This window comes from Kitasatospora sp. NPDC086801, from assembly GCF_044745805.1.
Lineage (GTDB): Bacteria > Actinomycetota > Actinomycetes > Streptomycetales > Streptomycetaceae > Kitasatospora.
Genome location: NZ_JBIVAX010000020.1, coordinates 1 through 112,423, shown reverse-complemented (window position 1 = coordinate 112,423; position 112,423 = coordinate 1). Strand labels below are relative to the sequence as shown.

Genomic DNA, 112,423 nt, shown 5'->3' with positions numbered 1-112,423 from the left:
CCCGGAAGGCGCCCCCGGCCTGTGCCGCCAGGCCCGGGGCGCCTTCCGGTGACCGCTCAGACCCGGCAGGCCGTCTCCAGCCAGACGTCCCCGAGCGACTCCTCCAGCGGCACCTGTGTCCGCCAGCCGAGACGGTCCCGGGCGGTGCGCACGTCCGCCTGCCGCCACGGCACCGGCTCCCCCGCCGCGACCCGGCCCTCCGGCCGGTGGCCCTCCGCACGGTGGCCCGGCAGGTGGTGGCCGGGCAGGTGGTCGCCGCCCGGGCCGCCGGCCTGCGCGGGCAGCAGGACCTGCCGGTTCTCCTCCACGATCGCCCCCTCGAAGCCGGACGCCCGGACCAGCAGCTGGGCCGCGTCCCGGGCCCGGACGGCGTGCCCGCTGCCGATGTTGACCACCCCGGTGGCGGCCGACACCGCCGCCGCCTGGATCGCCCGCGCGACGTCCCGCACGTCCACGAAATCCCGGTATCCGGACAGGTCTGGCATCCGCACCTGGGCCTCGTCCCGTTCCAGGGCCCGCCGCAGCCCCTCCGCGAGCCGCCCGAACAGCGAGGCGGTCGGCGCCCCCGGGCCCACCACGTCGAACACCCGCAGCACCGCCGCGTCCAGGCCCGAGGCCAGCACCAGCTCCGTCCCGGCCAGCTTGGACACCCCGTACGGGCCGACCGGCCGCGGTTCGGCCTGCTCCGACACCGGCACCCCGCCCGGCACCGGCCCGTACTCGGCGGCCGAGCCGACGTGCACCAGCCGGGCCGGCTCCCGGCTGCGCCGGATCGCCTCGCAGACGGTGGCGACGGCCAGCGTGTTCGACCGGATCAGGGTGCGCGAGCTGCCGTAGGTGGCGCCCGCGCAGTTGATCACCACCTGCGGCGCGACCGCGTCCAGGAACCGGGCCAGCGCGCCCGGGCTTCCGGTGGTCAGGTCGAAGCGGATGTCGGCCGAGTCGCGCCGGCCGAGCACCGTCACCTGCAACTCCTGGTCCATGAGCAGACGATCGGTGACCCGGCGGCCGATGAAGCCGTCGGCGCCCAGCAGCAGCACCCTCATCGGGGGCGTCCTTCCACGAAGCGAGGTCGGGGACGACCTGGCGGACTGAAATCAACAGCGGACTGAGAGCAACGAGAGAGGGGACCGGCACCGGGGCCCGGCACCGGCGGGCGGGGGCTCAGCGGTGCGAGCCGGCCCGGCCGAGCACGGCCCAGGCGTACGCCAGCAGCACCGCGGCGACCGCACCGCCGCCGAGCAGCCCGGCCGTCGGACCGGAGCGGCCCAGGGCGAGCAGCCCGAGCGTCGCGGCGGGGCCGGCCAGCGCCCCCGCCGCGGCGGCCGCCGTCCGGCCGCAGCGGGCCAGCAGCGCGGGCAGCACCAGCAGCAGGCCCAGCACGCCCTGCGCCGCCCACTGCGCGGCGCCGGCCCGCTCGGCCGCCAGGTGCAGCAGGCCCCCGCCGTGGCCCGGCCCGGGGCGCGGCGCGACGACGGTCAGCACCGCCAGCGCGGCGAAGGTCAGCACCGTGAGCACCGCCAGGTGCAGGGCGACCGCCACCGGGAGCACCGGCCGCATCCGGGCCCGGAACTCGGCCAGCGTGGCCGCCGCGCCGAGATGGCCGCGGCCGACCTGCCGGTACCAGCGGGCCGCCCGCTCGGCCGATCCGGCCGACACCGCCCCGGCCAGCACCAGCGCGGCGGTCAGCCGCCGGTCCCCGTCCGCCGCGGCCAGCGGGAGCAGCAGCAGCGCGGCCAGGCCCAGCCCGTACCCCAGCGCCGCCGGGCTCCACCGGGAGCCGACCCGGCGCGGGCGCCGCGCCGGGCCCAGCCCGTCCGCCGCGCGGCAGGGGCCGGTGCACGGCGGGCCGGGCTCGGCCGGCGGGTCCGCGGCCAGCGCGGGCGCCAGCACCAGCGGGACGGCGGCCGGCAGCAGCACCGGCCAGCGGGCGCCGAGCGCGACCACGGCCGCGCAGGGCAGCGCGGCCAGCGCGGCGGCGGTCAGCGTCGCCCGGGTGGCGGCGGCGCACTCCCGGCCGCGCGGCGGCTCCGGTGCGGGCGGGCGGCGGGGCACCCGCGCGTACAGCTCCTCGGCGAGGGAGAACAGGTCGGCGTGCCGGCAGCGCGCGGCGGCCTCCGGCCCGAGCCCGGCCTCCTCCAGCCCGGCGGCAATCTCCAGCGGGTCGACGGCCCGCTCGCACAGCGCCCGGTGCTCGGCCATCACCTCGCGTACCGGGTCCCCCACCGGGCGCCCGGGGCCGCCCACCGCCGCGCCGCCCGCCATCAGACGGCCTCCGCGAGGGCGCCGGGGCGGTCTTGCGCGCCGGCGTCGCCGCCCTCGTCCTCCGGCCGGGCGGGCCCGGTCGGCCCGGTCGGCCCGGCGGCCCCGGTGCCGTGGCGGCCGTCGGGGCCGGCCGGCGCGTCCTGACCGTCCCTGCCATCCGGACCATCCCTGCCATCCCGGCCGTCCGGGGCGGCCCGCCCGTCCGGCGCGCGGCGGCCGTCGGCGAGCCAGTACTCGGCGGGCCGGGCGAACGGGCGCGGCGGCTCCCCGGCCGCGCCGCCGGCCCCGCCGCCGGGGAAGGCCGGGTACTGCGAGACCAGTTCCAGGTAGATCTCCCGGAAGGCGCCGATCACCGGCTCCACGGCGAAGCGTTCCTGCGCCCGCAGCCGTCCGGCCAGCCCGAGCCGGGCGCGCCGCTCCTCGTCGCGCAGCAGCGCCAGGCAGGCGCCGGCCAGCGCGCGCGGGTCCCGGGCGGGCACCAGCAGCCCGGTCGGCCCGACCACCTCGCGGGCCACCCCGACGTCGGTGGACACCACCGCCCGGCCGCTGAGCATCGCGTCCGCGAGCAGCCGGGGGCTGCGCTGGGACAGCGCGGAGAAGACGGCCAGCGTGCCGCCCTCCCAGACCTCGGCGAGCGAGCCGGGCCGCCCGGCGAAGTCCACCGCCGCGGTCAGCCCCAGCCGCTCGGCGAGCGCCGCGCAGTGCGCCCGGTAGCCGGGGGCGGCCTCCTCGCCGTGGATCACCAGCCGGGCCCGCGGCAGGTCGGCGCGCACCCGGGCGAAGGCGTGCAGCATCAGTTCGGCGTCCCGCCCCGGCTCCAGCGCGCCCGCCCACACCAGGGTCGGTACGGCGGGCTCGGGGCCGGCCGCCGGGCGGGCCACCGCGGGCGTCCCCTCGTACACCACCCGGGTGCGCGCCGGGTCGGCCCCGCAGCGGCGCTGCCACTGCTGGTCGTGGGCGCTGCCGGGGGTCAGGACGGCCGCCTGCCGGTAGGTCTCCTCGGTGAGCGCCCGGAAGTACGACAGCAGCAGCGCCCGGACCGGCCACCGGTACGGCGCCTCGCGCTGGCCGAGGTACTGCTCGCGCAGGTGCAGGCCGTGCTCGGTGACCACGAACGGCACCCCGTGCAGGTACCGGGCCACCAGCGCGGGCAGCGCCGCGGGGCCGCCGCCGACCACGTGGCACAGGTCGGCGCCGCCGAGGCCGTCGGGCCCGGTGCCGTACCAGGACGCGGACAGCGGCCGCAGGCACTGCTCCAGCAGGTCCGCGGCGACCAGCACGTCGCGGACCAGCGGCTGCCCGGCCGAGGTGTCCGCGCCCGGCAGCCGCCAGACCCGCTCCAGGGTGCGCCGGGCGTGCGCGGAGCCGAGGAAGGCGGGCAGCGTGCCGTCCTCCCGGGCGAGGGCGGCCAGCCGGTACAGCCCGGCCCCGAAGCCGGCCCGCTCCCCCGGCAGCACCAGGGCTCTGACCAGGTCCTCGTACGCCCGGGCGTACTGGCGTCTGCGCAGCGCGCCCGGCACCCGACCGCCCGGCCGGTGCCCCCACAGCGCCAGCTCGCGCACCCCGCGCCAGGCGGGCGACAGCCGCCCGGCGGCGCCCGGGCCGCCCTGGTCGGCCAGCAGGTACAGCCCGAACTCGTGCTCCGGCAGGCCCACGGCCAGCCGGTCGCACCAGCCTCCGGCACCGCGCTGGGGATGTGAACGGGCACCCTCGGTGAGCAGGGCGATGCGCACGGGAGACCTCCAGGGCAGAGCGGATCACGGTCGGGCGGATCGACGGATGGCTTGAGCGGCTTGAGTGGTCACCGGGGCGGCCCCGCACGGCGGCGGGGACGGTCCGGGGACGAGGAGTCCGGTCGGCCGGGTACGACACCGCGACGCTCCCCGGGGCGGGGCACCACCGAGCGGCGGTGCGGCCGTCCGGCCCGACGGTCCGGCCGCGCCCCTCCCGCGATCCGTTCCCCCGGGCGCACGCCCGTTCCGGCGGATCGGGCCCGACCCGCCGGGCCCCCTGGGTGCGGCCGCCCTCCGGATTTCCCCGGCGTCCGCGGCCTCCCCCACACCTGTTCGGTCCGACAGCAGAAAGGTAGGACCGGGCCCGGGCAATCCATCGGTCACATGCCTGGTTGCCACCTGAACGAGTGAACGGGCGTGACCTCGCCCCGAACCATGCCGTTACCGGGCGGTCCGCGCGACCGGCCCTCGCCCGGCGGCCTCCCTCCTCATGGCGGACGATGGTGCTGACTCCCCCTCGCCGAAGCACGGGGATCCCCGCCAGGATCGGCCGGGCAGGACCTGGCGCGGCACGGTCGGCGACGCTGCCGCTGCGGTGCGTCACGGGGCCCGGGTTCCGGCGGTCAGACGGCCGTTCCGACCCCTGTCACACCACTGCCGACGCCGAGGTCAGCGCCGTATTGTGGGCTCCTGACAAGGAGGCCTCGGACCTTTCTCACTCCCGCCGAACGCGGAAGCGGTTACCGAAAAGTAGAATCGGCCCTCTTGCCAGCCCCGAACAACCGAAGTGAGGAGCGCCGTGACGGCCATCCAGGAGGCGCAGGAGCGCCCGCGCGGTGCCCGCCTGCCGCGAAGCGCCCGCCGTGAACAACTGCTCGGTGCCGCCCAGGAGGTGTTCGTCGCGCAGGGTTACCACGCGGCCGCCATGGACGACATCGCCGACCGCGCCGGGGTCAGCAAGCCGGTGCTGTACCAGCACTTCCCCGGGAAGCTGGAGCTGTACCTGGCACTGCTGGACAAGCACTGCGACGCCCTGGTCGAGTCGACCCGGGACGCGCTGTCGACGACCACCGACAACAAGCTGCGGGTGGCCGCGACGATGGAGGCGTACTTCAACTACGTCTCCAGCGAGTCCGGCGCGTTCCGGCTGGTCTTCGAGTCGGACCTGACCAACGAACCGGCCGTGCGCGAGCGGGTCGAGCGGGCCTCCGAGGCGAGCGCGACGCTGGTCAGCCAGGTGATCCAGGAGGACACCGACCTGCCGGAGGCGGAGTCCAAGCTGCTCGCCGCCGGGGTCTGCGGCCTGGCCCAGATCACCGCCCGGTACTGGCTGTCGCAGGGCCTGGAGATCCCCCGCGACGAGGCGGTGCGGCTGGTCGCCAGCCTGGCCTGGCGCGGCCTCAAGGGCTTCCCGATGCACCCGACCTCGGAGGGCGGGGAGGCCCCCGAGCAGGGGTGATCCACCGACCTTCGTCGCCGCGGTGATCCCGTGCTCTATGGTGAAGCCGTACGGCGCGGTCGTCGCGAACGCTTGTCCCAGGCGGTCGGGTGTCCGCGCGTGGAGGCTGCAACCCCGGAGGGACGGAAGCCGTGGAGGTCAAGATCGGCGTGCAGAACACGCCGCGCGAGATCGTGATCGAGAGCACGCAGAGTGCCGATGAGATCCAGAGCGCGATCGCCAAGGCGCTGGAGGGTTCGGAGAAGCTCTTCGCGCTGACCGACGAGCACGGCCGCCGCGTCATCGTCCCGGCCGAGCGCCTGGCGTACGTGGAGATCGGCGAGCAGGCCGCCCGCAAGGTCGGCTTCGGCACCGCCTGAGGCGACGCCCGGACTGCTCACCCGGTGCCCCGCTCCCCCAGGGAGCGGGGCACCGTTGCGTGTACGGCCGGGCGGGCCGGGGTACGGCGACAGTGCGGCCGTCGGCGCCGCGCGCCCGTCCCCGGGGAGGCAGTTTTGCTGGTCGAGTCGATCGCCTTCGCCCTCGTCGGCCTGGCCACGGGCCTGGTCGCACTGCTGACGCGGCCCGCGTACTTCCGGGCGGCCCGCACCCTGACCCTGGGCACCGCCCTGGCGGCGGCACTGCTCGGCGGGGTGGTGGCGCAGTTCTGCCTGGACGGGCGCTATCCGGCGGTGTCGATCGCGGCCGCGGCGGTGGCCTCGGCGGTGCTGACCGTGACGCTGGCCCGACCGGACCTGGCCGCCGGGCGGGCCCCGGCGCACCGGCACCACCCGCACCGGGCCGGCGTCCACCGCACGCGGCGGCACCGGCCGGCCTGACCCCCAAGGTCTTAGCTGGCCAGGCCCAGGGCGGCCATCCGCCGGGTGTGCGCCTCGGTGATCCGGTTGAACATCTTGCCGACCTCGACCAGGTCGAAGCCCTGCACCTGGACGCCGCCGACCAGCAGGTTGGACAGCGCGTCCCGCTCGGCGACCACCCGCTGGGCCTGGCTGAGCGCCTCGCCCATCAGCCGTCGGCCCCACAGCGCGAGCCGGCCGCCGGAGCGCGGATCGGCCTCGATGGCCTGGCGCACCTTGTCCACCGCGAACTGGGCGTGCCCGGTGTCGGACATGACGCCGAGCACCAGGTCGCGGGTGTCGTCGTCGAGCCGGACGGCGACCTCGCGGTAGAAGTCGGTCGCGATGGCGTCGCCGACGTAGGCCTTGACCAGGCCCTCCAGCCAGTCCGAGGGCGCGGTCATCCGGTGGAACAGCTCCAGCGGCTCGACGAACGGGCGCATCGCCTCCTGCGGGTCGGCGCCGATCTCGGCGAGCCGGTCGTGCAGACGCTGGTAGTGCTGGAACTCGGCGGAGGCCATCCGGGCCAGGGCCGCCTTGTCGGCCAGGCCCGGCGCCAGCTTGGCGTCCTCGGCGAGCCGCTCGAAGGCGCTCAGCTCGCCGTAGGCGAGCGCGCCGAGCAGATCCAGCACCGCCGCCCGGTAGCCGGGGTCGGCCGAGCACGCGGCCCAGTCCCCGATCGAGCCGGCCGTGGCGTCCTGCGTCTCACCATGGGTCTCCATGACCCGCCACCTTAGTCCCGCCCACCCGGGGCCCCCACCCCGACCGGCCGCCGGCCGGTCACCCGGGTGACCGGCCGGAACACTCCTTCCGGACCGGGTCGGAAGGGGCAATGTCAGACGCGTCACGTGTTCGAGTCGTCGCCTGACTGTATGGTGGTACGGAGCCCCGTCGTGCTTGCACGGTGTCACCGCCGTCTCGGTGCCCCACGCAAGCCCGCTCCGAAGCGGCACCGTCCATCCGGACGTGTCCGCACCGGAGCCACGGGTACTCACGTACGCGGATGCCCGGTCGGAGAGCCGATCGGCTCCGACCATGGCTTGGACTTCAAGCCTTGGCACCGCATCAGTGGCCGAGCGAGGGCCGCCGAGACCGCGCCCCCTGGCGAAGGTCCCGCGCAGGTCCCTCACGGGAATCCTCCCCGACGCCGCCGGCGACGCGCCCCGCACCGGGCAGCGCGCACCGGCCGGCCGCAGGGACCGGCGCGGTTGTGCGTCCGCTCAGCTGCATCAGGGCCGCCAGGCCCGTACGCAGCCGTGCGGCTGCCCGCCCGCCGCTCGCTCTCGGCCCCTTTCACACGGAAGAGGCAGCACCCTGTCCACCACCGCTGAACCCATCAAGACGACGTTCCGGGACCTGGGAATCCTCCCGGAGACCGTCGAGGCCCTTGAGGCCGTCGGCATCGTCCACCCCTTCCCGATCCAGGAGATGACCCTCCCGGTCGCGCTGACCGGCCACGACGTCATCGGCCAGGCCAAGACCGGCACCGGCAAGACCCTCGGCTTCGGCCTCCCGCTGATCGAGCGGGTCGTCGTGCGCGCCGACGTGGACGCCGGCCGGGCCACCGAGGAGCAGCTCACCAACTGCCCGCAGGCGCTGATCGTCGTCCCGACGCGCGAGCTCTGCACCCAGGTCACCAACGACCTGCAGACCGCCGGCAAGGTCCGCAACGTGCGCGTCCTGGCCGTCTACGGCGGCCGCGCGTACGAGCCGCAGGTCGAGGCGCTCACCAAGGGCGTCGACATCGTGGTCGGCACCCCGGGCCGGCTGCTGGACCTGGCCGGTCAGAAGAAGCTGAACCTCTCCCAGGTCCGCTCGCTGGTCCTGGACGAGGCCGACGAGATGCTCGACCTCGGCTTCCTGCCGGACGTCGAGAAGATCATCACCATGCTGCCCGCCAAGCGGCAGACCCTGCTGTTCTCGGCCACCATGCCGGGCCAGGTGATCAGCCTCGCCCGCCGGTACATGAGCCAGCCGACCCACATCCGGGCCGCCGCCCCGGACGACACCGGCACCACCGTCGCCAACACCGAGCAGCACATCTTCCGCGCGCACTCGCTGGACAAGGTCGAGCTCGTCTCGCGCATCCTGCAGGCCGACGGCCGCGGGCTGGCGATGATCTTCTGCCGGACCAAGCGCACCGCCGCCGACGTCTCCGACCAGCTGACCCAGCGCGGCTTCGCGGCCGGCGCCGTCCACGGCGACCTCGGCCAGGGCGCCCGCGAGCAGGCGCTGCGCGCGTTCCGCAACGGCAAGGTCGACGTGCTGGTCTGCACCGACGTCGCCGCCCGCGGCATCGACGTCGAGGGCGTCACGCACGTGGTCAACTACCAGTGCCCCGAGGACGAGAAGACCTACCTGCACCGGATCGGCCGCACCGGCCGGGCCGGCGCCTCGGGCACCGCCGTCACCCTGGTCGACTGGGACGACATCCCGCGCTGGCAGCTGATCAACAAGGCGCTGGAGCTGACCTTCAACGACCCGGAGGAGACCTACTCCACCTCGCCGCACCTGTACGAGCTGCTGAAGATCGCGCCGGGCACCAAGGGTGTGCTGCCGCGTTCGGAGCGGACCCGGGCCGGGCTCGGCGCGGAGGAGGTCGAGGACCTCGGCGAGACCGGCGGGCGCGGTGCGCGCACCGTCCGGGCCAAGAGCCCGCGCAGCGGCGCCGGCCGCACCGGCGCCCCCGAGGCCGCCGTGGCGACCGAGGAGAAGCCGCGCCGCACCCGTGAGCGCCGCCGCACCCGGCGGGGCTCGGCGGTCGCCGAGGGCGAGGCCGGGACCGTCGTCGAGGCCCCCGCGGCCCCGGCCGTCGAGGGCACCGAGGGCGAGGCGGCCCCGCGCCGCCGGCGCCGCCGTTCGCGCGGCGCCGCCGCCGGCGAGGCCGCCGTGGTGGCCGAGGCCGTCGCGGTGACCGAGACCGCCGCGGTGGCTCCGGTCGCCGAGGCCCCGGCCGCCGAGGCCGTCGTGGCCGCCGCCGAGGCGGTCGTCGAGGCGGTCGTCGAGGCGGTCGTCGCGGAGAAGCCCGCCGCCCGCCGGACGCGTACCCGCAAGCCGAAGGCGGAGGCCGTCGAGGCCCCCGCCGTCGAGGCCGTCGTCGTCGAGACCGTCGTCGCGGAGAAGCCCGCCACCCGGACCCGCACCCGCAAGCCCAAGGCGGAGGCCGTCGAGGCCCCCGCCGAGGCCCCGGCCGCCGAGACCGTCATCGCGGAGAAGCCCGCCACCCGGACCCGCACCCGCAAGCCCAAGGCCGAGGCCGCGACCGCCCCGGCGGCTCCGGAGGCTCCGGCCGCCGACGCCGCGACCGAGGTCCCGGCCCCGCGCAAGCGCACCCGGGCCCGCAAGGCCGCCGCCGCACCGGAGGCCACCCCGGAGAGCTGACGCACCCCGCCCCCTCCGTCGTTCCGGTGTTCCGCGTTCCGGTGTTCCCCCGCAGCCTGGATAGGCTCGGGGTTACCGGCCAGTCGCCCGTAGGAGAGCAGCCCATGAGCACGCCGCCGTTCCTCACCCTCCCCCGCTGCGCCCGGGCACTGCGACTGTCGACCAGCCGCGGCGCCTTCGCCGCGCTGCGGGCCGAGCCGGACGGTCCGGTGCGCGGCTCGGCGCTGCTGGTGCCGGGCTTCACCGGCAGCAAGGAGGACTTCATCGCCCTGCTGGAGCCACTGGCGGCGGCCGGCTACCGGGTGACCGCCGTCGACCAGCGCGGTCAGTACGAGACCGACGGCCCGGACGACCCGGACGCGTACACCGTCGCGGCGCTGGGCGCGGACGTCCGGGCGCTCACCGAGGCCGTGGCCGCCGACGGCGGCGGGCCGCCGCACCTGCTGGGGCACTCCCTCGGCGGACAGGTGGTCCGGGAGGCGGTGCTGGCCGCGGCCGTGGACGGCCCGTCGCCGTGGCGTTCGCTGACCCTGATGTCCACCGGCCCGGGCGCGATCGACCCGGCCGAGGCGGCCCGCACCAAGCTGCTGCTGGACGTGCTGCCGGTCCTGAGCCTGGAGGAGATCTGGCAGGTCATGCGGCAGATGGAGGAGGGCAGCGGGGACCGGAAGCAGCGCCCGGAGCCGGCCGTCGCGGAGTTCCTGCACCGCCGCTGGCTGGCCAACGTGCCGCTGTCGCTGAGCGTCACCGGCGGCCACCTGGTCGCCGCGCCGGATCGGGTGGCGGAGCTGGCCGCCGCCACCGCCGGGCTGCCGGTGCTGGTGCTGTCCGGGGCGCGGGACTACGCCTGGCCGGTGCCGGAGCAGACCCGGATGGCGGAGCGCCTGGGAGCCCGCCGGGTGGTCGTCGAGGACGCCGGCCACTCCCCCAACGCCGAACGCCCGGCCGCCACGGCCGAGGCGCTGGCCGCGTTCTGGTCCTGAACCGGACCGATCCGGAGAGTGGTCTGAACCACTTCCCGAAGTTCGACCGTCTTCAACACAGGACAAAAGTCGTTAGTTACGGTAATCTTTGATTCTGTCCGGGAATCATCGCCGGCCTCCGCGTCGGCGCGAATCAGCCGAAACCTGGACTTCACGGGTGGGCAACGGCCCGGAAGCACCACCACGTCACCGTGGTTCACGAGGCACCAGACGCATCGGGCAAGCAGGGGGAGCCCTTGCCGCAGCAGACCGCCGCACGTACGAACCGAACGATCCGGCCGTACCGCCGGACCCGTAGGACCCCAAAAGGGCTGGTACCCACTCAGCCGCAATCGCCCCGACCGACGGGGCCAGGAAAGGAGACGCCCATGACGAAGACCATGCGCTTCGAGATCGTCCGACTGGATGACACCAACGGCTCCGCCGCCGACCGCCTGATAGCCGACGCCGAGACCGTCCGCGAGTTCGTCCAGGCCGCCGCCCGCACCGGTGAGCGCCTGCTCATCCGCCCGTGCCCGACCGTCTGACCACGCGCGGCGCCTCCGACCGGGAGCCCCCACCCGCCGCCGACGAGCCGGGAGCGTCCGATCCGGACGTTCCGATACCCGACTGACGCCCCGTCACCGCGATCGCCGATGACGGGGCGTCAGTGCGTCCGGGCCCTGCGCCCGTCGACGTTTGCCGCCGCCCGCCACGGGACATCCCCCAACGGGAACCGCCCGTACCGCGCCCCACCCCGCGCCGGACGGGCCCCACCACCGACAGGTGCCGCCGAGCCCTCCGTACGGGTGATCGTCCTTGACGCGGCGGTCCGGAGGGAGGAGCGTTGTCGGCTATGAGGGGCGAGCCCAGCTGCCCGAGGTGCGCCGGTCGGGTCCGCGCCCCCGGTCTGTTCTCAGACACCTGGCAGTGCGACCGGCACGGAGCCGTGCACCCGATGCAGCCCGTGCTGCCACCGAGCGTCGAAGCCCTGGGCGTCGCCGTCGCCCGCTCACAGGTCCCCGTCTGGCTGCCCTGGCCGCTCCCGGTCGGCTGGCTCTACACCGGCATCGCACACGTCGGCGACGACGTCTCCGGCGCCCGGGCCACCGCCGTCGCCTGCTCCGGACCGGCCCCGCTCGGCGGCTTCGGCGAACTGGTGCTGGTCGCCGAAGAGCTGGGTGTCGGCCTCGGCGCCCGCTACGCCGGGATGCCCGGGCCCGATCCGGGCGACTCCGTCGGCCTCTACAAGCCCGCCGACGCCAAACTGCTGGCCGCCGGGCGGCCCACCCCCATGTTCCACGTCCCGGACGCCCCGATCGACCGCGCGGTGTTCGTCGGCGAGGCCCGCGGCCTCTGGCTCTGGGCGATCGCCTGGCCCGAGCAGTCCGCCCTGGTGATGTACGACGAACTCGTCCTCACCGACCTGCGCGAGGCCGGCGCCGAACTGGACCTGCTCCCCTGCGGGGCCCTCTCCCCCCGCCTGCTGGGCTAGGGCGTGTCTGACAGTTCGCGGCGGGACACGCCCTGGGGCGTGTCCCGCACCTGTCCTATCCTGGGCGGCACCCCGAGCCTCCAGGAGTCCGCCCCGTGCGCATCGACCTGCACGCCCACAGCAACGCCTCCGACGGCACCGACAGCCCGACCGAGCTGGTCGCGGCGGCCGTGGCCGCGGGCCTCGATGTCGTGGCGCTCACCGACCACGACACCGTCGCGGGCCACGCCGAGGCCGCCGAGGCGGTGCGCGCGCTGCCGGCCGGCAACCGGCTGACCGTCGTCCCGGGGGCCGAGCTGTCCTGCGTGGTGGACGGCGTCAGCATGCACCTGCTGGCGTACCTGTTCGACCCGAACGAGCCGGAGTTCGCGCGCGAGCGGGAGCTGGTGCGCACCGACCGGTTCCGGCGCGGGCGGGCGATCGTCGAGCGCTGCCGCGAACTCGGCGCGGACATCAGCTGGGAGCAGGTGCAGCGGATCGCCGGGGCCGGCTCGGTCGGGCGCCCGCACATCGCCAGCGCGCTGGTCGAGGCGGGCGTGGTGGCCACCGTCTCGGACGCCTTCACCGCCGAGTGGCTGGCCAACGGCGCCCGGGCGGACGTCCGCAAGCACGAGACCGACCCGATCGAGGCGGTCCGGCTAGTCCGGGCGGCCGGCGGGGTGCCGGTGTTCGCCCACCCCGGCGCGGTCAAGCGCGGACGGACCGTCCCGGACCAGGTGATCGCCGACCTCGCAGCGGCCGGGCTGGCGGCGCTGGAGGTCGACCACACCGACCACGACGAGGAGACCCGGGTACGGCTGCGCGGCCTGGCCGGCGAGTTGGGGCTGCTGGTCACCGGCTCCAGCGACTACCACGGCAGCCGCAAGACCGTCCGGCTCGGCGAGCACACCACCGATCCCGCGGTGTACGAGGCGCTGCTCGCACAGGCCACCGGCGCGAAGCCGATCGGCGGCTGAGGGCCGCACGCCGGGGTGCGGGGGCTCGGCGGGAGCGCGGGGCCGGGCCGGGGGCCACCCCTGGTCTGAGCCCCGGTCAGTCCAGCCGGACGCCGCGGCGGTCCGGGTCGCGCAGGTCGGCGCCCTGGTTCAGCCAGCGCTCCTGGAGCGCGGCCGCGCCGTGCACCCGCTTCCAGCCGGCCTCGTTGGGCGTCATGGGCAGCAACGGCAGGAAGCGGACCGGGTCGGCCGGGTCTTCCAGCTCCAGGTCCGGCACCAGACCGCCCGGCTCGGCGGCCAGCACCGAGGTGAACGGCGCGCCGTCCCACAGCGGGGCGCCGAGGTCCAGCGAGCCGCCCGGGGCCACCACCAGGCCCTCGACCTGCGGGGTCGCGGCCAGGGTGGCCAGACTGCGCAGCACGCTGTCGCGCCCGCCACGGACGGTCAGCACCAGTTCGGCGCGCGGGCCGCGCAGTTGGTCGGCGACCGGTGCGGTCGGGTCGGCCATCGACGCGGCGGACATGCCGAGCGTCGCGTACCGGACCAGGCCGTCGGCGTCCGGGCCGAAGCGCAGCACCTCGATCCGGTCGGTGCCGAGGAAGGTGACCGCGGCGCGGCCGCTCGGCTCGCCGAAGGTGGTGATCAGCCGGGCCTCGACGGCGGCCAGCACCGCCTCCCGGGAGAGCGCCGGGGAGCTGCCGCCGTGGGGGTCGCCGAAGAGCGGGAAGTCGTGCGCCATGCCGGTGAGCGTAACCCCCGGGGGCCGGCCGGCCGCGTGCGGGCGGCCCGGGCAAAGCCTCGGGAAAGCCCGGGGCGCCGATGGTCGGTCAGATGTTAGGGTGAGCGACTGGCCACCGGGAATCCTCAGGTTCCCGGGGCGGCGGCACGAAGGAGGTGGTTGCGGTGGATACCGGCCGACCATGCAGTACCGGCAGCTCTACCCGGCCCCGACTTCCCCGTACCCCTCGCCACGCAGGCTGAACCGGCTGAACCAGCCGAGGTAGCCCGGGCAGGCCGGACGCGGACGAACCGGCCGGGAGAGCACCCTCACCCCCCTTCACCGGTGTTCTTCGCCGTCGCACCACGGCCGCCCGTTCCTCCCCCGGCCTTCCGACCCGGGGGGCCTGACGCCGCTGTGCGGCGGCTCCTGTTCCAGGGAGCCTGCCATGTCGATGATCAACAGCCTGCGCGCCGCCGTCCGCACCAACCGCCGCCGTTCCGCGGTCGGCGCGTACGACGCCGTCCCGGTGGGCGCCGGCTCCGCGGTCGTCGACTGCGCGGTGTACCAGCACGGCAAGCGCCACGGCGAGACGTGCAGCCCCCGCGAGGCCGCCCGCCGGATCAAGGCCTCACACCAACTCCCGGACGGGGACGGCTCGTTCAGCTGGATCGGGCTGCACGAGCCGACCGAGGCCGAGTTCGAGGGCATCGCCCAGCGCTTCGGCCTGCACCCGCTCGCGGTCGAGGACGCGGTGCACGCGCACCAGCGGCCCAAGGTCGAGCGCTACGACGACGTGCTGTTCGCCGTCTTCAAGACCATCCGCTACGTCGAGCACGACCAGCTCACCCCGACCAGCGAGGTGGTGGAGACCGGGGAGCTGATGGTCTTCGCCGGGCGGGACTTCGTGATCACCGTCCGGCACGGCGGCCACGGCTCGCTGCAGGAGCTGCGGCACCGGCTGGAGGCCGACGCGGACGAGTCCGGGCTGCTCGCCAAGGGCCCGTCCGCGGTGCTGCACGCGATCGCCGACCACGTCGTGGACAACTACCTGCTGGTCTCCGAGCGGCTGCAGAACGACGTGGACGAGATCGAGTACGGCGTCTTCTCGGCCAAGGGCGGACGCAGCGCCGACGTCGGCCGGGTGTACCAACTCAAGCGCGAGGTGCTGGAGTTCAAGCGCGCCGTGGTGCCGCTGCTGCGCCCGATGCAGCAGTTGTCCGAGCCGCTGCAGCGCCTCGTCGACCCGGACATCCAGAAGTACTTCCGGGACGTCGCCGACCACCTGGCCCGGGTCACCGAGCAGGTGCACGGCTTCGACGAGCTGCTGAACTCGCTGCTCCAGGCCAACCTGGCGCAGGTCTCGGTGGCGCAGAACGAGGACATGCGCAAGATCACTGCCTGGGCCGCGATCTTCGCCGTGCCCACCATGATCACCGGCGTGTACGGCATGAACTTCGAGTACATGCCCGAGCTGCACCACAAGTACGGCTATCCGATGGTGCTCGGCGCCATCATCCTGATCTGCGTCGGGATGTACCGGGGCTTCCGCCGCAACGGCTGGCTGTAGCGCCGCGATCCGCCCGGCGCGCCACTACCGCCGACCGCCGCGGGCGACCAGGACCAGGCCCACCAGGATCAGCACCACCGCCGGGCAGGCCGCCACCGGGGGCCACTGGCCGAGCCAGAGGGCGGCGATCAGGGCCGCGCCCGGGGTCTCCAGCAGGATCGCGGTGGAGGTGACCGACGGGCCGAGGGTGCGCACCACGCGGTTGCTCAGCGAGTGGCCGAGCAGCTGGGCGGCGACCATCAGCAGCACGATCTGCCACCACACCCCGGCCGGCCAGCCGGCCAGCGGCGTCCCGGCGACCAGGCAGATCACCAGCAGGCCCACCGCCGTGGTGGCGTAGCAGATCAGGGTGTACGCGGTGGTGCTGACGGTCTTGCGGACCTCCGCGCCCAGCAGCAGGTACCCGGCCGCGGCCAGGCCCGCGCCGAGGGCGAGCGCGTCGCCGAGCAGCGCGCGCGGGGAGAGCGAGAGGTCGACGCCGGTCAGCACCAGCACGCCGGCGAAGGCCACGCCCGTACCGAGCCAGACCATCCGGGGGGCGCGGACGCCGAACAGCCGCATCAGCAGGATGGTCCACAGCGGGGTGGTGGTGACCAGGGCGGTCGCCGAGGCCACCGAGGTCATCCGCAGGCTGGGCATCCAGAGCGCGAAGTGCACGGCGAGCAGCCCGCCGGCCGCGATCGCGAGCAGCAGCGCCCGGCGGCCGATCCCGCGCAGCTCGGCGCGGTGGCGCAGCAGCGCGTACGGGCCGAGGACGCCGACCGACATGACGTTGCGCCAGAGCGCGATCGCCAGCGCGGGCGCGGCGGTGGCGCTGATCAACGGGCCGGACAGCGAGATGCCGGCGATCGAGACGGCGAGCAGCAGCAGGTCGACGGTGGGGAGCGGGTGCGCCGGCTCGGTGGTGGCGGCGGCTGGTGCGGGGGCGGTCGCGGGCCGGGCGGCGGGCACGGCGCTCCTCTGCTGGTCATGTAGGGCTGGTCACGTAGGGCTGAGCTGGGCGCTCCTACGGTAAGGCCCGTGGAAAGCCGATGGGACTGTCGCCCGACGGCTGAGACAACTCGTGGACGGCGAAGGTCGTACGCTGGGCGCCATGGACCGTACGCCCGCCGCCACGACCGCCGACGACTTCCTCGACCAGGCCCTGCTGGAGGAGGCCGCGAAGAAGTCCGGCCTGCTCTGGGTCCGCGCGGACGGCCAGGAGCAGGCCCGCCCGCTCTGGCACGCCTGGTACGACGGCGCCGTGGTGGTGGTCGGCGACGGCGGCGAGCAGCCGCTGCACGGCCTGGCCGCCGGATCCGGCGCGGTGGTGACCGTCCGCAGCAAGGACAAGGGCGGCCGGCTGACCGGCTGGAGCGCCCGGGTCTCGGAGCTGGCCCCGGGCGGCGAGGCCTGGCTGGGCGCCGTCGAGGAGCTCAAGGGCAAGCGGCTGAACGCGCCCGACACCGACACCATCACCGACCGCTGGACCCGCGAGTGCCGGGTGCTGCGGCTGGAGCCCGCCGGGGCACTGACCGAGCGTCCGGGCTCGATGCCGGACGACTCGCACGCCGCCCAGCCGATGCCCACCCCGGCCACCACCCGCCGCCCCGTCCCGGCCGGTCTGCCCAAACTGCTGTTCAAGCGCCGCTAAAGATTCACGCCCGGGACTCCTCGGCTGTGTACCGTGCCTCGTCGGGCCGGGCCCGCGACCCGCGGGTAGCCTTGGCCGCAGGTGCGCCCCGGCGTACCCGGCACGGCATCGAACGAGTCGAGGGAGTTCATGGCAGGGCCAGGCACCCGGGTCTTCATCTCCCATCTCTCCGCCCTCGCCGTCTTCGACCCGAACGGCGACCAGGTCGGCCGGGTCCGTGACGTCGTCGTCGCGCTGCGGCTCGGCGGCCGCCCGCCGCGGGTCCTGGGCCTGGTGGTCGAGGTGGTCGGCCGGCGCCGGATCTTCCTGCCGATGACCCGGGTGACCAGCCTGGAGTCCGGCCAGGTGCTCACCACCGGCGTGATCAACCTGCGGCGCTTCGAGCAGCGCCCGTCCGAGACCCTGGTGCTCGCCGAACTGCTGGACCGCACCGTCACCTGGTCCAAGACCGGCGAGGACGTCACCGTGCTGGACGTCGGGATGGTGCAGACCCGGCTGCGCGAGTGGGAGATCAGCAAGGTCTTCGTCCAGATCGGCCGGGCCGGCCGGCTGCGCAAGGGCAAGGGCGAGCGGCTCACCCTGGACTGGCAGGACGTCACCGGCTTCACGCTGCCCGAGCAGGACCAGGGCGCCGCCAACCTGCTCGCCACCTTCGACCAGCTGCGCGCCGCCGACCTCGCCAGCGTCATGCACCACCTGTCCGCCAAGCGCCGCGCCGAAGTGGCCGCCGCGCTCGACGACGAGCGGCTCGCCGACGTCCTGGAGGAGCTGCCCGAGGACGACCAGGTCGAGATCATCGGCAAGCTCAAGGACGAACGCGCCGCCGACGTCCTGGAGGCGATGGACCCGGACGACGCCGCCGACCTGCTCTCCGAACTGCCCGACGACGAGGCCGAGCGGCTGCTCCAGCTGATGGAACCGGACGAGGCCGAGCCCGTCCGCCGCCTGCTGTCGTACGAGGAGAACACCGCCGGCGGTCTGATGACCACCGAGCCGGTCGTGCTGGAGCCGGACGCGACCGTGGCCGAGGCGCTCGCCCGCATCCGGGTCTCCGACCACAAGCCCGCGCTCGCCGCGCAGGTGTACGTCTGCCGGCCGCCGAACGAGACCCCGACCGGCAAGTACCTGGGCACCGTGCACTTCCAGCGGCTGCTGCGCGAGCCGCCGTACGTGCTGGTCGGCTCGCTGGTCGACGACGATCTGGACCCGCTGCCGCCGGACACCCCGCTGTCGCTGATCACCAGCTACCTGGCGACCTACAACCTGGTGTCCGCGCCGGTCGTCGACGAGGCCGACCACCTGCTCGGCGCGGTGACCGTCGACGACGTGCTCGACCACCTGCTGCCGGAGGACTGGCGCGAGTCCGTCCTGCACGGCCACGACGACACGGACGACCCGAGGGAAGAGGTGCACGGTGGACGCTGACCGCAAGGGGCGGCGGGACGAGTCCCCCCGCCAACGCCTCCAGAGCGAACTGCGGGAACTGCGGGAACTGCGCCAGCTGCGCGGCCGCGAAGGCGGCCGGGACCGGCGCGCCGAGATCTCCGTGGCTGGCCCGGCCCGCAGCCGGCTCGACCAGCCCCGCACCGCCCGGCCCGGCCTGATCTCCCTGCCCGCCTACGATCCGGAGGCGTTCGGCAAGCTCTCCGAACGGATCGCGCGATTCCTGGGCACCGGTCGCTTCATCGTCTGGATGACGGTGGTGATCATCATCTGGGTGGCCTGGAACACCCTGCTGCCGGACAGCGCGCGCTTCGACAGCTACCCCTTCATCTTCCTCACCCTGGTGCTGTCCCTCCAGGCCTCCTACGCGGCCCCGCTGATCCTGCTCGCGCAGAACCGCCAGGACAACCGGGACCGGGTCAACATGGAGCAGGACCGGGCCCGCAGCGACCGCAACATCGCGGACACCGAGTACCTGACCCGCGAGGTCGCGGCACTGCGGCACGGGCTCGGCGAGGTCGCCACACGGGACTTCATCCGCTCCGAACTGCAGTCCCTGCTCAAGGAGATCGAGGAGCGCCGGGAGGCCCGCGAGACCCTGTGACCGGCGGCACGCTACCGGCGGGTTAGGGGATCCCCCGAGCGCCGTACCATCAAGACATGGCCAACGAGACAGAGGTCGCGGCCGGCGTCACGGAGGAGTCCGTACGCCAGGCGCTGGCGACCGTCAACGACCCGGAGATCAACCGCCCGATCACCGAGATCGGCATGGTGAAATCGGTCGGGATCGCCGAGGACGGCGCGGTGCGCGTCGCGGTCTACCTGACCGTCTCCGGCTGCCCGATGCGCGACACCATCGTCACCCGGGTCCGCGAAGCCGTCGGCCGCGTCCCCGGTGTGACCGGCGTCGAGGTCGAGCTCGACGTGATGAGCGACGAGCAGCGCAAGGAGCTCTCCCAGCTGCTGCGCGGCGGCGCCCCCGAACGGGAGATCCCGTTCGCCAAGCCGGGCACGCTGACCCGGGTCTACGCCGTCGCCTCCGGCAAGGGCGGCGTCGGCAAGTCCTCCGTGACGGTCAACCTGGCCGCCGCGATGGCCGCCGACGGCCTGAAGGTCGCCGTCGTGGACGCCGACATCTACGGCCACAGCGTGCCCCGCATGCTCGGCGTCGAGGGCCGGCCCACCCAGGTCCAGGACATGATCATGCCGCCGCAGTCGCACGGCGTGAAGGTCATCTCGATCGGCATGTTCACCCCGGGCAACGCCCCGGTGGTCTGGCGCGGCCCGATGCTGCACCGCGCGCTCCAGCAGTTCCTCGCCGACGTCTACTGGGGCGACCTGGACGTGCTGCTGCTGGACCTGCCGCCCGGTACCGGCGACATCGCGATCTCGGTGGCCCAGCTGGTCCCCAACGCGGAGATCCTGATCGTCACCACCCCGCAGATGGCCGCCGCCGAGGTGGCCGAGCGGGCCGGCACCATCGCGGTGCAGACCCACCAGAAGATCGTCGGCGTGATCGAGAACATGTCCGGCATGCCGTGCCCGCACTGCGACGAGATGATCGACGTCTTCGGCACCGGCGGCGGCCAGACCGTCGCGGACGCGCTCACCCGCACCGTCGGCGCGACCGTCCCGGTGCTCGGCTCGATCCCGATCGACGTGCGCCTGCGCGAGGGCGGCGACGACGGCCGCCCGGTCGTGCTCGCCGCCCCCGACTCCCCGGCCGGCGCCGCCCTGCGCGCCGTCGCCGGCAAGCTCGGCGGCCGCCAGCGCGGCCTCTCCGGGCTCTCCCTCGGGCTGACCCCGAAGAACAAGTTCTGACGTCGGCGGACACCACGGGCCGGGTGCGGTGCACCCGGCCCGTTCGCCTCTGCCCGCAGCCGGTGACGGGACGTCACCGTGTCCGTCGGGGACCGACGTCAGGGCCGGGTGTAGGCGGTCAGGTCGGGGACGGTGGCGAAGCCGGCGCCGTAGGCGCTGACGCCGCGGCCGTAGGCGCCGAGCAGGACGCCGGGGGCCTCGCCGGCGAGCACCCAGCCGTACTCGGACTCGCGGTAGCGGAAGGGCTGCGGCAGGCCGTTCACCGGGAGGCTGAGGGTGGACCAGCCGGGGCCGGCCAGATCGTCGGCGAGGTCCCACGCGAGGGTGCTCTGCTGGTCCAGCCAGTCCTGGCGCAGCGCGCGGTCGAGCTGGCCGGGCCAGGTCGAGGCGAGCAGGCCCGAGCCGGCCAGCCAGGCGGCGGAGGAGGCGGAGGTCGCCTCCAGGGTGCCGGTGTTGTCGGCGCTGCGGCGGCTGTCCCGGCGGGCCACCGTGACCACGACCGCGAACCTGCGCATGTCGCGCGGCTCGTACTGCCTGGCCGGCTCCTCGCCGTGGCCGAGGGTGCCGTAGTCGACGTTGCCGGCCGCCCCGGCCCGGGGGCCGCCTGCGCCGGCCTGCATCAGGTAGCGGCGGCCGGTCCAGCCGTCGTCCAGGCCGTACCAGGGGAAGTCGGCGGACAGGTAGGGCACCAGCGGGTCCGCCGGGCCGGCCTGCCCGCCGACCACCGGGCCGCCGGCCGTGGCCGTCGTCCCCACCGCCTGACTCGTCGCGTCCATCCCCGGGCCTCCTCAAACACACGTTTGCCTGCCGTGGCGCGCTCCCATCGTGGCGTACCGCGGCGTTCCCGGGAGCCGCTCCTGGTCCGCGACAGCGCGGAACGTGACGGACGGCTCGGCGGGAACAATCAGCACAATAGCGGCGCGCACGCCACCGCCCCGCTCAGCCGGGCGGCCGGGCGGGGCGGTGGCGTGGTGGTACGGGGCGTGACCGGGGGCCGGTCAGGTCGCGTCGGGGTCGAACGGGGGCCGCTCGCCGGGCTGCAACGGCGCCCCGGCGGAGGCGGCCACCGGGGCGGCGGCGGCCTTCTCGAAGCTGACGCTGCCGTTGCGGCCGTTCACCGGCGCCGCCGGCTTGTCGTCCAGGACGGAGCGGATGTCGAGCGAGTCCTTCATCTCCTTGAGGCCCAGCGGGTCCTCCTCGCCGCCCATGAGCTGCTTGCGGACGAAGGTCTTGGGGTTCAGATCCTCGAACTCGAAGTCCTTGAACTCGGGACCCAGCTCGCTGCGGATGTCCTCCTTCGCGTTGTCGGCGAAGGAACGGATCTTCCGGATGAAGCCCATGGTGTCCTGGATCAGCTTCGGCAGCTTGTCGGGGCCGAAGATGATGATCGCCATCACGGCCAGGGTCAGGATCTCCAGCCCGCCCACATCGCTGAACACCTAAGCTCCCTAGCTCGTCGGACGACGGTCCCTACAGGGTAATGGCCATCGGCGGGTCCAGGGCCCACGCTGTGATGAAGCCGTGGTAAAGACCTGCCGATGGCCGAGGTCGTCGGCACCGGGGCGCGAGCGGCGTTCTAGCGGATCTGCTGGCGCAGCGCGGGCAGGCCGCCCGGGTTGCGGTCCGGGGCCGGCGGCGGCGTCGCGTCGCGGGTCGCGGCGACGGGGTGGGCCGGGAAGTCCACCGGGATCTGCGCGGTCATCGGGACCAGGCCCCCGGAGCGGCCCGTGCCGCCGGTGTTGCCGACCGTGCTGACCGGGTTGCCGTGCTGGTCCTCGCTCTGCGTGCCGAGGCCACCGACCCCGCCGAGCGTGACCGCGGCGACCGAGAAGGCGCCCGCGGCGGCGAAGACGAAGCGGCGCCCGCGCGGCGCGGCGGAGCGGACGGAGGCGGCGGCGGCCGCCGGACGGGGCCGGACGGGGGTCTCGGGGCGGGCCGCGGTCTCGGGGCGGCCGTTGCGCCGGGCCATCAGCGGCCGCAGCACCGCGCCGCCGCGCCCGAACGCCCGCGGGTCGACCCCGGGCACCGGGGTGTCGGCGCCGAGCGCGCCCGCGCCGAAGGAGGCGCCGGCGCCGCGGCCGAAGGAGCCGCCGGTGAGCCGGCTGCCGCCGAGCGTGCCGCCGGCCGCGACCCCGCCGCCGGGCAGGTCGTCGTCGTCACCGCGGCTGCCGCGGCCGACGGGCCAGCCGGCGTCCGCCGGATCGTCCTCGGGAAGGGCTCCGACGGCCATCAGGCGGGCCATCAGGCCGGAGGAGGGGCCCGGGGTGCCGGTACGGGTCAAGAGGTGCTTGACGGCCCGGCCCGCGTCGACCTCGGCGAGGCACTGCGGGCAGGTCGCCAGGTGGGCCTGGACGCGCTCGCGCGAGTCGTGGCCGAGTTCGCCGTCCAGGAACGCGGAGAGGCGCTCGCCGAGGTGGTGCTCCTCGGCGGCGGGCTCGGCGGGGCGCACCGGCACCGCGCGCAGCGCCGTCTCGCCCGGCAGCGGGAGCGCGGGCAGGACGGGCTCGCCCGGTTCCTCGGCGCCGCGGCGGCCGGGCAGGGCCCAGCCCCGCCTGGCCGCCGACCGGCCGGACGCGTCCGACTGGCCCGGCCCGGACCGGCCGGTTCCGCTCACGATCGCCTCCGTCCGCGCACACCCGGCGCGGGCGCGCCCTCGGCGGCGGCGCCGACCGGCACCGGCTCCTCCGAGCCCCCGCGGCGCTCGCGCCCGGGGGCCGAGCCGGGGGCACGGTGCTTGAGCGCGGCGCGCAGGTGCGAGCGGCCTCGGTGGATGCGGCTGCGGACGGTGCCGAGCTTGACGCCCAGCGTGGCGGCGATCTCCTCGTAGGACAGGCCCTCGATGTCGCAGAGCACCACGGCGGCGCGGAACTCCGGGGCGAGGGTGTCCAGGGCGTGCTGCACGTCGGCGTCGAAGTGGGTGTCGCTGAAGTGCTGGGCCGGGCTGGGCTCGCGGGAGGCGAGCCGCTCGGCCGCGTCCTCGCCGAGCGCGTCGAAGCGGATGCGCTGGCGGCGGCGGACCATGTCCAGGAACAGGTTGGTGGTGATCCGGTGCAGCCAGCCCTCGAACGTGCCGGGGGTGTAGGTGGACAGCGAACGGAACACCCGGACGAAGACCTCCTGGGTGAGGTCCTCGGCGTCGTGCTGGTTGCCCGTCAGGCGGTACGCGAGGCGGTAGACCCGGGCGCTGTGCGCCTCGACGATCTCCTCCCAGGAGGGCGGAGTCCAGGTCTGCGCGTCGGGGCCCTCGGTGAAGGTCGCGAGGGCGGGGGCCTCGGTGGTACCGGCGGCCGGCGTCGCGGCGGCGGGCTGGTCCAGGTCGGAGTGCGCAGGCTGGTTCATCACGGGCTTCGGCGTACGGGCCGACGCGGTGCCGCGGGAGTGCCGCCGCACGGGGACGTCGCCCTCGGCCACACCTCCTCGGTCGGCTCTTCTGCCCAGCAGGGCCACCACCATATCCACCTCACCCGTCAAGCCCGGATAAAAGTGCCCGGGAGGTCTCCCGTACCCGGTCCTTCGTCACAACGGCCCGCCGCCGTACGCGGTTCCCGGTCGGCCAGTAATCTGTGCCAGGAAATATCGACTTCCCTCGGCACCGGGCCGTAACCCGGGGCTCCGAAAGAGGCAGCCATCAGCGAGTTCGGGCCCGCGCGTGTGGCCCTCGCCGACACCTACGTCGGCGAGGACGCGGTGCTGACCTACGCCCGGGCGCAGTCCGCGCGCACCGGGATACGGGCGATCGGGCCCAGCGGCGGGGCGTGCCTGCGGCTGCTGGCCGCGGCACTGGACGCCAAGGCGGTGGCCGAGATCGGCACCGGGACGGGCGTCTCCGGGGTCTACCTGCTGCGCGGCATGCGGCCGGACGGCGTGCTCACCACGGTGGACTCGGAACCGGTGCGCCAGCAGTTGGCCCGCGAGGCGTACCACGCGGCCGGATTCGCGACCAACCGCTCGCGGTTCATACCGGGCCGGGCGCTGGAGGTGCTGCCCCGGCTCGCCGACGGCCAGTACGACCTGGTGTTCTGCGACGGCGACCCGGCCGAGTCCCGGGAGTACCTGCTGGAGGCGCTGCGGCTGCTGCGGCCGGGCGGGATGGTCTGCTTCGAGGGGGTGTTCCAGGAAGGCCGGCTGGCCGAGCCGGAGCTGCAGGACCCCCAGACGGGCGCGGTGCGCGACCTGGTCCGGGACGTCCGGGAGAGCGAGGCGCTGCTGCCGGCGCTGCTGCCGGTCTCGGACGGGCTGCTCTGCGCCATCAAGCGGTAGGGCCGTCAAGCGGTAGGGCCGTCAGGCGGTAGGGCCGTCAGGCGGTAGGGCCGTCAGGCGGTCTCGGCCGCCTGGCGCGCAGGGCCCCGGAACGTCGCGGGGCCCGGGCCGACGTGACGTCGTACCCGGGCCCGGCAGCACATCTCCAGGAGATGACGAGCACCCGCTGCGGTCAGCCGCAGGCCTTCTTCAGGGCCTCGCCGAGGGCGTCGGCCTCGTCAGGCGTGAGCTCCACCACAAGGCGTCCGCCGCCTTCGAGCGGAACGCGCATGATGATGCCCCGTCCCTCTTTGGTGACTTCGAGCGGGCCGTCACCCGTCCGCGGCTTCATGGCCGCCATGCTCGTTCCCCTTCCTGCAACCGCTCAGCTACGCACCGGCAGTCCGTCCACCGCCGGTATCGAACGCATTGATCGGAAGCCATTATCCCGCATGCCACGGCCTGATGACCAACATCACTCTCGGTGCAACATCGGCCGGACCGCCCCCAACCGCCGCAATTGCCGCCATAAGCCCCGGCGTGGCGGCGGTGCGCAGGCCGTCGGAAGGTGCGATACCTCACACTCCCCACCCGGCCGTCCGCTCCGGCATCCTGGCACACGACCGACACCGAGCCGATCCCGGGGAGCCCTCGCCCATGTCCGATTCCGTGCTGTACGAGCTGGACGGCGGCCTGGCCGTCATCACCATCAACCGCCCGGAGGCGATGAACGCCCTGGACGTCGCGACCAAGGTCGCGCTGCGGGACGCCGTGACCGCCGCGGCCGCGGACCCGGCGGTGCGCGCGGTGCTGCTGACCGGGGCGGGCGAGCGCGCGTTCTGCGTCGGGCAGGACCTGAACGAGCACCTGACGGCGCTGAAGCGGGCCGAGGAGACCGGCCAGAGCCCGCTGGGCACCGTGGCCGAGCACTACAACCCGCTGGTGCGGGCGCTGGCCGGGATGCGCAAGCCGACCGTCGCCGCGGTCGGCGGGGTGGCGGCCGGCGCGGGCGCCTCGCTGGCCTTCGCCTGCGACTTCCGGGTCCTCTCCGACCGGGCCGGCTTCAACACCGCCTTCGCCGGGATCGGCCTGACCGCCGACTCGGGCGCCTCCTGGACGCTGCCCCGGCTGGTCGGGCACGCCAGGGCCACCGAGCTGCTGATGCTGCCCCGGACGGTCAAGGCCGCCGAGGCGGTGGAGCTGGGCCTGGCCACCAAGGTGGTGCCCGCCGAGGAGCTCGCCGCCACCGCGCGGGGCTTCGCCCGGGAGCTGGCCGCGGGCCCCACGGTGGCCTACGGCGCCATCAAGGAGTCGCTGGCGTACGGCGCCTCGCACTCGCTGGACGAACTGCTCGACAAGGAGGACGAGCTGCAGACCCTGGCCGGCGAGAGCGAGGACCACCGGATCGCGGTCCGCGCCTTCATCGCCAAGGAGAAGCCGACCTACCTGGGCCGCTAGGCCGTGCCCTAACGGCTGCCCCGGCCCCCGAGCGCGGTGCGGACGTGGCAGTCCGCCAGGTGGTCGTCGACCAGGCCGCAGGCCTGCATCAGGGCGTAGGCGGTGGTCGGGCCGACGAAGCGGAAGCCCTCCTTCTTCAGCGCCTTCGCGAGTGCGGTCGACTCGGGCGTGACGGCCGGCACCTCCCCCATCGTGCGGGGGGCCGGCCGGTCCGGGGCTCCGGCGAACCGCCAGATCAGCGCGTCCAGACCGCCGTCCAGGTCGCGGGCGACCCGGGCGTTGGCGATGGCGGCCTCGATCTTGGCCCGGTTGCGGATGATGCCGGTGTCGGCGAGCAGCCGCTCCACGTCCGCCTCGCCGAACTCGGCGACCTTGGCGATCTCGAAGCCGGCGAACCCGGACCGGAAGCCCTCCCGGCGGCGCAGGATGGTCAGCCAGGACAGCCCGGACTGGAACGCCTCCAGGCAGACCCGCTCGAACAGGGCGTCGTCGCCGTGCACCGGGCGGCCCCACTCGGTGTCGTGGTAGGCCCGGTAGTCGTCGGTCGACTCGCCCCAGGCGCAACGGCGCAGGCCGTCCGCACCGAGCACCGCGCCCTCGGCGGGAGCGGTCACTGCTCCTTCACCGGCTTCGCGTCCTCGGGCCGCTCCTTGGTGAGCGCGACGGCCGGCTCGACCACCCTGGCGAACTCCTCCAGGCCGGGCAGCGGTTCGGCGCCGGCGTCCGGGCCGTTGGTCGCCTCGACCGCGCCGCGCAGGTGGGCGGCGGCCTCCAGTTCGGCGATCCGCGAGTCGCGGTAGGCGAGTTCGGCGCCGAGCCGGTCCAGGACGTCGTCGACCTCGTCCATCCGGTAGCCGCGGACGGCCATCGGCAGCCGCAGGTCGTCCACGTCCGCCTTGCTCAGCGGACGCTCCTGCGGCAGCCGGGCGGCGATGCGGTCCTGCACCGCCTCCGGCATCGAGCCGCCCCCGCCGAGCGCCACCAGCGCGGCGCCGCCGACCACCACGGCCATGGCGACCACGATCACCCAGAACACGAGCTGTCCTCCCGAACTCCCGGCCGGCCTGCTGCGAAGTGCCCCCGACCAAACTGATCATGACAGCATGGTCCCTGTGAGGCCGGGGGCCATCATCGCACCCGCAGCAGCTGTGGAGGAGACATCGGTGGCACTGCGCCTGGGACCGCGGGAATTCGGTGACGACGAGCTGGTGATCATGGCGATCGTCAACCGGACGCCGGACTCGTTCTTCGACAAGGGGGCGACCTTCGCGGACGAGGCCGCGTTCGCCGCCGCCGACCGTGCGATGGCCGAGGGCGCGGCGATCCTGGACATCGGCGGGGTGAAGGCCGGGCCCGGTGACGAGGTCACGGTGGAGGAGGAGCTGCGGCGCACCGTGCCCTTCGTGGCCGAGCTGCGCAAGCGCCACCCGGACGCCGTGATCAGCGTCGACACCTGGCGGCACGAGGTCGGCGAGGCGGTCTGCGCGGCGGGCGCCGACCTGCTGAACGACGCCTGGGGCGGGGTGGACCCGAAGCTCGCCGAGGTGGCCGCGCGCCACGACGTCGGGCTGGTCTGCACGCACGCGGGCGGCGCCGAGCCGCGCACCCGCCCGCACCGGATCGGCTACCAGGACGTGATGGCGGACATCCTGCGGGTGACCGTCGGGCTGGCCGAGCGGGCGGTGGGGCTCGGTGTGCGGCGGGACGCGGTGATCATCGACCCGGGGCACGACTTCGGCAAGAACACCCGGCACTCGCTGGAGGCCACCCGGCGGCTGCCGGAGATGACCGCGACCGGCTTCCCGGTGCTGGTCTCGCTGTCCAACAAGGACTTCGTCGGCGAGACGCTGGACCGGCCGGTGAACGAGCGGCTGCTCGGCACCCTGGCCACCACCGCGGTCTCGGCCTGGCTGGGCGCGCAGGTCTACCGGGTGCACCAGGTCGCGGAGACCCGCCAGGTGCTGGACATGGTCGCCTCGATCCGGGGCACCCGCCCCCCGGCGGTCGCCCGCCGGGGGCTGGCGTAGCCGGCCGGAGGACCTAGATCTCGTTGGTCGGCCGGCGGGCGTCGGCGAGGATCTTCATGACCTCGTCGATCTCGTCGGTGATGTGGAACAGCTCCAGGTCGTGCGGGGCCGCCTTGCCCTGCGCGACCAGGGTGTTCTTCAGCCACTCGTAGAGGCCGCCCCAGTACGCGCTGCCGAAGAGGATCACCGGGAAGCGGGTGACCTTCTTCGTCTGCACCAGGGTGAGCGCCTCAAACAGCTCGTCCAGCGTGCCGAGCCCGCCGGGCAGGACCACGAAGCCCTGGGCGTACTTCACGAACATCGTCTTGCGGACGAAGAAGTAACGGAAGTTCAGCCCGAGGTCGACGAACTCGTTGAGGCCCTGCTCGAAGGGCAGCTCGATGCCGAGGCCGACGCTGAGGCCGCCGGCCTCGGAGGCGCCGCGGTTGGCGGCCTCCATGGCGCCCGGGCCGCCGCCGGTGATCACCGCGTAGCCGGCCTCGGCGAGGGCCCGGCCGATGGCCATGCCGGCCTCGTACTCGGGAGAGTCGGCCGGGGTCCGGGCCGAGCCGAAGACACTGATCGCGGCGGGGAGTTCGGCGAGGGCGCCGAAGCCCTCCACGAACTCGGAGGTGATCCGCAGCACCCGCCACGGATCGGTGTGCAGCCAGTCGGTCGGGCCCGTGGTGTCCAGCAGTCGCTGGTCCGTGGTGCTCGTGCCGACCTGGTCCCGGCGCACCAGCACCGGGCCCTTCTGCTTCTCGGGCCAGGCCTTCTTCTTCCGCGGCACGCCGACCTGCTCGGGGCCGTGTCCGTAGTGCTTTTCGTCTCCTGTGCCTGTCATGACGAAACCCTACGCCCGGTGATCCCGCTTTTCAGGCAACAGGGGAAGGTCGGTTGGGCGACCGGAAGATGGCGCTCAGCCGATGATCGGCTGGTCCGACCGGCCGATCATCGGAGCGACACCTCAGCTGGTCAGCCAGGCCCGCAGCCGGTCCTCGGTCTCGGTGATGGCGCTCAGCGAGCAGTGCTCCTCCCGCTTGTGCGCGAGGTTCGGGTCACCGGGGCCGTAGTTGACCGCCGGGACGCCCAGCGCGCTGAACCGGGCGACGTCCGTCCAACCGAACTTGGCCCGGGCCTGGCCGCCGATGGCCTCCAGGAAGGCCTGGGCGGCCGGCTGGGAGAGCCCGGGCAGCGCGCCCGGGGCGAAGTCGGTGACGGTCAGCTCGAAGCCGTCGAAGACCTCGCGCACGTGCTTCTCCGCCTCCGCCTCGCTGCGGTCCGGCGCGTAGCGGAAGTTGACCGTCACGACGCACTCGTCCGGGATGACGTTGCCGGCCACGCCGCCGTCGATCCGGACCGCGTTCAGGCCCTCCCGGTACTCCAGACCGTCGATCTCCACCCGGCGCGGCCGGTAGTCCGCGAGCCGGGCGAGCACCTCGGCGGCGTGGTGGATGGCGTTGTCGCCGAGCCAGCTGCGGGCCGCGTGCGCGCGCACGCCGGTGAGCCGGATCTGCGCCCGCAGGGTGCCCTGGCAGCCGCCCTCGACGACCGCGCCGCTCGGCTCCATCAGCACCGCGAAGTCGGCGGCCAGCCAGTCCGGGTGCTCCTTGGCGAGGTGGCCGAGGCCGTTGCGGTGGGCCTCCACCTCCTCGCAGTCGTAGAACACGAAGGTGAGGTCGCGGTTGGGCTCGGGCAGGGTGGCGGCGAGCCGCAGCTGGACGGCGACGCCGGACTTCATGTCCGAGGTGCCGCAGCCGTAGAGCAGGTCCCCCTCGACGTGGGAGGGCACGTTGTCGGCGATCGGCACGGTGTCCAGGTGGCCGGCGAGCAGGACGCGCTCGGGGCGGCCGAGGGTGGTGCGGGCGACCACGTTGTTGCCGTACCGGTCCACGGTCAGGTGCGGGTAGCCGCGCAGCGCGGCCTCCACGGCGTCGGCGAGCGCCTGCTCGTCGCCGCTCACCGACGGGAAGTCGACGAGCCGGGCGGTCAGCGCGCCGCCGTCGAGAGTGAGGTCCAGGGGCGTCGGGTTCGGGCTGCTCATGGCGCCAGCCTAGTCCGCGCGGCATGTGCACTGCGTGGCGGTTCTGTGACACGGAACGTGACGGGTAGCAGCAACCGGGTGGCGCCGCACACCCGTCCGAGTGGGTACGGTGTCGGATCAAGAAGCAAGGCACGAGAGGGGCGACGGTGGCCAGGAGAAAGAGCGACGAGGAACTGGGCGAGGAGTTGGCGCCCCCCCGCCGCGGTCTACTGCGCGCGCTGCTGCTCGTGATCGTCTGCCTGCTCGGCCTCGCGCTGGTCGCGGGACTGGCCGTGGTCGGCATCTGGTGGTTCGGCTTCAAGCAGAGCGAGTCCGAGGGCTGCTCGGTGAAGACCGCGGCCGGCAGCGGCACGCTGGAGCTCCCGCAGGCGGCCAACGCCGCGACGATCGCCGCGGTGGCGCGCTCGCGCGGACTGCCGGACCGGGCGACCGCCATCTCGCTGGCCACCGCGATGCAGGAGTCCAAGCTGCGCAACCTCGCGGGCGGCGACCGGGACTCGCTCGGCCTGTTCCAGCAGCGGCCCTCGATGGGCTGGGGCACGGCGCAGCAGATCGGGGACCCGGTCTACGCGACCAACAAGTTCCTGGACGGCCTGGTCAAGGTGCCCGGCTACACCCGGCTGCCGCTGACCGACGCGGCCCAGGCCGTGCAGAAGAGCGGCTACCCGCAGGCGTACGCCAAGCACGAGACCAAGGCGACGCTGCTCACCTCGGCGCTGGCCGGCCGGGAGCCCGGTTCGTTCTCCTGCGTGGTGCACGACTACGCCAAGCCGGATCCGGCCGACTCGTCCTCCCCCACGGCGGGTGCCTCCGCCTCCCCGGCCGCCGCTCCGGACCGGGCCCAGGCACTGTCCGACCGGGTGCGCCGCGAGTTCGGCCGCACCGTGACCCCGGCCACCGGGTACGCCTCGACCATCAAGGGCGCCGAGAACGCGGTCTCGCTCACCCCGGACCCGTCCGCCGCCGCGCTGACCTCCTCGACCGACGGGACCGACGGCGGGATCAGCGCCGAGCGGGCGAGCGGCTGGGAGGTCGCCCACTGGGCGGTCGCCCAGGCCCAGCAGCTGGGCATCGCGACGGTCGCCTACGACGGGAAGATCTGGCGCAAGACCAAGTCGGAGGACGGCTGGCAGCCGCAGACCTCCGGAACGTCGACCAAGCTGGTTCAGGTCACCCTCGCCACGTCCGACAAGGGCTGACGCACTGACGTGCGGGTGGCCGCCGAACGGGTGAACCCGGTCAACCCCGGTGGACCGGGCACCCGCTGTGGCGGCCCTGGTGGAGAACCGTCACTCCCCTTGCCCGGGGCCGGGTCCACCGGGCCGGACGGGCCCCGCTGGACGCCGCCACGCCGGCCATACGATCCGATGGTCGGTCAGACACTTTCCTTGCCCAGGCCGAAACCTTCTGGCTTCTCAAGCGGTAACACCGTCGTCCGCCCGGCGGACATGACGGACCCAGACCCTTCGAGGAGCCCCATGTCTCACCCCCTCACGCGACGGATCGCCAGCGCCGCGCTGCTCGTGGCGGCCGGCGCGACCCCGCTGGTCGCGGCCGGCTCCGCATCCGCCCTGGGCGGCGACGCCCTGCTGCCCAAGAGCGACCTGGCCGCGCCGCTGGGCCAGCTGACCAACACCGACACCGGTTCCACCCTCCAGCACACCACCCACCAGCTGGGCCAGGCCGCCGGCACCACCGGCGCCGCCACCGTCGCCGCGGGCGTACCGGCCTCCGCCGACGCCGCCGGCAACATCGTCGCCCACCAGCTCCCCGAGGCGAACGAGAAGGCCAGCTCGCTGACCGCCCCGGTCGACCAGACCGCCGCCACCACCGGCCAGCTCTCCGCCGTCACCCCGAAGGTCGCCTCCGCACTGGCCGGCAAGCTCGGCGAGGCCGTCACCGGCAAGGGCGTCGGCACCCGCAGCGCCGCCGCCAGCCCGGTCGGCGGGCTCGCCCAGACCGGCTCCGTCGCCCAGGGCCTGCCCGGCGCGGACAAGCTCGCCGGCGCCGTCCCCGGCACCAACGCCGTCACCGACGCGCTGCCGCTCGGCTCCGTCGCGCGCGCGCTGCCCGCCCTGCCCGGCACCGACGTCCTGGGCCTGGCCGAGCACGGCTCGGCCAACCGCCTCGGCGGCGCCGACCTCGGCCCGAACAACCCGCTGTCCGGCCTCACCGGCGCGCTCGGCCCGATCGGCGGCCTGCTGGGCGGCGTGAACGGCGGCAGCATCAGCGGCCTGCCGCTGTAACCGCCCCGGGTACGGCGAAGGGGCCGGTGTTCCACGTGGAACACCGGCCCCTTCGCCGTCGGTCAGCGGGCCGCGTCCAGCCGCTCCACGGCCGCGGCCACCCGCTCGTCGGTCGCGGTGAACGCGACCCGGACGAAGCGCTCGCCGGCCGGCCCGTAGAAGTCACCGGGCGCCACCAGGATGCCCAGTCCGGCCAGTTCGGCCACGGTCTCCCAGCACGGGCGGTCCTGCGTCGCCCACAGGTAGAGGCTGGCCTCCGAGTGCTCGACCCGGAAACCGTACGCCTCCAGCGCCGCCCGCAGCGCCGAGCGCCGGGCCGCGTACCGCTCCCGCTGCTCCGCCACGTGCGCGTCGTCCGACAGCGCCGCGATCGTCGCCGCCTGGACCGGCGCCGGCACGATCAGGCCGCCGTGCTTGCGCACCTCCAGCAGCTCCCTGACCACCACCGGGTCGCCCGCCACGAAGGAGGCGCGGTAGCCGGCCAGGTTGGAGCGCTTGGAGAGCGAGTGGACGGCCAGTAGGCCCTCGTGGCCCGCGCCGCAGACGTCCGGGTGCAGGACCGAGACCGGCTCCGCGGACCAGCCCAGCTCCAGGTAGCACTCGTCGCTGACCAGCAGCGCCCCGTGCTCCCGGGCCCAGGCGACCGTGCGGCGCAGCTCGTCCTTGCCGAGCACCCGGCCGGTCGGGTTGGACGGCGAGTTCACCCAGAGCAGGCGGACCCGCGAACCGTCCAGCTCGTCCACCGAGCCGTACTCGACCGGCTCCGCGCCGCACAGCCGCGCGCCCACCTCGTACGTCGGGTAGGCCAGCCGCGGGTAGGCGACCTGGTCGCCCGGGCCGAGGCCGAGCTGGGTCGGCAGCCAGGCCACCAGTTCCTTGGAGCCGACGGTCGGCAGCACGGCCTGCGGGCCGATCTCGGCGCCGCAGCGGCGGTGCAGCCAGCCGGCGATCGCCTCGCGCAGCTCCACCGGGCCCCACACCGTCGGATAGCCCGGCGTGTCGGTGGCGGCGGCCAGCGCCTTCTGGATCAGCTCGGGGACCGGGTCCACCGGGGTGCCCACCGAGAAGTCGCAGAGACCGCCCGGGTGGGCCAGCGCGGTCGCCTTGTACGGCTCCAGCTTGTCCCAGGGGAAGACCGGCAGGAGGTCTGAAACGCGGCGCGCCGCCCCCGGGTGGCCCGGGAACGGCGCGCGCGTGCTGTTGGTGCTCACAGCTTGGTTTCCACCGATCGTCAGTGGTCGGCGTTCTGCGGCGGCAGAGCGGCGATGAACGGGTGGTCGCGTTCGATCAGGCCCAGCTTCGAGGCGCCGCCGGGCGAACCCAGGTCGTCGAAGAACTCGACGTTCGCCTTGTAGTAGTCCTTCCACTCCTCCGGAGTGTCGTCCTCGTAGAAGATCGCCTCGACCGGGCAGACCGGCTCGCAAGCGCCACAGTCGACACACTCATCCGGGTGGATGTAGAGCGATCGCTCGCCCTCGTAGATGCAGTCAACCGGGCACTCTTCGATGCACGCCTTGTCCTTCACGTCGACACAAGGCTGCGCGATGACGTAGGTCACGCTGTCGTTCCTCCTCGGAAGGGCCGTGGCGGCCCGTTCTGTTCTGCTCGCGTGCGCGGTGAGCGCGGCGTCGTCGATGCCCGCCCCTAGTATCGCGGGTCGGAGACCGCAAATGCACAGGAGGTGCCCAGATGACGGCAGGCGGCCCGGTCCAGGACCGTCCGGAGGTCCGGATAGATCGCTCTGACGTGGGACGACGCGTGTCCGTCCGGCGCCTCTCGGGGTTCGTGGACGACCGGCCGGTGTTCCGGGATGCGATCGGCGTGCTCACATCGTGGGACGATCATGGATTGACGGTCGCTCCGCGGACCGGCGAACCCGTCTCCTTCGCCGAGAAGCTGCTGGTCGCGGGCAAGGTCGTGCCGCTCTTCCCGGCCCGGCGCGCGCCGCTGCCCACCGTCACGCCCGTCGGACTCCAGCGGATCGCGGCCCGTGGCTGGCCCGCCGTCGAACAGGAGCCGCTCGGCGCGTGGACGCTGCGCGCCTCGGCCGGGTTCACCCGGCGCGCCAACTCCGTCCAGGCGCTCGGCGACCCCGGACCGCCGCTGCCCGACGCGCTCGACGCCGTCCGCCGCTGGTACGCGGCCCGCGGCCTGCCCGCGTACGTCGAGGTGGTCACCCCCGGCTCGCCGGACGACCTGCGGGCCGAGCTCGACCGGCTGGGCGCCCGCTACGCGCCCACCCTGGTCCGCACCGCCCCGCTGGCCGGGCTCGCCCGGGCCGGCTCCGGGCACGACCGGGTCCGGCTCGCCCGCACCGCCGACCCGGCCTGGCTCTCGCTCTACCGGCGGGTCGGCGAGGACGAGGCGCTGGAACGGGCCGCCCGGCAGGTGCTGCACGGCGGGCCGTCGGTCTGGTTCGCCACCGTTCCGGGCGCCCCCGGACAGCCGCCGCTGGCGATCGGACGCGGCGTCATCGACGGGCCCTGGGCCTGCTTCGGCGCGATCGAGGTCGCGCCGTACGCCCGGCGGGCCGGGTTGGCCACGGCCGTCATGGCGGTGCTCGCCGCCCGGGCCGCCGAGGAGGGGGCGACCGGCGGATACCTCCAGGTCGAGGCGGACAACGCCGGGGCGATCGCGCTCTATGACGGACTCGGCTTCACGACCAGTCACACTTACCACTACGCCCTTATCCCCCAGGGGTAGCACCGCCCGCCCCGCCCACCCGCCGCACCGCCCCCGCCACCCCTCCTCCCCGCCGTTCGCCCGCCGTACGAAAGCCGTCGCCGTCACCGTGACCGAGCAGAGCAGAGACCGCTTCCGGACCGCCGCCCGCGCCGAGCACCCCGACCCGGTGCTGCTCTGCCTACTCGCCGCCGCCGAACACGGCCCGGTGCTCGACCCGGACGATCCCGGGGAACCGCCCAGCGTGGACGCCCTGCTCGCCGCCTGCGAGGCCGCCCTGGACCGGCACGCGAGCGCCGTCCGGCTCGCCGTCGCCGAACGCGCCCCCGCCGGGCCCGAGGAGACCGCCGCCCTGCTCGCCGCCCTCCTCGGCGGGCGGGAACGCTTCCACGGGCGGCAGTCCGACTACCGGCGGCTCGAATCCTCGCTGCTGCCCGACGTGCTGCGGCGGCGGCGTGGACTGCCGATCATGCTGTCCCTGGTGTGGATGGCCGTCGGACGGCGGGCCGGGCTCACCGTCCACGGCATCGCGCTGCCCGGCCACTTCATCGTCGCCGTCGGCGGCCCGGCCGGCGGCGACGAGTACGTGCTCGCCGACCCCTTCCACGGCGGGCGGCTGCTCGACCCGGACGACGCCGAACGCCTGGTCCGCAGCGCCGGGCAGGAGTTCAGCCCCGACCTGCTCACCCCCGCCCAACCGCTCGACCTCGTGCTGCGCGTGCTCGGCAACATCCGCGCCTGGGCCGCCGACCGCCCCGAACACGCCCGCACCCAGCTCTGGGCCACCGAACTCGCCCTCCTGCTGCCCCGCCACCCCGCCCAGCTCCGCCTCGAACGCGCCGAACTCCTCGTCCGCACCGGCGACTTCATCGGCGGCTCGGCCGAGATGGACGCCTACGCCCAGATCCTCGACACCTTCGACCCCGACACCGCCGCCGCAGTCCGCCGGGAGGCCCGGGCCGCCCGGCACCGGCTCAACTGACGACCACTCAGAGCCAGCCCTTCTCCCGGGCGATCCGCACCGCCTCGGTGCGGTTGCGGGCCTCGGTCTTCTGGATCGCCATCGACAGGTAGTTGCGGACCGTCCCCTCCGACAGGTGCAGCCGCCGCGCGATGTCCGCGTTCACCGCCCCGTCCGCCGCCGCACCCAGCACGTCCCGCTCGCGCGCCGTCAGCGGATTCGCGCCCTCCGCCAGCGCGGCCGCCGCCAGCACCGGATCAATCACCCGCTCCCCGCGCAGCACCCGGCGGATCGCCTCCGCCAGCTCCGAGGCCGGCGCGTCCTTCACCAGGAACGCGTCCGCCCCCGACTCCATCGCCCGCCGCAGGTACCCCGGCCGGCCGAAGGTCGTCGCGATCACCACCCGCGTCCCCGGCGCGTTCCGGCGCAGCTCGGCAGCCGCCTCGATGCCCGTCATCCCCGGCATCTCGATGTCCAGCACGGCCACCTGCACCCGGTGCGCCAGCACCGCCGCCACCACCTCGTCCCCGCGCCCCACCTGCGCGACGACGTCGATGTCCCCCTCCAGCCCCAGCAGCGCCGCCAGCGCCTCCCGGACCATCCCCTGGTCCTCGGCGAGCAGTACGCGGATCAGGGCCCCGTTCTGAATGTCGCTCATGGCCACGACCTTAGAGGGGTGCCGGGGAGGCCGCGGAAGGTATTCGCCTGGCTCACCGAAGCCCTGCGGGCCAGACTGGCGGCATGCTGACCCTGGAACTCCTCCGCCCGGACCACGCTGACGCCCTGCTGGCCTTCGAGCGCGCCAACCGCGCCTGGTTCGCGAGGACCATCCCGGACCGCGGCGACGCCTACTTCGCGGAGTTCCCGGCCCGCCACGCCGCCCTGCTCGCCGAACAGGACGCCGGCACCTGCCGGTTCCACCTCATCCTCGACGCGGCCGGTGCCGTCCTCGGCCGCATCAACCTCGTCGACATCACCGACGGCACCGCCGAACTCGGCTACCGCGTCGGCGAACACGCGACCGGCCGAGGCGTGGCGAAGGCCGCCGTCGCCGACCTCTGCCAGCTGGCCGCCTCGGACTACGCCCTCACCACCCTCACCGCCGTCACCACCCTCGACAACCTCGCCTCCCAAGCCGTCCTCACCCGCAACGGCTTCACGGTCGTCGCCGAGCTCACCCTCGACGACCGCCCCGGCCTCCGGTTCAGCCGCACCCTCGCCGACGGCCGGCCATCGGAGTAGGACGTCGGAGTAGGACGTCGGCCCGGCCGACTTCCCACTCCGGATGTGCGTCAGAGCCAGCGTTGGACGGCCTCGACGCTGGTGGAGCCGCCGGTGTTGAAGGCGATGGCGGCCTGCGGGGCGTGGCGGCGGACGAGGTTGACGACGAGTTCGAAGAAGGGCAGGGCGGGTTCGGGCTTGCGGATGCCGCCGCCGATGACGACGACGTCCCAGTCCCGGCCGGCGAGGGCGGCGGTGATCGCGGGCTCGGCGGTCTCGTCGGGCGCGACCAGGGTCATCGACGCGTCGATGCCGTGGTCGGCGAAGCGGGCGAGTTCGGCGTCGAGGACGGCCCGCAGGCCGTCGCCGTCCATGCCGGGGACGGCGTGCGGGTCGAAGCCGAGGATGAGTGCAGTAGCCATGCCGGGGAGGACGATCACCCCGACCGATCGGGTTCCTCGGCGGCGCGGCAGACCGGTGCGGTGACCGTCCGCAGCGGGACCGAGGCCCGGAGCCTGAAACCCCGGCCCCGCTCGCCCGGTCCGGTCTCCAGTCGCCCGCCGACCAGGGCCAGCCGCTCCGCCAGGCCCGAGAGCCCGTTGCCCAGCTGGGACTTGCCCGGTCCGCGCCCGTTGTCGGCGATCTCCAGGACGGCGTAGCGCTCGCCGCCGCTCTCCCAGGTCTCGTCGGCCGTGACGGTGCAGACGGTGGCGCCCTCGCCGTGCCGGACGATGTTGGTGACGGCCTCGCGCAGCGCCCAGGCCAGTACGCCCGCCTCCTCGTTGGCGAGGCCCGGCCAGGTGTCGGCCAGTTCCGGCGCGGCCTCCAGCCGGACCTGGGCGGCGGCCAGCGCGGTGCGGGCGGCGGCGAGTTCGACCGGCAGGGTGGGGCGGCGGAAACCGGTCACCGCCTCCCGGACGTCGACCAGCGACTGCCGGGCGACCTGTTCGATGTCGGCGACCTGCGCCCGCGCCGCCTCGTCCTTGCCGGCGTCCATGAACCGCCCGGCCAGTTCGCTCTTCAGGGTGATCAGCGACAGCGAGTGCCCGAGCAGGTCGTGCAGGTCGCGGGCCAGGCGCAGCCGTTCCTCGGAGGCGGCCAGGTGGGCGACGGCGGCGCGGGCCTCGCGCAGTTCCTTCATGGTGCCGATCAGCCGCTGCATGCCGGTCATGGCGGCGCCGGAGAGGAAGGAGGTGAGCGTCAGGGTGGGGATGGTGTCGCCGCCGGCGTGGCTGAGCACGCCGACGGTGGCGGTGAGCACGGCCATGGCGGCGACCCCGGGCAGCGCGTAGCGCACGGGCAGGATCACCGCGACGCACACCGAGGCGTAGGTGAAGAGGGTCAGGAAGGCCTCGCCGAGGACGAAGGCGGAGACGCTCGCGAGCACGACCATCATCGCGACGATCAGCCGGCAGGACCGGGGCCGCATCCCGACCGCCGAGCGGAAGATCACCAGCAGGATGTAGCCGCCGACGAAGACCGCCAGGCACAGCCAGCCGAACACCCGGGCGGCCAGCCCGTGTCCGCCGTGCAGCAGGGTGCCCACCGGGTAGACCAGGTAGATCATCCACATCAGCATCCAGCTGACCTTGACCAGCAGCTGCCGCCTGGTCTCGACCGGCGAGCCCGGGACGTTCATGAACGACGCGCGCGCCGGACCCGCCTCCGGCTGCTCGTCGGATCGGTGGGTCTGGCGCGGCTCGGTCATGTCGGTCATCATGCCTGGCGGGTGTCGCGGCGGTACAACGCCGCCGCGGCGACGACGAACACCATGAGGAAGCCGGCCAGTCCGGCGACCGCGACGGTGTCCAGGGAGTGCCCGGGCTGGGTGAAGGTGGCCAACCGGTTGTACAGGTACACCGGGTTGAACCGGGCGAACTTCTCCAGCGAGCCGCTCACCGGGAACCACGTCCCGCCGAACAGCGCCATCACCATGTAGGTGATCATCACGATGGTCTGCACCGAGTCCGGCGCCGCCGCGTACCCGAGCGCCACCCCGAGCGCCGCGAACACGAAGCTGCCCAGCCACAGCGCCGCCGCCAGGCCGGTCCACTGCGCCGCGCTCAGCGACACGCCCTGGCTCGCGCCGACCGCGAGGACCACCAGGATCGCCGGCAGCGTGGTCACCGAACTCGCGGCGATCTTGCCGAGGGTGTACGCCCGCCCGGGCAGCGCGGTGAGCCGCAGCTGGCGCACCCAGCCGCTCTTGCGCTCCAGCGAGATCCGCTGCGCGCTGCCGGTGAGCACCGCGCCGACCGCGCCGAAGGTGGCCATCGAGACCATGAAGTAGGTCTTCACCGGCAGGCCGCCGGCCAGGTTGGAGGAGGCGTACGCGTGGATGAAGAAGAAGTACATCAGCGCCGGGTAGGCGATGGTGAAGAGCAGGTAGCGCCGGTTGCGGAAGGTCCGCAGGATCTCCAGCCGGATCAGGGTGGTCATCGCGCGGTCTCCTTCTCGGCCAGTTGCTGGTCCTGCTCGCCGGTGATGGTCAGGAAGGCCTGCTCCAGGCCGAGGCCGGTGACCTCCAGCCCGCGCGGGTACAGGCCCGCCCGGTAGAGCCCGGCGACGCTGGCGTCGGCGTCCGCGGTGCGGATCCGAACGGTCCGCACGCCCGGCACCCGGGCGGTGACGTCCAGGGCCTGCACGCCCGGCAGCAGGCGCAGCACGCTCTCCTCGAACTCCCCGTCCACGTCGTGGAGTTCGAAGGCGACCCGGCGGGCCCCGGCGCGCACCTTGATCTCGGCGGAGCTGCCGTCGGCGATCAACCGACCCCGGTGCAGGACGAGGACGCGGTCGGCGATCGAGTCCGCCTCCTCCAGGTAGTGGGTGGCGAACAGCACCGTGCGCCCGGCGTCGGCCTGCGCCCGCATGCTCGCCCAGAACGCCTGCCGGACGGTGACGTCCATGCCGGTGGTGGGCTCGTCGAGCACGATCAGGTCGCTGTCGCCCGCGATCGCGAGCGCGAAGCGGACCCGCTGCTCCTGGCCGCCGGACAGCTTGTCGACCCGGCGCTCCGCCAGTTCGGTGATCCCGGCGTCGGTCAGCACCTCCGCGACCGACCGACCGCGCGGGTGCACGTCGCAGGCGAGCCGGACCAGTTCGCGGACCTTGACGTCGGCCATCAGCCCGCCGCTCTGCAGCATCGCGCCCACCCGGCCGGCCGCGATCGCCTCCCGCGGGGTGCCGCCGAACAGCGTGACGCTGCCCTGGTCGGGCTGGCGCAGGCCGAGCAGCAGGTCCAGGCTGCTGGACTTGCCGGCGCCGTTCGGGCCGAGCAGGGCGACGGTCTCGCCCGGCCGCAGCACGAGGTCGAGGTCGTCCACGGCGCGCACCCGGCCGTAGCTCTTGCCGACGCCGCGGAAGGCGGCCACTTCGGTGCTCATCGTCCCGCCCCTCTCTCCTGGTGGTGTCGCGATCGGTGTCGCGCCCGGTGTCGCGATCGGTGTCGTTCTCACCACCTCAGAGTCCCGTGCGGGCCGGGTGCGGCGGCAGTGTCCGCCGTCGTGCCTTCGGTATGACGGATGTCATGACTGCGGCCGGTACCCGTGTCAGGGGTACCGGCCGCAGAACCGCAGGCCGGGCCGGGTCAGGCCAGGTATCAGACGCCCAGCGCGCGCTTCACGAAGTCGACCTGGAGCAGCAGCAGGTTCTCCGCGACCTCCTCCTGCGGCGTCATGTGCGTGACGCCCGACAGCGGCAGCACGGTGTGCGGGCGGCCGGCCGCGAGCAACGCGGAGGACAGCCGCAGGGTGTGCGCGGCGACCACGTTGTCGTCCGCCAGGCCGTGGATGATCATCAGCGGCCGCTCCAGCCCGGCGGCGTAGCCGGTCAGCGAGTTGGCCGCGTACACCTCGGGCCGCTCGGCCGGGTGGCCGAGGTAGCGCTCGGTGTAGTGGGTGTCGTACAGCTCCCAGTCGGTCACCGGCGCGCCGGCGACGGCCGCGTGGAAGACGTCGGGGCGGCGCAGCACGGCGAGCGCGGCGAGGTAGCCGCCGTACGACCAGCCGCGGATGGCGACCCGGCCGAGGTCCAGCGGGAACTCCTCGGCGAGCGCCTGGAGCGCGTCGGCCTGGTCGTCGAGGGTGGCCCCGGCGAAGTCGAAGGCGATCGACTTCTCCCAGGCCGGGCCGCGCCCGGGGGTGCCGCGCCCGTCGGCGACGACCACGGCGAAGCCCTGGTCGGCGAACCACTGCGAGTTGAGGTGCGGGTTGTGCGCCTGGACGACGCGCTGGCCGTGCGGGCCGCCGTACGGGTCCATCAGGACGGGCAGCAGGCCGTCCCGCTCGCGGTCGTAGCCGGTGGGCAGGAAGACGGCGGCCGGGATGCGGCGCTCGCCGGCGAAGCGGAACACCGGCCGGGCGGTGATGACCGGGGTCTCGGCGTAGGAGGCGATGGTGGCGACGTCGTCGACGACCACGCCTTCGGGCAGGTCCCGGGCGACCTGGACGAGGGTGCCGGGCAGGTCGGGCTCGGCGGTGGCGCGCACGGTGATCCCGCCCGCGTGCACGGCGCTGGTGACGGAGGTGAACGGACGGCCGTTGGCGGACTCCCAGCCGAGCCGCTTGCCGTCGTGGCTGATCCGGCCGACGGCGATCCAGCCGGGCTCGGGGTCGGTCTCCGCGGCGCCGCCGGAGGCGCTGAACAGCACCTCGTCGTCGGTGACGGCGACCACCGACCGCAGGTGCAGGTCGGCCCCGGTGACGGCCTGGTCGCCGATCACCAGCGCCCGCACCCCGCCCTCGTCAGAGATCCGGACCAGCTTGCCGTCCGGGGTCCAGGCCGGGACGCCCTGGAACAGCTCCAGCCAGACGTCGTCGCGCTCCTCGAACAGCACCTCGGTGGCGCCGGTGGCCACGTCGAGGCCCAGGACCAGCTGGCTGCGCTGGTCGCGGGCCTGGACGAGCAGCAGCGGCACGCCGCCCGCGGACCAGTGCACCCGGGCGAGGTACGGGAAGGCGGTGCGGTCCCAGACCACCTCGGTGCGGCCGCCGTCCAGGTCGAACACCCAGAGGCCGACCTCGGCGTCGGCGGTGCCGGCGGCCGGGTAGGCGACCTCGGCGGGCTCGCGCTGCGGGTTGGCCGGGTCGGCGATCCACCAGCGGCGCACCGGGGTGTCGTCGGCGCGCTCGACCAGCAGCCGGTCGCCGTCCGGGGACCACCAGAAGCCGCGGTCCCGGCTCATCTCCTCCTGGGCGATGAACTCGGCCTGCCCCCAGGTGACGTTCGGGCCGTCGGGCTCGGCGAGCACCCGGTCGGCGGTGCCGTCGGTGCGGGTGAGCCGCAGTTCGCCGGCGGTGTTGGCGTAGGCGACGTGGCTGCCGTCCGGGGAGACCCGCGGGTCCAGCAGCGGGCCCTGGGCGGGCAGTTCGGCGGTGGCGCCGGTGGCCAGGTCGGCGGTGAACAGCCGGCCGGAGAGGGCGAAGGCGGCCAGCTGGCCGGCCGCGTCCAGGGCGTAGCCGACGATGCCGGCCGAGCCTTCGCGGCTGCGCTCGCGGCGGGCCTTCTCGGCGGGCGAGAGGTCCTCCTCGCCGCCGCCGAGCAGCACGGCCGGGTCCGCGGCGATCCGCTCCTCGCCGGTGGCGGTGTCGAGGGTCCAGAGCAGGTTGGCCCGGTCGCCGCCCGACCGGGAGCGCAGGAAGACGACCCGCGAGCCGTCCGGTGCGACGGAGAAGGAGCGGGGGGCGCCGACGGTGTAGCGCAGGGTCCGCGCGTACTGCCGGGGGAAGGTGTCCGCAGGGGTGTGGGAGGTCATGGCACCAGACCCTACGACGCCGTACTCCCGCTGCCGGGCGCCTGGTGATCACTCGTTCGGAGCATCGCGCCCGAGTACGCCCCAAAGACGCCCATACCCCCTCCGACCGGCCCGTGCGCCCCACGAGTGCCCCCGTACCCCGGCGCGTGGAGACTCACTGAATGTAATGCTCCCCTTACCCATCGGGTATGACTGGTCGGGCGAGTGATCGTCGGGCCCCGTCCCGGCCCCGGTCGCTCGGCCGCAAGTCCCGTACGGTCCCACCGTCACCCTCCCCAGGGGGTGGCGCACCCGAGAAGGGGTGTGAGCCGACATGGCTTTGTCCGTCTCCGCAGCCATGCTGATGCTGGTCATCGTGGTGGTGCTGATCCGCCGCTCCGGGCTGAAGCTCGCGCACGCGATCGTCTGTGCGCTGCTCGGCTTCTACCTGGCGTCCAGCTCGATCGCGCCGTCGATCAGCCAGGTCACCAGCAACCTCGCCGGGATGATCAACGGCCTGAAGCTCTGACCCCGTCACCGCGGTCGTTAGGCTTCCTCCCATGACCGCGACTACCGGCCGCCGCCTGCTCCTGGTGCACGCCCACCCCGACGACGAGTCGATCGGCAACGGCGCCACCATGGCCCGGTACGCCGCCGAGGGCGCCCACGTCACCCTGGTGACCTGCACCCTCGGCGAGGGCGGCGAGGTGATCCCGCCCGGGCTGGCCCATCTGACGGCCGACCAGGACGGCACCCTCGGCGCGTACCGGATCGGCGAGCTGACCGCGGCGATGCACGCGCTCGGCGTCACCGACCTCCGCTTCCTCGGCGGCCCGGGCCGCTACCGCGACTCCGGGATGATGGGCCTGCCCGACAACGACGTGCCCGGCTGCTTCTGGCGGGCCGACGTGGACGAGGCGGCCGGCCACCTGGTCGCGGTGATCCGCGAGGTCCGGCCGCAGGTGCTGGTCACCTACGACGAGAACGGCGGCTACGGGCACCCGGACCACATCCAGGCGCACCGGGTCGCGATGCGCGCGTACGAGCTGGCGGCCGATCCGGCGCACCGCCCGGAGCTGGGCCCGGCCTGGCGGATCGCCAAGGTGTACTGGAACCGGATGCCCCGCTCGGTGATCGAGGCCGGGCTCGCCGAGACCGCCGCCCGGGCGCCCTTCCCCGGGACGGCCCGACCGGCCGACGTCCCCGGGGTGGTGGCCGACGAGGTGGTCACCACCGTGCTGGACGGCTCCGCGTACGCCGGACGCAAGGCCGCCGCGATGGCCGCGCACGCCACCCAGATCACCGTGGACGGCGCCTTCTTCGCGCTCTCCAACGACCTCGGCCAGCCGCTGGTCGCCACCGAGTACTACCAGCTGGTACGCGGCCAGGCCGGGCCGGGCCGGCCCGAGGACGACCTGTTCGCGGGCCTGGCGCCCGCCACCGACCCGCGGCCCGCCACCGCCGCCACCAACACCGCCACCGCCACCGCCACCGCCACCGCCACCGCCACCGCCGAGGAGAGCGTCCGATGACCGAGCCCGCCGCCGCCCGGCCGCCGCGCCGCTCGTTCCCGGCGGCCGTCCTCGGCACCCGCGAGGAGCGGCTGGCCGAGCCTCAGCCCCCGCGCGCCGCCCGCGTCACGGCCTACGCCCTGTTCTTCCTGCTGGGTGTCGCGGTGTCGGTCTGCGGATCCTTTGTGCAGGCCTTGTGGCCGCCCGTGGGGGTCCTGCTGGCGCTCGCCGCGACCGGCGCCACCTTCTACGCCGGCCTGCGGGTCACCGGTACCCGGCTGGGCGCGGCATTGCCCGCGGCCGGCTGGTTCATGGCGATGCTCCTGGTGATCGTGCCCCGCCCGGAGGGCGACAACGTGCTGTGGTCCAACGCCACCTCGCTCGGCTGGCTGTTCGCCGGCTCGGTCCTGGGCGTGATCTGCGCCACGCTGCCGACCCGTACCAGCTGGTTCCCGGGCGTGCCCGGGCCGCCGCGCTGATCCCGCCCCCGGGGCACGTACGGCACCGCGCACGACGCGCAGTCAGGAGCGCGCGGCCGTACTCTCATACCGGAGGAACCGGACGTATCAGGATCTGTCCGAAGCCGTTCGCCGCTCAGTTCTTCCCAGTATGGTGGTCCCGCAGAACGCCGTACCCGACCGCCGCCCGCCCAGGCCCGGCGACCACGAACCGCGGTCGCGCCGCACGGCCCGCCCGCGAACCCGGAGCAGAGCAGCATTGAGCAGCCGCGAATCTGACAACGCCCACCCGACGCCCCGGCGTACGGGTCCGGACGCCTACCCGTCGGGCACCCCGCCCTACGGCACACCGGGACTCCCGGGCGGCGACCGGGCCGGTGCCGCCCAGGGCGCCGCGTCGGGCGGCGAGGACGACGGCCCGAAGACCGAGACCACCCTGACGACCCGGGTCCGGATCAACATCCCCGGGTCGCGTCCGATCCCGCCGGTCGTGGTCCGCAGCACCGTCAAGAACGAGGACGGCCCGGGCGAGGAGGCCCCGGCGGCCGCCCCCGAGCCGGGCGGCCCGCGGCACCGTTCCGCGCCCTCCTCCCCCGTCCTCGGGGTGATGGAGGGCGGGGCCCGCACGGCCACCCCGCCGGACCTGCCGCCGGAGTGGCAGATCCCGCCGATCCCGCCGGCGACGTCCGAGGCGGAGTCCACCGGTGCCTGGTTCCGGCCCCGACAGAAGAAGGCCGAGCCGGCGCCGACCGCCGTACCCGCCGGTGCCCCGAACGCGCCGAGCGCGCCGGAGGCCCCGGCCGCGCCCGCCGCCGCCGAGCCCCGGCCGACGGCCGCCCCGGCTCCCGGCGCCCGCCCGAACGGTGCCCGCCCCGCCCAGGGCGCGGCCCGTCCGAACGGCCGACCGGTGCCCGCCCAGGCCCAGACCCCGAACCCGAACGGTGCGCCCGCCGCGCCGTTCCCCGCCGGCCCCGGTGCGCAGACCCCGGCGGAGGAGCCCGGCGTGTACGAGGCCGCCTCCCCCTTCGCGCCGCCCACCGCCGACCCGTTCGCCCCGATGGCACCCGAGGCCGGAGCCCGTGGCCGGCGCGACGGCCGCCCGCAGCAGGGCGCCCAGCAGAACGGTGGCCAGCGCAACGGCGGTCAGCGCAACGGCGGCCAGCCGAACGGCCGGCAGTCCGACGGCCACCCGCAGCAGGGCCCGCGTCCGGACACCCGCCCGCAGGGCCCGGCGGCCGGCGCGCCGGGTCCGGAGGACACCTCGGTCGACGGCTTCGAGCCGATCCGCGAGGGCACCCCGCCGCCCGCCGCCATATCCGGCCTGCCGCAGCACGGCACCGCGCACGGCGGCGAAGCCCGCCCGCAGCCCGGCCTGTTCGCCTCGGCCCCGGCCGGTGCCGACCCGTTCGCCGCCCAGCGCCCCGCCGCACCGGGCCAGGACGCCTTCGCCCACCAGGCCCCCGGCGGGCTCTTCCCCGGCGCCCCCGGTGCCGGCCCCGGCCACCCGCAGCAGCCCGGGCCGGACCCGGAGGCCACCGAGTTCACCCCGCTGCCGACCGCCGCCCCGGGCCCCCGGCCCGAGGGCGCCCAGGCCATGCCCACGCCGGCCCGGCCCGCACCGCAGCCGGCCAAGGCCGAGTCCGCGCCTGCCAAGACCAAGGCCAAGCCCAGCGCCGGCAAGAAGCTCGTCAAGCTGGGCGTGTACGGCGTCGGCTTCGTGCTGTTCCTCGGCGCCGCCGCGTACGGCACCGGTCTGATGCTCAACCAGTCCGACATCCCCAAGGGCACCGTGGTGCTCGGCACCGACATCGGCGGCAACAGCCGCGACCAGGCGATCCACCAGCTCGACGAGACCGTCGGCAAGGCCGGCCAGCAGCCGCTCAAGCTGAAGGTCGGCGACCAGACGCTGAACCTCGACCCGACCGTCGCCGGGCTGAGCTTCGACACCACGGGCACCGTGGACGGCCTCGCCCAGCACAGCTACAGCCCGGTCGACGTCATCAAGTCGCTGAAGGGCGGCACCAAGGCGGTCGCACCGGACGTCAAGGTCGACCGGGCCAAGCTCAAGGCCGCCCTGGACACCCTGGCCTCCGGCTCGGGCCAGGGCCTGCAGGAGGGCTACGTCAAGTTCTCCGAGACCGGCGAGCCGGTCGTGGTGCCCGGCCGGGCCGGCCAGGCCGTCGACTCGGCGAGCGCCCTCGACGTGGTCGAGCAGGCCTACCGCGACCGCGCCGCCGGCAAGCCCGACCAGCCGGTCGCGCTCGCCGTCACGGCCGCCCAGCCCAAGGTCTCCCCGCAGGCCCTGCAGGCCGCCGCGGACAGCCTCGGCAAGTCCGCGGTCAACGGCAACGTGTACGTCCTGGCCGGCGCCAAGAAGTGGATCTTCGGCAAGCAGGTCGCCTCCAAGACGCTCACGCTCACTCCGGACGCCTCCGGCAAGATCGTGCCCAAGTGGGACCTCGACGCGCTGAACGGCCAGCTGGGCAGCGTGTTCGACAAGATGAAGGTCAAGAAGAACGGCCAGACCGCCGCGATCACCCCGCAGGACGTCGCGGACGCCGTCACCTCGCTGCTCGACAAGACCGGCGAGAAGGACCGCACCTTCAAGTTCACCGTCGCCTGAGCGATGACCGCGCCGATCGGGGGGCGGGCCGGGATCCGGCCCGCCCCTCGACAACTCCCCCTCCCGGTCAGCAAGATGTGACGCCACACCTTCCGCCACAGCCACCTCGGGGAGCACGCCGATGAGCCGCCGCCTCCAGTACCGGACGGCCCTGCTCGCCGGTCTCACCGCCCTGTCGCTCTCGCTGACGCTCTGTTCGTGCGCCTCCGGCCGGGGCGGCGCCGCGGCGGACGGGCCGTCCGCCACCGGGGCCCCCAAGCTCACCTCGATCGACGTCAACCCGCGCGACCGCTCCCGACTGCGCCAGGGCGGCACCCTGCACCTGGCGATCGCCCAGTTCTCCCGCCAGTGGTCGCCGATCCAGACCGACGGCGGCGAGTCCTCGACGATCAGCGTCACCAAGCCGCTGCTGCCGACCTTCTTCCGCTCCGACGCGGCCGGCACCCAGACCGTCAACCCGGCCTACCTGCAGGACGCCCACGCGGAGCTGCGGGACGGCCGGCAGGTGGTCGTCTGGACGCTCAACCCGAAGGCCCACTGGTCCGACGGCACCCCGATCACCTGGCGCGACCTCGAAGCCAACTGGCGTGCGCTGAACGGGAACGACCCGGCCTACCGGCCCGCCAGCAACACCGGCTTCGAGCAGGTCTCCTCGGTCGAGCGGGGCAAGGACGACTTCCAGGCGGTGATGACCTTCGACCGGCCGTTCTCCGAGTGGCAGTCGATGTTCAACGGCGCCGCCAACGCCCCGCTGCTGCCCGCGAGCCGGCTCGCCACCCCTGAGCTGTTCAACTCCGCCTACCTGGACGCGATCCCGGTCACCGCAGGCCCGTTCAAGGTCGAACGGCTGGACCGCGCCGCCCAGACCGTCACCCTGGTCGCCGACCCCGCCTGGTGGGGCGACAAGCCGATGCTGGACCGGATCGTCTTCCACGCCATGCTGCCCAACGCCATGGCCGCCTCCTTCGCCAAGGGCGAGATCGACCTCTTCAACAACGGCCCGGACGTGGCCGGCTACCAGACCATCAGGAGCACCAAGGGCGCCGCCGTCCGCCGGGCCGGCGGGCCCGACTTCCGCCAGCTCACCCTCAACGCCCGCACCCCGGCGCTCAGCGACGCGACCGTCCGCCAGGCCGTCTTCCAGGCCATCAACCGGGACGCCGTCATCCGCTCCGACCTGAACGGCCTGGACTGGCCCGCCGCCCCGCTCAACAACCACCTGCTGGTCGCCAACCAGAACGCCTACCGGGACAACTCCCTCGGCCTCAGCCGCTACGACCCCGCCGAGGCCGCCCGCAAGCTGGACGCGGCCGGCTGGCGGCTCGACGGCGACGTCCGGAAGCGCAACGGCCGCGAGCTGAACCTGCGGATGGTCATCCCGGCCGGCGTCACCCAGGCGCAGAGCGAGGCCGACAGCGCCACCAGGACGCTCAAGGACGTCGGCATCAAGGTCACCACGGTCACCTCCGCCGCCAACGAGTTCTTCGACAAGTACGTCAACCGCGGCGACTTCGACATCACCGCCTACTCGCTGCTCGGCACGCCCTTCCCGGCCAGCGGCAACCGCGCCGACTTCGTCCAGAACGGCGGCACCAACCACGTCGGCGCGGGCAGCCCGGCGGTGGACGCCGCCCTCGACCGGGCCGCCGCCGCACCCGACGCGGCCACCGCCTCCGAGGCGATCAACCAGGCCGACGGCGAGCTGTGGAAGGTGGCCGGCGTGCTGCCGCTCTACCAGCGCCCACAGTTGTACGGCGCCCGCGCCAACCTCGCCAACATCGGCGCCCAGGGGCTGTCGGACATCGTCTGGGAGAACGTCGGCTTCGAGCGGTAGGCGGCGACGGTCCGGCGTCCTCAGCCGTGCAGGGTCTCCCGCCAGAAGTGGCAGGCGCTGCGCCGGCCCGGCAGCTCGGCGCCGTCGGCATCCACCACCGGCACCAGCGGCGGGAGTTCGCTCAGGCAGCGGTCCTGCACGCGGTCGCAGCGGGGGCTGAACGCGCAGCCCTGCGGGATCTGCAGGAGGCTGGGCGGCAGGCCCTTGATGGCGTGGAGGTTCTGCCCCTTCTGGTCCAGCCGGGGGATCGAGTCGAGCAGGCCCCGGGTGTACGGGTGTGCGGGGCGCGCGTACAGTTCGCGCACCGGGGCCGTCTCGACGATCCGCCCGGCGTACATCACCGCGATCGTGTCCGCGGTGTCGGCGACCACGCCGAGGTCGTGGGTGATCAGGATCAGCCCCATCTGGAACTCGTGCTGCAACTCGGCCAGCAGGTCCATCACCTGGGCCTGGACGGTGACGTCCAGCGCGGTGGTGGGCTCGTCCGCGATGATCAGGTCCGGCTCCAGGGAGAGCGCCATGGCGATCATGATGCGCTGGCGCATGCCGCCGGAGAACTGGTGCGGGTAGTCGCCGACGCGCTGTCTGGCCGCCGGGATGCGCACCCGGTCCATCAGCTCGACGGCCTTCTCCTTGGCCTCCTTGCGACTGGCGCCCTGGTGCACCCGGAACATCTCGCCGAGCTGGTAGCCCACGCTGAGCACCGGGTTGAGCGAGGACAGCGCGTCCTGGAAGATCATCGCGATCTTCTGGCCCCGGACGAACCGCCGGGCCCGGGAGCCCATGGTCAGCAGGTCCTCGCCTCGGTAGAGGATCCGCCCGCCGGTGATCCGCCCGGGCGGCGTGTCCAGGATGCCCATGATCGCCTGCGCGGTCACCGACTTGCCCGAACCGGACTCGCCCAGCACCGCCAGCGTCTCCCCGGCCGACACCGAGTAGCTCACCCCGTTGACGGCCCTGGCCACGCCGTCCCGGGTACGGAACTCGACGTGCAGGTCGTCGACCTCCAGCAGCGGGGTCCCGGGCACCAGGTTCTCCCGACCGCCGCCGATCACCTCCACCATGCCCATCCGAGCAGCCTCCCCCAGCGCAGCAGCGACCACCTATACGCGCAGAGCAACTATCAACGACCCGACCCCACTTGGGGAATTCCGCGGTACGTCTCTTTTCCATCACGAGAAAGGGCGCGCCCCCTGGCGTGGGGGCGCGCCCTGGGTCTCGCGGGCCGCTAGCCGGGCTCGGTGAACCCGGTGCCACCCGGCCCGGTCTCGCGCTCCGCAGCGCTCTGCCCAATCTCGCGCTCCGCCGCGCTCCGCCCAATCTCGCGCTCCGCCGCACTCCGCCCAATCTCGCGCTCCGCCGCGAAGTGACACGCCGAGTCGTGCCGGGCCGCCCCGCCCAGCCAGGACGGCGCGGCGAGCAGCGGGATCTCGGCCGTGCAGCGGTCCTGCGCCTTCCAGCAGCGGGTGCGGAAGCGGCAGCCCGACGGCGGGTTGGCCGGCGAGGGCACGTCCCCGGTGAGCACGATCCGGTCCCGCGACTCCCGGGCCGTCGGGTCCGGCACGGGGACGGCGGAGAGCAGCGCCTGGGTGTACGGGTGGGTGGCGTTCTCGTAGATCTGCTCGTCGGTGCCGATCTCGACCATCTTGCCGAGGTACATCACGCCGACCCGGTCGGAGATGTGCCGGACGATGGAGAGGTCGTGCGCGATGAACACGTACGAGAGGTTGAACTCGCCCTGCAGCTTCTCCAGCAGATTGATCACCTGCGCCTGCACCGACACGTCCAGCGCGGAGACCGGCTCGTCACAAATGATGATCTCCGGCTTGAGCGCCAACCCCCGCGCGATGCCGATGCGTTGGCGCTGCCCGCCGGAGAACTGGTGCGGATAGCGGTTGATGTACTCGGGGTTGAGCCCGACCACGTCCAGCAGGTCCTGAACGGCCTTGCGGCGGTCGCCCTTCGGCGCCACCTCGGGGTGGATCTCGAACGGCTCCCCGATAATGTCGCCGACCGTCATGCGCGGGTTCAGCGAGGTGTACGGGTCCTGGAACACCATCTGGATGTTGCGCCGGACGGCCTTCAGGGCCGCCCCGGACAGCCGGGAGATCTCCTCGCCCTTGTAGCGGACCGATCCCCCGGTGGCCGGCTCCAGGTTCATCAGCACCTTGGCCAGCGTGGACTTCCCGCAGCCGGATTCGCCGACGACGCCCAGCGTCTCGCCCTGCCTGAGGTCGAAGGAAACCCCGTCGACCGCCTTCACCGCGCCGACCTGCTTCCTGAACAGCACGCCCTTGGTCAGCGGGAAGTGCTTCACCAGGTCCCGGACTTCGAGGATCGGCTCGCCGCGCGGCACCTCCTGGGCGAAGGCGGCCTCCCCCGGCACCGCAGCACCCAGTGCGCTGGACCCGTTAGCGGTCATGGAGGGTCTCCTTCCAGAAGAAGCAGGCACTGCCCCGCCCGGCCGTCGGGGCGCCGTCGTCCTCGGCGACCGGGTACAGCTCCGGCACCTCGGCCCGGCAGCGGTCCTGCGCCCGCGGGCAGCGCGGGTTGAAGGCGCAGCCCTGCGGGATCCGCAGCAGGTTGGGCGGTAGGCCCTTGATGGCGTAGAGCTCCTGGCCCTTCTGGTCCAGCCGCGGGATGGAGTCGAGCAGGCCGCGGGTGTACGGGTGCGCGGGGCGCGCGTACAGGTCGTGCACCGGGGCGGTCTCGACGATCCGCCCGGCGTACATCACGGCGATCTTGTCCGCGACGTCGGCGACCACCCCGAGGTCGTGGGTGATCAGGATCAGGCCCATCCGGAACTCCGCCTGGAGCTCCGCGAGCAGGTCCATCACCTGGGCCTGGACGGTGACGTCCAGCGCGGTGGTGGGCTCGTCCGCGATGATCAGGTCCGGCTCCAGGGCCAGCGCCATGGCGATCATGATGCGCTGGCGCATGCCGCCGGAGAACTGGTGCGGGTAGTCGTTCACCCGCTGCTTGGCCGCCGGGATGCGCACCCGGTCCATCAGTTCGACGGCCTTGGCCTTGGCGTCCTTGCGGGACGCCCCCTGGTGGGCGCGGAACATCTCGCCGAGTTGGAAGCCCACCGTCAGCACCGGGTTGAGCGAGGACAGCGCGTCCTGGAAGATCATCGCGATCTTCCGGCCGCGGATCTTGCGCCGCTCCTCGTTGCCCATCTTGAGCATGTCCCGACCGCGGAAGCGGATCTCGCCGCGCGGGATCCGGGCCGGCGGCATGTCCAGGATGCCCATGACGGCCTGTGCGGTCACCGACTTGCCCGAGCCCGACTCGCCCAGCACCGCGAGCGTCTCCCCCGCCCGGACGCTGTAGTTGACCCCGTTGACGGCCTTGACCACGCCGTCCCGGGTGACGAACTCGACGTGCAGGTCGCGGACGTCGAGCAGCGGGCCCTCGTACGACGCGTCCCGCTTGGACCTGGTGGCGTCCACGGCTGTACTCACGTTGCGCTCCCCTCGCTCAGCGAAGCTTCGGGTCGAGGGCGTCGCGCACCGCGTCGCCCAGCATGATGAAGGCCAGCACGGTGACGGAGAGCGCCGCGGCCGGGAAGAACAGCGCGAACGGCGCCGTCCGGATCACCTTCTGGGCGGAGGAGATGTCGATGCCCCAGGAGATGGTCGGGTCCTGCAGGCCGATGCCGAGGAAGCTCAGCGTCGCCTCGGTGGCGATGTAGCCGCCGAGCGCGATGGTGGCGACCACGATCACGGGGGCGATCGCGTTCGGCAGGATGTGCCGGAACATCAGCCGCCCCGTCCCGGCGCCGAGCGCCCGGCCGGCCACCACGTAGTCGGACTGCTTGACGGTCAGCACCGCGCCGCGCATGACGCGGGCGATCTGGGTCCAGCCGAGGAAGGCCAGGGCGATGACCACGCTCCACACCGTGCGGGTGGTGAAGGCGTTCAGCAGCACCAGGGCGCCGAGCAGCAGCGGGATGCCGAAGAAGATGTCGACGATCCGGGAGATCACCGCGTCGACGGCGCCGCCGAAGTAGCCGGCGACCATGCCGGCCAGTCCGCCGAGCACGGTGACCGCCAGGGTCACGCAGATGCCGACGGTGATCGAGGCGCGGGCGCCGTACACCACCCGGGCGTAGATCGACCGGCCCTGCCCGTCGTAGCCGAACCAGCCGGCGCCGAAGAAGTCGGCCCAGTCCGGCCGTCTGAGGTAGTTGTGCACCAGGTCGGCCTTGCGCGGGTCGGCGTCGGTGAACGCCCACGGGAAGATCGCCATGACGACCAGCAGCAGGATCAGCACGGCCGAGATCAGGAAGATCGGCCGCCGGCGCAGGTCCCGCCAGGCGTCGCCCCAGAGGCTGCGGGCCTCCTCCCGCTTGGCCGGGTCGGCCTCGACCAGGGTCTCCTGCTCGACCGCCATGCCCTGCTCCCCCGCGTAGTCGAGGTGCGAGACCCCGGGCTTGGGGCGCGGCTCGTACGAGTTCTCGTCGTGGACGTCAGGCATAGCGGATCCTCGGGTCCAGGACCGCGTAGAGCAGGTCGACGAGCAGGCTGGCGACCAGGTAGACGATCACCAGGACGGTCACGATGCCGACCACGGTGGGGCCTTCCTTCTGGTTGATCGCCCGGTACAGGACGTTGCCGACGCCCTGCACGTTGAAGATGCCCTCGGTGACGATCGCCCCGCCCATCAGGGCGCCGAGGTCGGTGCCGAGGAAGGTGACCACCGGGATCAGCGAGTTGCGCAGCAGGTGGCGGGAGATGATGGTCCGCCGGGGCAGCCCCTTGGCGACCGCCGTGCGGATGTAGTCGGCCCGCAGGTTCTCGCCGATGGACGTCCGGGTGAGCCGGGCGACGTACGCGAGCGAGAGCGAGCCCAGCACGATCGCGGGCAGGATCAGCTGGGAGAGGTCCGTGGAGTCCTGCACCGTCGGAGTGACCCAGCCGAGGTTGGTGGCGAAGATCGTCTGCGCGATGTAGGCCAGCACGAAGACCGGGATCGAGATCACCACCAGGGTGAGGATCAGCACCAGGGTGTCCTGGATGCTGCCGCGCCGCAGGCCGGAGGCCATGCCCAGGACGAGGCCGAGGACCACTTCGAAGACGAAGGCCATCAGCGCGAGCCGGATGGTGACGGGGAAGGCGGTCGCCATGATGTCGGAGACGGAGCGGCCGGTGAAGCTCGTCCCGAAGTCCCCCTGGAAGAGGTTCCCCATGTAGTGCAGGTACTGCTTCCAGACCGGCTGGTCCAGGAAGTACTTGTGCTTGATGCTGGCCACGATGGCCGGGTCGGCGGCCTTCTCGCCGAACAGCGCCGTCACCGGGTCGCCCGGCAACGTGTAGACCATCAGGAAGATCAGCAGCGTGGTGCCAAAGAACACCGGGATCATCTGCAGCACCCGCCGCAGCACGTAACTGCCCATCCGAGCCTCCTTCCTAGACGTGCCCGGGTTGCCCGACCGGCCGGGGACGGTCGGCCGGGAGGGCCGGGCCCCGCCCTCCGTGCGGGGAGGGCGGGGCCGGCGCGAGGGGTCGGGGGATCAGCCCTTGACCTCGACCTGGGTCCAGGCCGGGTTGCCGAAGGAGTCGAACTTCACGTTCTGCACCTTGGTCGAGTAGCCCGAGTTGGTGCGGTAGTACCAGAGCGGGATGGCCGGCATCCCGCTCGGCAGCACCGCCTCGGCCTGCTGGTAGCCGGTCACCGTGTCGGCGACGCTGGCGGCCTCGTCGGCCTTGGTGGCCGCATCGTCGAACTGCGGGCTGCTGTAGCCGAAGTCGTTGGACGCGGCACCGGTGCGGTACACGTCGGACAGGAAGTTGGCGTTCAGCGGGTAGTCCTGCACCCAGCCGGTGCGGAAGGCGCCGTTGACCTGGTGCCCGGTGATCGCGGCGCGCGCGGTCTTGAAGTCGGGCTTCGGGTCTCCGAGGCACTCGACGCCGGTGCTCTGCCGGATCGAGTTGCAGACCGCGTCGACCCACTCCTTGTGGCCGCCGTCGGAGTTGTAGGTGATGAGCAGCTTGTTGCCGGGGACGCCGCCGCCGTCGCCGATCAGCTGCTTGGCCTTGGCGGGGTCGAACGTGCAGAACTCGCCGCAGGCGCCGTCCTTGTAGCCCTCGACGCCCTCGGCCACCCAGGCGGTGGCCGGCTTGCGGGAGCCCTGCAGCACCGTCTTGGTGATGGTGTCGCGGTCGATCGCCATGGACAGGCCCTGGCGCACCTTGGCCTTGTCCGGGGCGGCCCAGTCGGCCTGGTAGAGGGTGAAGCCGATGTTCTGGATGGCGCCCTGCGGGGCGTCGATCGCCCGGTCGCCGAGGTCGCTCTTGTACGTCGCCAGCGCGGACGGCGGCACCTGGTCCATCACGTCCAGGTTGCTGGACTGGAGGTCGGCGTAGGCGGCCTCGGACGTGGTGTACATCTTGAAGACGATGCCACCGTTCTTCGGCTTGTCGACGCCCTGGTAGTCCGGGAAGGCCTTGGTGACGACCTCGGTGTTGTGCGTCCAGCTGACGAACTGGTAGGGACCGTTGCCCACCGGCTTCTGCCCGTACCCGGTCGGGTCGTTGAAGAAGGCGTCCGGCAGCGGCGAGAAGGCGATGTAGCCGAGCTTGTACTCGAAGTACGAGACCTTGTTGACGAGCTTGACGGTGAAGTGCAGGTCGTCGACGACGGTCAGGCCGGACATCTTGGTCGCGGTCGCCCGGCCGCTGCCGGGGTGGACGTCCTTGTAGCCCTCGATGTCGGAGAACCAGGAGCTGTTGATCTGGTTGTTGCTGGTGGTGGCGCTCCAGTTCCAGGAGTCCACGAAGTTCTTGGCGTGCACCGGCGTGCCGTCGTGGAACTTCCAGCCGTCCTTCAGCGTGATGTTGAAGGTCTGCGAGTCACTGGTGTCGATCTTGTCGGCGACCTGCATCCGGATCTTGGCGGTGTCGGGGTCGTAGTCGACCAGCCCCTTGAAGAGGTTCTGGATGATGCGACCACCGCCGACCTCGTTCGCGTTGGCCGGCTGCAGCGGGTTCTGCGGCTCACTGCTCTGGTAGCTGAAGGTCTTGCTGCTGTCCGACGAACTGCTGCTGCTGCCTCCGCCGCCGCTGCACCCGGTGGCCACCAGGACCACGGACGTCGCAGCGGCGAGGACCCAACGAGCACGGGCGGCTACGGGCATGGAGGTCCCTCCTCATGGTGTGTGTCGCATCACACCCCATGAGAAGCGCCCCCCGCCGACGGCGCGAGTCGGGTGCACCCGGATGGGTGCGCTGACCGCCCTGCGAGTTGACGGAACGACGGAAGGGCCCGCGGCACGAAGCCACGGGCCCTTCCGGGGATGCCACGGGGAATCAGGCGGCGGCCGACTCCCGGACCTCGGCGAAGTGACAGGCCGACTCGTGCGCGGCCGGGCCCTTCAGCACCGAGGGCACCGCGAGCAGCGGGATCTCCTCGGAGCAGCGGTCCTCCGCCTTCCAGCAGCGGGTGCGGAAGCGGCAGCCTGACGGCGGGTTGGCCGGCGAGGGGATGTCGCCGGTCAGGATGATCCGCTCGCGGTTCTCACGCGCCGTCGGGTCCGGCACCGGCACCGCGGAGAGCAGCGCCTGGGTGTACGGGTGGGTGGCGTTCTCGTAGATCTGCTCGTCGGTGCCGATCTCGACCATCTTGCCGAGGTACATCACGCCGACCCGGTCGGAGATGTGCCGGACGATGGAGAGGTCGTGCGCGATGAACATGTACGACAGGCCGAAGTCGCCCTGCAGCTTCTCCAGCAGGTTGATCACCTGCGCCTGGACGGACACGTCCAGGGCGGAGACCGGCTCGTCACAGATGATGATCTCGGGCTTGAGCGCGAGACCGCGGGCGATGCCGATGCGCTGGCGCTGGCCGCCGGAGAACTGGTGCGGGTACCGGTTGATGTACTCCGGGTTCAGACCCACGACGTCCAGCAGGTCCTGAACGGCCTTGCGGCGGTCGCCCTTCGGCGCCACCTCGGGGTGGATCTCGAACGGCTCCCCGATGATGTCGCCGACCGTCATGCGCGGGTTCAGCGAGGTGTACGGGTCCTGGAACACCATCTGGATGTTGCGCCGGACGGCCTTCAGGGCCGCCCCGGACAGCGTGGAGATGTCCTCGCCCTTGAACAGCACCTGGCCGGAGGTGGCCCGCTCCAGGTTCATCAGCACCTTGGCCAGCGTGGACTTGCCACAGCCGGACTCGCCGACGATGCCGAGCGTCTCGCCCTTCGCCAGCTCGAAGGAGATGCCGTCGACCGCCTTGACCGCGCCGACCTGCTTCTTGAAGAGGATGCCCTGGCTCAGCGGGTAGTGCTTGACCAGGTCCTTGACCTCCAGGATGGGCTCAGCCATGGAGGGTCTCCTTCCAGAGGTGGCACGCGCTGCGGCGGCCGGTGAGCTCCTTGCCGTCCTTGTCGGCCACGTGGTGCAGCTCCGGGATCTCCGTGCGGCACAGGTCGGTGGCGACGTCACAGCGGGGGTTGAACGCGCAGCCGGCCGGGACCTTCAGCAGGTTCGGGGGCAGGCCCTTGATCGCGTACAGCTCCTGGCCCTTCTGGTCCAGGCGCGGAATGGAACGGAGCAGGCCCTTGGTGTACGGGTGCGCCGGGTTGGCGTACAGGTCGTGCACCGGGGCGGTCTCGACGATCCGCCCGGCGTACATCACGGCGATCTTGTCCGCGACGTCGGCGACCACGCCGAGGTCGTGGGTGATCAGGATCAGGCCCATGTTGTACTCGGCCTGAAGCTCGGCGAGCAGGTCCATCACCTGGGCCTGGACGGTGACGTCCAGGGCGGTGGTGGGCTCGTCCGCGATGATCAGGTCGGGCTGCATGGAGAGCGCCATGGCGATCATGATGCGCTGGCGCATGCCGCCGGAGAACTGGTGCGGGTAGTCGCCGACGCGCTGCCTGGCGGCCGGGATGCGCACCCGGTCCATCAGCTCGATGGCCTTCTCCTTGGCGTCCTTCTTGGAGGCGCCCTGGTGCACCCGGAACATCTCGCCGAGCTGGTAGCCCACGCTGAGCACGGGGTTGAGCGAGGACAGTGCGTCCTGGAAGATCATCGCGATCTTCTGGCCGCGGATCTTGCGCCGCTCCTCGTTGCCCATCTTGAGCATGTCCTGGCCGCGGTACAGGATCTCGCCCTGCGTCACCTTGCCGGGCGGCATGTCCAGGATGCCCATGATGGTCTGGGCGGTCACGGACTTGCCGGAGCCGGACTCGCCGAGCACGGCGAGCGTCTCGCCGGCCGCGACGGAGTAGTTGACGCCGTTCACGGCCTTCGCGATGCCGTCCCGGGTGTGGAACTCCACGTGGAGGTCCTTGACCTCCAGCAGCGGGGTGCCAACTTCGAGTCGGCCGCTCTTCTGGTTGTTCTCGATCACGGTGGTCATCGGGTCGTCACCTCTTCTCTCAGCGGAGCTTCGGGTCGAGGGCGTCGCGCACCGCGTCGCCGAGCATGATGAAGGCCAGAACCGTGAGGCTCAGCATTCCGGCCGGGAAGAACAGGGCGAACGGGGCGGTCCGGATCACCTTCTGGGCGGTGTTGATGTCGATGCCCCAGGAGATGGTCGGGTCCTGCAGACCGATGCCGAGGAAGCTCAGCGTCGCCTCGGTGGCGATGTAGCCGCCGAGCGCGATGGTGGCGACCACGATCACCGGGGCGACCGCGTTCGGCAGGATGTGCTTCCACAGGATCCGGGTGGTGCCGGCGCCGAGCGCCTTGGCCGCCGTCACGAAGTCGGACTGCTTGATCGTGATGACCGAACCGCGCATGACGCGGGTCATCTGGGTCCAGCCCAGGGCGACCAGCGCGAACACCACGCTCCAGATCGTGCGCGAGGTGAAGGCGTTGAGGATCACCAGGGCGCCGAGCAGCAGCGGGATGCCGAAGAAGATGTCGGTGACCCGGGAGATGATCGTGTCGACCCAGCCGCCGAAGTAGCCGGCCAGCATGCCGGTGATGCCGCCGAGGATGGTCACACCCGCGGTGACGCAGATGCCGACGACGACCGAGGCGCGGGCGCCGTAGATCACCCGGGCGTAGATGCTGCGGCCCTGGAGGTCGTAGCCGAACCAGTCCGCCTGGAAGAGGTGGCTGTAGTTCGGCTTCGTCAGGTAGTGCGCACGCAGGTCGCCGGCGCGCGGGTCCACCGAGGTGAACAGCCCGGGGGCGATCGCGATGACGATCAGCAGCAGGATCAGCAACGCGGAGATCACGAAGATCGGCTTGCGGCGCAGGTCGTGCCAGGCGTCGGAGCCGAGGCTGCGGGGCTTCTCCGGCTTGGCCGCCGGGGCGTCGGCGACGCGCTGGGCCGGGATCTCCCCGGCGGTCTTCTTCTCGGTCAGGTCAGGCATACCGGATCCTCGGGTCCAGGACCGCGTAAAGCAGGTCGACGATCAGGCCGGCGGCCAGGTACACGAGCACCAGGAAGGCCACGAAGCCGGAGACCGTCGAGCCCTCCTTCAGGTTGATCGCGTGGAAGAGGGCGTTGCCGACACCCTTGACGTTGAAGATGCCCTCGGTGACGATCGCGCCGCCCATCAGGGCGCCGAGGTCGGTGCCGAGGAAGGTGACCACCGGGATCATCGAGTTGCGGAGCAGGTGGGTGCCGATCACCTTGCGCCGCGGCAGGCCCTTGGCCACCGCGGTGCGGACGTAGTCCGCCTTGATGTTCTCGGCTATGGAGGTACGGGTGAGACGTGCCACGTACGCCAGCGACAGCGAGCCGAGCACGATGGCCGGCAGCAGCAGCTGGGTGATGTCGTTGGAGTCCTGGACGGTCGGCGTGACCCACTTCAGATCGTCCGCGAAGATCGTCTGGAACAGGAAGCCGAGCACCGGGACCGGGATCGAGATCAGCAGCAGGGTCACGACCAGGGCGCCCTTGTCGAACGCCTTGCCGCGGCGCAGACCGGCGAACAGGCCGACGGCGACACCCAGCACGATCTCGATGGCGAAGGCCAGCAGCGCCAGTCGGACCGTGACCGGCAGCGCCTCGGTGATCACGTCGGCCACCGGCCGCCCGGCCAGGGTGGTTCCGAAGTCACCGGTCAGCAGGTTCCCCATGTAGTCGAGGTACTGCTGGACCATCGACTTGTCGAAACCCATCTGGTGCCTCAGGGCGGCAACCTGGGCCGGGTCCGGCGCCTTGTCGCCCCACATCGCTGCCACCGGGTCACCGGGCAGCGCGTGCACCATCATAAAGATGAGCAAGGTCGTTCCGAAGAAGACCGGGATCATCTGGAGCAGTCGCCTCGCGACAAAGCGCCCCATCGTGCCTCCATGTATGACTCTGCCGGGCCCGTCATCCCGGTCAGAGATAAGTCGGCGTGCCAACGGCCGGTGCCGGTCCCCGCCCTTGTGGGGATGGGACGGGCACCGGCCGTTGTCACCGGGTCAGGCGGTGCCGACCGATTACTTCTTCTTGACCTCGACGTCGGTGTAGACCGGGTTGCCGAAGGAGTCGAACTTCACGTTCTGGACCTTGTTGGACCAGCCGGAGCTGGTCTTGTAGTACCAGAGCGGGATGGCCGGCATGTCCTTGGCCAGGACGGCCTCGGCCTGCTGGTAGAGCTCCGCGGTCTTCTCGACCGTGGTGGCCGCGTCGGCCTCCTTGGCGAGCTTGTCGAACTCCGGGCTGGAGTAGCCGGCGTCGTTCGCGGCGGCACCCGTGCCGTAGACGTCACGCAGGAAGTTGGCGTTCAGCGGGTAGTCCTGCACCCAGCCGGTACGCATCATGCTCGACACCTGACGCTTGGTCACGATGTCGCGCGAGGTCTTGAAGTCCGGCTTCGGGTCGCCGAGGCACTCGACGCCGGTGGCCTGGCGGATCGAGTTGCAGACCGCGTCGACCCACTCCTTGTGACCGCCGTCGGAGTTGTACAGGATGGTGATCTTGTTGCCGGGGACGCCGTTGCCCTCGGCGATCAGCTGCTTGGCCTTCACCGGGTCGTACTTGCAGGCCTCGCCGCAGCTGCCGGCCTTGAAGCCCATGACGCCGGGCGCCACGAACGCGTCGGCGGGCTGGCGCGTGCCGTTCAGCACGGTCTTGGTGATGGTGTCACGGTCGATGGCCATCGACAGGCCCTGGCGGACCTTGGCCTTCTCCGGAGCGTTCCAGTCCGCGTTGTACAGCGCGAAGGAGATGTTCTGGATGGCGCCCTGCGGCTGGTCGACCGCGCGCTTGCCCAGGTCGTCCTTGTACTTGGGCAGGTCGGTCGAGTCGACCTGGTCCAGGACGTCGAGGGTGTCCGACATCAGGTCCTTGTACGCGGCCTCACCGGAGGTGTAGTTCCGGAAGACGATGCCGCCGTTCTTCGGCTTGTTGACGCCCGCGTACTTGTCGTAGGCGGCCAGGGTGATGGCCTTGTTGTGCTCCCACGACACGAACTTGTACGGGCCGTTGCCGACCGGCTTCTGGCCGTAGCCCGCCGGGTCGGAGAAGAAGCCGGCCGGCAGCGGGTAGAAGGCCGAGTAGCCGAGCTTGTACGTGAAGTACGAGACCGGGCTGGTCAGCTCGATGGTGAAGTGCGTGTCGTCGACGACCTTCAGACCGGACATGGTGTCAGCGGTCGGGTCACCCTTCTCCGGGTGAACGGCGTCGTAGCCGACGATGTCGGAGAACCAGTCCGAGTTGATCTGGTTGTTCTTGGTGTTGGCGGACCAGTTCCAGGAGTCCACGAAGGACTTGGCGGTCACCGGGGTGCCGTCGTGGAAGGTCCAGCCGGACTTCAGCGTGACGGTGTAGTTCTTGGCGTCAGTGGTCTCGATCTTGTCGGCCACCTGGTTACGCAGGGCGCCAGTGGCGGGGTCGTAGTCGACGAGGCCCTGGAAGAGCTGCTTGACGATGCGGCCGCCCTGGTTCTCCATGGCGTTGGCCGGCTGCAGCGGGCGCTGCGGCTCGCCGCTCTGGTAGCTGTACTGGCCCTGGGGGTCGACCGCAGCGCCATCGGAGCTGCTCCCACCGGTGGAACCGCCACTGCTACAAGCAGTCGCGGCGAGGGCGACCGCAACAGCTGCGACAACCCACTTGGCCTGGCTCCCACCACGCATCGGTGTGCCTCCTGAATTCGACGTTGCAACGAGGAGGGCACTGCGGCCGGGTGTTACCGGGCCCGCCGTGCCGTCCGCGCTCGTGGTTTCGGCGCGCACCCCTGCGCGTCACCCTTGACCCGAGCCTGACTGCACCCACTATCCGTCACGCACGGACACGAAAGTGACCAGTGACGATCTCAATTAGGTCACATGAACAGTCGGTAAGTTTCGAAAACCGGACATAAGAGACATAGCCAGACAGGCACCAAACGGACAGTCGTCATGAATGACGAACTGTCACGTTCGCTCAGCGGACACCTTCGCGTGATGAGCGCTATTCCGTTAATACCCGCGTCGACAACTTGGAGTAGTTGAAAAAGTTCGCCCCCCTCTCCATGGGAAAGGGGGGCGAAGCATTTCGGCCAAAGGCCGGTCAAGCCGTCCGGATCACGCCTTCTTGGCGCGCGAGGCGGTGCGGCCGCGGTCCTTCTGGTCCAGGACGACCTTACGGATGCGAACCGTCTCCGGGGTCACCTCGACGCACTCGTCCTCGCGGCAGAACTCCAGCGACTGCTCCAGCGAGAGCTTGCGCGGCGGGACGATCGACTCCGCAACGTCCGCGTTCGCGGAACGCATGTTGGTGAGCTTCTTCTCCTTGGTGATGTTCACGTCCATGTCGTCGGCGCGCGAGTTCTCGCCGACGATCATGCCCTCGTACACCTCGGTGCCCGGCTCGCAGAAGAGCACGCCGCGCTCCTGCAGGTTGGTCATCGCGAAGGCGGTGACCACACCGGCCCGGTCAGCGACCAGCGAGCCGTTGTTGCGGGTGGACAGGGTGCCGAACCACGGCTCGTGGCCCTCGTGGATCGAGTGCGCGATGCCGGTGCCGCGGGTGCCGGTGAGGAACTCGGTCCGGAAGCCGATCAGACCGCGGGACGGGACGACGAACTCCATCCGGACCCAGCCCGAACCGTGGTTGGACATGTTGTCCATCCGGCCCTTGCGAACGCCCATGAGCTGCGTGACCGCGCCCATGTGCTCCTCCGGCACGTCCACCGTGAGGCGCTCGACCGGCTCGTGGGTCTTGCCGTTGACCTGCTTGGTGACGACCTGCGGCTTGCCGACGGTCAGCTCGAAGCCCTCGCGGCGCATGGTCTCGATCAGGATGGCCAGCGCCAGCTCACCACGGCCCTGCACCTCCCAGGCGTCCGGGCGCTCGGTGTCCAGGACGCGCAGCGAGACGTTACCGATCAGCTCGCGGTCCAGGCGGTCCTTCACCTGGCGGGCGGTGACCTTGCGGTCCACCTTGGCGCCGGACTTCGCGTCCGCGCCCTTGCCGCTGCCGCCCCGGCCGACCAGCGGCGAGGTGTTGGTGCCGATGGTCATCGAGATGGCCGGCTCGTCCACCGTGATCAGCGGCAGCGCGATCGGGTTCTCCGGGTCGGCCAGGGTCTCGCCGATCATGATCTCGGAGATGCCGGCGACGGCGCAGATGTCACCCGGGCCCGCCACCTCGGCCGGCTTGCGGGTGAGTGCCTCGGTCATCAGCAGCTCGGAGATGCGGACGTTGGACATGGTGCCGTCGCGCTTGATCCAGGCCACGGTCTGGCCCTTGCGCAGCTCGCCCTGCTCGACGCGCAGCAGCGCGATGCGGCCGAGGAAGTTGTCGGCGTCGAGGTTGGTGACGTGGGCCTGGAGCGGCGCGTCCTCCTCGTACGTCGGAGCCGGGACGTGCGCCAGCAGCGTGGAGAAGAACGGCTCCAGGCTGGTGCTGTCGGCCGGGACGGTGCCGTTCTCCGGCTTGGTCAGCGAGGCGACGCCGTCACGGGCACAGGCGTAGACGATCGGGAACTCGATCTGGTCCTCGTCCGCGTCCAGGTCCAGGAACAGGTCGTAGGTCTCGTTGATGACCTCGTCGATCCGGGAGTCCGGGCGGTCCGTCTTGTTGATGCAGAGGATGACGGGCAGACGGGCGGTGAGCGCCTTGCGGAGCACGAAGCGGGTCTGCGGCAGCGGCCCCTCGGAGGCGTCGACCAGAAGGACGACCGCGTCCACCATCGACAGACCGCGCTCGACCTCGCCACCGAAGTCGGCGTGGCCCGGGGTGTCGATGATGTTGATGGTGATCGGAGCGCCACCATCCTTCGGGTGGTACTTGACGGCGGTGTTCTTCGCGAGAATGGTGATGCCCTTCTCGCGCTCCAGGTCGTTGGAGTCCATCATCCGGTCGTCCAGGTGCTGGTGGGCGGCGAAGGCGCCGGCCTGCTTCAGCATGGCGTCGACCAGAGTGGTCTTGCCGTGGTCGACGTGGGCGACGATAGCGACGTTGCGGATGTCGTTGCGCGTGGGCATGCCTAGCGGATTCTCCTGGAATCGTGGGTTACGGCGCCCGGCCGCGAGACGCCGACCAGCGATCCCTCTGGATCGCCGCCGCCCGTTCCGCCTGCTACTACCGGTCCACCCGCCGTGGCAACGGACATGCCCCGGCTTCCTCCTATCGTACGGGGAAGCGTCCAGGTGAGCAGAAACGGGCAGGTCGGGCGGGATCAAGATCACAGGCAGGTCACCCGATCGTCACCCGGTGTTCCCTCTCCGCCCGGTTCCGGCGGGCCCCGGGAACGGGCTCAACCGCTCCACCCCACGTCCTGGAAGCGCGGCCAGCCGTACCCCCAGACCCCGGCGCCCGCGACGCCCGCCCGGACGCCGGCCAGCTCGGGCCGCTGGTAGAGCGGCACCGAGTGCCCGAGCTGCCAGATCCGCACGTCCGCCTCCTGGAGCAGGCGGAGCCGGGCGGCCCGGTCGAGCTCGGCGGAGGCACGGTCGAAGAGCCGGTCGATCTCCTCGGTGCCGCTGCGGGCGTAGTTGCTGCCGGAGTCGAGGGCGCCGTCGGCATCGGGCCGGGGCTTGGCGTAGACGGGCCGCTGCTCGCTCGCCGGGCTGGCACCGGCGGGCCAGGAGAACAGGGCGAGGTCGTACTCCCCGGCGGCCAGCTGCTCCTGGACGAAGGTGTCGGCGGACGCGGTCACGGCCTTCACCTCGACACCGGACTCGGCGAGGTCTGCGGTGAGCGCGTCGGCGGTGCGCTTGGCGGTCGCGGAACCGGCCGGGACGAGCAGGGTGAGGGAGAGCTCCTTGTCGTCCTTGGTCCGGGTGCCGCCGGTGTCGGGCCGCGTCCAGCCCGCCTCGTCGAACAGCCGGGCGGCGTCGGCCGGGCCGACGACCGCGCTGTTGTCGCGGTAGCCGTCCTGGTCGCCGGCGAGCAGGTGACTGCCCAGCGTGGCGCCGGGCAGGCCGAGCGGGGTGAGCGCGGCGTCGGCGATCCGCCGCCGGTCGACGGCCCGGGAGAGGGCGAGCCGCAGGGCCGGATCGGCGAGCGGTCCGTGGGCGGCATTGAGGGTGAGCTGGGTGAGCCAGGCGCCGACGGCCCGGTGCACGATGACGCCGGGCAGTGCCTCGGCCCGCCGCAGGGCCAGCGCCGCGGCCTCGGGCGCGGCGGCCGGGGGCGCCGCGGCGGCGGTCGGTGTGGCAGGGGCGGTCGGCGTGGCGGAGGCGCTCGGCGTGGCGGGGTCGGTCGGCGTGGCGGGGTCGGTCGGCGTGGCGGGGTCGGTCGGCGTGGCGGAGGCGGGCGCGGGCACCGCCCGGTCCACCGCCGCGGTGAGCGGGGCGATGTCCAGCCGGTCCTGGTCGAGCGCGTCCAGCCGGCCCTCGGGCGGCGTGGCGAGGAAGTCGATCCGGTCGGTCTTCGGCGGGTCCCCCCACCACCGCGGATTGCGGGCGAGGGCGACCCGCCCGCCCTCGGCGTCGTACCCGGAGACGGTGTACGGCCCGGCGCTCAGGTGGTCGCCGCCGGTCAGCGCCCGGTTGAACGCGGCCGGGGTGGCCGTCTCGGCCGCCGGGTAGAGCGGGCCGAACAGCGAGCGCCATTCGGCGTACGGACGCCGGAAGGTCACCCGGACCTCGTGCTGGTCGGCGCCCTGGGCGATCGAGTCGATGGCGTCGTACCCGGCCGGGCGGCCGCCCCGGTAGGCCGGGTCGAGGCCGGAGAGGGCGGCCCGCTGGGAGATCAGGTCGGCGGCCGTGAGCGGGGTGCCGTCGCTCCAGACCGCGTGCGGGTTGAGCCGGTAGGTGACGACCTGCGGCTGCTTCCCGGGCGGGGTGGACTCGGCGCCGGTCAGGTAGTCCGGGTCGGCGACGAGCCGACCGTGCCCGTCCGGCCGGAACAGCGAGGGGTAGAGGGCGTGCGCGAGCAGCGCCGAGTCGGCGGTCGCTTCGCCCTGGTAGACGTTGAGCGTGGCCGGGACGCCGTCGACGGCCCAGCGCAGCCTGCCACCGCCCCGGACGGCGGTGCGGTCGGCGGGTCGGACGTCCCCGGTGCCGGCGGTGGGGTCGGCCGAGGCCGGCGCGGGGTCGGGGGTACGGGCCGGAGCCGGGCCGTCGGAGCAGCCGCCGAGGCCGGCGGCGAGCAGCAGCGCGGCGGCTGCGGTGGTGAGCTGGCGGACGCGCATGGCGGCCATGGAACGCCGCCCGGACGCCGGGCCCGGGCCGACACGGCGAACCGCCCGCCGACTGCACCCGAACGGCCGAACCGCCGACCGGCCGCCAGCCGCCCTACAGCGCCAGTTCGAACCAGACGATCTTGCCCTTGGGCGTCCGCCGGCTGCCCCAGCGTTCGGCCAGCAGGCTGACCAGTTGCAGGCCGCGCCCGCCCTCGTCGGTCTCCTGGGCGCGCCGCTGCCGGGGCTGGGCGTAACCGTCGTCCCAGACCTCGCAGACCAGGCCGCGATCGCGCAGCAGCCGCAGCCGGATCTCACCCCGGCCGTGCTTGAGCGCATTGGTGACCAGTTCGCTGACCAGCAGCTCGGTGGTGTCGACGAGCTCCTCCTGGCCGCGGGCCAGCAGCCAGCTGCAGGCCAGCTCGCGGGCCTTGGCGACGGAGGTGGGCTCGGGCGGCAGGAACCAGTTGCCGACGGCGTCCTCGGGGAAGGCGTGCACCTCGGCCATCAGCAGGGCGATGTCGTCCTCGCCGTGGTGCCGGTTGAGCTCGCCGAGGACGTGGTCGCAGAGGTCTTCGAGGCTCTTGCCCTCGGCGGACAGCGCGGTGCGGAAGGCCCGCAGGCCCTCGTCCAGCTGGTGCTTGCGGCTCTCCACCAGGCCGTCGGTGTAGAGGCCGAGGATGGCGCCGTCCGGGAGGGTCAGCTCGACCTCCTCGAAGGGCTCGCCGCCGACGCCGAGCGGCAGGCCGGGCGGGACGTCGAGCATCCGGGCGGGTTCGCCGGGGCTGAGCAGGACGGGCGGCAGGTGGCCGGCGTTGGCGATCCAGCAGCGCCGGGTGACGGCGTCGTAGACCGCGTAGACGCAGGTGGCCAGGTAGACCTCGCGGGCCTCCTCGTCGGCGGCTGAGGTGAGCCGGCCGTACGGGGTGGGCGGGCCGGCCGGCACGGTGTCGCCGCCGAGGCCGCGGGCGATCTCGTCGAGGGCGGTGAGCACCTCGCCGGGCTCCAGGTCGAGCATGGCGAGGGTGCGGACGGCGGTGCGCAGCTGGCCCATGGCGACGGCGGCGCGCAGGCCGCGGCCCATCACGTCGCCGATGACCAGGGCGGTGCGGTTGCCGGGCAGCGGGATGACGTCGAACCAGTCGCCGCCGACCTCGGTGTTGTTGTTGCTGGGCAGGTAGCGGCAGGCGATCTCCAGGCCGCTGGCGGCCGGGTTGCCCGGGGGCAGCAGGCTGCGCTGGAGGATCAGGGCGCGCTCGTGCTCGCGGCGGTAGAGCCGGGCGTTGTCGATGCAGACGGCGGCGCGGGCGACGAGTTCCTCGGCGATGGCGACGTCGCGGGCGTCGAAGGGCTCGCTGCCGATCGCGCGGGAGAGCTGGACGAGGCCGAGCACCTGGTCGCGGGCGACCAGCGGGACGATCAGGGTGGAGCGCAGCAGCGGGTCGGGCCCGGGCTCGGGGATGACACTGCGGCCGGTGCGCAGCGCCCGGGCGTGCGGGGAGCGGCGCGGGTAACAGAGGGTGCCGCCGGCTTCGGCGATGGGCAGGCCGGTGACCGAGCCGAGCACCGAGGAGGCGCCGCCGATGACGCTGGAGACGGCGACCCGGCGCAGTTCGCCGCTGCCGTCGGTGAGCACGGTGTCCCCGAGCCGGCCGGCGCTGGGCACGGTCTCGCCGGAGAGCAGCGCGGTGTACAGGTCGACGGTGGCGAGGTCGCAGAACGGCGGGACGACGACGTCGAGCAGTTCCTTGGCGGTGGTCTCCAGGTCGAGGGTGGAGCCGATGTGCGCGCTGGCCTCGTTGAGCAGGGCGAGGTTGCGGCGGACGCCGTCGGCCTCGCGCTCGGCGACGTGCCGGCTGGTGACGTCGGAGACCTGCCCCGCGAGGCCGATCGGCTGTCCGGCCGCGCCGTTGAGGCGGTACAGCGAGACGGCCCAGAGCCGGTTGCCCTCGCGGGTGGGGACGGCGCCGTGGAAGCGCAGGTCGAAGACGGGCTCGCCGGTGGCGAGGACCTTGCGCAGGGCGGCGGTGAGGCGGTCGGCCTCGGACGGCGGGAAGAGGTCGTGCGGAGTGAGGCCTTCGAGGTCGGTGGGGGCCAGGCCCATGCCGGAGGCGAAGGCGTCGTTGACCCGCTGGAGGCGCAGCCGGTCGTCGAACAGGATGAAGCCGGTGGGCGTCTGCCCGAAGACGGCCTCGGAGGCGGCGAGGTCGGTCTCGACCCGGCGCAGCCGGCCGAGGTCGACGGCCAGGCAGGTGGCACCGGCGGCGGGCAGGGCGCTGTCGGGCATCAGGTAGAGCTCGGCGAGGCCCTCGCCGCCGGCGGCGTCCCGGTAGGGGGTGGTGCCGACCCACTCCTCGCCGGCCAGGGTGCGTTCCAGCCGGGCGCGACCGCGCTGCCAGAGTTCGCGGGGGACGAAGGTGGTGATCGGGTCGGCGCCGACGGCGTCGGGGGCGGGGACGCCGAAGAACTCGGCGGCGCGCTCGCTCCACTGGCTGATCCGGCCGTCGGGGCCGATCGTGAAGGTGGCGACCCGCATGTAGTCGTAGATCGACCCGGGGCCGCCGGCGCCCCACGGGCGGTCGGCGGCCACCAGGTGGTGCCCGCCGACCGCGGGGGCGGCTCCGGGCGGGTCCGCCGGTACGGGCAGGTGCGGTGAACCGGCCTGCCCGGGCACGACAGCATGACCGCTGCTGCTCGGCGCGTTCCGCGCCGGGGTGCTGTTCAACGGACCGACCCCTCCAACCCGCGACCGTCCGGATGTCGAGAAGACCGAGTATTCATCATCGAGGGGTACGTTCACACGCCCTCAACATCACAACATCAGATCGGGCGAAGGTTTTTGTCCTACCGCCCGCGCAACCACAATGCCACGCCCGCGCCCCCTTCCGGGCCGCGCGCTCCCCCCGGCCACCTGCTGGCACATGCGGCCCCGCCCTCCTCGCCCCCACTCGGGCTCACGCCCCCGACCCGCTGCGCGCCCTATGACTCGTCCGGCTCATTACCCGGCAGCGCCTGCTCGAACCAGACCACCTTGCCGATGCCCTCGGCCCGGGCGCCCCAGCGCAGTGCCAGGCGGCGGACCAGTTCCAGGCCCCGGCCGCCCTCGTCGGCCTCGGCCGCGTGCCGCTCCCGGGGCGGGTCGGGCAGCGGGTCGGAGATCTCGACCAGCAGCGTCTCGCCGAGCGTCAGCCGCACGCCGATGGGGGCGCTGGCGTACCGGACGGCGTTCGTGACCAGCTCGCTGACCAGCAGCTCGGCGGTGTCGGTGAGCTCCTCGACGCCCCACTCGACGAGCGTGGAACGGACCAGCCGGCGGGCCCGGGAGACGGCGGTGGGCTCGGCGGGCAGGGTCCAGCCGGCCGTCGGGGTGCCGACCTGACCGTGGCCGAGCCGGGCCAGCAGCAGCGCGACGTCGTCCGGCTCACGGCCCTGCTCCATGGTGTCGAGCACGGCCTCGCAGGCGGCCTGGATGGAGGCGTGCGGCTGCTGGAGCACGGTGACCAGCCGGCCGAGGCCGACGTCGAGGTCCTTGTCCCGGGACTCGACCAGGCCGTCGGTGCAGAGCGCGAGCAGGCTGCCCTCGGGGATCTTCAGTTCGACGGATTCGAACGGGACGCCGCCGACGCCGAGCGGGGCACCGGAGGGCAGGTCGAGGATCCGGCCGGCGCCGCCGCGCAGCGGGCCGCCGGTCCGGGTCGGCTCCCCGCCCTCCTCGCCCGGCACCACCAGGACCGGCGGGATGTGCCCGGCCTTGGCGACGGTCAGTTTGGCCGTCCCCGGGTCGAACACCGCGTAGACGCAGGTGGCGAGCAGCGCCTCGTCCGGGCCCTGGGCCAGGTCGTCGGCCAGCTCGTGGACGTGCCGCAGCAGGACGTCCGGCGGCAGGTCGAGGGCGGCCAGCACCCGGACGGCCGTGCGCAGCCGGCCCATGGTGGCGGCGGCCCGCAGGCCGTGGCCCATCACGTCGCCGACCACCAGCGCGGTGCGGTCGCCGGGCAGCGGGATGACGTCGAACCAGTCGCCGCCGACCTCGGTGCCGCTGCTGCCGGGCACGTACCGGTAGGCGACCTCGACGCCGGTGGGCTGCGGGACCTGCTGCGGGAGCAGGGTGCGCTGGAGGGTGAGCGCGGCGGTGCGCTCGCGGGCGTACAGCCGGGCGTTGTCCAGCGAGCTGCCGGCCCGGTCGGCCAGCTCGACGGTGAAGGCCAGGTCGTCCCGGTCGAAGCCCTCCCGGTAGCCGCCCCGGCTGACCAGCAGCAGGCCGATCACGATGCCGCGGGCGCGCAGCGGGACGACCAGCATCGAGTGCACGCCCAGGTCGTGGGCGGCCTGCGTCTTCGGGTCGCCGGGGTACGTCACGTCGTCGAGCTGGTCGGCGCCGGAGAGCAGCTCGGGGACGCCGGTGCGCAGCACCCGGCCGCACGCGGAGTCCTCGGCGAAGGTGATCCGGGCGCCGCGGCGGAGCATCACCTCGACCTCCGGGCCGTCCTGGACGGAGGCGGTGCCGAGCTGGAGCAGCGAGGTGCGGCGGTCGTGGCCGTGCCGGGGCAGGTCGTCGCCGTGCGCGACGGCCTGCAGCAGGATCACCGCGGAGTGGTCGGTGAGCCGGGGGACGACGGAGCTGGCGAGTTCCTGGGCGATCCGGGTGGCGTCGAGCAGGTCGCCGACCCGGGAGCCGAACTCGTTGAGCAGCGAGAGCCGGCGCCGGGCGTGCTCGACCTTGGCCACGGCCCGGTAGCGCTCGGTCACGTCCATCACGGTGCCGGAGATGCCGAGCACCCGGCCGGAGCGGTCGGTCATCCGGCTGTAGGAGATCGAGCGGTAGCCGGAGCGGGCGGTGATCGGGGAGGCGAGGGTGACGTCGATGACCGGCTCGCCGGTGGCGAGCACCTGGCGCTGGATCGCGGTGATCTCGTCGGCAGCCCGCTCGGGCAGGGTCTCGCCGGTGGTCCGGCCGACGTGGTCCTCCAGGGCGACGCCGTTCATCCCGGCCAGGGTCTGGTTGACGGCGGTGTAGCGCAGCTCGGTGTCCATGATCGCGATGCCCAGCGGGGACTGCTCGAACAGCGCGTCACGGACGGCGAGGTCGCGCTCGACGGCCCGGACGGCGGCCGCCTCGGCCAGGTTGACCTGGAGGAACGGAGTGCCGTCGCCGTCCACCAGGAGGGAGATCCGGGCGTCCACCGCGACCGGCGCGCCGTCCCGGTCCCGCAGTTCGGCGTTGCCGGCCCAGCGGCCGTGGCGCAGGGCGTCCTGGATCGCGGCCCGGATCCGGACGACCTGCTCCTGGTCGGGGATCAGCTCGTCGATCCGGCGGCCGACCAGCAGCTCGTTCGGCCAGCCGAGCAGTTCCTCGGCGGCCGGGCTCCAGAGCACCACCCGGCCCGCGGTGTCCAGGATCGCGATGGCGACCTTCAGCATGTCGAGCAGGCTGCCCTCGGCCGGCGCACCGAGGCCGTACGGGGCGTCGGACGGCCCGCCGGGGAACGGCCGGGCGGGTCGGCTGCGCACGCCGGGCCGGGCGCCCGGATCGGGGACGGCCAGGGTCGGCACCGGCTGGTCGGGCCGCGGGGCTTCGGGAGCATCGGCGGCGTCCCGGCGACGGCGGCCGGCCTGCGGCTGCGGGGCGGCGGGCTGGGCGCCCCGACGCAGCCGGGCGCGGGCGGCTGCGCTCCCCGCGGCGCCTGTCCGCCGTGCTCCTCCGCCGCCGTTCCCGGTACTCGACACCGACGGGGCCTCCGGCTCTGGTCGGGATCGGCGTCGCCGGCTGGGGCGGCTCACCGATGGTGACGAATGGTGCCGAAAAGTGACATACCCAGCAGAACCCAGGCTATCCCGGCCGCTGGGTCGTCTTGTCTGATTGACCTACCCCGTACGCTGCGCGTCGTACACCGGCTCCAGCCGGACAAGGACCTCGGGCCCGTCCGGCGGGAGTTGTCAGGCACGCCCCGGCTAGACGCCGAGCAACCGGGCGACGTGCGGCAGGACCTCCCGGTCGTGCTCGATCCAGTCGACGCTGTCCAGCTCGGCCGGGCCGAGCCAGCGCAGCTCGTCGTGGTCCTCCAGCGGGCGGGGGTCACCGGCCAGCAGTTCGGCCGCCCAGAAGCGCAGCTCCAGGCCCGGCCGGACGCTCCACGCACCCGGCAGCCGCTCCAGCGCCCGCGCCCGGACGCCCAGTTCCTCCGACAGCTCCCGCTCCAGCGCCTGCGCCTCGGTCTCGCCGGGTTCGGCCTTCCCGCCCGGGAACTCCCAGCGCCCCGCCACCGCCGCGGGCGCGCTGCGCCGGGCGGCGAGCACCCGGCCCCGGTGGATGAGGGCGCCGCCGACGACGATCCGGGGCTCGACGGGGGTCTCGCTGGCCTTGTCCATGGACCCGACCTTAGGACGTGGTGGGCCGTCGACCGTCCGCAGCCTCGGGCTCGGCCTCGACCCAGTACAGCTGCTTGTGGCCGCGGGCCTCGAACTCGGCCGCCAGCCGCTCCGCCTCGGCGCGTTCGAGCCCTCCCGCGACCAGGAAGCGGTTGCCGTTGTCGTCCTGCCGCATCACCCGAAAGACGCTCATGGCGGGGAGCGTATCCCCGGCCTGCGTGGGGGTCGGGCCGGGGATCCGCCCCACGACGCTACGGGCGGCTCGCTACCGGCAGGTACGGGCGCGGTTAACGGCGGGTAACCCGGCGCGCCCGGCACCGCAGGCCCGTCCGCGCCGCAGGCCTGCCGGCACCCCGGACCCGTCGGCGCCGGCACCCGTCGGCGGCTCAGACCCGGAGGTCGGGCACCTGCTCGCCGGTGGACAGGCCGAGCCCGCGCCGGACCTCGATGCTGATCGGCACCGACTTGGTCACCAGCGCCCTGGCCCGCCGCACGTCGCCCTCCAGGTCGTCGCCGGAGGCCGCGGCGTCCCATGCGGCGGCGGCCGCCTCCTGGGCCGCGGCCAGCTTGTGGACCGCCGGCTTGACCTCGGCCGGCCACGCCGCCGACGCCTTGTTCAGCGCCGCGGCCTCCGCGCGGGAGGCGGTGGACATCCGCCGGGCCCAGGTCCGGTACTCGGACGACGCGTCGGCGAAGCCCTTGCTCGGCTGCTCCGCGTAGGCGTCGTTGAAGCCCCGGACGGCCTCCAGGTAGGCCAGCTGGGCGGGGTTCAGGCTGCCCCGGTCGGTGCGGACCGTCCCCAGGTGCTCGCCGTCGCGGTCCTCGTAGGCGCAGGTGACGTACCGGTCGCCGGACGTCCAGTTGCCCCGGGTCGGGTAGAGGTAGATGTCGTCCATGCCGTCCGGGATCGCCCACTGGTCGAGGGCGTAGTCGTCGAGCACCGTGCGGCACAGCTCGGCGGCCCGCAGGCGGACCGTCGCCTCGCCCGGGTAGGACGGGCCGTCGCTCGCCGGGATCCGGGCGGTGCCGGCCACCTCGCCGTGGTGCGGGGACGAGCACGGCACCCGGCGGACCCAGTAGAGCGTCTCGTCGCCTCCCTCGGGGTCGGCCCGGCTGCCGTTCGCGGGGGTGTTGTAGCAGTCCCCGGACTTCAGCGCGGCCCAGGGGACGGAACCGGCCGGGCCCTTCGCGGACTGGCCGAACCGGCCGCCCCCGGAGAATTCGAAGGTCGAACCGACCACCGCGAGCGACAACAGCACCGTGCCGACCACGCCGAGCACCAGGCCGGTCACCGCCATGCCGAAGCCGCGCTCCTTGCGGCGGTTGATCTGGACCAGCGCGATGATGCCGAACACCAGGGCCACCGGCGCCACCACGATCAGGCCGGTCACCAGGGCCGCGACCGCGAAACCGTTGGTGACGGGGGCGGCCCGGGAGTAGGGGAAGCCGGGCTGGAAGCCTGGCTGCGGGGCGGGCGGCACCGACGCCCAGCCGCCGGCGGGCAACGGCGGGGGCGGCGGCTGCGGCGGGGCCTGCGACGCCAGGGGCGCGGCCCACGGGCTGGCAGGTGCGGGTGGGGCGACGGGTGCGGTCGGGACGGCAGGTGCCTGCTGATCCGGCTGCTCCGCCCGGCCCGGCCGCCCCGCCCGTTCGGCCTGATCCGTCGGCGCGGCCTCGTGGGCCGGCTTGCGGGGATCGACCGCGGGCGACTCCGGCCCCGACGCGGGCGGCTCGGACTCAGGCTTGGACACGTGGACTCCCCCGGCCCGCCGGTACGGGCATCGACTCGGCAGCTCGACTCGTCGGCTCGCCCCTCCAGCAGCGGGCCGGACGGGCCCGAACGGCCCCGGTACGAGCGGACGCGCGACTTTACCCGATCTTTCCGAACACCCGCGCGACCGTTTCGCCCGCCCCCGCCGCCCGCGCCCAGGACAGCAGCCGCCGCCCGGCCCCGGTCAGCCGCGCGCCAGGATCTCGCCGTGCAGCATGGAGAACCAGCCGTCCCCGGCGGCGCTCCACTCCTGCCAGCCGACCGCGATCCGCTCCAGTTCGGCCTGGTCCGCGAAGCCGCGCTCCACCGCCGTCCGGCCGATGGCGGAGCCGGTCACCCGGTCCGCCCACATCCCGCCCCACCAGGCGCGCTGCTCGGGCGTCGCGTACGTCCAGGTGGTGGCGGTCGCGGCGATGTCGGTGAAGCCCGCCGCCCGCGCCCAGGACAGCAGCCGCCGCCCGGCGTCCGGCTCGCCGCCGTTGGCGCGGGCGATCCGCGCGTACAGCTCCAGCCAGCGGTCCAGCGCGGGCGCCTCGGGGAACCAGGTCATCGACGCGTAGTCGACGTCCCGGGCCGCGACCACTCCGCCCGGCGCCGCGACCCGGCGCATCTCGCGCAGCGCGGCCACCGGGTCGGCCACGTGCTGCAACACCTGATGGGCGTGCACCACGTCGAACTCGCCCTCCCGGTAAGGCAGTTCGTGGACGTCGGCGACCTCGAACACGACATTGGACAAGCCCCGGCCGGCCACGTACGCGGCGGCCTGCTCCAGCACCTCGGCGGAGGTGTCCACGGCCACCACGCGCCCGTCCGGGCCGACCAGCTCGGCCAGGTCCGCGGTGATCGTGCCGGGCCCGCAGCCGATGTCCAGCAGCGCCCGCCCGGGCCGCAGTTCGGGCAGCAGGTAGGAGGCGGAGTCGGCCGCCGTCCGGGAGCGGTGCGAGCGCAGTACGGCCTCCTGGTGGCCGTGGGTGTAGACGGTGGCGGGCTGCTGTCCGGTCATGGCGTCCCCCTGGGGCGTGGTCGGTTTCCGCGACGCCTTCGACGCTAGCGAATGTTCCACATGTCGAGAAGATTCGTCTCACCTGTCGGTCACCCGGCGGTCGTACCACCCCCGGCGGCCGTACCGTGGAGCGCACCCGACAGAACGGTCCCCCCGCCCATGCCCGGCCAGCGCCCCTTCGTCCTGCTGAGCGCCGCGATGTCCCTCGACGGCCACCTCGACGACGCCTCCCCCGACCGCCTGCTGCTCTCCAACCGGGCCGACTTCGACCGGGTCGACGCCGAGCGCGCGGCCGCCGACGCGATCCTGGTCGGCGGCAACACGCTGCGTGCCGACAATCCGCGCCTGCTGGTCAACGACCCCGCGAGCCGGGCCGCCCGGCTCGCGGCCGGCCGCGCCGAGCACCCGCTGAAGGTGACGCTCAGCGCGAGCGGCGCGCTCGACGCCGGCCTGCGCTTCTGGCACACCGGCGGCGCCCGGCTCGCCTACACCACGGACACCGGCGCCGCCGCGCTGCGGCCCCGCCTGGACGGGCTGGCCGAAGTGGTCGCGCTCGGCGGCACGGTGGACCTCGGCGCGGTGCTGGACGACCTGGGCGCGCGCGGGGTGCGCCGGCTGATGGTCGAGGGGGGCGGCGGCGTGCACACCCAGTTCCTGGCCCAGGGCCTGGCGGACGAGCTCCAACTGGCGGTCGCCCCGTTGCTGGTCGGCCAGGCCGAGGCGCCGCGGTTCGTCCGACCGGCCGCCTTCCCGGGCGGCCCGGCCCGGCGGATGCGCCTGCTGGAGGCACGTACGGTGGGCGACGTCGTCCTGCTCAGGTACGCCCCGAAGGAGCCCACCCCGTGACCGGAGCCCGTCCCGCGACCAGCGACCTCGACCACCTGCGCCGGGCCGTCGAACTCTCCCGCCGCTGCCCGCCGTCCGCGACGGCCTTCTCGGTCGGCGCGGTGATCGTCGGCGCCGACGGCGAGGTGCTGGCGGAGGGCCACAGCCGGGAGGGCGACGCGCACGACCACGCCGAGGAGGCGGCCCTCGGCAAGCTCCCGGCCGGCGACCCGCGGCTGCGCGGGGCGACCGTCTACAGCTCGCTGGAACCGTGCGGGCGGCGCGCCTCGCGGCCGACGCCGTGCGCCCGGCTGCTGATCGCGGCGGGCGTGCCGCGGGTGGTGGTGGCCTGGCGCGAGCCGGACCTCTTCGTCACCGACTGCCAGGGCACGGCCCTGCTCGCGGCGGCCGGGGTCGAGGTGGTGGAGCTGCCGGAGCTCGCCGAGGAGGCTCGCGCGGTCAACGCCCATCTGCTCGGCTGATCTTTTGTATCATCAAGGAACAAAGAGCTCGCCTTTCCTTGCCCGAGGAGCAGCCCCATGCCCGCCGCCCCCCTCCCGCTGACCGCTCGCGCCCTCCTCCTGGACATGGACGGCACCCTGGTCAACTCCGACGCCGTGGTCGAGCGCTGCTGGCGCCGCTGGGCCGAGCAGCACGGCCTCGACCCCGTCGCCGTCCTGGCCGTCGCCCACGGGCGCCAGGGCCACGCGACCATGGCCGAGCTGCTGCCCGACCGCCCGGTGGAACTCAACCTCGCCGACAATCAGCGGATGCTCGCCGACGAGCGCGCCGACACCGACGGCGTCGTCCCGGTCCCCGGCGCCGGCGCCTTCCTCGCCGCCCTGGCCGACCTGCCGCACGCCCTGGTCACCTCCGCCGACGAGCCGCTCGCCCGGGTCCGGATGGGCGCCGCCGGCCTGCCGCTGCCGCCCGTCCTGGTGACCGCCGAGTCCGTCGGCGCCAGCAAGCCCGACCCGGAGGGCTTCCTCAAGGGCGCCGCCACCCTCGGCTTCGCCCCCGCCGACTGCCTCGCCTTCGAGGACTCCGGCGCCGGCATCGCGGCCGCCCGGGCCGCCGGCCTCCGCGTCATCGGCATCGGCCCCCGCGCCGCCGCCCACCGGCCGGACGCCCACGCCGACACCCTCGACGACGTCACCGTGACCGCCGCGCCGGACGGCACGCTGACCGTCACCGTCCGCTCCTGACCGGGGCTGCCGCCCGGTCGCCCCGCTCGATTCCGCCGGCGTCGAGCGGGGAGCCCTCCCCCCGTCCGGCCGCCGCCCGCCTCAACGGCGGCCCGGTTGCGGGCGATCAGTAGTGATAGCGGGCGGCGAGGATGACGATCTCCCGGTCCGTCACCAAGTAGACGAGGCGATGCTCGTCATCAATCCGCCGCGACCAGGCTCCCGGCAAGTGGTACTTCAGCGGCTCGGGCTTGCCGATGCCGGTGAACGGGTCGCGCAACACGTCCTCGATGAGCTTGTTGATCCTCGCGAGCATCTTGCGGTCGCTCTTGAGCCAGGACGTGTAGTCCTCCCAGCCCTGTTCTTCGAAGACGAGCCTCACTCGACACCCCGCCCGGCATCAGCCGAGTCGGGGTCGATGAGTGTGCGCTCGGAGAGCCCTATACCGTTCAGCGCATTGTCGTACGCCTTGAGCAGGCGACGCGCATTCGCCGGCGAACGCAGGAGGTACGAGCCCTCACGCAGGGCGGCATAGTCCTCGGCAGAGACGAGCACGGCATTTCCGTGCTTGGACACGATCTCGATGGCGTCGTGATCCTCGTTGACCTTCTTGATCAACGGGAAGAGATCCCTGCGGGCCTCGCTCGCGGTGATGGACATGACGCATACCCCCTTCGGCGAGTGGTACCGAATAACGTACCACCCGAGTGCGCTTCCGAGTCAGTCGACGACCGGTAGGGACGCCCGAAAGTCAGCACCAAGTCAGCACGGCAACGAGGAGGGGGCCGGACTCCGTGGAGTCCGACCCTCTTCGACCTGCACACTTGCCAAATCAAGTGACATGCAGTAATGGAACGATCACACGTTCAACAAGAACTCGGCGATGCACCAGGCCGATCTTCTGCTCGCCGGCCATCTTCACCACGAGACGTCGACACCGATGGCCCGAGGACGTTCCTCCAGCCTCCCGCGATGGAAGCGGAATCGACCTGGTGGCGGCACGCGAAGGGCACCACCGGGGCGCCCGGCCTGATGGTGGCGATCACCAAGGACGGCCACATCGCTGGCTCGGCCAGCGGCTTCGGGACCGCTGGCTCACCGAAGCACGACGACGGTCCGGGCACACCTCGTACGAGGCCGCCCGCCTCGGTGTAGAGGGGGCTGAGCGGTGAGCGGGTACGACCGGCGCCTGGTTGAACACCTGCTCCCCGCCGTCTGGGACCGCGAGGCGGCGTACGGGATCCGCAACCCCACCGCGCCCGACGCCGACATGCCCAAAGCCACGGTCGACAAGCGGACGGCCGGCCTGCTGTTCGCCCACCTCGCCGACATCCGGCAGGGGTGGGCGACCGCTCCGCTCTCTCTCGGTGAGCGCCAGGCCCTCCTGCTTCGGTACGGCGCCGACGTTCCGGACGAGGAGGCCGGCACGCTCCAGGGCGTCACCGGCCGGGCCGCCCGCTACCGTTGCGAGCGAGGGGTAGGGAAGATCGCCGCCCACCTGAACGGCGTTGACTACGTGGACGGGTACGACGAGCTACCGGACGTTGATCGGGGCGCTTTCGACCTGTCCACAGGCTGAAGCGCACCTTCGGTCGGAAATGCGTTGCCCCCGAGCCGGACCAGATCGACTCGGGGGCAACTGCAAGTTGTGGGCTCAGGGGGCAAGCAGGTCTTCCTGCCCGTCGCGGATGGCCTCCACGTACGCCTCGTACTCCCCGTTCCAGAAGAACAGCACCGGACCGTTCGGGTCGGTGGAGTCCCGCATGGCTGTCCCGAGTCGGCTGCCACCGACGAAGATGGGGGTCACCTCTACACAGGCATTGTCCCCGCTGGTACCGCTCCGCTTCGACTTCGTCCATACGGCCTCGGAGAGGTCGGCGGAGCGAAGGATGCCCTTGTCCATGTCACTTGTCCTTGATCAATTGCTCGATGTGCTGCATTGAGTCCTCCGGCGAGAGTGCGAATCCGGCCAGGTAGTCGTACTGCCGCCGCGCATAGCGAACCGCCTTCGCGTCTTCCGTGAAGGCCTGCCCGCCCGCGACATCCGCTTGCCTCATGCTGGGGTCACTCGGGAAGTCGAAGACGCAGTACGGCGCGGTGGCACTCGCGGCTACCGGAGCCTCCCTCGGAATGATCCGGATGGTGACGTTCGGACGACGGCCCATCGTCAGCAGGTGTTCGAGCTGCTTGCGCATAACGTCGTGCCCGCCGGTGTTCTCCCGGAGGGCGCCGGCGGCCACCAGAGTGTCCAGCACGAGAGGACGGTGGCGAGTGAGCACATCGCCCCGCAGGCGGCGGACCTCAGCCAGCAACTCCGACTGGGCGGCGCCGAACTCCTGCGATTCGAAGCGGAACAAGGCCTGGATGTACTCGGGGATCTGAAGCAGTCCGGGGATGGTGCCGCCACCGTAGACCAGGACCCGTTCGGCGACATCTTCAAGTTCGATGAGCTTGATGAGGTCTTTCGGGAGACCCGGGTACTCCATCCACCACACCGCGACAGCCTCCTGTGCGGTTTGGTAGAGCGCTTCCATCATCGCGTGCGTGGCGTCATCTGCCCCGTAGAGCCTCAGAAGGATGCCCAACTGCTCCTCGGTCGGCCACTGACCACCGCGCTCGATAAACGAGACGAGGTCCCTCGACTTGCCGATCGCCTCGCCCGCCGCCTTCTGGGTCACCCGCGGCCTGGCCTGCTCGCGAAGGGCTTGCATCTGCCGACCGAACGCCCGTCGAGTGCGTGACGCCTGCGGGTTCACGGACAAGGCTCCTCCTCCCGGGGACCTCAGGGCTGTTCCTTGGTGCAGGGTATCGCCCCCCGCCTGGCACATGCCCCTGGGGAGTGATTTCTGGGAGTATTCGCGCGAAGGGCTTGCGCGCGAACTTCGCGCGAAGCCACACTGGGAGAGCACCAAGCGCGTCCAGCCAATGGCGGAGTGTAGTGCGTCCCCCATGGCGCGCAGCCCCTCCGGCAAATCTTGGAGGAGCTGTGCCCATCCAGCTTGACCATCTCCACCTCAGCAGCCTCGTCCGGCTGGTCCGTTCCCGCGACTTCGCAGCCGATCCCAAGGCCGCGGCGCTTGCTCGGGGGTTTGTCCGTCAGTGCTGCGAAGAGATCGGCGAGAGGTCTGACGAAGCCGAGCTTCTGGTTAGCGAACTGGTCACGAACGCGCTGGTGCACGCCGAGACGCCCTGCCGGGTGACCTTCGTCGCGCTGGAGGGGCGTCCCTGGTGGATCGAGGTGAAGGACTGGTCCATCAGGCCCCCGATGCCGCGTAGCGCTACCCCCACCGCCCCCGGTGGTCGCGGCTACGAGCTGATGGACAGCCTGTCCCACTGGCACGCCGACGACATTGACCAGCTCAACGGGTCCAAGGTCGTTTGTTTCACACTCAAGGGGGAAGCCGACGATGACTCCAACCACCCTGCCCGAGGAGCCACTTGTACTCCGTCCCTTGGAAGTCAGCTCGGGGCCGAGTTGGAGTGGCAGCCGAATCATTGTCCAGGAAGTAGACCCCACGGACTCCGGTGGGCTTGATCCCGTCGCGTATCCGATGCGCCTGATCGTACTCGGCATACGCCCCGACCCCGACGGGGTCGAGCCACCTCCCATCCTCGAACTCCGCTTGAGCACCGCACTGTTGAGCGACCTGAAGGCCCAGATCAACGGCGCCCAAATGCGGCAACTCCGCAATTCCCGGACCTCCACCGCGTCCTCGGCGTCCGACAACCACCCCGCCCCGCCGAACTTGGTCGCCCCGATGCTTCGGGCCGACATTCGGTCCAGAGGCATCAAATCGGCCTGAAACAAGCTATCCCCTCCTACAACTCCCGTCGTCGAGGTCGTTGGCGCTGCCCCCTCGACGGCGGGGTTCAAACCCCCATCCGTGGTGCGCGGATGGGGGCCGGCAGGCGGCCACCTCCTTCCGCCTGTCGGCCAGCTCCGAGGGCTGCGTTGGCGGCGAAGGCCCTCGTCGAGCGCGCGTCGCTCCCCGCCGCCCCCCCCCCCGGCGGGGAGCGGCTCGACGTCAATTTCGGACAGTTGGAGCACACTTGAGCAACATCGGCATCATGAAGAACCCTCCGGGCAGGCGATTGGGTCAGCAGGCTCTCGTCCTCCGCGTGGACCCGGAGGGGTCGGGCCGGATCGAGGCGCTCATGGTCGATCCCGAGTACATGGACGGGTTGACCCTCCCCGGTGGCGGCGCCGAGCAGGGCGAGCTGCCGCACTTCGCGACCCGTCGCCACCTCGAAACGGAGACTGGCCTCGTCCTACCCCTCCGGAGCATCCTCGCCGTGGATTACGTGTCCGCGGCGAAGTTCCCGGAGGGAATCGACCTCGTGTACAGCGGCGGGCTGATCAGGCCCGAGCAGAACGAGATCGTTCGCTTGCACCGGCCGCCGAAGGAAATCCGCCGGCTGCACTGGGTGCCCCGATCCAAGGTCGCCACCGTGATGAACGACGGCCAGAGTCGCCGCGTTCAAGACGCCTGGGACTCGTGGGAACACGAAAACCACCTGCCGCTTCTCGTGAACGGCGTTTCGGCTCCGGTCAGTTGACGACCTTCGACGACGAGGCCCAGGAGGGCCTGGAGCAAGCCACCGAAGAGGAGATGTTCGCGGGCCTGGCCTGGGTGCTAGCGCAACCTCCCCTTGGTGAAGCAGATTTCCGCCCTCAGATTGTCTCGGTCAGACGGGCGGAGGCGCCCACAGGAGCGGCGCCATGTAAGACCCCGGCACAACGGCGTGCCGGGGCACCAACCCCCAGGCCCTCCCTCTGGCACTCGCCGGAAGGATGGCCCAGGAGAGGAGTTCACATGTCCTCGTTCGACATCGCGGCGGCACCCAGCAGGCCGGACCCGGCGGACGGCGTCTTCCTCGATCTGCCGGGAGAGCTGGAAGAGGCTCTCGTCGAGATCGGAGGAACGCTCCCCACCTCGACCATGGACGGCACCTTCCTGGCGGCCTCCACGATCGAGCGGTACCGGACCGGGCTGGCCCCGGTCCAGCAGTTCGCCGAGACCATGGCCGCCCTGCGCGCCAAGCTGAGCACCGCGGGTGCCGGCCGTGCCGTGGTGCGCCTGGGGAACGTCGCGCCGGCGCTGGGCGAGGTCCAGTTCCTGCGCCTGGTGACGGCGATCCTCGCCGAAGTTGCCGTCCCGTTCCAGCCCTTGCAGCGGTACGAGCTGTGGAAGCCGATCGGCACCCAGCCCGGCAAGGACCCCAACATGACCAGCGGGACGGGCTACCAGGCGCACCACATCGACCTGGTCAACGCCACGATGCCGCCGGACTACACGGCGCTCCTGTGCGAGCGGCCCGACCCGCTCGGCGGGGGCGCGAGCATCGTGTCCGACGCCCGTGCTGCCGTGGAGCGCCTGACGAAGACCAGCCGCGACCTGCTGGCTGAGCCGGTGTTCACCTACGGCCGGTTCTTCGAGCTGTCCGACGTCGGCAAGGAGTTCCGTCCGTTCCCGGTCCTGGACGGTGAGCCCCACGACCGCGGCTTCGTCCGCTTCACCGGCAAGATGCTCACCCGGTCCGGCATGGACGAGCCGCACGCCAACGCGGCCCGGGAGTTGGCGGCGCAGCTGATCGCCGGGCAGGAGGTCTTCACCCTCAAGGGCGGCGACCTGTTCCTGAACCACCACCGCGTGCTCCACGGCCGCCAGGCGCTCGGCGAAGGACAGCACGACGTGGCACCGGACGATCGCAGGCGGCTCCTCCAGGCGTTCCTGCGGGACACCGGCCGGCCGAGCTAGATCCGCGACTTCCGCACGCTGGCCCACGTCGCACCGGCCAGCGCCCCGAGCGACCGGGGCACTGACAACGCTTCGTGTTGACGGTACAGCTCCCAGTTGTACGGGACGAGCGACAGCTTGTTGCTGGACAGCGACCCCGCACGGCCGGACCGGTAGACCGCCAGCGGCTCCGACAGTCCCCGCGCCTCGACGCCGTCACGCATGATCGACAGCCACAGGGCGTAGTCCTGGCGCCGCCGCATCTCCGGCATCAGGCGCGTGCCCAGCGCCTTCCGGGAATACATCGCGGTCAGGCACCCGATGTGGTCCTGTACCAGCATCGCCCGATAGTTCACCCGGTCGCGTGCTCGAACCACGCGGCCGTTCGGAAGGAAATCGGCAGCCTCGCCGGCGTACTCGGCACCCATCTTGTAGTACGAGGTGTGCGTGAGGAGTGCGCCGGTGGCGGCTCCCAGGTCGAGCTGCTTCTCCACCTTCCCTGGTAGCCACAGGTCATCGGCGTCCAGGAAGGCGATCCACTCCCCCCGGGCGTGCTCCATCGCGAGGTTGCGCGCCCGGCCCGCACCGCCCTGCTCTGGCGCCGCCTGCGGTAGGACCCGCTCATCCTGCCGGGCAAGTTCCATCAGCAGGTCCCAGGAGTCATCGGTGGACGCGTCGTCGGTGATCAGCACCTCCACGTCGCCGTGCGTCTGCGCGAGCACCGACCGAACCGCGGAGCCGACGGTGGAGGCCGAATTGTGCACCGGCATCACGACAGACACGAGCGGCACAGCTGCTCCTTTACCCGGTTGGAGTCGTCATGCGGGTTGTTATTGCCGGACAAGGCTACGTCGGTCTGCCGCTCGCTGTGCGGGCCGCCTCAGCCGGTCATCGCGTCGTCGGCTACGACGTGGACCAGCACCGTACCAAGCGGCTCGCCGCCGGTGAGTCGTCCGTACAGGACGTGACCTCCGCCCAGTTGCGCGCGGTGCTGGACTCCGGGGCCTACTCCGTGACCGCCGACGCCACCTCGCTGGCCGACGGCTACGACATCGCGGTGATCACCGTGCCGACGCCGCTGCGCGACGGCGCACCGGACCTCTCCTTCGTCGAGTCCTGCGCCCGCCCTGACCGCGGCACTGGTGAGCGGCCGACCGTTGAACCTGCTGCACACCACCCGGGGCCTGGACGCCATCCGGGCCGGCCGACAGCTGCACGTCGCCTCCGGCTGCCTGGTCGGGGCCCTGTACTGCTCGCCCCTCACAGCCGAGCGCGAGGGACTGCGGCCTCACAACCTCGGGGCCTACCTGATGGAGACGAAGCCCTCCACCCGGCCCTTGATCTTCGAGGTCACCCCGGACGCCCCGATCCGGCCCCTGGGCGTTGACTACCTGCATCTCGGCGCGATCCACCTGCGGATCTACCGGCACTACCGGAGCTTCCTCACCCCGGCCGAGACCAGCCGGATCGACCGCATCGTGCTGGCCGGCCTGCGCGGGGCCGCCGAGTTCCTCGACCTCGCCCTCCGCAATGCCTCCGGTCGTCCCACCGCGGCACCGGAGTTCGTCGACCGGCTGTCCGAGGCCGTGGTCATGGTGCCGTTCCTCGGCTACCTGTACTTCGAAGTTCTGTCCGAGTACCTGATGCTCCACTCCACCGCCCCAGAGACCAAGTCCCTCGCCCAGGTCGGGGAGCTGAACTGCCGGCTCTACAAGGCGCTGGCGTTCTCCGCGGTGGACACCATGGGCAAGCTGTTCGACCTGTCCCGCTTCGCACCGCGTTACGACAGGCTCGTCCGACTGATCAGCGGGATCGAACCGGGTCTCAGCGCGGGAGCCGCCGAGTACGTACGGCGGCGGCTGTCCCACCTTCTCGCCCAGACCGCACTGCACCCGCTCCAGGATGCGGCGGCGGTCAGCTTTCAGGGCGCCGGTCTCGGGACGGTCCAGGAGTTCGCGCCCGGGCTGATCGGCCAGATGCTCTTCCGCGAGGTCCGCTACCTCCCCCGTTACGGGGAGCTGTACCACTAATTCGAGAAGGCCAAGGCCCTTGAGGCATGGGCCTTCTGGAATCAGCATGGAATTCCCACCCCTTTCAATGGACTCCTCCCAAAAGGGGAGATCGGAATCCAGCCTGCCTATCCCCGGGCGTCGGTCCGAGTGTGGACGGCGGAGCGGGACACCAGGGGCTTTCTGCACCCGGTCACGGAAATCCAGGCCACCGTCACACCGCACCTGGCGTCGTGGTGGGCGCCTCCCCGTCAGCGCGAGATGAACGAGGTAGCTGCATGACCGCCAAGCTCCGCATCCTGACCGGCATCAACCGGACTTCCGGGCCCTCGTCCGGGAGCACGATCATCGTGAACGACATCTACGGGGCGATGCCGGAGTTCAGCACGACGTTCCTGGGCCGGGAACCGGTCGATCCGGCCTGGAACTACTCGTTCGACGAGCTGATCCCCTTGGCCACGCCGAAGCGCCCCCAGGGCCCCGAATTCGACGCCTACCTTGCTCGGCTGACCCGCGAGGTCGGCGCGCTTATCGAGCAGAGCCGGCCCGACGTGATCCACGCCCAGAACCCCGGGTTCGCTCTCAGCCTGGCACTCGTTCGAGCTTCGGGCAGCATCCCGGTGATCTCCATTACCCACGGCCCGGAGGTGATCGTCGCCGAGCGCGACGAGCGGGCCCGCGAGCTGCTGCATGAGGTCGTTGCCGCGAGCGCCGCGGTTGTGGCCCCGACCGCCGCCCTCGCCGGCCGAATCGACCAGCTCACCAGAAGGCGGTGCGTCGACCGAATTGCCGTGATCCCCTGGGGCATCTCCCTGGACGACATCCGGGTACGCGAGTACCCGTCCGCCGGGACCGGACCGCTGTCTCTGGTGTATGCCGGACGCCTGGACGCCAACAAGTCCGCGGTGACCGGCATCGAGGCCGTCGCTATGACAAGCCAGCCGCACCGGCTGACCATCATCGGCCAGGGCCCCGAGGAGGAAGTACTGCGTGAGCGCGCCCGCGCCCTCGGCATCCAGGACCGGGTGAAGTTCGTGCCCTTCCTGCCCCGCCAGGAGCTGTGGCATCGCTTTCACGAGTTCGACGCTCTGGTTTTCACGACCGCCGGTTCGGAGGCGTTCGGCCTGGTGGCCATCGAGGCACAGGCCCACGGCCTCCCCGTCGTCTACGCGAACCTGTCCGGAATGGCGGAGATCCTGCGTCACGCCGGCAGCCCGTTCACGGCGAGCAACCCGGCGAGCCTGGCGTCTGCACTCGACGAGCTGGCCCGCGACGTGTACTGGCGCAACGCCCTGGTCCGAGCCGGGCTGGACAACGCGCGCCGGTACGACATCACCAGCACTGCAAAGCGGCTGGCGGCCCTGACCACCAGCGTCGCCGGAGTCAGTACGAAGTCAGCACCGGACGGCTGACGAGGGGTGATCAGGGGTGCCTCCAGGTCAGCACCAAGTCAGCACGGGAGCGGCGAGGGGGCCTGAACCGAAAGGAACAGACCCCCCTGACCTGCATGTTTGCCAGATCAAAAGCGCCGTGCCATGTCACCGATCACACGTTGAAGCGGAACTCCACCACATCGCCGTCCTGCATGATGTACTCCTTGCCCTCGATGCGGGCCTTGCCCTTGGAGCGCGCCTCGGCGATGGAGCCGGTCTCGACCAGGTCGGCGAAGGAGATCACCTCGGCCTTGATGAAGCCCTTCTGGAAGTCGGTGTGGATGACCCCAGCGGCCTCGGGGGCGGTGGCGCCCTTCTTGATGGTCCAGGCGCGGGTCTCCTTGGGGCCTGCGGTGAGGTAGGTCTGCAGGCCGAGGGTGTCGAAGCCGACCCGGGCGAGGGTGGCGAGGCCGGGCTCGTCCTGGCCCATCGACTGGAGCAGTTCCAGGGCCTCGGCGTCGTCGAGCTCGATCAGCTCGGACTCGATCTTGGCGCTGAGGAAGATCGCCTCGGCCGGGGCGACCAGCTCGCGCTGGAGGTTCTTGAAGTCCTCGTCGGCCAGCTCGGCCTCGTCCACGTTGAAGACGTAGAGGAAGGGCTTGGCGGTCAGCAGGTGGAGGTCGCGGATCGGGGTGGTGTCGAAGCCGGCCTCGAAGAGGGTCTTGCCGGTTTCCAGGACCGCCTGCGCGGCCTCGGCGGCGGCCAGCACGGGGGCGGTGTCCTTCTTCAGGCGCGCCTCCTTCTGGAGTCGCGGCAGGACCTTCTCGATGGTCTGGAGGTCGGCCAGGATCAGCTCGGTGTGGATGGTCTCGATGTCGTCCTTGGGCGACACCTTGCCGTCCACGTGCACCACGTCCGGGTCGGTGAAGGCGCGCACGACCTGGCAGATCGCGTCCGACTCGCGGATGTTGGCGAGGAACTTGTTGCCCAGGCCCTCGCCCTCGCTGGCCCCGCGCACGATGCCGGCGATGTCGACGAAGTCGACGGTGGCCGGGAGGATGCGCTGGGAGCCGAAGATCTCGGCGAGCTTGGCCAGCCGCGCGTCCGGGACGCCGACGACGCCGACGTTCGGCTCGATGGTGGCGAACGGGTAGTTGGCCGCCAGCACGTCGTTCTTGGTCAGGGCGTTGAACAGGGTCGACTTGCCGACGTTCGGCAGGCCGACGATTCCGATCGTGAGCGACATGAAGCGCAGTCCCGTGGGCTTGGAGGAGTTGGGTCGGCACCGTGCGCGCCGACCCCCAAGTCTACGGGCAGCACCTCACGCCCCCGTCGCCGCCGGGAGGGGCTCCAGGAACTCCGGCCGGTTGCCCAGGTTGTCGCCGGTGTGGAGGCGGCGGTGGCCGGGCAGCTCGCCGCCCCAGACCACCTGGTGGCCGTGCAGGTGAGCCGTTCGGCGAGCGCGTCCAGCGAGCCCGCTCGGATGCCCGGGTGGCCCTTGCGGGCCGGGCGGAGGTCCGGGGTGACGTCGAGGTGCACCTCGACGCCGCCGCCGCGGAACCAGCAGCCGCCGCGCGCCGCGAGCACCGGCGGCTTCTCCCGCTCCGTCATGCCGAGGACGCCGGCCCAGAAGGCACGGCACTCGTCCTCGGCGCCGGCCGGGATGTCGAGCTGGACGCGGTGGAGCCGTTCGAAGGCGAATCCGGTGGTCATGCGGTCCCCCGCACGCGGTCAGATGATCATGGTGCGTCGACTGGGCCGGACAGGTCAGACCACTGAGCGACGATCACATCAGTACTCCGTCAGGAGACACGGGACAAGACCTGAACGGTCCATTACACAGTGTGGCGATGATCGGACCGTACGTTGGGCGGGTGGAGCAGAGCATCCGTACCCAGCCGCCAGGGCCCAGACGCCGACCGCCGAACGGCGCGGCCGGGGCCGCCGTCCCCGGGCCCGGACGGGCTCCCGAGTCCGCCGGAGCCCCCGCCGCCCGGCCACGCCCGGTGGCCGGGCCGCCCGCCGCCAGCCGCCCGGCCACCCCCAAGCTGCGGTTGCGGCTGCCGCTGCGCGGAGGATCCGAGGCCCCGTTGTACGGGCGGCGCCGGACCGGACGGCCGACCCGGCTGACCGCCATCGGCACGGGCGTGGTCGCCGTGCTGGCGACACTCGCCGTCGCCGGCCTGGACCGGCTGCTGTTCGACGGCCTCGGCTGGCTGTTCGGCGTCGGCTACCTGCTGGTCTGCTTCCAACTGGCCGTCCGGGTGCGCTACGTCGACCTGCTGGCCGCACCGATCAGCGGGCCGATCGCCTTCGCGCTGGCGCTGCTGCTGCTCGGGCCGGTCACCTCCTCGGGCGTCACCGCCCAGGTGGTGGCGCTGGCGACCGGGCTGGCGCTGCGGGCCGGCTGGCTGTTCTCCGGCACCGGGCTGGCCGCGCTGATCGTGCTCGCCCGGTTCGTGGCCCAGCGCCGGATCCAGCGCTCCCGCTGAGCGGCGCCTCGGGCGGGCGGCCTCAGCCCGCCGCCCGGGCCGCCGCCATGGCGGCCCCGACGATGCCCGCGTCGTTGCGCAGCTCGGCCGGCACCACCCGTGCCTCCCGCTCCCGCAGCAGCGGCAGGAACTTCTCGTGCTTGCGGCTCACCCCGCCGCCGATCACGATCAGCTGCGGCGAGAACAGCATCTCGACCAGGTCCAGGTACTCGTCGACCCGCCCGGCCCACTGCTCCCAGGTCAGCTCGTGCCGATCCTTGGCGGCCGAGGAGGCCCGGCGCTCGGCGTCCTTGCCGCGCAGTTCGAGGTGGCCCAGCTCGGTGTTGGGCACCAGCGCACCGTCCACGAAGAGCGCGCTGCCGATGCCGGTACCGAAGGTGAGCACCAGCACCACGCCCGACTGGTCGCGTCCGGCGCCGTGCACGGTCTCGGCGAGGCCGGCCGCGTCCGCGTCGTTGAGCACGGTCGCGGGCAGGTCGAGCGCCTCGCGGAACAGGCCCGCGGCGTCCAGGCCGATCCAGCCCTTGTCCACGTTGGCGGCGGTCCTGGTCCGGCCGCCGACCACCACGCCGGGGAAGGTGAGCCCGACCGGGCCCTGGTGGTCGAAGTGGCGGACCACCTCGCGGACGGCGGCGACCACGGCCTCGGGGGCGGACGGCTGCGGGGTGAGCACCTTGTACCGCTCCTGGGCCAGCACGCCCCGGGCGAGGTCGACCGGAGCGCCCTTGATGCCCGAACCGCCGATGTCCACGCCGAATACCGCCGTCATCACGTCCACCCTCCGCCGGGGCCGCGGACCGCCTGTCCACAGCCTGTGCACAAAACTACGAGAGGGCACGCGGGGACGCACAGCAGAAAACCCGGCAACCCCACACGGGGGTGCCGGGCTCTGCGTGACGGGGCGGGGACACGCCCTACGGCCGGTCCTACAGCTTGCCCGCCGCCTCCGCCTCGGCGCGCAGGTCGCGGCGCAGCTCCTTGGGCAGCGAGAAGGTCAGGTGCTCCTCGGCGGTCTTGACCGTCTCGACCGTGTCGTAGCCGCGCGCGGCCAGCCACTCCAGCACGCCCTCGACCAGGATCTCCGGGACGGAGGCGCCGCTGGTCAGGCCGACCGTGCCGACGCCCTCCAGCCAGGACTCCTGGACCTCCTCGGCGAAGTCCACCAGGTGGGCGGCCCTGGCGCCGTACTCCAGGCCGACCTCGACCAGGCGGACGGAGTTGGAGGAGTTCTTGGAGCCGACCACGATCAGCAGGTCGGTCTCGGGGGCCATCTGCTTCACCGCGACCTGGCGGTTCTGGGTGGCGTAGCAGATGTCGTCGCTGGGCGGGCTGACCAGCCCCGGGAAGCGCTTCTTCAGCTCGCCGACGGTGGCCATGGTCTCGTCCACCGACAGGGTGGTCTGGGACAGCCAGACGACCTTGGACTCGTCCCGGACCCGCACGTTGGCGACGTCCTCCGCGCCGTCCACCAGGTGGATCCGGTCCGGGGCCTCGCCCATCGTCCCGACGACCTCCTCGTGCCCCTCGTGGCCCACCAGCAGGATGTCGAAGCCCTCGTCGGCGAAGCGCACGGCCTCCTTGTGCACCTTGGTGACCAGCGGGCAGGTGGCGTCGATGGTGGCCAGTCGGCCGGCCTTCGCCTCGTCGTGGACGGACGGGGCGACGCCGTGCGCGGAGAAGACCACGATCGAGCCCTCGGGCACCTCCTCCGTCTCGTCGACGAAGATCGCGCCCTTCTTCTCCAGGGTCTGCACCACGTACTTGTTGTGGACGATCTGCTTGCGGACGTAGATGGGCGCCCCGTACTGCTCCAGGGCCTTCTCCACGGCGATCACGGCGCGGTCGACACCCGCGCAGTAGCCCCGGGGGGCGGCGAGCAGGACACGGCGCGGCGCGGTGTTGGACATGGCTCCATCGTACGGGCGGCGCCGAGCCGCGCCGACGGGAGGCGCTTTCCGGACAGACCCGGTCGTCGGTGCTCAAATGTGGTGTCTATGAGCTCCCCGAACGGGCAAACGGAACCGGGCGGCCTGCGCCGCAGCCTGAGTGTCCGCGACCTGATGGTCTACGGCCTGCTGTTCATCGCTCCGATGGCACCCGTCGGCGTGTTCGGCGTCCTGGACGCCAAGAGCCACGGCGCCGTCGCCACCGTCTACCTGGCCGCGACCGTCGCGATGGGCTTCACCGCCTTCTCGTACGCCCAGATGGTGCGCGCGGTGCCGCGGACCGGCTCGGTGTTCGCCTACGCGCGGGCCGGGCTGGGCGAGGGGCCCGGGTTCATCGCCGGCTGGATGGCGATGCTCGACTACCTGCTGATCCCGGCGGTCGCCTACCTGTTCTCGGGGATCGCGCTGAACTCGCTGGTGCCCGAGGTCTCCCGCTGGGTCTGGACGGCGCTCGCGGTGGTGCTGACCACGGCGCTCAACCTGGTCGGCGTCCGGACGGCGGCCGCGGTCGGCTTCGCGGTGCTCGCCCTGGAGATCGCGGTGCTGGCGGTGTTCGCCGCCGCGGCCGTGGTGGCACTGGTCCAGGACGGCGCCCGGCGCGGCTGGGACACCCCGTTCACCGCCGTCGGCGCCTTCTCGCTGACCGCGGTGATCTCGGCGGTGTCCGTCGCGGTGCTCTCCTACCTGGGCTTCGACGCGATCGCCACCTTCGTCGAGGAGGCGGTCGGCGCCTCGGCGGCGGTGGCCCGGGCGGTGCTCTGGTGCCTGGCACTGGCCGGGGTGCTGTTCGTCGTCCAGACCTACCTGGCGGCGCTGCTGGAGCCGCTCGGCCCGCAGCAGCTGGCGGCCGACCCGGCGGCGCAGGGCTCGGCCTTCTACGACACGGTGGAGAGCGGCATCGGGCACTGGCTGCACGTCCTGGTGGCGGCCAGCAAGGCGATCGGCGCGGCCTTCGCGGCGCTGGCCGGGCAGGCGGCGGCCGGGCGGCTGGTCTACGCGATGGGCCGGGAGGGGCGGCTGCCGCGCCGCCTCGGCACGGTCGACCTGGCCACCGCGGTGCCGCGCCGGGCGCTGCTGGCGGCCGCGGTGATCACGATGGCCGCGGCGGTCTGGGCGGCCGACCGGGACGACGGGCTGGACCAGCTGACCTCGGTGGTCAACGTGGGCGCGCTGACCGCCTTCGCGCTGCTGCACGCCTCGGTGATCGGCTGGTACACGGTGCGGCACGGCTCCCGGGACCGGGTGCGGCACCTGCTGGTCCCGGCCCTGGGGATCGCGGTGATCGCCGCGGTGGTCTACGAGGCCTCGACGACCGCGCAGCTCGTCGGGCTGATCTGGCTGGCGGTCGGACTGGTGGTGCTGGGCGTCCAGGGCTCCGCCCGTTCGGGCGGCCCTGTCGGCGGACACCGCTAGGGGCGTGTCGGCAGGCGCCGGTCGGACAGGCCCTAACCTCGTACGCATGGCCAACACCAGCTCCCCCGAAGCCCCGCTCCCGGTCGGCAAGGTCTCCGCGCTGATCGGCGGCTGGATCGACCGGCTCGGCGCGGTCTGGGTGGAGGGGCAGATCACCCAGCTCAGCCGCCGGCCCGGGGCGGGCGTGGTGTTCCTGACGCTGCGCGACCCGCAGGCGGACGTGTCGCTCACGGTGACCTGTTTCCGCTCGGTGTTCGACCAGGTCGCGGACGTGGTGCAGGAGGGCGCGCGGGTCGTCGTGCACGCCAAGCCGGAGTGGTACGCGGCGCGCGGACAGCTGTCGCTGCGGGCCTCGGAGATCCGGCCGGTCGGGCTGGGCGAGCTGCTGGCCCGGCTGGAGCAGCTGAAGCGGCGGCTCGCCAGGGAGGGCCTGTTCGCCGCCGAGCGCAAGCGGCCGCTGCCGTTCCTGCCGCAGTGCGTCGGGCTGGTCACCGGGCGCGACTCGGCGGCCGAGCGGGACGTGCTGGAGAACGCCCGGCGGCGCTGGCCGGCCGTCCGCTTCGAGGTGCGCAACGTCCCGGTGCAGGGGGTCAGCGCGGTGGAGCGGGTGAGCGCGGCCGTCCGGGAGCTGGACGAGCACCCCGAGGTGGACGTGATCATCGTGGCCCGCGGCGGCGGCAGCGTCGAGGACCTGCTGCCGTTCTCGGACGAGGGACTGGTGCGGCTGGTCGCGGCCGCCCGTACGCCGGTGGTCAGCGCGATCGGCCACGAGCCGGACCAGCCGCTGCTGGACTTCGTCGCCGACCTGCGCGCCTCCACCCCGACCGACGCCGCCAAACGGGTGGTACCGGACGTCGGCGAGGAGCTGGCCAAGGTCCGCCTGCTGCGGGACCGCGCCCGGCGGCACGTCCTCGGCCGGGTCGAGCGCGAGCAGCACGGGCTCGACGGCCTGCGCAGCCGCCCCGCGCTGGCCGCCCCGCACCGGATGCTGGACGGGCGCGGCCAGGAGGTCACCGCGCTGCTGGAGCGGGCCCGGCGCACCCTGCGGCACCGGCTGGACCACGCGCAGAGCGACCTCGGGCACACCCTCGCCCGGGTGGTCGCGCTGTCCCCGGCGGCCACCCTGGAGCGCGGCTACGCGGTGCTCCAGCGGGCGGACGGCACGGTGGTGACCGACCCGGCGCGGGTCACGGACGGCGAGGGGCTGCACGCCCGGGTGGCGGGCGGGTCCTTCGACGTCACGGTGGCAGACGGCCAGGGCTCGTAGGAGCGCCCGGCGTCACGTTGGAGGACGGTCAGGGCTCGACGCTCAAGGTTTGACGCTCAAGGTTTGACGCTCAGGGCTCGTAGGAGCGCTGCCGGGAGAGCGCGATGGAGTGCTCGCCGAAGCCGAGGCTGCGGTAGAGCGCCTCGCCGCCGCTGCTGGCGTGCAGGTCGATCCGGCCGACCCGCCGGGCGTCGAACCAGTCCAGCAGCACCTCGGTGCAGGCCCGGGCGTAGCCGCGCAGCCGGTGGCCGGGGTCGGTGCAGATGTTGAACACGAAGCCGAACCGGCCGTCCGGGTTTCCCGGCGAGGGCAGCCGGTGCTCCAGCGTGCCGACCGCGCAGGCGGCGAGCCGGCCGGGCCGCCGCGGGTCGTCCACCACGAAGGACGGCATGGTCAGTTCCCCGGCCGGGGCGGCGAGGCGCTCGCGCAGCATCCGTTCGGCGGTGGCCTGCCAGGGCCCCGGCCCGGTCAGGCCGGCCATGCCGGGCATCGCCTCGAACATCAGCTCGCGCAGCCGGACGAGCTCGGGGGCGTCGGCCGGGACGGCGGGTCGGACTTCGATCATGCGGCGGAGGGTAGCGAGGTCGGTCGGCCGGGTGCATCCGATTTCACCCCGCCGCGGCCGTTCCGTCGGCGCTGCGCCGGCTCTGTCGGCGCCAGCCCCTACGCTGGCACGCATGGCAGAGCAGCAGGAGCAGCAGGGCGCGGCGGCGCCGACCCCGGACGACGCGCTGGGCTACGAGCACGCCCGGGACGCGCTGCTGGAGGTGGTCCGGCAGTTGGAGAACGGCGGGACGTCGCTGGAGGAGTCGCTGGCGCTCTGGGAGCGCGGCGAGCAGCTGGCGAAGGTGTGCCAGCGCTGGCTGGACGGCGCCCGGGCCCGGCTGGACGCGGCGCTGGCCGCCGAGGAGGGCGGGGCCGCGGGCGGCGAGTGACGCGGCTCACAGGAGGCCGGGGAATCGTTGAAACTTCACCCATGTTGAGATGGTGTGACCGGCCACGGCCGGTCACTCCGACGAACCCCCTCCCGCATGAGGTGCAGACAAGCATGACCACCGACGCCCTGGTACTCGACGCCGCCGCTCAGGACCTGCTGTTCCGCGAGGCCCGCACCGCGAACACCTTCACCGACGAGCCGGTGACCGAGGAGCAGGTCCAGGCCATCTACGAGCTGGTCAAGTACGGCCCGACCGCCTTCAACCAGCAGCCGCTGCGCGTCGTCCTGGTCCGCACGGCCGAGGGCCGCGAGCGCCTCGTCCAGCACCTGGCGGACGGCAACAAGGCCAAGACCGCCGCCGCCCCGCTGGTCGCCATCCTGGCCGCGGACAACGAGTTCCACGAGGAGCTGCCGACCCAGTTCCCGCACTTCCCGCAGGCCAAGGACGTGTTCTTCTCCGAGCGCGCCGCCCGCGAGCGCTCCGCCACGCTGAACGGCGCCCTGCAGGCCGCCTACTTCATCATCGGCGTGCGCGCCGCCGGCCTGGCCGCCGGCCCGATGACCGGCTACGACGCCGACGGCATCAACAAGGAGTTCTTCGGCGACGGCGAGCACTCGGTGCTGGCCGTGGTCAACATCGGCAAGCCGGGCGACGACGCGTGGTTCCCGCGCTCGCCGCGCCTGGAGTACGACCAGGTCGTCACCACGGTCTGATCCGCCGCATGCGGAAGGGCCCGCACCGGTTCGTCCGGTGCGGGCCCTTCCGTATGCGCACGGGGGCGTTCGGGGTCGTACGGGCGCGTCCGCGGGGCGGTCGCGGGGCGTACGGGGCCGTTCGCCCGGGGCGGGCGGGCTACTTGAGCGCCTGGGCCAGCTCGGCCAGTTCCTCGTAGGAGGCAGTGCCGGTGAGCACGGTGGTCGCGTCGCCGGTCTGCACGGTCAGGGCGCGGGACTTCTCGCCCTGCACCCGTTCCCAGGTGCGCCCGGCGACCTCCGAGGTGCCGTCCGGCTTGCCGCCCGCGACCTTGTCGGCCAGCAGCGCGTCGCGCGGGACGTCGCTCTGCTCGACCGCCGCGTACTGGCCGGACGGCGTGACGAAGCCCAGGTGCCAGGCGTTGCCCTTGCCCTTGCTGTTCGCGGCCGGCTGGTAGCCGACCGAGGTGGCCCGCCACTGGCCGGACAGCCCGTCCGGGGAGAGCAGCGGGTACGGCGCGCCGCGCTTCGCGGAGGCCGCCGCCACCTTGTACTCGACCACGTGCACCGGGTCGCTGTTCGCGTCGTGCGGAAGGAACAGGTACCCGATCCAGACCACGACGCCGACCGCCAGCATCGACAGGACCATGTCCCGTACGGTCTCCCGGCCCCTCATGCGCTTGCTCTCTCCAGCCACCCCCACATGGTGACTCATCCACCCGGCGGTACGGCCAACCGGGGTGCCCGCGAACGGGTGAAGCGGGACGAACCGACCTGCTCCGACGCCGGGTGGCGACCTGCGCCACAGACAGTCATCTCATAGGCAGATACGATCGCAGGACCCTCACCACGGCGTTCGACCAGGCAGTAGTCGGGCGCTTACTGGCCGTCGCGTACAGAGAGGTAACGACGATGACCACGCAGTACCCGAACCACCTTCCCAGCGCCCTGGAGGTCGCGCCCGAGGCTCCGGACCGGAACCTCGCGCTCGAACTCGTCCGGGTCACCGAGGCGGCCGCGATGGCCGCCGGCCGGTGGGTCGGCCGTGGCGACAAGAACGGCGCCGACGCCGCCGCCGTCAAGGCGATGCGCACCCTCGTCTCGACCGTCTCGATGAACGGCGTGGTCGTCATCGGGGAGGGCGAGAAGGACGAAGCCCCGATGCTCTACAACGGCGAGCGGGTCGGCGACGGCACCGGCGCCGAGTGCGATGTCGCGGTCGACCCGGTCGACGGCACCACGCTCACCGCCAAGGGCATGAACAACGCCGTCGCCGTCCTGGCCGTCGCCGACCGCGGCACCATGTTCGACCCCAGCGCCGTGTTCTACATGGACAAGCTCGTGGCCGGCCCCGAGGCGGCCGAGTTCGTCGACATCACCGCCCCCGCGGCCGTCAACATCCGCCGGGTCGCCAAGGCCAAGGGCAGCGCCGTCGAGGACGTCACGGTCTGCGTCCTCGACCGCCCGCGCCACGACGGCCTGGTCCGGGAGATCCGCGAGGCGGGCGCCCGGATCAAGTTCATCTCCGACGGCGACGTGGCCGGCGCCATCATGGCCGCCCGCGAGGGCACCGGCGTCGACCTGCTGATGGGCATCGGCGGCACTCCCGAGGGCATCATCGCGGCCTGCGCCATGAAGTGCATGGGCGGTGTCATCCAGGGCCGGCTGTGGCCCAAGGACGACGCCGAGCGGCAGAAGGCCCTCGACGCCGGCCACGACCTGGACCGGGTCCTCACCACCGACGACCTGGTCAGCGGCGAGAACGTGTTCTTCGTCGCCACCGGCATCACCGACGGCGAGCTGCTGCGCGGCGTGCACTACCGCCAGGAGACCGCCACCACCAGCTCGCTGGTGATGCGTTCCAAGAGCGGCACGATCCGCGAGATCAACTCCGTCCACAAGCTGTCGAAGCTGCGGGCCTACAGCGCGATCGACTTCGACCGCGCCAACTGACACCGCGCCAACTGACACCGGGCGGCCGCACCCGCGGCCTCGGCGGAATCCCCCTCCGCCGAGGCCGCGGCGCGTCCGGCCCGGGACACACCCGGACCCCGTCAGCCCGCTATCCGCCGCTGCCCCGCGACCACCCGGGACGCCTCGCGCAGCTCCGACTCCCGGCGGCGGCGACGGGCCAGCACCACCCGCCGCTCGGCGGCCGTCAGCCCGCCCCAGACCCCGTACGGCTCCGGCTGCGCCAGCGCGTGCTCGCGGCACTCCAGCAGCACCGGACACCGGGCGCACACCTGCTTCGCCTGCTCCTCGCGCGACAACCGGGCCGCCGTCGGCTCCTTCGAGGGCGCGAAGAACAGCCCCACCTCGTCCCGCCGGCAGGCCGCGCCGGTGTGCCAGGGGTTGTCCTCGCCCGAGGACCCGCCCTGGGCGGCGACCTGCGGGCCCTGGCCGCCCGGGGGCTGCGGCTGAGGACTGCACTCCAACAACTGCGCGGCGGCGACGGGCGAGGTGGTGCGGGACTCGATCGGATGCAGCACGGCCGTACTCCTGACGAGACTCTCGGACACGGGGAAGCTCGCTCCCCGCCCGGCTGCGAGCCCCCGCTGTCCAACCCCGAGTCGGCCGCTGGGCCGCCTCCGGTGCGCAGCCGTACAAGAAGCGATGTGCGGAAGGAACTACCCCGCCCGGCCGCGATTCATGCACACTGCACGCAATCGACTACGGAGCGCACCGGAGACAACGCAAAGCGCCCGACCGGGAGTTGATCCCCGACCAGGCGCTGGGACGTGTCGCGCGGGTCAGACCGGCCCGCCAACCCCGGCTACTCGGTGCCGAGTTGCTTGCGCACCCACTCCTTGAGCTTCTTGCCCCGGCGCGGCTTGGCCTCGCAACCGCCGAACACCGCGACGCCCTTGACCCGGACCACCGGCGCGTACGGGTCCGCCGCCGTCTGCTCCTTGACGTCGAAACCGCCGAAGATGCCGATGCCGCCGCCGTGCAGGCTCACGTTCTCCGGCACCCGGATCTCGACGCCGCCGAACAGCGCCGTCACCTCGATCTCCACCTCGGGCGACTCGAACACGGCGTCGCTCAGGTCGATCTCCACCCCGCCGAACGCCGCGAACGCCTTCAGGTGCGACCCCACCCGCCAACGGCCCTTGCGGGACGCGCCGCCGAAGATCGCCACCATCGACGCCGACTCCTGGCGCGCGGGCGGCAGCGCCGGCGCCACCGCGCGCGGCACCGGGGCCTCCAGCGGCGGCTTCTCGAACGACAGCGGCCGGTGGCCCGGCAGGTCCCGGGTGAGCGGCACCAGATCGCCGAAGGTCTTGGCGGCGTACGCGGCCCCGATCCGCTCCGCGTGCTCGTCCGCGTCCAGCCGGCCCTCGGCGTAGGCGTCCCGCAGCAGTTCCGCGATCCGCTCGCGGTCGGCGTCCGACACCCGTATCTCCGCCTGCGCCACCGGGGCGTGCGACGGCTGCGCCTTCGGCTCCGGCAGCGGCCGGAGTTCCGGCTGCGGCTCGGGCCTGGTCTCGGGCCGGGTCTCGGGCTCGGGCCGGCCCTCGGGCTTGGTCATCGGTACGGGCGCCGGCACGGGCGGCTGCCCCGGATCGTCCTGCGACGGCGAATTTTCCACGGCCCAAGACTAGTCGCTCGCACGTGCGCCCGAGTGAGTCCGGTCACGCAGGCTGCCCTGTCCGCATCCGACGCAGGGCCGGGTCCTACCCTTGAGGGTGCTTCGCCGACGCAGCCGGACCACTGGAAACCTAAGGACCGCCCCCATGGCTCCCACGCCAGACTTCGAGTACAGCGACCTGCTCCCCCTGGGCGCTGACCCGACCCCGTACCGCAAGCTGACCTCCGAGGGTGTCTCCACCTTCGAGGCCGGCGGTCGCACCTTCCTCCAGGTCGAGCCCGAGGCGCTGCGGCTGCTCACCGCCGAGGCGATGCACGACATCTCGCACTACCTGCGCCCCGCCCACCTCGCCCAGCTGCGCCGCATCCTGGACGACCCGGAGGCCAGCCCGAACGACCGCTTCGTCGCGCTCGACCTGCTGAAGAACGTCAACATCTCGGCCGGCGGCATCCTGCCGATGTGCCAGGACACCGGCACCGCCATCGTCATGGGCAAGCGCGGCCAGAACGTGCTCACCGAGGGCGGCGACGAGTCGGCCATCGCGCGCGGCGTCTTCGACGCTTACACCAAGCTCAACCTGCGCTACTCCCAGATGGCCCCGGTGACCATGTGGGACGAGAAGAACACCGGCAACAACCTGCCGGCCCAGATCGAGCTGTACGCCACCGACGGCGACGCGTACAAGTTCCTGTTCATGGCCAAGGGCGGCGGCTCCGCCAACAAGTCGTACCTGTACCAGGAGACCAAGGCCATCCTGAACGAGGCGAGCATGCTCTCGTTCCTGGAGCAGAAGATCCGCTCCCTCGGCACCGCCGCCTGCCCGCCGTACCACCTGGCGATCGTGATCGGCGGCACCAGCGCCGAGTTCGCGCTCAAGACCGCCAAGTACGCCTCCGCGCACTACCTGGACAACCTGCCGACCTCCGGCGACGCCAAGACCGGCCACGGCTTCCGGGACCTGGAGCTGGAGGCCAAGGTCACCGAGCTGACCCAGAAGATCGGCATCGGTGCCCAGTTCGGCGGCAAGTACTTCTGCCACGACGTGCGGGTCGTCCGCCTGCCGCGCCACGGCGCCTCGCTGCCGGTCGCCATGGCCGTCTCCTGCTCCGCCGACCGCCAGGCACTCGGCAAGATCACCGCCGAGGGCGTCTTCCTGGAGCAGTTGGAGACCGACCCGGCCAAGTACCTACCGGACACCACCGACGAGCACCTGGACGACGACGTCGTGCGCGTCGACCTCGACCAGCCGATGTCCGCGATCCGCGCCGAGCTGTCCAAGTACCCGGTCAAGACCCGGCTCTCGCTCACCGGCACCCTGGTCGTCGCCCGCGACATCGCCCACGCCAAGATCAAGGAGCGCCTGGACGCCGGCGAGGGCATGCCCAAGTACCTCCAGGACCACCCCGTCTACTACGCCGGCCCGGCCAAGACCCCCGAGGGCTACGCCTCCGGCTCCTTCGGCCCCACCACCGCCGGCCGGATGGACTCCTACGTCGACCAGTTCCAGGCCGCCGGCGGCTCCATGGTCATGCTCGCCAAGGGCAACCGCAGCAAGCAGGTCACCGACGCCTGCGCCGCCCACGGCGGCTTCTACCTCGGCTCCATCGGCGGCCCGGCCGCCCGCCTCGCCCAGGACTGCATCAAGAAGGTCGAGGTCCTGGAGTACGCCGAGCTCGGCATGGAAGCCGTCTGGCGCATCGAGGTCGAGGACTTCCCGGCCTTCATCGTGGTCGACGACAAGGGCAACGACTTCTTCCGCGAGACCACCGAGGGCCCGCTGATCACCAGCCTCCGCGTGCGCTCCAAGGAGTAGTCCCCGGGCTCGTCAACCGCCCCGGCCGCGTTCGTCGCGACCGGGGCGGCGTCGACTTCGGCCCGTCTCACGCGTCGAAGTCGTACTCCAGGACGTAGGAGGCGGCGTCGAGGATCATCTCGTTGAGCTCGACGACCTGCCCCTCGTCGGCGAAGGCGGTACGGCAGATCAGGATGACCGGGGTGCCGGCCGACAGCTCCAGGCGGGCCGCCTCCTCCGTGCCGGGCATCCGGGAGCGGACCTCCTCCCGGAAGTGGACGGGCTTCGCGCCGATCTCGGCCAGCCGGGCGTAGGTGCCGCCGGGGCCGGTGTCCTCGCGGGTGATGGCCGTGCCGGCGACCAGGCCGGCCGGCAGGTAGGAGGTCGACAGCAGCACCGGCTTGCCGTCCAGCACGAAGCGGCGGTGCCGTACGCACATCGACTCGCCCGGGTCCACGCCCAGCACCCGGGCGACGTGCTCCGGCGCGCCCTGCTCGGTCACGGACACCTGGTCGACCAGCAGCAGGCGGTTGTCGATGTCCGCCGACCATATCGACCGGCCCGAGCCCCACTGCCCCTGCGCCAGCCGCTGGATCCCGCGCCGGCGCAGCGGCCGGAAGTCCCGGACGAAGACCCCCGCGCCCCGGCGCGCCTCGGCGATGCCCTCGCTCTGCAGCACGCCGAGCGCCTGGCGGGCGGTCATCCGGGCCACGCCGTACTCGTCCATGAGGTCGTTCTCGCCCGGCAGCCGGTCGCCCGCGCGGTACCGGCCGTCGTCGATGGCCGCCTTCAGCGTGTCGGCGATCCGTTGGTACTTGGGCTGTTTGTCGCCACTGCTGCCGGTCATCGCCGCTCCCTCTCCCTCGGACAAATCGTAGGCGCGCCCACGGCCGACGGTAAGCCGATACGACCATTGACATCTCTAGAGATTTTAGCTTCTCTAGAGATGCTGGCCAGTCGCCTACCAGAGCGAGGAGCACAGCGGTGAGCACCCGACAGCGCGGCACCCCGGCCTACCGGCCGCACGCGGGCGAACTCGTCCTCGACCGGAGGACGGGACGCACCGGCATCTACATGGACACCATCGGCGGGGAGCACTACCTGCGCCCCGAGGGCGGCGGCCTCGAATGGACCGCCGAACCGGGACACGTCGACCCCGCCCCCGACACCCCGCGATTCAGCTGAATGCGATCAGACCGGTAATTGCGGCAAAACCCACGCAAACCACGGTATTCGGGGCCGACAATCCCCCCGGTGAATCCGGAATTCCGGAACGCGCCGGGCCCGCCGCCGGGCACGTTACGGATAACGACGGTCACCATGCGTGCACCGCCGAAGGGAATCGGCCACGCGGCGGGCCCGCACACGAATTGGCACGCCCATCACCAACAGCGCCCCCGCGCCGGACAGCACGGGGGCACGGGGCACTCGGCCGGAACGACTTACGGGTGACCGCCGACGACGCTCTCCGGCACGCGCTTCTTGCCCGGCTCGCCGGTGGCCGGCGCAGCGGGCTCCACCACGTAGTCGGCCTCGTCGCCGAAGAGGCCGCTCTCTATCGCGGCCTTCTGGGCGTCAGTCGGCTCGGTGTACTCGGTCGGGTCCGCGGACGCGGCCACGGCACCTTCGACAGCCTTACCCGCCTCCACAGCGACGGCCGGGGCATCCGTCTTCGTCGCGTTCTCGGGCGCCGACGCCACCGGGGTCTCGCTCTGGTCATTGGCCATTGGGTGGCCGCCTTTCGGTCATCAAATGTGTCCCGCCCGACCTCCGTGGCACGGGCGTGCGGACAGTATCGTAGGGTTGATTAAATGTCCGATAAACATCGTGCGACTTGCGCTGCCGTCCGGCAGAGTCGGACGTCCGCCTAAGCTGAAGCACCGCGGCGGACCGCCGAGCGCCCTTTCACAGAATCGACACCACAGGCCATCGGGGGACTTTCATGGAGTTTCGGGAGACGCCGCAGACCCCTGCGCTGCGCTTCCAAGTCCTCGGTCCGGTCCAGGCCTGGCTCGACGGCAAGCCCCTCTCCCTCGGATCCCCCCAGCAACAGGCCGTTCTGACCACTCTTCTGCTGCATTCCGGACGCCCGGTCACCACGCAGGACCTGGTCGACGCGCTCTGGGGCGAACGGCCCCCGGCCCAGGCGGTCGCCGCGCTGCGCACGTACGTCTCCCGCCTGCGCTCCGTCATCGAGCCCCGGCGGGAGGTGCGCCGGCCCGCCGAACTGCTGGTCTCGGTCGCCGACGGCTACGCGCTGCGCATCCCGGGCGAGGCCCTCGACCTGGCGGTCTTCGAACGGCTCTCCGCCGAGGCCGCGGCCGCCCGGACCTCGGGCGACAAGCACGAGGCGCACCGGCTGCTGGTCCAGGCGCTGGCCCTCTTCAGCGGCCGTCCGCTCACCGGCATCCCCGGCCCCTACGCCGACACCCAGCGGCTGCGGCTCGCCGAGCGCCAGGCGGCCGCCGCCGAGGAGCTGTGCGCCGCCGCCCTCGACGTCGGCCTGCACGCCGAGATCGTCGGCGAGCTCAACGGACTGACCGCCGAACACCCGCTGCGCGAGCGGCTGCGCGAGCTGCTGATGCTGGCGCTGTACCGCTGCGGACGCCAGGCCGAGGCGCTCGGCGTCTACACCGACACCCGCAAGCTGCTGATCGAGGAGCTCGGGGTCGAACCGGGCGCGGGCCTGTCCGCGATGCACAACCGCATCCTCGCGGCCGACCCGGCGCTCACCCTCCCCGCCGCGCCCGCCCACGCCGTCCGCGAGGACGGTCCGGCCGCTCCGCCGGCCCCGGCCCAACTCCCGGCCGACGTCTCGGACTTCAGCGGTCGCTCGGAGCTGGTGGACGACCTCTCGGCAGTCCTGATGAACGCCACCGGCCAGGCCGTGGTGGTGACCTCCCTGGCCGGCATCGGCGGGGTCGGGAAGACCACCCTCGCCGTGCACGTCGCCCACCGCGTCCGCTCCGACTTCCCGGACGGGCAGCTGTACGTCGACCTGCGCGGAGCCGGCGCCTCGCCGGCCGACCCGGTGGTCGTCCTGGGCGACTTCCTGCACGCGCTCGGCGTCACCGAGAACCCCGACTCGCTCGAACAGCGTGCCGCCCTCTACCGCTCGCTGCTCGCCAACCGGCGGATGCTCATCCTGCTGGACAACGCGCGCGACGCCGAGCAGATCCGGCCGCTCATCCCCGGCGTCTCCGGCTGCGCCGTGCTCGCCACCAGCCGGTCCCGGCTGGCCGGCATCCCCGGCGCACAGCTGTTCGACGTCGAGGAGCTGACGCCGACGGAGGCGCTGGCGCTCTTCTCGGCCATCGTCGGGGAGCAGCGGGTCGCCGCCGAGCCGGAGGCGGCCATGGCCGTCGTCACCGCCTGCGGCTTCCTGCCGCTGGCCGTCCGCATCGCCGCCGCCCGGCTGGCCAGCCGCCCGCGCTGGAGCGTCTCCGACCTGGCCCGTCGGTTAGCCGACCAGCGGCGGCGGCTGGACGAACTCCAGCTGGGCAACCTCGCGGTGGAGACCACCATCGGCCTCGGGTACGGACAGCTGTCCGCACCCGAGGCCCGTGCCTTTCGGCTGCTCGCCCTGATCGACTCCCCGGACATCCCGCTGCCCGCCGCCGCCGCGCTGCTCGACGCGAACGAGTACACCGCCGAGGACCTCGCCGAGGCGCTGGTCGAGGCGAACATGCTGGAGTGCTTCGCCCCCGGCCGCTACCGCTACCACGATCTGCTCCGGCTCTACGCCCAGCGGCAGAACGAGCGGATCGGGGACACCGTGGAGCAGGAGCGGGCGGTGCTGCGGCTGCTCCACCTGCTGATCCCGACCGTGCGCAACGCGGCCCAGGTCATCGAGCCGGACGACACGCTGCCCGAGCTGCTGACCGCCCTCACCTCGCCGGGGCTCGACCTGCCGACGAGCCGGGCCGCACAGGACTGGCTGCGTACCGAGGGCGCCCTGCTGCTGAGCGCCGTCGAGGCCGCCGCGAACGGCCCCAGCCCCCTGCAGCACGCGGCCGTCGACCTGTTGAACTACCTGTTCAGCATTGATCCGGATCCGACCCGCGGACCGCGAGTGGCCCGGATCCTGGCTGCCATCGGCGAGGACGCGCAGCGCCGCGACGATGCGGCCGGGATCGCTCGGGTGTACTTCGCCCTCGGCACCCTGCAGTCCGTCACCAGCGATTTCCAGGGGTCCGAGCAGTCCCTCCGCCGGAGCCTTGACCACCAGGAGCCGGGCGAGCCGACCGTCCTGCTCCTGGCCACGGCCAACATGCTGGGCGTGATCTTGAACGTCGGCAACCGTCCGGCCGAGGCCCTGATGTTCCTGGAACAGGCCCGGGCCACCAGCCAGGCCGTCGGCGCACCGATCCTGGAAGCGCGGATCGTCAGCAACATGGCCCGGGTGCAGCACCGGCTCGGCATGACCGAGACGGCGGTCCAGTCCGCCAGCGACGGTGTCGCCGCCGCGCGGGCGTCCAACAACGGCCCGCTGCTCGCCCAGACCCTCTACCAACTCGGCGTGGTGCTCCCCGGCGCCGAGGCCGTCCCCCACCTGCGCGAGGCCCACCAGCTCTACCAGTCCCAGCGCAATCCCCTCTGGGAGGGCTACGCCCAGGCCCGGCTGGCCTCCGCCCTGCTCGTCGCCGGGCAGCACGCCGAGGCCGCCGAGGCGGCCGACGGGTCGCTGGCGATCGCCCAGGAAATGGACTTCGCCTACTGCCAGGGGCTCGCCAACGCCGCGCTGGGCGAGTCGCTGCTCGCCCTGGCGCAGCCGGCGCGCGGACTCGCCTGCCTCCAGGAGGCGCACGCGATCTTCACGCGGCTCGGTGTGCCGGAGGCCTCCCCCGTGGCGGACCTCATCTCCCAACAGCACACCGAGCCTCCCCCATCTTCCCCAGCGCCGTAGGTCTCCGCCCCCCGGCAGAGCACCTACCCCCGTTGTGCGCGTCGGCGCCCCCGCAGCCCCCCGGCTGCGGGAGCGCCCTCAACGCTTCCCCGGCGCTGGACTCCACTCTGCACTCCGGCGATTGACGTTCGATAAACGCCCGCTTGTCGGCCCGCAGCTCGACGAAACCGCAGGTCAGCCGTTCCACCACGGCGCGCCATGCGGCGCGCGGAGCCTGGTCGCACCACCCCCGCCCGCACCGTCGTGCTTCCGCAACCCGGTCCACACCGGCCCAAGCACGACGAGTTGGCTGGAAAGGGACCCCATGGCGCAGAGATCACGCATATTCTCAGATGCCAGTACACACACGAGTGTCTGCCGGCAACGTGTGGGCCGGCGAGGCAGGTCGGGCGCCGGAGCGGACGGCAGCCCGCTCCCGTGCGGCCGCGTGCAGCCGGCCGGAGGCCACGGGTGGAAGGGTGCCTCTCAATCGTGACGACCGGACAGATATCCGACTCGTTCCCCGTCGACGAGGACGCGGGAGACGACGGGCCCGACGTGCGGCGGCGCCGGGCGGCGCGCGCCCTGCAAGCGGTCGCCTTCGACACCATCGGCGCCGGGTACGGCGAGGCGTTCCCGGCCAAGGACGGGCAGCTCGCCTGCGGGCGGCAGCTGCTGGCCGAGCTCGAACCCGGGGCGCGGGTGCTGGACGTGGGCTGCGGCACCGGGGACCCGACGGTCCGGCAGCTGGTCGCGGGCGGGCTGCGGGTGACCGGGATAGACCTCTCGGACGTGATGCTCTCGCTGGCCGAACAGGCCCGGTTCCCGGGCGAGCACCCGCCGGAGTTCCATCGGATCGACCTGTTCGATCTGGCCACCGAGCGCGCCGGGCGGGTCTGGAACGCCCCCGGACTGGGGCCGCTGGGCAAGGACGGCTTCGCCGCCGTCACCGCGTTCTTCTCACTGATCCTGCTGCCGCAGGACGAGATCCCGACCGTGCTCGCGCGGCTGCGCGAACTCCTGCGGCCGGGCGGACTGCTGGCGCTCGGTATGGTCGAGGCGGATCTGGATCACGTTCCGCTTCCGTTCCTTGGCAGAGAGCTGCGGATCAGTGGGTATCTGAGGGAGGATCTGGAGCGGGTTCTCGTCACGGCGGGCTTCGCCGTCGAGGAGCGCTCGGGGCATCCGTACGCGCCGGCCAGCACCACGCTGCCGCCGGAGGAACAGCTGTTCCTGTGCTGTCGACGCGTCGGCTGACCCACCGGACGGCAGCAGCGCCCGCCAGCAGGACACCGCAGACCACCACAGAGACCACACCGAATCCAGGACAGGCAGCCGTGCGCGACCAGCTCAAGACCGAGGCCGGACAGCCGGCTGCCGTCCCGGGCCAGCGCGGCCTGCCCCCGGTGCCGGCACCGGCACACCAACCGACCGCGCGCCCGGACCGGGAGGACGTGGCGGGCCGGCTCGGCTACCTCGACCTGGCCACCCGGCGGATCAACAGCGCGCTCGACCTGTCCGCGACGCTGCGCAACATCGGCCGGGTGCTCGTCCCCACGCTGGCCGACGCCGCCGTGGTCCACCTGCGCGACCCGCTGCCCAACGTCGAACGCGAACCCGGCTTCCCGGACGAACTGCGGATCCACCACAGCACCGGCACCCGGATCGGGCGGCGCGGCCGACCGAGCGGCGCGGACGACCGGCACCGCTCCCGGTACGGCTCCCGCTCCACCGCCGACACCGGCCCCGCCACCCCGGTGACCCGCGGCGGGGCGCTCGCGCACGCCCTGCTGAGCCGCCGCCCCGCCGAGTCCGCGGTGCTCGGCGCGCCCGGCGCCGAACGCACCGAGGCACTGCTGCGCGAGCTGTACGGCACCCGCGGGCTGGCCCGACTGGCCGCGGGCACGTCGGTGCTGGCCCTGCCACTGCGCGGCCGCAAGGCCGTGCTCGGCCTGCTGGTGCTGATCCGCCGCCCTCCTGAACGCACCGGCCGGCCCGCCTTCGACGCGGCCGACACCGCGACCGCTGCGCACCTCGCCACCCAGGCGGGGCTGGCGGTGGACACCGCCCTGCGGTACGCCCGCGAGTGGGAGATAGCCAACGAACTCCAGCGCAGCATGCTGCCGTTGCGCCTGCCGCAGCCGCACGGCGTGCGCCTCGCCCAGCGCTACCTGCCGGGCGAGCGCGGCGCGCAGGTCGGCGGCGACTGGTACGACGCCGTGCCGCTGCCCGGCAACCGGGTCGCCCTGATCGTCGGCGACGTGATGGGCCACTCGCTCACCTCGGCCGCCATCATGGGCCAACTGCGCACCAGCGCCCAGACCTTGGCCGCCCTCGACCTGCCGCCGCACGAGGTGCTCTACCACCTGGACGAGCAGGCCCAACGGCTCGGCCGCGAACAGCACCTGGCGACCTGCGTGTACGCGGTGTACGACCCGATCGCCAACCGGGTGGTGCTGGCCAACGCCGGGCACGTCCCGCCCGTCCTGGTCCGGCCGGACGGCACCGCCGAGTTGGTGGAGCTGGACTCCGGGGCCCCGATCGGGGTCGGCGGGGTGGACTTCAACTCCGTCGAACTGCCCGCCCCGCCCGGCTCAGCCCTGCTGCTGTTCACCGACGGCCTGGTGGAGACCCGCAGCCGCCCGATCAGCGACGGCCTGGAGGTGCTCCGCGCCCGGATCGCCGCCGCCCGCTGGCAGTCCCCCGAGCAGCTGTGCCAGGAGGCGCTGCGGATCCTGCCGCCCGGCGACCGCGGCGACGACATCGCCCTGCTGGGCGCGTGCTTCGACGGCATCCCGGCCGGGGACGTCGCGCACTGGTACCTGCAGCCGCGCAACGAGACGCCCGGCCGGGCCCGCCGGCTGGCCGCCCACACGCTGCGCCGCTGGGGGCTCGGCGAGCTCAGCGAGGCGACTGAGCTGATGGTCAGCGAGCTGGTGACCAACGCCGTCCAGCACGCGACCCGCCCGGTCACCCTGAGCCTGGTGCGCACCACCCGGCTGCGCTGCGAGGTCGGCGACGACAGCCCGCTGCTGCCGCGCCCCCGTCGTACCGGGCCGGAGGACGAACGCGGGCGCGGCCTGCAGATAGTGGCCAGGTGCGCGGACCGCTGGGGCGCCACCCGGCTGGGCACGGGCAAGGTGGTCTGGTTCGAGCAACGACTGCCCCAGCCGCCCGTCGAGCAGCGGCTGCCGTAACCGCCCGGAGCCGCCCGTCGAGCAGCGGCTGCCGTAGCGCGCGGGCGCCCGACGGGAGTGGCCCGCCGAGCGCCCGAGGGGCGGTTCAGACCCCGGCCGGCTCCTTCACCGGCTGTTCCTCCAGCCGCGCGATCAGCTGCTCGCCCTCCATGTCGACCCGCGGCACGACCTTCTCCAGCCGCTTCGGGAACCACCAGGCGGCCTTGCCGAACAGCGCCATCGCGGCCGGCACCAGCGCCATCCGCACCACGAAGGCGTCCACCAGCACGCCGACCGCGAGGGCGAAGCCGATCGGCTGCACGATCGGGTCGTGGCCGAAGACGAACGAGCCGAACACCGACACCATGATCAGCGCCGCCGCCGTGACCACCCGGGCGCCGCCGCGCACCCCGGCCACCACGGCGTCCCGCGGCGCCTTGCCGTGGACGTACTGCTCCTTCATCCCGGAGACCAGGAACAGCTCGTAGTCCATCGCCAGCCCGAACAGCACGCCGATCAGCAGGATCGGCACGAAGCTCACCACCGGCCCGACCTTCGGCACGTCGATCAGGCCGTCCAGCCAGCCCCACTGGTAGACCGCGACCACCGCGCCGAGCGAGGCGGTGATGCTGAGCAGGAAGCCGGCCACCGCCTTGAGCGGGACGAGCACCGAGCGGAACGCCAGCGCCAGCAGCACCACCGCGATGCCGACGATCACCGCGAGGAACGGCGGCAGTGCCTGGCCGAGCTTGGTGGAGACGTCGATGTTGGCGGCGGTGGTGCCGGTGACGGCGATGCCCGCGCCGGTCGAGGACTCGAGCGGCGCGCGCTGGTCGCGGATCTCGTTGACCAGCGCCCTGGTGCCGGCGTCGTCCGGTCCGGTCTGCGGGATGACGGTGAGCAGGGCGGTGTGCCCGGCCTGGTCGACGGTCGGGGGCAGCAGGGTCCGGACGCCCGGCAGGGTCTGCAGCCTGGCCGCCACCGCCTGCACCGCCTGCTCCGGCTGCGGCACGCCCTCGGCGTCCACGACGACCACCAGCGGCGCGTTGAAGCCCGGCCCGAAGCTCTCGCCGACCAGGTCGTAGGCCTTGCGCGCGTCGGTGCCGGCGGCCTGCGAACCGCCGCCCGGCAGGCCGAGCTGGAGGCTGGCGGCGGGCACCGCGAGCAGGCCCAGCCCGGCCAGTCCGGTGAGCAGCACGGCCAGCGGGCGGCGGACCACGAAGCGGCCCCAGCGCTCGCCCAGGGTGGTGCGGCCGTCAGGGCCGGCCCCGCTGCGCAGCGCCCGCTTCCAGACCGGCAGCCGGTCGATCGCGCGGCCGGCGAAGCCGAGCAGCGCGGGCAGCAGCGTGATCGCGACCAGGACGGCCACCACGACGGCGCCGGAGGCGGCCAGGCCCATCACGGTCAGGAAGGGGACGCCGGCGACGGCGAGCCCGGCGAGCGCCACGACGACGGTGAGGCCGGCGAAGACGACGGCGCTGCCGGCGGTGGCGGTGGCGCGGGCGGCGGCCTCGTCCGGCTCCAGGCCCTCGTCCAGGTGGCGGCGGTGCCGGGAGAGGATGAACAGCGCGTAGTCGATGCCGACGGCGAGGCCGACCATCAGGGCCAGCACCGGCGCGGTGGTGATGATCTCGAACGAGCCGGACAGCGCCATGATCGCGGCCATCGCCACGCCGACCCCGACCAGGGCGGTGAGCAGCGGCAGCCCGGCGGCGACCAGCGAGCCGAGGGTGATCACCAGGACCACCCCGGCGACGGCCAGCCCGATCGCCTCGCCGCCGTCGACCTGCGCCATCTTGTTGTACGCGTCACCGCCGAAGGCGACGTCCAGCCCGGCCGCGCGGGCCGGTTCGGCGGCGGCCTTGACGGCCTCGCGCTGCTGGTCGGTGACGTCGGAGAGCTTGTGGTCGAAGGAGACCAGGGCGATCGCGACCCGGCCGTCCGGTGAGACGGCGTGGGTGGCGTACGGGTCGGGCACGGCAGCGACGCCGGGGACGGCGGCGATCCGGCCGACCGCCTCGCCGACGGCCCGGCCCGCCTCGGGCGTGGTGGCACCGCCGGGTGCGGGGGCCGCGAAGACGACCTGGGCGGAGCCGTGGCCCTGCTGCGGGAAGGTGTCCCTGATCCGGTCCAGGGTGGTCTGCGCCTCGGTGCCCGGCACCTTGAACTCGTCGCTGGTCTTGCCCGCGAGGGCCCCTGCGGCCCCTCCGATCGCGATCAGCACGGCGATCCAGACCGCCAGCACCGCCCGCCGTCTCCGGAAGCAGTGGCGGCCCAGTCGGTAGAGGTACGTGGCCATGGGTGCCCCTCGGTCAGGTCGTCGGGCAGGCAGGTGCCTGAACAGGTCGCGTTCCACCGTACGCGCAACCTTGTCAAGTGACAAAGTTGGCTGACAGAATCGAGTGACAGAATCGTTCGACGCAGTTATCCGACCATGGCGATACCCTGGCTGGATGGCTCATGTCCCCGCCTCCGAACGCCGACCGCAACTGGTCCAGGCCGCCCTCGACCTGATGACCCGGGAGGGGGTCGCCGCCGGCAGCACCCGCGCGATCGCGGCCGAGCTGGGCGTGGCACAGGCGACGGTCCACTACACCTTCGGCACCAAGAAGGACCTCTACCGGGCCGTCGTCGAGCAGCTGACCGCCGAGTTCATCGGCCACGTCCGCGCCGCCTACCCGGGCGACGGCTCCTTCGGAGAGCAGGTCGCGACCCTGGTCCACGCCCTCTGGGAGAGCTCGACCGGCACGGACGGGCGTTGCGTGCTGCTGAGCGAGTTCGCGGCACTGGCGATGCGCGACCCGGACTTGCAGGAGATCATGCGGGCGCTCCAGCACGGGATCGAGCGCACCGCGGCGGAGATGCTCACCGCCCTCGCCGAGGCGCACGGCCTCGAACTGGCCATGCCCGCCGAGGAGATCGCCGTCCACTTCCTCACCGGCTTCGACGGCCTCACCGACCGCTACCTGGCGCTGCGCGCCCCCGGCGAGCAACCCGGCCAGGGCACCCTGCGGGCCCTGGACCTGCTGGTGGCGACCACGGTCGGGCTCTGCCTCGGCGCCCCGGCGAGGCCGTAGGCCCGTAGGCCCGTAGCCCCTAGTACTCCAGCTGTAGATCGCTCTTTGGGCTGCTGGTGCCTACGCTTTCCGCGGTTTGCGGCGCTTGCCCCAGCTGCCGTGTGGCCGGTTCC

At 72.8% G+C, this 112,423-nt stretch carries 103 protein-coding genes and 3 pseudogenes; 48 read left to right on the top strand and 58 right to left on the bottom strand.

The window, feature by feature from the left end; genetic code table 11:
- Window positions 1-56: 56 nt before the first annotated feature.
- The 3 genes from ACIPLC_RS21740 to ACIPLC_RS21730 all read right to left on the bottom strand — a co-directional run bounded on the left by ACIPLC_RS21740 (window position 57) and on the right by ACIPLC_RS21730 (window position 3,998).
- Window positions 57-1,046, bottom strand: coding sequence for an NAD-dependent epimerase/dehydratase family protein (locus ACIPLC_RS21740; RefSeq protein WP_400474638.1), 990 nt, complete (start codon window positions 1,044-1,046; stop codon window positions 57-59).
- A gap of 118 nt (window positions 1,047-1,164) precedes the next feature.
- Entirely contained in the window at window positions 1,165-2,265 is a 1,101-nt protein-coding gene (locus ACIPLC_RS21735; protein WP_400474637.1) for a hypothetical protein, read from the bottom strand.
- On the bottom strand, window positions 2,265-3,998 hold the full coding sequence (locus ACIPLC_RS21730) for a DUF3492 domain-containing protein (protein ID WP_400474636.1): 1,734 nt from the start codon (window positions 3,996-3,998) through the stop codon (window positions 2,265-2,267). The genes ACIPLC_RS21735 and ACIPLC_RS21730 overlap by 1 nt, the downstream gene beginning before the upstream one ends.
- A gap of 799 nt (window positions 3,999-4,797) precedes the next feature.
- On the opposite strand from ACIPLC_RS21730, the gene ACIPLC_RS21725 reads away from it, so the two are divergent.
- The 3 genes from ACIPLC_RS21725 (at window position 4,798) to ACIPLC_RS21715 (ending at window position 6,275) form a co-directional block, all read left to right on the top strand.
- On the top strand, window positions 4,798-5,457 hold the full coding sequence (locus ACIPLC_RS21725) for a TetR/AcrR family transcriptional regulator (RefSeq protein ID WP_400474635.1): 660 nt from the start codon (window positions 4,798-4,800) through the stop codon (window positions 5,455-5,457).
- Between the two features lie 131 nt (window positions 5,458-5,588).
- On the top strand, window positions 5,589-5,816 hold the full coding sequence (locus tag ACIPLC_RS21720) for a DUF3107 domain-containing protein (protein WP_063347919.1): 228 nt from the start codon (window positions 5,589-5,591) through the stop codon (window positions 5,814-5,816).
- A 135-nt stretch (window positions 5,817-5,951) separates the two neighbouring features.
- A complete protein-coding gene (locus tag ACIPLC_RS21715) occupies window positions 5,952-6,275 on the top strand; it encodes a hypothetical protein (RefSeq protein ID WP_400474634.1) in 324 nt (107 codons plus the stop codon).
- 11 nt (window positions 6,276-6,286) lie between these two features.
- On the opposite strand, the gene ACIPLC_RS21710 is transcribed toward ACIPLC_RS21715, so the two are convergent.
- Complete coding sequence (locus ACIPLC_RS21710) at window positions 6,287-7,015, bottom strand: ferritin-like fold-containing protein (protein ID WP_400474633.1); 729 nt, start codon at window positions 7,013-7,015, stop codon at window positions 6,287-6,289.
- A gap of 706 nt (window positions 7,016-7,721) precedes the next feature.
- On the opposite strand from ACIPLC_RS21710, the gene ACIPLC_RS21705 reads away from it, so the two are divergent.
- The 5 genes from ACIPLC_RS21705 (at window position 7,722) to ACIPLC_RS21685 (ending at window position 13,087) form a co-directional block, all read left to right on the top strand.
- A complete protein-coding gene (locus ACIPLC_RS21705) occupies window positions 7,722-9,674 on the top strand; it encodes a DEAD/DEAH box helicase (RefSeq protein WP_400474632.1) in 1,953 nt (650 codons plus the stop codon).
- Between the two features lie 104 nt (window positions 9,675-9,778).
- Window positions 9,779-10,657: an alpha/beta fold hydrolase gene (locus ACIPLC_RS21700; RefSeq protein WP_400474631.1), complete on the top strand. Its 879-nt coding sequence runs from the start codon at window positions 9,779-9,781 to the stop codon at window positions 10,655-10,657.
- A gap of 368 nt (window positions 10,658-11,025) precedes the next feature.
- Complete coding sequence (locus ACIPLC_RS21695) at window positions 11,026-11,184, top strand: hypothetical protein (RefSeq protein ID WP_400474630.1); 159 nt, start codon at window positions 11,026-11,028, stop codon at window positions 11,182-11,184.
- Between the two features lie 308 nt (window positions 11,185-11,492).
- Entirely contained in the window at window positions 11,493-12,131 is a 639-nt protein-coding gene (locus ACIPLC_RS21690) for a DUF6758 family protein (RefSeq protein ID WP_400474629.1), read from the top strand.
- A gap of 95 nt (window positions 12,132-12,226) precedes the next feature.
- Window positions 12,227-13,087: a PHP domain-containing protein gene (locus ACIPLC_RS21685; protein WP_400474628.1), complete on the top strand. Its 861-nt coding sequence runs from the start codon at window positions 12,227-12,229 to the stop codon at window positions 13,085-13,087.
- Between the two features lie 76 nt (window positions 13,088-13,163).
- Here ACIPLC_RS21685 and ACIPLC_RS21680 read toward each other — a convergent pair whose 3' ends face one another.
- Complete coding sequence (locus ACIPLC_RS21680; RefSeq protein ID WP_400474627.1) at window positions 13,164-13,805, bottom strand: suppressor of fused domain protein; 642 nt, start codon at window positions 13,803-13,805, stop codon at window positions 13,164-13,166.
- A gap of 427 nt (window positions 13,806-14,232) precedes the next feature.
- Here ACIPLC_RS21680 and corA point away from each other — a divergent pair, with 427 nt between their 5' ends.
- Window positions 14,233-15,354, top strand: coding sequence for a magnesium/cobalt transporter CorA (gene corA / locus ACIPLC_RS21675; RefSeq protein WP_400474626.1), 1,122 nt, complete (start codon window positions 14,233-14,235; stop codon window positions 15,352-15,354).
- Between the two features lie 24 nt (window positions 15,355-15,378).
- On the opposite strand, the gene ACIPLC_RS21670 is transcribed toward corA, so the two are convergent.
- The gene (locus tag ACIPLC_RS21670; RefSeq protein WP_400474625.1) at window positions 15,379-16,305 is read right to left on the bottom strand and encodes a DMT family transporter; all 927 of its coding nucleotides are present in this window, start codon (window positions 16,303-16,305) and stop codon (window positions 15,379-15,381) included.
- A 142-nt stretch (window positions 16,306-16,447) separates the two neighbouring features.
- Between ACIPLC_RS21670 and ACIPLC_RS21665 the strand changes: the two genes are divergently transcribed.
- From ACIPLC_RS21665 to ACIPLC_RS21650, 4 genes are all read left to right on the top strand, one after another.
- On the top strand, window positions 16,448-16,987 hold the full coding sequence (locus ACIPLC_RS21665; RefSeq protein ID WP_400474624.1) for a hypothetical protein: 540 nt from the start codon (window positions 16,448-16,450) through the stop codon (window positions 16,985-16,987).
- 129 nt (window positions 16,988-17,116) lie between these two features.
- Window positions 17,117-18,412 carry a magnesium transporter MgtE N-terminal domain-containing protein gene (locus ACIPLC_RS21660; RefSeq protein WP_400474623.1) on the top strand — a complete coding sequence of 432 codons (1,296 nt, stop codon included), beginning with the start codon at window positions 17,117-17,119 and terminating at the stop codon, window positions 18,410-18,412.
- Window positions 18,413-18,461: 49 nt separating this feature from the next.
- The gene (locus tag ACIPLC_RS21655) at window positions 18,462-19,034 is read left to right on the top strand and encodes a DUF1003 domain-containing protein (RefSeq protein ID WP_400474663.1); all 573 of its coding nucleotides are present in this window, start codon (window positions 18,462-18,464) and stop codon (window positions 19,032-19,034) included.
- 56 nt (window positions 19,035-19,090) lie between these two features.
- A complete protein-coding gene (locus ACIPLC_RS21650) occupies window positions 19,091-20,251 on the top strand; it encodes an Mrp/NBP35 family ATP-binding protein (protein WP_063347929.1) in 1,161 nt (386 codons plus the stop codon).
- Window positions 20,252-20,349: 98 nt separating this feature from the next.
- On the opposite strand, the gene ACIPLC_RS21645 is transcribed toward ACIPLC_RS21650, so the two are convergent.
- The 4 genes from ACIPLC_RS21645 to sigE all read right to left on the bottom strand — a co-directional run bounded on the left by ACIPLC_RS21645 (window position 20,350) and on the right by sigE (window position 23,590).
- Window positions 20,350-21,027, bottom strand: coding sequence for a hypothetical protein (locus ACIPLC_RS21645; RefSeq protein WP_400474622.1), 678 nt, complete (start codon window positions 21,025-21,027; stop codon window positions 20,350-20,352).
- Window positions 21,028-21,249: 222 nt separating this feature from the next.
- Complete coding sequence (locus ACIPLC_RS21640) at window positions 21,250-21,690, bottom strand: sec-independent translocase (RefSeq protein WP_400474621.1); 441 nt, start codon at window positions 21,688-21,690, stop codon at window positions 21,250-21,252.
- Window positions 21,691-21,827: 137 nt separating this feature from the next.
- Window positions 21,828-22,865 (bottom strand): zf-HC2 domain-containing protein, encoded by a 1,038-nt coding sequence (locus ACIPLC_RS21635; protein WP_400474620.1) that lies wholly within the window; start codon window positions 22,863-22,865, stop codon window positions 21,828-21,830.
- On the bottom strand, window positions 22,862-23,590 hold the full coding sequence (gene sigE, locus ACIPLC_RS21630; protein WP_400474662.1) for an RNA polymerase sigma factor SigE: 729 nt from the start codon (window positions 23,588-23,590) through the stop codon (window positions 22,862-22,864). Before sigE ends, ACIPLC_RS21635 begins: the two co-directional genes overlap by 4 nt.
- A gap of 312 nt (window positions 23,591-23,902) precedes the next feature.
- Between sigE and ACIPLC_RS21625 the strand changes: the two genes are divergently transcribed.
- Window positions 23,903-24,511 carry an O-methyltransferase gene (locus ACIPLC_RS21625; RefSeq protein WP_400474619.1) on the top strand — a complete coding sequence of 203 codons (609 nt, stop codon included), beginning with the start codon at window positions 23,903-23,905 and terminating at the stop codon, window positions 24,509-24,511.
- Between the two features lie 172 nt (window positions 24,512-24,683).
- On the opposite strand, the gene ACIPLC_RS21620 is transcribed toward ACIPLC_RS21625, so the two are convergent.
- Window positions 24,684-24,851 carry a DUF3117 domain-containing protein gene (locus ACIPLC_RS21620; RefSeq protein ID WP_014137929.1) on the bottom strand — a complete coding sequence of 56 codons (168 nt, stop codon included), beginning with the start codon at window positions 24,849-24,851 and terminating at the stop codon, window positions 24,684-24,686.
- A gap of 296 nt (window positions 24,852-25,147) precedes the next feature.
- On the opposite strand from ACIPLC_RS21620, the gene ACIPLC_RS21615 reads away from it, so the two are divergent.
- The gene (locus tag ACIPLC_RS21615; protein WP_400474618.1) at window positions 25,148-25,948 is read left to right on the top strand and encodes an enoyl-CoA hydratase-related protein; all 801 of its coding nucleotides are present in this window, start codon (window positions 25,148-25,150) and stop codon (window positions 25,946-25,948) included.
- A gap of 8 nt (window positions 25,949-25,956) precedes the next feature.
- On the opposite strand, the gene ACIPLC_RS21610 is transcribed toward ACIPLC_RS21615, so the two are convergent.
- Together ACIPLC_RS21610 and ACIPLC_RS21605 are read right to left on the bottom strand one after the other, a co-directional pair.
- The gene (locus tag ACIPLC_RS21610; RefSeq protein ID WP_400474617.1) at window positions 25,957-26,562 is read right to left on the bottom strand and encodes a DNA-3-methyladenine glycosylase I; all 606 of its coding nucleotides are present in this window, start codon (window positions 26,560-26,562) and stop codon (window positions 25,957-25,959) included.
- On the bottom strand, window positions 26,559-26,984 hold the full coding sequence (locus ACIPLC_RS21605; RefSeq protein ID WP_400474616.1) for a DivIVA domain-containing protein: 426 nt from the start codon (window positions 26,982-26,984) through the stop codon (window positions 26,559-26,561). The genes ACIPLC_RS21610 and ACIPLC_RS21605 overlap by 4 nt, the downstream gene beginning before the upstream one ends.
- A 178-nt stretch (window positions 26,985-27,162) precedes the next feature.
- Between ACIPLC_RS21605 and folP the strand changes: the two genes are divergently transcribed.
- Complete coding sequence (gene folP, locus ACIPLC_RS21600) at window positions 27,163-27,975, top strand: dihydropteroate synthase (RefSeq protein WP_400474661.1); 813 nt, start codon at window positions 27,163-27,165, stop codon at window positions 27,973-27,975.
- Window positions 27,976-27,988: 13 nt separating this feature from the next.
- Here the strand turns inward: folP and ACIPLC_RS21595 are convergent, their stop codons facing one another.
- Entirely contained in the window at window positions 27,989-28,798 is an 810-nt protein-coding gene (locus tag ACIPLC_RS21595) for a TIGR00730 family Rossman fold protein (protein ID WP_400474615.1), read from the bottom strand.
- Window positions 28,799-28,921: 123 nt separating this feature from the next.
- Window positions 28,922-29,998, bottom strand: coding sequence for a succinyl-diaminopimelate desuccinylase (dapE, locus tag ACIPLC_RS21590; RefSeq protein ID WP_400474614.1), 1,077 nt, complete (start codon window positions 29,996-29,998; stop codon window positions 28,922-28,924).
- Between the two features lie 146 nt (window positions 29,999-30,144).
- Here dapE and ACIPLC_RS21585 point away from each other — a divergent pair, with 146 nt between their 5' ends.
- Together ACIPLC_RS21585 and ACIPLC_RS21580 are read left to right on the top strand one after the other, a co-directional pair.
- Entirely contained in the window at window positions 30,145-31,197 is a 1,053-nt protein-coding gene (locus tag ACIPLC_RS21585) for a hypothetical protein (protein WP_400474613.1), read from the top strand.
- A 279-nt stretch (window positions 31,198-31,476) separates the two neighbouring features.
- Window positions 31,477-32,244, top strand: coding sequence for a hypothetical protein (locus ACIPLC_RS21580; protein WP_400474612.1), 768 nt, complete (start codon window positions 31,477-31,479; stop codon window positions 32,242-32,244).
- A gap of 62 nt (window positions 32,245-32,306) precedes the next feature.
- On the opposite strand, the gene dapC is transcribed toward ACIPLC_RS21580, so the two are convergent.
- Both dapC and fdxA read right to left on the bottom strand, forming a co-directional pair.
- Window positions 32,307-33,455: a succinyldiaminopimelate transaminase gene (gene dapC, locus ACIPLC_RS21575; RefSeq protein ID WP_400474611.1), complete on the bottom strand. Its 1,149-nt coding sequence runs from the start codon at window positions 33,453-33,455 to the stop codon at window positions 32,307-32,309.
- Between the two features lie 20 nt (window positions 33,456-33,475).
- Window positions 33,476-33,802: a ferredoxin gene (gene fdxA, locus ACIPLC_RS21570; protein ID WP_030061559.1), complete on the bottom strand. Its 327-nt coding sequence runs from the start codon at window positions 33,800-33,802 to the stop codon at window positions 33,476-33,478.
- A gap of 131 nt (window positions 33,803-33,933) precedes the next feature.
- On the opposite strand from fdxA, the gene ACIPLC_RS21565 reads away from it, so the two are divergent.
- Window positions 33,934-34,947 (top strand): GNAT family N-acetyltransferase, encoded by a 1,014-nt coding sequence (locus tag ACIPLC_RS21565; RefSeq protein ID WP_400474610.1) that lies wholly within the window; start codon window positions 33,934-33,936, stop codon window positions 34,945-34,947.
- Window positions 34,948-35,035: 88 nt separating this feature from the next.
- Window positions 35,036-35,908, top strand: a complete 873-nt coding sequence (locus ACIPLC_RS21560) for a transglutaminase family protein (protein WP_400474609.1) — start codon at window positions 35,036-35,038, stop codon at window positions 35,906-35,908.
- A 7-nt stretch (window positions 35,909-35,915) separates the two neighbouring features.
- Here ACIPLC_RS21560 and ACIPLC_RS21555 read toward each other — a convergent pair whose 3' ends face one another.
- The gene (locus ACIPLC_RS21555) at window positions 35,916-36,545 is read right to left on the bottom strand and encodes a response regulator (protein WP_400474608.1); all 630 of its coding nucleotides are present in this window, start codon (window positions 36,543-36,545) and stop codon (window positions 35,916-35,918) included.
- Window positions 36,546-36,628: 83 nt separating this feature from the next.
- On the opposite strand from ACIPLC_RS21555, the gene ACIPLC_RS21550 reads away from it, so the two are divergent.
- A complete protein-coding gene (locus ACIPLC_RS21550; RefSeq protein WP_400474607.1) occupies window positions 36,629-37,129 on the top strand; it encodes a GNAT family N-acetyltransferase in 501 nt (166 codons plus the stop codon).
- A 50-nt stretch (window positions 37,130-37,179) separates the two neighbouring features.
- Here the strand turns inward: ACIPLC_RS21550 and ACIPLC_RS21545 are convergent, their stop codons facing one another.
- From ACIPLC_RS21545 to ACIPLC_RS21525, 5 genes are all read right to left on the bottom strand, one after another.
- Entirely contained in the window at window positions 37,180-37,530 is a 351-nt protein-coding gene (locus ACIPLC_RS21545) for a hypothetical protein (RefSeq protein WP_400474606.1), read from the bottom strand.
- Between the two features lie 14 nt (window positions 37,531-37,544).
- The gene (locus ACIPLC_RS21540) at window positions 37,545-38,816 is read right to left on the bottom strand and encodes a sensor histidine kinase (protein ID WP_400474605.1); all 1,272 of its coding nucleotides are present in this window, start codon (window positions 38,814-38,816) and stop codon (window positions 37,545-37,547) included.
- 8 nt (window positions 38,817-38,824) lie between these two features.
- Window positions 38,825-39,547 (bottom strand): ABC transporter permease, encoded by a 723-nt coding sequence (locus tag ACIPLC_RS21535; protein WP_400474604.1) that lies wholly within the window; start codon window positions 39,545-39,547, stop codon window positions 38,825-38,827.
- The gene (locus ACIPLC_RS21530) at window positions 39,544-40,491 is read right to left on the bottom strand and encodes an ABC transporter ATP-binding protein (protein WP_400474603.1); all 948 of its coding nucleotides are present in this window, start codon (window positions 40,489-40,491) and stop codon (window positions 39,544-39,546) included. The genes ACIPLC_RS21535 and ACIPLC_RS21530 overlap by 4 nt, the downstream gene beginning before the upstream one ends.
- Window positions 40,492-40,706: 215 nt before the next feature.
- Complete coding sequence (locus ACIPLC_RS21525; protein WP_400474602.1) at window positions 40,707-42,860, bottom strand: prolyl oligopeptidase family serine peptidase; 2,154 nt, start codon at window positions 42,858-42,860, stop codon at window positions 40,707-40,709.
- 313 nt (window positions 42,861-43,173) lie between these two features.
- Between ACIPLC_RS21525 and ACIPLC_RS21520 the strand changes: the two genes are divergently transcribed.
- From ACIPLC_RS21520 to ACIPLC_RS21500, 5 genes are all read left to right on the top strand, one after another.
- Window positions 43,174-43,368: a DUF2304 domain-containing protein gene (locus ACIPLC_RS21520; RefSeq protein WP_329928134.1), complete on the top strand. Its 195-nt coding sequence runs from the start codon at window positions 43,174-43,176 to the stop codon at window positions 43,366-43,368.
- Between the two features lie 31 nt (window positions 43,369-43,399).
- Window positions 43,400-44,371: an N-acetyl-1-D-myo-inositol-2-amino-2-deoxy-alpha-D-glucopyranoside deacetylase gene (gene mshB / locus ACIPLC_RS21515; RefSeq protein ID WP_400474601.1), complete on the top strand. Its 972-nt coding sequence runs from the start codon at window positions 43,400-43,402 to the stop codon at window positions 44,369-44,371.
- On the top strand, window positions 44,368-44,829 hold the full coding sequence (locus ACIPLC_RS21510; RefSeq protein WP_400474600.1) for a DUF6113 family protein: 462 nt from the start codon (window positions 44,368-44,370) through the stop codon (window positions 44,827-44,829). Before mshB ends, ACIPLC_RS21510 begins: the two co-directional genes overlap by 4 nt.
- Before the next feature lie 238 nt (window positions 44,830-45,067).
- Window positions 45,068-47,431 carry a hypothetical protein gene (locus ACIPLC_RS21505; protein WP_400474599.1) on the top strand — a complete coding sequence of 788 codons (2,364 nt, stop codon included), beginning with the start codon at window positions 45,068-45,070 and terminating at the stop codon, window positions 47,429-47,431.
- 121 nt (window positions 47,432-47,552) lie between these two features.
- Window positions 47,553-49,265 (top strand): ABC transporter family substrate-binding protein, encoded by a 1,713-nt coding sequence (locus ACIPLC_RS21500; protein ID WP_400474598.1) that lies wholly within the window; start codon window positions 47,553-47,555, stop codon window positions 49,263-49,265.
- A gap of 20 nt (window positions 49,266-49,285) precedes the next feature.
- Here ACIPLC_RS21500 and ACIPLC_RS21495 read toward each other — a convergent pair whose 3' ends face one another.
- The 19 genes from ACIPLC_RS21495 to ACIPLC_RS21405 form a co-directional block, all read right to left on the bottom strand.
- On the bottom strand, window positions 49,286-50,335 hold the full coding sequence (locus ACIPLC_RS21495) for an ABC transporter ATP-binding protein (protein WP_400474597.1): 1,050 nt from the start codon (window positions 50,333-50,335) through the stop codon (window positions 49,286-49,288).
- A 158-nt stretch (window positions 50,336-50,493) separates the two neighbouring features.
- Window positions 50,494-51,687, bottom strand: coding sequence for an ABC transporter ATP-binding protein (locus ACIPLC_RS21490; protein ID WP_400474596.1), 1,194 nt, complete (start codon window positions 51,685-51,687; stop codon window positions 50,494-50,496).
- Window positions 51,677-52,729, bottom strand: a complete 1,053-nt coding sequence (locus tag ACIPLC_RS21485) for an ABC transporter ATP-binding protein (RefSeq protein ID WP_400474595.1) — start codon at window positions 52,727-52,729, stop codon at window positions 51,677-51,679. Before ACIPLC_RS21485 ends, ACIPLC_RS21490 begins: the two co-directional genes overlap by 11 nt.
- 16 nt (window positions 52,730-52,745) lie before the next feature.
- Window positions 52,746-53,660, bottom strand: a complete 915-nt coding sequence (locus ACIPLC_RS21480) for an ABC transporter permease (RefSeq protein ID WP_400474660.1) — start codon at window positions 53,658-53,660, stop codon at window positions 52,746-52,748.
- Window positions 53,661-53,736: 76 nt separating this feature from the next.
- Window positions 53,737-54,663, bottom strand: coding sequence for an ABC transporter permease (locus ACIPLC_RS21475; protein WP_400474594.1), 927 nt, complete (start codon window positions 54,661-54,663; stop codon window positions 53,737-53,739).
- 117 nt (window positions 54,664-54,780) lie between these two features.
- Entirely contained in the window at window positions 54,781-56,403 is a 1,623-nt protein-coding gene (locus ACIPLC_RS21470; RefSeq protein WP_400474593.1) for an ABC transporter substrate-binding protein, read from the bottom strand.
- A gap of 172 nt (window positions 56,404-56,575) precedes the next feature.
- Complete coding sequence (locus ACIPLC_RS21465; protein ID WP_400474592.1) at window positions 56,576-57,592, bottom strand: ABC transporter ATP-binding protein; 1,017 nt, start codon at window positions 57,590-57,592, stop codon at window positions 56,576-56,578.
- The gene (locus tag ACIPLC_RS21460) at window positions 57,585-58,634 is read right to left on the bottom strand and encodes an ABC transporter ATP-binding protein (protein ID WP_400474591.1); all 1,050 of its coding nucleotides are present in this window, start codon (window positions 58,632-58,634) and stop codon (window positions 57,585-57,587) included. Before ACIPLC_RS21460 ends, ACIPLC_RS21465 begins: the two co-directional genes overlap by 8 nt.
- Before the next feature lie 19 nt (window positions 58,635-58,653).
- On the bottom strand, window positions 58,654-59,598 hold the full coding sequence (locus tag ACIPLC_RS21455; protein WP_400474590.1) for an ABC transporter permease: 945 nt from the start codon (window positions 59,596-59,598) through the stop codon (window positions 58,654-58,656).
- A complete protein-coding gene (locus ACIPLC_RS21450; protein WP_400474589.1) occupies window positions 59,591-60,517 on the bottom strand; it encodes an ABC transporter permease in 927 nt (308 codons plus the stop codon). Before ACIPLC_RS21450 ends, ACIPLC_RS21455 begins: the two co-directional genes overlap by 8 nt.
- 141 nt (window positions 60,518-60,658) lie before the next feature.
- Complete coding sequence (locus ACIPLC_RS21445; RefSeq protein WP_400474588.1) at window positions 60,659-62,296, bottom strand: ABC transporter substrate-binding protein; 1,638 nt, start codon at window positions 62,294-62,296, stop codon at window positions 60,659-60,661.
- Between the two features lie 429 nt (window positions 62,297-62,725).
- Window positions 62,726-64,630, bottom strand: coding sequence for a translational GTPase TypA (typA, locus tag ACIPLC_RS21440; protein ID WP_400474587.1), 1,905 nt, complete (start codon window positions 64,628-64,630; stop codon window positions 62,726-62,728).
- A gap of 272 nt (window positions 64,631-64,902) precedes the next feature.
- Window positions 64,903-66,783 (bottom strand): ABC transporter family substrate-binding protein, encoded by a 1,881-nt coding sequence (locus tag ACIPLC_RS21435; protein ID WP_400474586.1) that lies wholly within the window; start codon window positions 66,781-66,783, stop codon window positions 64,903-64,905.
- A 103-nt stretch (window positions 66,784-66,886) separates the two neighbouring features.
- Window positions 66,887-69,307 (bottom strand): SpoIIE family protein phosphatase, encoded by a 2,421-nt coding sequence (locus tag ACIPLC_RS21430; RefSeq protein ID WP_400474659.1) that lies wholly within the window; start codon window positions 69,305-69,307, stop codon window positions 66,887-66,889.
- Between the two features lie 443 nt (window positions 69,308-69,750).
- Window positions 69,751-72,498, bottom strand: coding sequence for a SpoIIE family protein phosphatase (locus tag ACIPLC_RS21425; RefSeq protein WP_400474585.1), 2,748 nt, complete (start codon window positions 72,496-72,498; stop codon window positions 69,751-69,753).
- A 225-nt stretch (window positions 72,499-72,723) separates the two neighbouring features.
- Window positions 72,724-73,140, bottom strand: coding sequence for a (deoxy)nucleoside triphosphate pyrophosphohydrolase (locus ACIPLC_RS21420; protein WP_400474584.1), 417 nt, complete (start codon window positions 73,138-73,140; stop codon window positions 72,724-72,726).
- A gap of 10 nt (window positions 73,141-73,150) precedes the next feature.
- Window positions 73,151-73,333 (bottom strand): SPOR domain-containing protein, encoded by a 183-nt coding sequence (locus ACIPLC_RS21415; protein WP_400474583.1) that lies wholly within the window; start codon window positions 73,331-73,333, stop codon window positions 73,151-73,153.
- 193 nt (window positions 73,334-73,526) lie between these two features.
- A complete protein-coding gene (locus ACIPLC_RS21410; RefSeq protein ID WP_400474582.1) occupies window positions 73,527-74,891 on the bottom strand; it encodes a DUF4190 domain-containing protein in 1,365 nt (454 codons plus the stop codon).
- A 204-nt stretch (window positions 74,892-75,095) separates the two neighbouring features.
- Entirely contained in the window at window positions 75,096-75,914 is an 819-nt protein-coding gene (locus ACIPLC_RS21405) for a methyltransferase domain-containing protein (protein WP_400474581.1), read from the bottom strand.
- A gap of 159 nt (window positions 75,915-76,073) precedes the next feature.
- Here ACIPLC_RS21405 and ACIPLC_RS21400 point away from each other — a divergent pair.
- Both ACIPLC_RS21400 and ACIPLC_RS21395 read left to right on the top strand, forming a co-directional pair.
- A pseudogene (locus ACIPLC_RS21400) lies at window positions 76,074-77,221 on the top strand (dihydrofolate reductase family protein).
- Between the two features lie 57 nt (window positions 77,222-77,278).
- The gene (locus ACIPLC_RS21395) at window positions 77,279-77,944 is read left to right on the top strand and encodes an HAD-IA family hydrolase (protein WP_400474580.1); all 666 of its coding nucleotides are present in this window, start codon (window positions 77,279-77,281) and stop codon (window positions 77,942-77,944) included.
- A gap of 106 nt (window positions 77,945-78,050) precedes the next feature.
- Here the strand turns inward: ACIPLC_RS21395 and ACIPLC_RS21390 are convergent, their stop codons facing one another.
- Both ACIPLC_RS21390 and ACIPLC_RS21385 read right to left on the bottom strand, forming a co-directional pair.
- Complete coding sequence (locus ACIPLC_RS21390) at window positions 78,051-78,305, bottom strand: Txe/YoeB family addiction module toxin (RefSeq protein ID WP_400474579.1); 255 nt, start codon at window positions 78,303-78,305, stop codon at window positions 78,051-78,053.
- Window positions 78,302-78,583, bottom strand: coding sequence for a type II toxin-antitoxin system prevent-host-death family antitoxin (locus tag ACIPLC_RS21385; RefSeq protein ID WP_329927349.1), 282 nt, complete (start codon window positions 78,581-78,583; stop codon window positions 78,302-78,304). The genes ACIPLC_RS21390 and ACIPLC_RS21385 overlap by 4 nt, the downstream gene beginning before the upstream one ends.
- A gap of 312 nt (window positions 78,584-78,895) precedes the next feature.
- Between ACIPLC_RS21385 and ACIPLC_RS21380 the strand changes: the two genes are divergently transcribed.
- Complete coding sequence (locus tag ACIPLC_RS21380) at window positions 78,896-79,078, top strand: hypothetical protein (protein ID WP_400474578.1); 183 nt, start codon at window positions 78,896-78,898, stop codon at window positions 79,076-79,078.
- Window positions 79,079-79,091: 13 nt separating this feature from the next.
- Window positions 79,092-79,502: a hypothetical protein gene (locus ACIPLC_RS21375; RefSeq protein WP_400474577.1), complete on the top strand. Its 411-nt coding sequence runs from the start codon at window positions 79,092-79,094 to the stop codon at window positions 79,500-79,502.
- Between the two features lie 75 nt (window positions 79,503-79,577).
- Here the strand turns inward: ACIPLC_RS21375 and ACIPLC_RS21370 are convergent, their stop codons facing one another.
- Both ACIPLC_RS21370 and ACIPLC_RS21365 read right to left on the bottom strand, forming a co-directional pair.
- Window positions 79,578-79,826, bottom strand: coding sequence for a DUF397 domain-containing protein (locus ACIPLC_RS21370; RefSeq protein WP_400474576.1), 249 nt, complete (start codon window positions 79,824-79,826; stop codon window positions 79,578-79,580).
- Window position 79,827: 1 nt separating this feature from the next.
- Window positions 79,828-80,679: a helix-turn-helix domain-containing protein gene (locus tag ACIPLC_RS21365; protein WP_400474575.1), complete on the bottom strand. Its 852-nt coding sequence runs from the start codon at window positions 80,677-80,679 to the stop codon at window positions 79,828-79,830.
- A gap of 230 nt (window positions 80,680-80,909) precedes the next feature.
- On the opposite strand from ACIPLC_RS21365, the gene ACIPLC_RS21360 reads away from it, so the two are divergent.
- The 3 genes from ACIPLC_RS21360 (at window position 80,910) to ACIPLC_RS21350 (ending at window position 83,682) form a co-directional block, all read left to right on the top strand.
- Window positions 80,910-81,458, top strand: coding sequence for an ATP-binding protein (locus ACIPLC_RS21360; RefSeq protein ID WP_400474574.1), 549 nt, complete (start codon window positions 80,910-80,912; stop codon window positions 81,456-81,458).
- Between the two features lie 515 nt (window positions 81,459-81,973).
- Window positions 81,974-82,480 carry an NUDIX domain-containing protein gene (locus ACIPLC_RS21355; RefSeq protein ID WP_400474573.1) on the top strand — a complete coding sequence of 169 codons (507 nt, stop codon included), beginning with the start codon at window positions 81,974-81,976 and terminating at the stop codon, window positions 82,478-82,480.
- Between the two features lie 257 nt (window positions 82,481-82,737).
- The gene (locus ACIPLC_RS21350; protein ID WP_400474572.1) at window positions 82,738-83,682 is read left to right on the top strand and encodes a TauD/TfdA family dioxygenase; all 945 of its coding nucleotides are present in this window, start codon (window positions 82,738-82,740) and stop codon (window positions 83,680-83,682) included.
- On the opposite strand, the gene ACIPLC_RS21345 is transcribed toward ACIPLC_RS21350, so the two are convergent.
- A complete protein-coding gene (locus ACIPLC_RS21345) occupies window positions 83,679-84,452 on the bottom strand; it encodes a glycosyltransferase family 2 protein (RefSeq protein WP_400474571.1) in 774 nt (257 codons plus the stop codon). The genes ACIPLC_RS21350 and ACIPLC_RS21345 overlap by 4 nt on opposite strands.
- Before the next feature lie 29 nt (window positions 84,453-84,481).
- Between ACIPLC_RS21345 and ACIPLC_RS21340 the strand changes: the two are divergent.
- From ACIPLC_RS21340 to ACIPLC_RS21330, 3 genes and pseudogenes are all read left to right on the top strand, one after another.
- A pseudogene (locus ACIPLC_RS21340) lies at window positions 84,482-84,784 on the top strand (NAD(P)-binding domain-containing protein); the annotation flags it as partial.
- Window positions 84,785-84,803: 19 nt separating this feature from the next.
- Window positions 84,804-85,691, top strand: a complete 888-nt coding sequence (locus ACIPLC_RS21335) for a hypothetical protein (protein WP_400474664.1) — start codon at window positions 84,804-84,806, stop codon at window positions 85,689-85,691.
- A 257-nt stretch (window positions 85,692-85,948) separates the two neighbouring features.
- Entirely contained in the window at window positions 85,949-87,082 is a 1,134-nt protein-coding gene (locus ACIPLC_RS21330) for a glycosyltransferase family 4 protein (protein ID WP_400474570.1), read from the top strand.
- Between the two features lie 133 nt (window positions 87,083-87,215).
- Here the strand turns inward: ACIPLC_RS21330 and ychF are convergent, their stop codons facing one another.
- The gene (gene ychF / locus ACIPLC_RS21325) at window positions 87,216-88,289 is read right to left on the bottom strand and encodes a redox-regulated ATPase YchF (RefSeq protein ID WP_400474569.1); all 1,074 of its coding nucleotides are present in this window, start codon (window positions 88,287-88,289) and stop codon (window positions 87,216-87,218) included.
- A 75-nt stretch (window positions 88,290-88,364) separates the two neighbouring features.
- Window positions 88,365-88,756 (bottom strand): annotated as a pseudogene (locus ACIPLC_RS21320) (glyoxalase).
- A gap of 161 nt (window positions 88,757-88,917) precedes the next feature.
- Here ACIPLC_RS21320 and ACIPLC_RS21315 point away from each other — a divergent pair.
- Window positions 88,918-89,535 carry a DUF6542 domain-containing protein gene (locus ACIPLC_RS21315; RefSeq protein ID WP_400474568.1) on the top strand — a complete coding sequence of 206 codons (618 nt, stop codon included), beginning with the start codon at window positions 88,918-88,920 and terminating at the stop codon, window positions 89,533-89,535.
- Between the two features lie 22 nt (window positions 89,536-89,557).
- Here the strand turns inward: ACIPLC_RS21315 and ppgK are convergent, their stop codons facing one another.
- On the bottom strand, window positions 89,558-90,304 hold the full coding sequence (gene ppgK, locus ACIPLC_RS21310) for a polyphosphate--glucose phosphotransferase (protein WP_400474567.1): 747 nt from the start codon (window positions 90,302-90,304) through the stop codon (window positions 89,558-89,560).
- 157 nt (window positions 90,305-90,461) lie between these two features.
- Window positions 90,462-91,442 (bottom strand): 4-hydroxy-3-methylbut-2-enyl diphosphate reductase, encoded by a 981-nt coding sequence (locus tag ACIPLC_RS21305; protein ID WP_400474566.1) that lies wholly within the window; start codon window positions 91,440-91,442, stop codon window positions 90,462-90,464.
- Between the two features lie 87 nt (window positions 91,443-91,529).
- On the opposite strand from ACIPLC_RS21305, the gene ACIPLC_RS21300 reads away from it, so the two are divergent.
- A complete protein-coding gene (locus ACIPLC_RS21300) occupies window positions 91,530-92,894 on the top strand; it encodes an APC family permease (protein ID WP_400474565.1) in 1,365 nt (454 codons plus the stop codon).
- A 46-nt stretch (window positions 92,895-92,940) separates the two neighbouring features.
- Window positions 92,941-94,161 (top strand): exodeoxyribonuclease VII large subunit, encoded by a 1,221-nt coding sequence (gene xseA, locus ACIPLC_RS21295; RefSeq protein WP_400474564.1) that lies wholly within the window; start codon window positions 92,941-92,943, stop codon window positions 94,159-94,161.
- 70 nt (window positions 94,162-94,231) lie between these two features.
- Here the strand turns inward: xseA and ACIPLC_RS21290 are convergent, their stop codons facing one another.
- Window positions 94,232-94,726, bottom strand: a complete 495-nt coding sequence (locus ACIPLC_RS21290) for a GNAT family N-acetyltransferase (protein ID WP_400474563.1) — start codon at window positions 94,724-94,726, stop codon at window positions 94,232-94,234.
- A gap of 112 nt (window positions 94,727-94,838) precedes the next feature.
- Here ACIPLC_RS21290 and ACIPLC_RS21285 point away from each other — a divergent pair, with 112 nt between their 5' ends.
- Together ACIPLC_RS21285 and ACIPLC_RS21280 are read left to right on the top strand one after the other, a co-directional pair.
- A complete protein-coding gene (locus ACIPLC_RS21285; protein WP_400474562.1) occupies window positions 94,839-95,096 on the top strand; it encodes an exodeoxyribonuclease VII small subunit in 258 nt (85 codons plus the stop codon).
- A gap of 113 nt (window positions 95,097-95,209) precedes the next feature.
- Window positions 95,210-95,812 (top strand): malonic semialdehyde reductase, encoded by a 603-nt coding sequence (locus tag ACIPLC_RS21280; RefSeq protein ID WP_400474561.1) that lies wholly within the window; start codon window positions 95,210-95,212, stop codon window positions 95,810-95,812.
- 139 nt (window positions 95,813-95,951) lie between these two features.
- Here ACIPLC_RS21280 and ACIPLC_RS21275 read toward each other — a convergent pair whose 3' ends face one another.
- Entirely contained in the window at window positions 95,952-96,488 is a 537-nt protein-coding gene (locus tag ACIPLC_RS21275; RefSeq protein ID WP_400474560.1) for a DUF4245 domain-containing protein, read from the bottom strand.
- 215 nt (window positions 96,489-96,703) lie between these two features.
- Between ACIPLC_RS21275 and glpX the strand changes: the two genes are divergently transcribed.
- Window positions 96,704-97,744 carry a class II fructose-bisphosphatase gene (gene glpX / locus ACIPLC_RS21270; protein ID WP_400474559.1) on the top strand — a complete coding sequence of 347 codons (1,041 nt, stop codon included), beginning with the start codon at window positions 96,704-96,706 and terminating at the stop codon, window positions 97,742-97,744.
- A gap of 101 nt (window positions 97,745-97,845) precedes the next feature.
- On the opposite strand, the gene ACIPLC_RS21265 is transcribed toward glpX, so the two are convergent.
- Both ACIPLC_RS21265 and ACIPLC_RS21260 read right to left on the bottom strand, forming a co-directional pair.
- Window positions 97,846-98,229 (bottom strand): WhiB family transcriptional regulator, encoded by a 384-nt coding sequence (locus tag ACIPLC_RS21265; protein ID WP_400474658.1) that lies wholly within the window; start codon window positions 98,227-98,229, stop codon window positions 97,846-97,848.
- A gap of 335 nt (window positions 98,230-98,564) precedes the next feature.
- Window positions 98,565-99,380, bottom strand: a complete 816-nt coding sequence (locus ACIPLC_RS21260) for a DUF1707 domain-containing protein (protein WP_400474558.1) — start codon at window positions 99,378-99,380, stop codon at window positions 98,565-98,567.
- 145 nt (window positions 99,381-99,525) lie between these two features.
- Between ACIPLC_RS21260 and ACIPLC_RS21255 the strand changes: the two genes are divergently transcribed.
- Window positions 99,526-101,193: a fumarate hydratase gene (locus tag ACIPLC_RS21255; protein ID WP_400474557.1), complete on the top strand. Its 1,668-nt coding sequence runs from the start codon at window positions 99,526-99,528 to the stop codon at window positions 101,191-101,193.
- Between the two features lie 67 nt (window positions 101,194-101,260).
- Here the strand turns inward: ACIPLC_RS21255 and ACIPLC_RS21250 are convergent, their stop codons facing one another.
- Window positions 101,261-102,019: a GntR family transcriptional regulator gene (locus tag ACIPLC_RS21250; protein WP_400474556.1), complete on the bottom strand. Its 759-nt coding sequence runs from the start codon at window positions 102,017-102,019 to the stop codon at window positions 101,261-101,263.
- A gap of 137 nt (window positions 102,020-102,156) precedes the next feature.
- Between ACIPLC_RS21250 and ACIPLC_RS21245 the strand changes: the two genes are divergently transcribed.
- Complete coding sequence (locus ACIPLC_RS21245) at window positions 102,157-102,357, top strand: hypothetical protein (RefSeq protein ID WP_400474555.1); 201 nt, start codon at window positions 102,157-102,159, stop codon at window positions 102,355-102,357.
- 257 nt (window positions 102,358-102,614) lie between these two features.
- On the opposite strand, the gene ACIPLC_RS21240 is transcribed toward ACIPLC_RS21245, so the two are convergent.
- A complete protein-coding gene (locus tag ACIPLC_RS21240; protein ID WP_400474554.1) occupies window positions 102,615-102,899 on the bottom strand; it encodes a hypothetical protein in 285 nt (94 codons plus the stop codon).
- Window positions 102,900-103,114: 215 nt separating this feature from the next.
- On the opposite strand from ACIPLC_RS21240, the gene ACIPLC_RS21235 reads away from it, so the two are divergent.
- The 3 genes from ACIPLC_RS21235 to ACIPLC_RS21225 all read left to right on the top strand — a co-directional run bounded on the left by ACIPLC_RS21235 (window position 103,115) and on the right by ACIPLC_RS21225 (window position 109,254).
- A complete protein-coding gene (locus ACIPLC_RS21235; protein WP_400474553.1) occupies window positions 103,115-106,078 on the top strand; it encodes an AfsR/SARP family transcriptional regulator in 2,964 nt (987 codons plus the stop codon).
- A 471-nt stretch (window positions 106,079-106,549) separates the two neighbouring features.
- Window positions 106,550-107,314 carry a methyltransferase domain-containing protein gene (locus tag ACIPLC_RS21230; protein ID WP_400474552.1) on the top strand — a complete coding sequence of 255 codons (765 nt, stop codon included), beginning with the start codon at window positions 106,550-106,552 and terminating at the stop codon, window positions 107,312-107,314.
- A gap of 80 nt (window positions 107,315-107,394) precedes the next feature.
- The gene (locus ACIPLC_RS21225; RefSeq protein ID WP_400474551.1) at window positions 107,395-109,254 is read left to right on the top strand and encodes a SpoIIE family protein phosphatase; all 1,860 of its coding nucleotides are present in this window, start codon (window positions 107,395-107,397) and stop codon (window positions 109,252-109,254) included.
- An 85-nt stretch (window positions 109,255-109,339) separates the two neighbouring features.
- Here the strand turns inward: ACIPLC_RS21225 and ACIPLC_RS21220 are convergent, their stop codons facing one another.
- A complete protein-coding gene (locus ACIPLC_RS21220) occupies window positions 109,340-111,532 on the bottom strand; it encodes an MMPL family transporter (RefSeq protein ID WP_400474550.1) in 2,193 nt (730 codons plus the stop codon).
- A gap of 154 nt (window positions 111,533-111,686) precedes the next feature.
- Here ACIPLC_RS21220 and ACIPLC_RS21215 point away from each other — a divergent pair, with 154 nt between their 5' ends.
- Window positions 111,687-112,310: a TetR/AcrR family transcriptional regulator gene (locus tag ACIPLC_RS21215; protein ID WP_400474549.1), complete on the top strand. Its 624-nt coding sequence runs from the start codon at window positions 111,687-111,689 to the stop codon at window positions 112,308-112,310.
- Window positions 112,311-112,423 lie beyond the last annotated feature (113 nt).

Excerpts from the sequence above, each read along its gene's own strand:
- ACIPLC_RS21740 (WP_400474638.1), bottom strand. The coding sequence starts at position 1,046 with ATGAGGGTGCTGCTGCTGGGCGCCGACGGCTTCATCGGCCGCCGGGTC.
- ACIPLC_RS21735 (WP_400474637.1), bottom strand. The coding sequence starts at position 2,265 with ATGGCGGGCGGCGCGGCGGTGGGCGGCCCCGGGCGCCCGGTGGGGGAC.
- ACIPLC_RS21710 (WP_400474633.1), bottom strand. The coding sequence starts at position 7,015 with ATGGAGACCCATGGTGAGACGCAGGACGCCACGGCCGGCTCGATCGGG.
- ACIPLC_RS21705 (WP_400474632.1), top strand. The coding sequence starts at position 7,722 with ATGACCCTCCCGGTCGCGCTGACCGGCCACGACGTCATCGGCCAGGCC.
- ACIPLC_RS21700 (WP_400474631.1), top strand. The coding sequence starts at position 9,779 with ATGAGCACGCCGCCGTTCCTCACCCTCCCCCGCTGCGCCCGGGCACTG.
- ACIPLC_RS21695 (WP_400474630.1), top strand. The coding sequence starts at position 11,026 with ATGACGAAGACCATGCGCTTCGAGATCGTCCGACTGGATGACACCAAC.
- ACIPLC_RS21690 (WP_400474629.1), top strand. The coding sequence starts at position 11,493 with ATGAGGGGCGAGCCCAGCTGCCCGAGGTGCGCCGGTCGGGTCCGCGCC.
- ACIPLC_RS21680 (WP_400474627.1), bottom strand. The coding sequence starts at position 13,805 with ATGGCGCACGACTTCCCGCTCTTCGGCGACCCCCACGGCGGCAGCTCC.
- corA (WP_400474626.1), top strand. The coding sequence starts at position 14,233 with ATGTCGATGATCAACAGCCTGCGCGCCGCCGTCCGCACCAACCGCCGC.
- ACIPLC_RS21665 (WP_400474624.1), top strand. The coding sequence starts at position 16,448 with ATGGACCGTACGCCCGCCGCCACGACCGCCGACGACTTCCTCGACCAG.
- ACIPLC_RS21660 (WP_400474623.1), top strand. The coding sequence starts at position 17,117 with ATGGCAGGGCCAGGCACCCGGGTCTTCATCTCCCATCTCTCCGCCCTC.
- ACIPLC_RS21650 (WP_063347929.1), top strand. The coding sequence starts at position 19,091 with ATGGCCAACGAGACAGAGGTCGCGGCCGGCGTCACGGAGGAGTCCGTA.
- ACIPLC_RS21645 (WP_400474622.1), bottom strand. The coding sequence starts at position 21,027 with ATGGACGCGACGAGTCAGGCGGTGGGGACGACGGCCACGGCCGGCGGC.
- sigE (WP_400474662.1), bottom strand. The coding sequence starts at position 23,590 with ATGAACCAGCCTGCGCACTCCGACCTGGACCAGCCCGCCGCCGCGACG.
- ACIPLC_RS21620 (WP_014137929.1), bottom strand. The coding sequence starts at position 24,851 with ATGGCGGCCATGAAGCCGCGGACGGGTGACGGCCCGCTCGAAGTCACC.
- ACIPLC_RS21615 (WP_400474618.1), top strand. The coding sequence starts at position 25,148 with ATGTCCGATTCCGTGCTGTACGAGCTGGACGGCGGCCTGGCCGTCATC.
- folP (WP_400474661.1), top strand. The coding sequence starts at position 27,163 with ATGGCGATCGTCAACCGGACGCCGGACTCGTTCTTCGACAAGGGGGCG.
- ACIPLC_RS21595 (WP_400474615.1), bottom strand. The coding sequence starts at position 28,798 with ATGACAGGCACAGGAGACGAAAAGCACTACGGACACGGCCCCGAGCAG.
- dapE (WP_400474614.1), bottom strand. The coding sequence starts at position 29,998 with ATGAGCAGCCCGAACCCGACGCCCCTGGACCTCACTCTCGACGGCGGC.
- ACIPLC_RS21580 (WP_400474612.1), top strand. The coding sequence starts at position 31,477 with ATGTCTCACCCCCTCACGCGACGGATCGCCAGCGCCGCGCTGCTCGTG.
- ACIPLC_RS21565 (WP_400474610.1), top strand. The coding sequence starts at position 33,934 with ATGACGGCAGGCGGCCCGGTCCAGGACCGTCCGGAGGTCCGGATAGAT.
- ACIPLC_RS21555 (WP_400474608.1), bottom strand. The coding sequence starts at position 36,545 with ATGAGCGACATTCAGAACGGGGCCCTGATCCGCGTACTGCTCGCCGAG.
- ACIPLC_RS21550 (WP_400474607.1), top strand. The coding sequence starts at position 36,629 with ATGCTGACCCTGGAACTCCTCCGCCCGGACCACGCTGACGCCCTGCTG.
- ACIPLC_RS21545 (WP_400474606.1), bottom strand. The coding sequence starts at position 37,530 with ATGGCTACTGCACTCATCCTCGGCTTCGACCCGCACGCCGTCCCCGGC.
- ACIPLC_RS21540 (WP_400474605.1), bottom strand. The coding sequence starts at position 38,816 with ATGACCGAGCCGCGCCAGACCCACCGATCCGACGAGCAGCCGGAGGCG.
- ACIPLC_RS21535 (WP_400474604.1), bottom strand. The coding sequence starts at position 39,547 with ATGACCACCCTGATCCGGCTGGAGATCCTGCGGACCTTCCGCAACCGG.
- ACIPLC_RS21530 (WP_400474603.1), bottom strand. The coding sequence starts at position 40,491 with ATGAGCACCGAAGTGGCCGCCTTCCGCGGCGTCGGCAAGAGCTACGGC.
- ACIPLC_RS21525 (WP_400474602.1), bottom strand. The coding sequence starts at position 42,860 with ATGACCTCCCACACCCCTGCGGACACCTTCCCCCGGCAGTACGCGCGG.
- ACIPLC_RS21520 (WP_329928134.1), top strand. The coding sequence starts at position 43,174 with ATGGCTTTGTCCGTCTCCGCAGCCATGCTGATGCTGGTCATCGTGGTG.
- mshB (WP_400474601.1), top strand. The coding sequence starts at position 43,400 with ATGACCGCGACTACCGGCCGCCGCCTGCTCCTGGTGCACGCCCACCCC.
- ACIPLC_RS21510 (WP_400474600.1), top strand. The coding sequence starts at position 44,368 with ATGACCGAGCCCGCCGCCGCCCGGCCGCCGCGCCGCTCGTTCCCGGCG.
- ACIPLC_RS21500 (WP_400474598.1), top strand. The coding sequence starts at position 47,553 with ATGAGCCGCCGCCTCCAGTACCGGACGGCCCTGCTCGCCGGTCTCACC.
- ACIPLC_RS21495 (WP_400474597.1), bottom strand. The coding sequence starts at position 50,335 with ATGGGCATGGTGGAGGTGATCGGCGGCGGTCGGGAGAACCTGGTGCCC.
- ACIPLC_RS21490 (WP_400474596.1), bottom strand. The coding sequence starts at position 51,687 with ATGACCGCTAACGGGTCCAGCGCACTGGGTGCTGCGGTGCCGGGGGAG.
- ACIPLC_RS21480 (WP_400474660.1), bottom strand. The coding sequence starts at position 53,660 with ATGGCGGTCGAGCAGGAGACCCTGGTCGAGGCCGACCCGGCCAAGCGG.
- ACIPLC_RS21475 (WP_400474594.1), bottom strand. The coding sequence starts at position 54,663 with ATGGGCAGTTACGTGCTGCGGCGGGTGCTGCAGATGATCCCGGTGTTC.
- ACIPLC_RS21470 (WP_400474593.1), bottom strand. The coding sequence starts at position 56,403 with ATGCCCGTAGCCGCCCGTGCTCGTTGGGTCCTCGCCGCTGCGACGTCC.
- ACIPLC_RS21465 (WP_400474592.1), bottom strand. The coding sequence starts at position 57,592 with ATGGCTGAGCCCATCCTGGAGGTCAAGGACCTGGTCAAGCACTACCCG.
- ACIPLC_RS21460 (WP_400474591.1), bottom strand. The coding sequence starts at position 58,634 with ATGACCACCGTGATCGAGAACAACCAGAAGAGCGGCCGACTCGAAGTT.
- ACIPLC_RS21455 (WP_400474590.1), bottom strand. The coding sequence starts at position 59,598 with ATGCCTGACCTGACCGAGAAGAAGACCGCCGGGGAGATCCCGGCCCAG.
- ACIPLC_RS21450 (WP_400474589.1), bottom strand. The coding sequence starts at position 60,517 with ATGGGGCGCTTTGTCGCGAGGCGACTGCTCCAGATGATCCCGGTCTTC.
- ACIPLC_RS21445 (WP_400474588.1), bottom strand. The coding sequence starts at position 62,296 with ATGCGTGGTGGGAGCCAGGCCAAGTGGGTTGTCGCAGCTGTTGCGGTC.
- typA (WP_400474587.1), bottom strand. The coding sequence starts at position 64,630 with ATGCCCACGCGCAACGACATCCGCAACGTCGCTATCGTCGCCCACGTC.
- ACIPLC_RS21435 (WP_400474586.1), bottom strand. The coding sequence starts at position 66,783 with ATGCGCGTCCGCCAGCTCACCACCGCAGCCGCCGCGCTGCTGCTCGCC.
- ACIPLC_RS21430 (WP_400474659.1), bottom strand. The coding sequence starts at position 69,307 with ATGCGGGTCGCCACCTTCACGATCGGCCCCGACGGCCGGATCAGCCAG.
- ACIPLC_RS21420 (WP_400474584.1), bottom strand. The coding sequence starts at position 73,140 with ATGGACAAGGCCAGCGAGACCCCCGTCGAGCCCCGGATCGTCGTCGGC.
- ACIPLC_RS21415 (WP_400474583.1), bottom strand. The coding sequence starts at position 73,333 with ATGAGCGTCTTTCGGGTGATGCGGCAGGACGACAACGGCAACCGCTTC.
- ACIPLC_RS21405 (WP_400474581.1), bottom strand. The coding sequence starts at position 75,914 with ATGACCGGACAGCAGCCCGCCACCGTCTACACCCACGGCCACCAGGAG.
- ACIPLC_RS21395 (WP_400474580.1), top strand. The coding sequence starts at position 77,279 with ATGCCCGCCGCCCCCCTCCCGCTGACCGCTCGCGCCCTCCTCCTGGAC.
- ACIPLC_RS21385 (WP_329927349.1), bottom strand. The coding sequence starts at position 78,583 with ATGTCCATCACCGCGAGCGAGGCCCGCAGGGATCTCTTCCCGTTGATC.
- ACIPLC_RS21380 (WP_400474578.1), top strand. The coding sequence starts at position 78,896 with ATGGAAGCGGAATCGACCTGGTGGCGGCACGCGAAGGGCACCACCGGG.
- ACIPLC_RS21370 (WP_400474576.1), bottom strand. The coding sequence starts at position 79,826 with ATGGACAAGGGCATCCTTCGCTCCGCCGACCTCTCCGAGGCCGTATGG.
- ACIPLC_RS21350 (WP_400474572.1), top strand. The coding sequence starts at position 82,738 with ATGTCCTCGTTCGACATCGCGGCGGCACCCAGCAGGCCGGACCCGGCG.
- ACIPLC_RS21330 (WP_400474570.1), top strand. The coding sequence starts at position 85,949 with ATGACCGCCAAGCTCCGCATCCTGACCGGCATCAACCGGACTTCCGGG.
- ychF (WP_400474569.1), bottom strand. The coding sequence starts at position 88,289 with ATGTCGCTCACGATCGGAATCGTCGGCCTGCCGAACGTCGGCAAGTCG.
- ppgK (WP_400474567.1), bottom strand. The coding sequence starts at position 90,304 with ATGACGGCGGTATTCGGCGTGGACATCGGCGGTTCGGGCATCAAGGGC.
- ACIPLC_RS21305 (WP_400474566.1), bottom strand. The coding sequence starts at position 91,442 with ATGTCCAACACCGCGCCGCGCCGTGTCCTGCTCGCCGCCCCCCGGGGC.
- ACIPLC_RS21300 (WP_400474565.1), top strand. The coding sequence starts at position 91,530 with ATGAGCTCCCCGAACGGGCAAACGGAACCGGGCGGCCTGCGCCGCAGC.
- xseA (WP_400474564.1), top strand. The coding sequence starts at position 92,941 with ATGGCCAACACCAGCTCCCCCGAAGCCCCGCTCCCGGTCGGCAAGGTC.
- ACIPLC_RS21290 (WP_400474563.1), bottom strand. The coding sequence starts at position 94,726 with ATGATCGAAGTCCGACCCGCCGTCCCGGCCGACGCCCCCGAGCTCGTC.
- ACIPLC_RS21285 (WP_400474562.1), top strand. The coding sequence starts at position 94,839 with ATGGCAGAGCAGCAGGAGCAGCAGGGCGCGGCGGCGCCGACCCCGGAC.
- ACIPLC_RS21280 (WP_400474561.1), top strand. The coding sequence starts at position 95,210 with ATGACCACCGACGCCCTGGTACTCGACGCCGCCGCTCAGGACCTGCTG.
- glpX (WP_400474559.1), top strand. The coding sequence starts at position 96,704 with ATGACCACGCAGTACCCGAACCACCTTCCCAGCGCCCTGGAGGTCGCG.
- ACIPLC_RS21255 (WP_400474557.1), top strand. The coding sequence starts at position 99,526 with ATGGCTCCCACGCCAGACTTCGAGTACAGCGACCTGCTCCCCCTGGGC.
- ACIPLC_RS21250 (WP_400474556.1), bottom strand. The coding sequence starts at position 102,019 with ATGACCGGCAGCAGTGGCGACAAACAGCCCAAGTACCAACGGATCGCC.
- ACIPLC_RS21240 (WP_400474554.1), bottom strand. The coding sequence starts at position 102,899 with ATGGCCAATGACCAGAGCGAGACCCCGGTGGCGTCGGCGCCCGAGAAC.
- ACIPLC_RS21235 (WP_400474553.1), top strand. The coding sequence starts at position 103,115 with ATGGAGTTTCGGGAGACGCCGCAGACCCCTGCGCTGCGCTTCCAAGTC.
- ACIPLC_RS21220 (WP_400474550.1), bottom strand. The coding sequence starts at position 111,532 with ATGGCCACGTACCTCTACCGACTGGGCCGCCACTGCTTCCGGAGACGG.
- ACIPLC_RS21215 (WP_400474549.1), top strand. The coding sequence starts at position 111,687 with ATGGCTCATGTCCCCGCCTCCGAACGCCGACCGCAACTGGTCCAGGCC.